Raw genomic sequence first — 113,923 nt, 5'->3', positions numbered from 1 at the left:
TGTGATGCAGCTGCTCCAGTTCGGCGCGCATGGAGACGCGCAGTTTGGCGTCGAGGTTCGACAGCGGCTCGTCCATGAGGTAGACGCGGGGACGGCGCGCGATCGCCCGTCCCATCGCGACCCGCTGGAGTTGCCCGCCGGACAGCGTGGCCGGACGCCGGCCGAGGAGTTCGCCAAGCCCGAGCAGGTCCGCGACCTCGTCCACCCGGGCGGCGATCTCCCGTTTGCCGGTGCCGCGCACCCGCAGCCCGTAGCCGAGGTTGGCGCGGACGGTCATGTGCGGATAGATCGCGTAGTTCTGGAACACCATGGCGACGTCGCGGAGCCTGGGCTCCAGCGCGGTGACGTCGTCGCCGCCCATCCGGACGGCTCCCGACGAGGGCCTCTCCAGCCCGGCGAGCAGGCGCAGCAGCGTGGACTTGCCGCAGCCGGACGGGCCGACCAGGACGAAGAACTCGCCCTCCTCGACCGTGAGCGAGACGTCGTCCACCGCCGCCCGCGTGCCGTCGTACCGCATGACCACATGGTCGAGTTCGATGGACGTCATCGCGCCCTCCTCCTTTCACCCGTGCAGGGTGCTGGTGAAGCCCTTCATGACCGACCGCTGGGCGAGTGCGAACAGCGCCACGACAGGGCCGGCGGCGATGAGCGCGGCGGCGAAGATCAGCGGCCAGTCGGCCGTGAAGCGGCCGACGAACGAGTAGACGGCGACGGGGAGCGTCACCTTGTCGGTGCCGTCGGTGAAGACCAGGGCGACGAAGAAGTCGTTCCACACGAAGAGCCCGGTCAGCGTGGCGACGACTCCGGTGGCCGGCCGCACCAGCGGGAACATGATCTGGGCGAAGACGCGCAGCGGCCGGGCGCCGTCCACCCGCGCGGCCTCCTCGTAGGCGGTCGGCATGCCCCGGAAGAAGCCGGTGTACAGGAAGACCGCGAGCGGCATCTGCAGACCCGTGTACACGAGGATCAGCCCGGCGCGGGTGCCGGTGAGCCCCGCCTCCGCCATGAAGGCGTACACGGGGATCATCCCGAGCTGGATCGGCATGATCAGCGCGAGGGTGAAGAGCCCGAACAGCAGGCCGGACAGCCGGGAGCCGCGCCGGGCCAGCGCGTACCCGGCCGGTGCCGCGATCGCGATGAGCAGGAGCACGACCGCGCAGGTCGTCAGCACGCTGTTGAACAGGGCCTGCGAGAACGACACCGTGTCGCCGCCCGCCTCGCTCCAGGCCCGCCGGACGTTGCCGAGGGTCGGTCCGGACGGCGGCGCCAGGGCCGACCCGGCGGGGTCGTCCGGACGGCGCAGGGTCGTCACGAGCACGAGGTACACGGGCGCGAGCATGGGGATCGCGCCGATCCAGAGCCCGGCCTCCCGGAAGGCGGTCCAGCGGCCGTATCCGTTCATGCGCTCCTCCCGCGCAGCCCCCGGACCTGGATGAGCGCCGCGACGCACACGCCGGCGACGAGCAGCAGCGCGACCGCCGCGCTGTAGCCGTACCGGCCGTTGACGAAGGCCTGCTTGTAGACGTAGGTGCCGAGCGTGTCGGTCCCCCCGGCGGGGCCGCCGCCGGTGAGGGCCATGACCTGGTCGAAGAGCATGAACGCCGAGATCGTGGACAGGGCGGTCCCGATGGCGAGCGCCGGCCGCAGAAGCGGCAGCGTGATGTCGCGGAACCGGCGCCAGGTACCGGCGCCGTCCACCTGGGCCGCCTCCAGCAGTTCGTCCTGGACGCTCTGCACCCCCGCGAGGTAGATGAGCATGTGGTAGCCGGAGAACTGCCAGATCATCACGATGACGACGGCCACGAGCGCGGTGTCGCGCTGCCCGAGCCACGGTTGCGCGATCGTGCCGAGCGCGGTCTTCTCCAGCACCTCGTTCAGGGGGCCGTCGACGTCCAGGATGAACTTCCAGATGTAGGCGACGACCAGCGGGCTCACCACGGCCGGGATCAGGAACAACGAACGCAGGACGTGGCGGGTGCGCAACGTCCGAGCCAGCCCCAGGGCGAGCCCCAGGCCGACGGCGTTGACGCCGACCACGTACAGCGCGGCCAGGATGAGCGTCTGGACGACGACGTTCGAGCCTTCACCGAAGAACTCTCCGAAGTTGGCGAGGCCCACCCAGGAGGGCTCGGTCAGCCCGTCCCAGTCGGTGAACGCGGAGAGCGCACCGAGCAGGGACGGCCCGAGGACGAGGAGCAGGGTCAGCAGGGCCGCGGGGACGACGAACGCCCACGGCACCGATCTCGGACTCTTCACCATGTGAACTCCTACGGCGCCTTGCTCGTCCAGGCCGCGTCCATGGACTTCAGGACGTCGGACGGCCCCGACCGGCCGTTGAGGATCTTGACGAGGCCGGCGTCGAACAGCGTGATCAGCTCGGGGTTGGGCCAGTGCTGGTCCATGACCGGGCTGGTCCTGCCGTCCCGCACGTACGGCCCCAGCGCCGATGCGTAGGCGGGCACGCGTCCGGCCCCGGCCGGGATGGCGGGCACGGCACCGTCGAGCGCGGCGTAACGGGCGCGGTGGGCCGCGTAGTGGGCGATGAAGCGCTTGGCGAGCACCGGGGCGGCCGCCTTGGCCGGGACGACGAGGCCGCTGCTCGGGCCGGCGGGGACGCGTACCCGTGCCGGGTCGTCGTCACCGGGGAACGGGAACATCGTGAACGTCGCCTGGGGGGCGGCGGCCTGCCAGAGCGGCAGCGTCGCCGACGGAGCGACGACCATCTCGGCCTTGCCCTCGCCGAGCCCCCGTGCCGCCGCCTCCCGGGTCGTCCCGGCGACGCCCTTGGCGAAGCAGCCGGCGTCCGTCATCTGGGTGAAACGCTCCATGGCCTTCACCCAGCCCGGCGTCCCGGCGAACGTGACCTGGTTCTTCAGCCGCTTCTCGCTCTGGGCGGGATCGTCGGCGTAGACCGTGGACGCGGCCAGCGCGAAACCCACGATGTGCGGCATCTTCGAGTCCTCGTGGCCGGCGATGGCGAACGCGACCTTCCCGTCCGCGGCGGCACTGCGGCACCGGGCGAGGACGTCGGAGAACGTCTTCGGCTCGGGTGTGCCCTTCTTGGCGAACACGCCGATCGCCATCAGGTCGATCGGGAAGGCGTACACCTTCGCGCCGTCTCCGACGACGCTCCGGTACTGCTTCGGGACCCGGCCCGCCCAGGACTCGGCGGTCAGATCGCCGAGCAGCCCCTTGTCCGCCAGGGCGCGGGAGGTCCCGGACTCGCCGTAGCCGAGGAGGGTCATCGCGACGTCGGGGGCGCGGCCGGTGCCGAGCTGCCGCCGGAGCGCCTGGAGGTGCTGGTCGAAGGGCGTCTTCTTCACCGTGACCTTGACGCCGGGGTTCGCCTTCTCGAAGTCCCGGGCCGCGACGTCGACGGCGCTCTGCGGGCGCCCGTCGTCCCATGCCGCGATGACGAGCTCGCCGTCGCCCCGCGCGTTGCCGCCGCATCCGGTCGCCAGCAGCGGCGCCGCCAGCGCGGCGCAGCCGAGGATCCTGACCCGTTCGTGCATGCGAAACCTTCCTTCCGGCCGATGGGCCTGGACTCAGTCGCGCGCCGCCGCCAGCCGGAGCCGGTGGGGTCCGCCTCCCACCTCGATGACGAGGTGCCCGCCGTTGCGCCTGATCCCCCGAACGCCTTCTGCGGGCAGGTCCCGCGCGGCGTGGTCGTCGCCGGAGCGCCAGAGGGTCCGGCCGTTCTTGGTGAGCTCTCCCGCGGCGGGAGCGGGAAGCCAGATCTCCGCCTCAGCGGTCGCGGGCACCTGCACGACGACGTGCAGTTCGTCGCCGGCCCGGTGCCAGTCGACGGAGGCGTCGCCGCGCGCGGTGCGCAGCCGGGCGCTCGCGTGCGCCAGCCGGTGGGTGAGCGCGGGCCGCACCCGGATGCGCCGCCAGCCCGGCGCCGCCGGCGCGAGCCCGGCCACGTCGTTGAAGAGGAACTTCTCGATCATGGCCATGAGCTTCATGTTCCGGCTGAAGGACAGGTCGCCGCCCCAGGTCTCCCAGACCGTCGTCGCGCCGCGCTCGACCTGGTGGCCCCAGCTCGGGTAGGTGGTCCGCGTCGCGATGTCGTACATGACGTCGGCGGCGCCGATCCCGGCCAGCACGTTCTGCAGGGCCGCCGTGCCCATCGTCCCGGTGCTCAGGTGACCGCCGTCCGCCTCGATCCGCTCGACGAGGACCTGCCCGGCGCGGTCGCGGTGCTCGTCGGGGACGAGCCCGAACCAGAGCGGCATGGCCTGCGCGGTCTGGGAGCCGGTGCCGTAGCGGGCGGTCGCGGTGTCGAGGAACCGGTCGTTGAAGGCGGCGCGGATCGCCTCGGCCAGGTCGCCGTAGCGGCGGGCGTCATCGTCCTCGCCGATGACGGCGGCGGCGCGGGCGACCATGGTGGTGACCGCATAGAACCACGCGGTCGAGGTCAGCTCGACGGGCGTCCGGTTCGGGCTGAGCGAAGACGTGCCGTCCGGCTGGGGCTCCATGTGGTCGCCGAGACCCTCGCTGAGGATGAGGTCCTTGGCGCGGCCCCGCAGGAAGTCGGCTCCGCGCCGCATCCCCGGGTAGTGCCGCAGCAGGATGGACCGGTCGCCGTAGAACCGGTAGAGGTTCCAGGCGATGCTCGGGTAGGACGTCATCGCGAAGTCGGGGAGCGTGGCGTATGGCCAGTAGATGACCGAGGACCAGTCGTCGGGCAGTTCGTCGCGCTCTTTCGACAGGTCACCGAACTCCCCGCTGTCGAGCGACTCCTGCATGTCGATCCGGCCGCGCCACTGGAGCGGGCAGATGGTCGGGAAGCGGCCGTCGGGAAGCTGGGTGTCGGCCAGGTCGTCCAGCCACTTGAGCCAGAACCCGCGCGCCTCGAAGCCGTAGAGGTAGTCCTCGACGGACCAGCCGGGGTCGCCGACCCAGCCGACCCGCTCGGCACGGTCGGCGGCGTCCTGCGGGAAGCCCTGGAAGCTCGCGCGGAACGTCCACAGCACATTGCGGTGGATGAGGTTCAGCAGCTCGTCCGAGCAGCTGAACTCGCCGGCCCGCTCCAGGTCGGAATGGACGACCCGGCCCCGGATCTCGTGGATCTCGACGTCCCCGCCCGACGGCGTCACCTCGACGTACCGGAAGCCGTGCAGGGTGAACCGGGGCTCCCATTCCTCCTCGCCGCCGCCGCGCAGCGTGTAGACGTCGGTCTGCCGGGCCGCGAGCCACGACTGCATGTTGGCGCTGTCGTCCAGGTTCCCGTCGGCGTCGATCTCGCCCGCGTGCCTCAGCCGGACCTGGGCTCCCGCGGGCCCGGACACGCGGATCGCCGTCCAGCCGGAGATGTGCTGGCCGAAGTCCACGATCCGCCGGCCGCCGCCGGCGGGGGAGTCGGCCACCGGACGGAGGGTCTCGATCACGCGGGCCGGTTCGACCAGCCCTGTCCGGACGCGTCCGGCGGGTGCCCGGACCGTGGTCACCGGCCGCCAGCCCTCCGCCGGGAACCCGGCGCGGTCCCAGCCGGGGACCTCCCGGCGCGCGTCGTACCGCTCGCCCTGCGCGTAGTCGTTGTAGACGACGGGGCCGGCCAGCGTCCGCCAGCCGTCGCCTCCGGCGACGGTGACCCGCCGGCCGTCCGTGGTGTCGATCTCGATGATCAGCAGTGCGGCCGGGCGGTCTCCCCATGGCGTGCGCGGGAACGGGCCCGGACCGAGGTCCGGCTCCCCGCTGTACCAGCCGTGGCCGAGGACGAGCCCGGCCGCGTTCTCGCCCGGGACCACCTGCCCGGTGATGTCGTATGTGGTCGACAGGACGCGCGGGTTCGGGATGCGCGCGGGCTCGCCCTCCCCGTCGCGGAGATCGGGATCGTGGTCATAGGTGGTGGTCGCGGGATCGAGCACCCGGTCGCCGACCCGCCGGCCGTTGAGCCGCAGCTCGTAGAAGCCGAGCGCGGAGACGTAGGCGCGTGCGCGCTCGACGGGGCCCGGAACGTGGAAACCGGTCCTCAGCAGGGGCGACGAGACCCCTTCGTCTCCGGCGATCCAGGTGGCGGGCCCCCAGCCGGACGCCTCCATCAGGCCCATCTCGAAGGTGGCGGGCGGTGCGAACGGCCCCGAACGGCCGTCGCGGCCCCACAGCCGGACCGTCCACCAGCAGGTCTCGCGGGAACGCAGCGGCCGGCCCGCGTAGGAGACGCCGTTCACCTCGTCGCTCTCGACCCGGCCGGAGTCCCACAGGTCGGCGATCCCGGGCACGAGTCCTTCCGGTGCGCTCGCGACGAGCACCTGGAAGGCGCGCTGCCGCTCCTCGCCCGGCCCGACGGGAATCCAGCCGAACACCGGCGCGGGCATGTCCAGCCCGATCGGGTCGGTCAGATGCTGGCAGCGCGGCCACGCGGCGCGCAGTTCACCTGCCTCGGTCATGTCTCTCTCCCAGATGCGGTCGGAATCGGACGGTTCCCTCGCTCAGCCCGAGCGCGACACGATCACCGCGCGTACTCCGGGTTGACGATCGAGGGGACGGGGCGCCGGTTCAGGAAGTCGACGACCTGCCGCGCCGTCGTCCGGCCCAGCTCGTCCATGGCCTGCGGCGAGAACCAGGCGGCGTGGGGGGTGAGGACGACGCCCGGCAGGTCGCGCAGCGGGCTGTCCGCGGGCAGCGGCTCGGTCTCGAACACGTCCAGCCCGGCGCCCGCGAGGTGGCCGTCCCGGATCGCGGCGGCGAGCGCGGCCTCGTCGATCAGGCCGCCGCGGCAGGTGTTGACCACCATCGCGCCGCGCGGGAGCCGGGCGAGCGCCCGGGCGTCCAGGAGGTGGCGGGTCGCGTCGGTCAGCGGGACGTGCAGGCTCAGGATGTCGGCGGCGGCCAGCGCCTCGTCCAGTCCGGCGGGCCGGTGCCCGGCGGCTCTGATCGCGCCGCCGGCCACGTGCGGGTCGTGCACCACGACGTCGAAGCCGAGCGCGGCGGCGTGCGCCGCGGTGCGCGAGCCGATCCGGCCGAAGCCGAGGACGCCCAGCGTCGTCCGGGACGGGCGGGCCGCGGCGGGCCCGTCCTCGCTCACCGCCCAGCGGTGCCGCCGCACCGCGAGGTCCAGCGGTAACAGCCGCCGCGCCGCCGCCATGACGAACGCGATCGTGTGGGCCGCGACCTCCTCGACGCAGTAGCCGGGGGTGTTGGCGACGGCGATGCCGCGTGCGGTCGCCGCCGCCACGTCGATCATGTCGTAGCCGATGCCGAGGCGCCCGATGAACCGGCACCGCTCCAGCCGGTCGAGGACCCGGGCGGTCACGGGCGCCCACTGCACCACCAGTGCGGTGGCGTCGGCGGCGGCCGCGATCACGTCGTCCTCGGTACGGCAGTCGGCGAGCCTCGCCCGGAGCCCGCCGGCGCGCAGGATGTCCAGGACGCGGTCGGTGCCGGGCAGGTCGGTGTCGGTGACGACGACGAGGTCATTCATCGGCCGCCTCCGGCAGGGCCGCGCGAATGCGTTCGGCGGCGAGCTCGATGTGCCGCGCCATCTCGGCCTGGGCGACCGCTGGGTCGGGGTCGAGGATCGCGTCGAGCAGCACGTCGTGCGTGGCGGCGTGGTACTCCAGCTCTCCCGGCTCCAGTGCGGCCGTGGCCGCGCGCAGGAAGGCGCCGATGCGGCTGCGCAGCTGGGTCACCAGTTCGCCCACCAGGCCGTGGTCGGCCAGTTCCCAGAGCCGCTCGTGAAAACGCTGGTCGATGTCGAACACCCGGCGGAAGTTGCCGGCGGCCGCCTCCCCGCGCATCTCCTCGACCATCGCGCGCAGCTCCCGCCGGGCCTCCGACGTCAGCCGTTCCTGGACGCGTCTGACGACGAACTGCTCCAGCACGACACGCAGCGAGCACAGTTCGTCCAGCTCCCGAGGCGTGAGCATGGCGACGCGTGAGCCGCGGCGGGGGGTGCGCTCTATCAGCCCCTCGTCGGCCAGCTTCGACAGCGCCTCGCGGATCGGAATGTGGCTGACGCCCAGTTCCGCGGCGAGGGTCCGCTCGACCAGGCGAGTGCCAGGTGCGTACCGGCCCTCGTGGATCGCGTCCCGGATGCTGTCGGCGACCTGGTCGGCGAGATTCCCGGCCGGGAGTGGGTTCAGGGTCATCGCTCCGCTTCCGTAGTCTCTCAAATAGGCGCTATAGCATCTAGCGTATAGCGAAACCGTAAACGATTGCTATAGCATCTAGCAAGACCTGCCGACGAAAGGGACAAGATGCGTATAGCGGAGCATCGGAAAGCTCTCATCACCGGCGGCGGCTCGGGGTTCGGACGGTTGATCGCCCACCGGCTGCACGCCGCCGGGGCGTCGGTGACGGTCGTGGACATCGACGCCGAAGGCGCCCGGAAGGTCGCCGCCGAACTCGGCGACCGGGCGCTCGCCGTCGGCGCCGACGTCCGGTCGCCCGACGACATGGCCCGCGCCGTCCACGAGACCGGAGAGGCGTTCGGCGGTCTCGACACCCTCGTCGTCTCGGCGGGCGTCTTCCACATCGGCTCCCTTGAGAGCACCGGCGAACTGGACTGGGACCGGACGCTGGACGTCAACCTCAAAGGCGCCTTCCTCGCCGTCCGGGCCGCGGCCGGGCCGCTGCGGTCCAGCGGGCGGGGACGGATCGTCACGATCGGATCGGACTGCGGGAGGCGCGGCTTCGCCCGGCAGGTCCCCTACACGGCCTCGAAGTTCGGGCTCATCGGCCTGACCGAGTCGGTGGCCGCCGAACTGGCGCCCGACGGGGTCACGGCCAACTGCGTCTGCCCGGTCGGCGTGCCCACGACGGGCATGGGGCAGGAGGTGCTGGACTGGAAGGTCCGCCGGGCGGGGGCGACGCCGGAGGAGGTCATGCGGGCGACCGCGGCCACCAACCCGCTCGGCCGCAACGCCTCCGAGGACGACGTCGCGGACGCGGTCCTGTTCCTGCTGTCCGAGCAGGCGGGATTCCTGACCGGTGTGACCCTGGACGTGGACGGCGGCGCAAGCCTCGGCGCGGTGCCGGGTGTGCGCTGATGGCCGGCATCCCGCTGGTGGACACGCACGTCCACTTCCACGACCTGAGCCACCCGCGGCTGCGCTACTCCTGGCTGGAGCCCGGCGCGCCGGTGGACGAGGTCACGGGTCCCGATGCGGCGATCCGCGCTCAGCGCTACTGGGCCGACGACTTCCTGGCCGAGACCCGCTTCCACAACGTCGCGAAGGTCGTGCACGTCCAGGCCGCGATCGGGAGCGAGGATCCCGTCGAGGAGACGCGGTGGCTCCAGTCCTTCGCCGACAGGGTCGGAGCGCCCCAAGGGATCGTGGCGTACGCCGACCTCGCCCGGCCCGACGCGGCCGATGTGCTCGCGCGGCATGCCGAGTTCGCCAACCTGCGCGGCATCCGTGACCTGCGCTATGACGGCTACCTGACCGATCCGGACTGGCAGCGTGGCTTCGCCGCCCTGGAGCGCTACGAACTCATCTGCTGCGACGACCCCGCGGTCGAGGAGATGGGCGATGCCCGGAAGCTGGCGGAGCGCCACCCCGGAGTGACCCTGTGCGTGGACCACGCCGGCTACCCGCGCCGCCGCGACCGCGCGTACTTCGAGCAGTGGCGCGCGGGCATGCGCACGCTGGCCAAGGCTCCGAACGCCGTGGTGAAGATCTCCGGCCTCGGGCAGGCCGACCACCGGTGGACGGTCTCCTCGCTGCGCCCCTGGGTCCTTGAGTGCATCGAGGCGTTCGGAACCGGCCGCGCCTTCTTCGGTTCGAACTGGCCCGTCGACCGCCTCTACAGCTCCTACGGCGACGTCGTGAACGCGTACGCCGAGATCATCGCGGACTTCGGCGAGGCCGACCGGCACGCGCTCTTCCACGGCAACGCCGAGCGGATCTTCAGGCTCGGGGAGGGCGCATGACCGGCGCGGCCGGGGGAGAGGCCCACCGCGCGGCCGCGCGCATCGCCGTGGTCGGCTGCGGCTGGTGGTCCACCTACGCGCACCTGCCCGCGCTCGCGGAGAACCCCGCTGCGCGGACCGTCGCGCTGGCCGACCCGGATCCGGAGCGGCTGGCGGCGGCGGCCAAGGCGTTCGACGTCCCCGCGACGTTCGCCGACACCGCCGACCTCCTCGACGCGGTGGACGTGGACGGCGTCGTGATCGCCGTCCCGCATGCCGCGCATCACCCGGTGGCGAGGCTCGCGCTCGAACGGGGGGTGCACGTGCTGCTGGAGAAGCCGATGACCGTCGAGCCCGCGCATGCCGGCGAACTGGCCGCCCTCGCCCGCGACCGCGGTGTCGAGCTCCTCATCGACTACCCGTGGCATTACAACCCGCACGTGCTGGCCCTGCGCGACACGATCGCCAAAGGGGTGATCGGGCCCGTCGAGCACGTGTCGGTGCTGTACGCCTCCACGGTCCGCGAGCTCTACCGCGGCGATCCCGAGCCGTACCGGAAGGTGTTCGGGTACACCGTCAACGCGCCGGACTCCCGCACCTACAGCGATCCGGCCCTGTCGGGCGGCGGCCAGGGCCAGACCCAGGTCACGCATGCGGCGGCCCTGCTGCTGTGGCTCACAGGGCTGCGGCCCCGCGGCGTCTCCGCGTTCCGCGCCGACTTCGAACTGGACGTGGACCTCGCCGACGTCATCGCGGTCCGGTTCGACGGCGGCGCGATCGGGACGATCAGCTCCACCGGAGCCGTGCTGCCCGTCCACGAGGAGATCGCGCGCTTCGAGATCTTCGGCCGGGACGGGCACGTCCTGCTGGACGTCAACCAGGGCACGGCCACCGTCCACCACACCGGCGGGGTCACCGAGCTCCCGCCGCTGCCGGCCGGGGCGCGCAACCCCGAGCACGCACCCGTGCACAACCTCGTGGATCTCGCGCTCGGCCGCGGCCGCAACGGCTCTCCCGCCGAGATCGGGCTCGGGGCGGTGCGGTTCGTCGCGGCCATGTACCGCTCGGCCAGGGAGAAGATGATCATCGATCCGGAACTGCTCTAGAAGGACCGCAATGCTCACAGGTTTCTCGCACGTGGGGTTCACGGTGACGGACGTCGAGGAGGCCGCCTCCTTCTACCGGAAGGTGTTCGGGGCCGAGCCGATCGTCCGGCGCGTGTACGACGCCCCCTACACCTCGGTCCAGGTGGGATACCCGGACGCGCGCCTGGACATCGCCATCTTCCGGATTCCCGGTTCGGACGGCCTGCTCGAACTGATCCAGTACCTCAACCCCGTGGGCGTCCCGGTGGACGTCGAGACCAAGAACCCCGGTACGGCCCACCTGTGCCTCAATACCGACGACCTGGACGCCGAGTACGCCAGGCTCACCGCGCTCGGGGCCACACCGCGCAGTGCGGCCCCGGTCGAGATCACGTCCGGTCCCAACGAGGGACGCCGGGTGGCGTACTTCCGCGACCCGCAGGGGCTGACGCTCGAGCTGATGGAGATCCGCTGATGCGCGTCGCGAACCTCGACGGGAGGCTGGTCCTGCTCACCGACTCCGGAGCCCTCGATGTGGAGCGGGCGTCCGGCGGCCGGTTCGGCTCGGACCCCCCAGGGCGTCTTCGACCGCTGGGCGGAGTTCGTCTCCTGGGCGGACACGGCCACCGGTGGCGCGCCTTATGACCCGGCTCGCCTCGGGCCACCGGTCCCGGCTCCGCGTCAGGTGTTCGCGATCGGGATGAACTACCGGGCGCACGCCGCCGAGGCGGGTTTCGAGACGCCCGACCGGCTCACCGTGTTCACCAAGTTCCCCAGCTGCGTGACCGGCCCCTACGGCACGATTCCGCTTCCGGCCAGGGGACACACGGACTGGGAGGTGGAGCTGGTCGTCGTCATCGGCGTCACGGCTCGCCGCGTGCGGGCCGAGGACGCATGGAAGCACGTCGCCGGGCTCACCGCCGGACAGGACCTCTCGGAACGCATCGGCCAGCTCGCGGGCCCCGCACCCCAGTTCAGCCTGGGCAAGTCGCACCCGGGCTTCGGCCCGATCGGCCCGTGCCTGGTGACGCCCGACTCGTTCGACGACCCCGACGACATCGAGCTCGCGTGCACGGTGAACGGTGAACGGGTCCAGCACGGCCGCACGAGCGACCTGGTGTTCCCGGTGCCGCGCCTGATCGCGGAACTGTCGGAGACGCTGCCGCTGCTGCCCGGCGATCTGATCTTCACCGGCACTCCCGCGGGCGTCGGCATGGGCCGCACCCCGCCGCGGTGGCTGGCTCCGGGCGACGAGCTCGTCACCCGCGTCACCGGCGTCGGCGAGATGCGGCACGTGCTGGGCTGAGCCGAGGTCAGGGCAACCAGACCGGTGAGCCGGCCGGCGCAGCGCGGGCGGTCCCCTGGGCCCGGGACTCCGCGTCCCGCTGGGTGCCCTGTCGGGTGCCCCGGTGGGAGACCGCGTCGGACCGGCACGTCTGGACCCTGGGAGTGACAATCAGTGATCTCCCTTTAAGGCATTTTGACGCCGTCGGCCGACAGCGCTGAGTAACCGGCCGGGCTCGCGGTAGGAACCCTGTCTCACCGTTCTTCTTTGACGGAGGCACATATGGACATCGGGATCGGTCTTCCCAACACCGTCCGTGGAACCGAAGGCGCGACCCTCATCGACTGGGCACGGCGGGCCGAGGACGCGGGGTTCAGCACCCTCGGCACGATCGGCAGGCTGGTGTACCCGACGTTCGACGAGCTGATCGCCCTCGCCGCCGCCGCGGCGGTCACCAGCCGGATCCGGCTGACCACCGGCGTGCTCCTCGCTCCGCTGCAGTGCAACACCGCGCTGCTGGCCAAGCAGGCCGCCTCGCTGGACCGGCTCTCCGGCGGGAGGCTGGTGCTCGGCCTCGGCCTCGGCGCCCGTGATGACGACTTCGCGGCCGCCGGGGTGCCCACCAAGGGCAAGGGCCGCCGCCTGGACGAGCAGCTGGCCGAGATGAAGGAGATCTGGTCCGGCAGGCCGTACGGGGACGGTGGCGGGATCGGGCCCGAGCCGGTCCGCGCCGGGGGACCCGAGCTCATCCTGGGCGGCTCGACCGAGGCGAGTTTCGACCGGGTGGCCCGGGTGGCCGACGGCTGGATCATGGGCGGCGGCACCCCGGAGATGTTCGCCCAGGCCGCGACGGCCGTGGACGCCGCCTGGCAGAAGGCCGGACGCGAAGGCAGGCCCCGCAAGCTCTCGCTGGCCTACTTCGCGCTCGGTCCCGACGCCCGCGCGCAGGCCGACGCCTACCTGCTGCACTACTACGGCTGGCTCGGCGACATGGCCCAGCAGATCGCCGCGAGCGCCGCGATCAACACCGAGATGGTCAAGGCCTACGCGGCGGCGTTCGAATCGAGCGGCTGTGATGAGCTCATCTTCGTCCCGACCGCGTCAGATCCCGAGCAGGTCGGGCTGCTCGCCGAGGCGATCGCGTAGAACAGCCCTGGGTGTCGGCCGGCTCGCCTATGGTGATCCGTCATGGATGATCAACCGCGGGCACGCGAGGACGCGCTGGTGCTCCCAGGGCGGCTGCTAGCGGCGCTGCACCCTCGCCGCGGGGGTCTGCCCGGCCTCCCCGTGGAGATCGATCACTCGGCGGTGGACGCCGCCCGCAGGTTCGCCGAACACGCACGGGACCGCATCCAGGAGGCGCTCGACGACCCGCGCTCCGACCCGGCCATGGCCGGGCGGGCGCGGCGCCACCTGGCCGATGAGCCCGACCCCATGGGCGCGGCGGTGGTCGCCGAGCTCGCATGCCGCGGCCGCGACGACTTCTGGGAACGGTCGAGATGCTTCGCCGAGTCCTGGCTCGCCGAGCATGGCCTGGCCTTCGCCGTCTGCGCGGTGACGGAGCAGAGCGAGGTCAGCACGTACGGAGGGCTCGGGTCCATGGTCGACAACGACCTCCTGGGCCCGTGGGGCAGCCCGCCGGAGCCGTCGTCGGCACGGCGTCTGCGGGGCCTGCTGGCCGCGGCCGGCGACCGGGAGTACGCGGAGGCCGTCGAGCGGCTGGACGCCTGCGTCAGGACCGCCACGCAGCGCCTGGTCGCTGGATACTTCGCACCGACCCAGGTGGACTGGGTAGACCAGAGCTGTGCCGCGTCTCCCAGTTCGACCCTGGGGTGGACGCTGCTGGCCTCGTTGAGCACGTCCCGCCAGCTGGACCTGCTCGGTGACCTGACCCGCCTGTACACCAAGGACTGTGACGAGGGGGTTCTCGTCACGCTCGCCGACGGGCTCGGCCCCGCCGCCGTACCGGTGCTGGCCGCCGCGTGGGACGGCACTCCCGGGTCCGTGGTCGTCACCGGGAACTGGCGGGCGATCGGGGTGCTCGGTCTGCTGCCGTGGGACGGGGCGTTCGCGGCCATGTGCGAGCGGATCGAGGACCGCTCCGTTCAGCTCCTGCTGCTGGAGACGATGGAGCGCTTCCCCGATCGTGCGGTGCGTGTCCTGTCTCCCGCGACGGCGGGGACGTCCAAGGCCGCCGCGCTCGCCACCGAGATGCTGAAGGCGCATCTGCGGAAACACCCGGAACTCTCCACCCGGGACGACGTGCCAGCCGAGGCCAGGGCCATCGCCGCGGCCGTCGCGCCCGTTCCGGACGCGCCCGAGGACGCGATCCCTCTCGCCCTGCGGGAGCCGCCGTGGCTCACCCGACCGAAGAAGACGTCCCGGAAGAAGCCCGCGCAGCAGGACGACGGCCTGCCGGTCGTCACCGGCCTGGAGCCGCCTGCCGGCACGACGCTCGCCTGGGCTCCCGACGAGCGCGAGAGATGGCGGCGCGCCGCCTCCACCTCCAGGCGCAGTTACGACGCCTGGAGCATCCAGGAGTGGAGGGAGGCCGCGGAGACGTTCCACTCCAGCCCGATGAGAACGGGCGACCAGATGGCATTCCTCGTGGAGGGGCCCGACGAGGTCGTCCTGCCGTTGCTCACCGACTGGCGGCCGGATCTCGGGTGGCTCAGTGACTACGACGTCGAGACGCTTGTCGCACGGCACGGTGAGCATGCGCTGGACATCGCATACAGCGCCGCGAAGCGGTTCCCCAAGGACAAGGGCGGGGTTCTGCTGCCCTACCTGCACGCCGACGCAGCGCGGCTGACGGCCGACTGGCTGGTGCGGCTGCGGTCCGCCGAGGAGCACGCCCGCGCCTGGCTCCGCAGACACGCGGTCACGGCCGTCCCGTACCTGGTCCCCGACGCCCTGGGCAGGCGCCGGGCGCCGCGGGCCGGGGCGCAGGCGGCGCTGCGGTTCCTCGCCGAGGCGCACGGCGCTCCCGAGATCGTCCAGGCGGCCCGCCCGTACGCTGATGCCGTGGCGGAAGCCGTGGAGGCGATCCTCGCGGGCGCGGCGCCGACTCCCGCTTCCCCGCCGTCCGCGCCCGCCAAGAAGCGCGCCAAACCGCGCAGCCTGCCCGACTGGGCGGACCCGGCCGCACTCCCGCAGGTAAGGCTGCGGGGCCGCGACCGGGCACTGCCCGCCGCCGCGACCCGGCATCTCCTGGAAATGCTCACCCTGGGCGCACCGGGCGAGCCCGATCCGGAGATGAGGGGAATCCGCCAGGCGTGCGATCCGGAATCCCTCGCCGAGTTCGCCTGGGCCCTGTTCACCCGCTGGCAGATGGTCGGGGAACCGGGCGAGCAGGCGTGGGTGCTGACCGCGCTCGGGCCGGTCGGCGACGACACGACGGTGCGGCGGCTCGCCCCCCGGATCCGGGCGTGGCCCGCCGAGCACGGGCACGCCAAGGCGGTCAAGGGACTCGACGTGCTGGCGGCGATCGGCACCGAGGTCGCCCTGACCCACCTGCATGCCATCTCCCAGCGGGTGCGGCATACCGGACTCCGGACACGGGCACGGGAGAAGATCGACGAGATCGCGGGCCGACTCGGCCTCTCGCCGGACGAACTGGGCGACCGGCTCGTCCCGGACCTGGGTCTGGACGCCGCCGGGACCCTGGTCCTCGACTACGGCCCGCGCCGGTTCACGGTCGGGTTCGACGAGCGGCTCACGCCCTTCGTCCGCGATGAGGACGGCACCGTACGCAAGGCGCTGCCCCGCCCGGGCGACGACGACGACCCCGAGCTGGCGCCGATCGCCTACAAGCGGTTCACCGATCTGAAGAAGGACGTCCGCACCGCCGCGTCCGCCCAGCTCGCGCGGCTGGAGGCGGCGATGGTCGCCCAGCGGCGGTGGACCTCGGCTCAGTTCCGGGAGCTCTTCCTCGGCCATCCGCTCGTGCGGCACACCGCCCGCCGGCTGGTCTGGCTGTGCCAGGACGACCGCGAGACGATCCCGTTCCGCGTCGCCGAGGACCTGACACTCACCGACGCCGCCGATGACCCGTTCGAGCTTCCGGACGCGGCGCGGGTCACGATCGCGCATCCGGCGCGCCTGGACCAGGCCGAGGTCACGGCGTGGTCGGAGTTGTTCGCCGACTACGAGATCGTCCAGCCCTTCCCTCAACTGGGCAGGCCCGTGCACACGCTCGACCAGGGGGAGCGGGCGACCGGCAGGCTGGAGCGATTCGAGGGCGTCAAGGTGCCGTCCGGCGCGGTCCTCGGCCTGGAGCGGCGCGGCTGGGTGCGAGGCCCGGCGGACGAGGACGACGTGCACGGCCGGATGCTCCGTTCCCTGCCAGGGCGCCGCCAGGTCGTGGTCGAGCTGGACCCGGGCCTGTACACCCGCGACGCCACCGCGGCCTCGGAGCAGCTCGTGACCCGTGTCGCGCTCGAAAGCGGCGCAGGCAGCGACGGCGACATCGACGCCGTCCAACTCTCAGAGACGCTCGCCGACCTGGACCGGCTCACCGCGGGGGCACCCCCTCGGTGAAGGCCGATCTGCCAATAGGGTCCCCAAACCCCGTTCATGGGGCCCTAGGGCCCAAGAGGAAATAGCCGCAGGCGTCCTCACCACGGCCCTCGCGGGCGGTCTGCTCGGAGTAACGGGAATGCCGGCGGCCTCCGCTGGTGCGGCGCCTGTCGGTGCCTTCTCCGGCAATACCCCGGCCGCGGCCTTGTCCGCGACGCCGGCGGCCGACGTCGGGCCCGCTGCCGATGTCATCCCGAGGGTCAGCCGGAAGCCGGGTCAGTTGAGCACAAGTGCTGCGCTCAAGTGCACGAAGGGCAGCGTCTGCACCTGGACCAAGTACAACTTCAAGGGCGACCCCGGCCGCAGTAAAGCCGAGCGCGGGGTCTGCTACCACGGCAGCGCGTTCAGATCGATGAAGAATCGCACCAGCAAACGGCTTCGCGTGTATTTCGACATGAACTGCGGTGGGAGTTATCAGGTCGTCCGGCCTGGCACTTCGGTCAAGAAGTTCCGCCGGGGCGGGAACAGGTGGAGCTACAAGCCTTATTCGGCCTTGTTCGGCGAAGAGCGCAGCTGAGCGGCGGTCTCGTGGGTGAAGGGCGGTGCCGTCTGTCCGCACCGCCCGCCACTCCATGATCGAGCACTGGTCGTGCGCAGGCGTTCGGCAGTACGCGCGCAGTCCGGTGTACTGCGTTCTCAGTAGTCGAGGTGTCGGCGGCTGCACGACGACGTGCGGGCTCCGTTTCGCGAGGCTGTGGCGGTATCCGAAGAACGAATGCGGAGGCCGCTGTGGCTGCTTTTCTCTACCGGTTGGGCCGTACGGCCTTCCGAGGACGCTGGGTGGTCGCCCTGTTGTGGGTGGCCGTGCTGGCCGCGATCGGTGTCGGCGCCGCGCACGCGTCGAAGGCACCGGACGACGGTTTCACCATGCCCGGGATCGAATCGCAGAAGGCGTTCGATCTGCTGGAACAGCGCTTTCCCGGCTCCGCGGCCGACGGGGCCGCCGCCCGGATCGTCTTCGTCGCCCCGCACGGCCAGAAGATCACCGCGTCCGGCGACCGGAGGGCGGTCGAAAGGGTCGTGGCGGAGGCGGCCCGCGGGCCCGAGGTGGCCGGCGCGGTCTCCCCGTTCCGGGCGCAGGCGGTGAGCGGGGACGAGTCGACCGCGTACGCGACCGTCAACTACAAGATCAAGGCCAAGGACCTGAGCGAGGCCGACAAGAAGCCCCTGAGGGACGCCGTCGAACGAGGGCGGGACGCGGGGCTGAGGATCGAGGTCGGCGGGGACGCGCTGGCGACGCAGCCGTCCGCCGGCGGGTCGGCGGAGGTGATCGGCATCCTCGTCGCCGCCGTCGTGCTGCTGCTCACCTTCGGCTCGCTGGCCGCGGCCGGGCTGCCGCTGCTGACCGCGATCCTCGGCGTCGGCGTCGGCATGGCCTCGATCATGGCATTGGGCGCCACCCTGGGACTGTCCGAGACGACGGGCACGCTGGCCACGATGCTCGGCCTGGCCGTCGGGATCGACTACGCCCTGTTCGTGGTCTCGCGCTACCGCGAGGAGCGCGCCAACGGACACCTGCCGCGGGAGGCGGCGGGGCTGGCGGCCGGGACCGCGGGGTCCGCGGTGGTCTTCGCCGGGCTGACGGTGGTCATCGCTCTGGCCGGCCTCTCGGTCGTCGGCATCCCGATGCTGACCAAGATGGGGCTGGCCGCGGCGGGGGCGGTCGCCGTCGCCGTCCTGATCGCGTTGACCCTGGTCCCGGCCCTGCTGGGATTCTGGCCGAACGCCGTGCTGTCGCGCGGCACGCGCAAGGGACGCGCCCGCGAGGCCGGGGCCGGTGGCGCCCGCTGGGCGCGGTTCGTGCTGCGCTTCCCGATCCCCGTGCTGCTGGCCGGGGTCGCGGGCCTGGGCGCGATCGCGGTGCCGGCGCTGCATCTGCAGTTGGGCATGCCCGGTGATGAGGCCAAACCCACGTCCACCACCGAGCGCCGCGCCTACGACGCGCTGGCCGATGCCTTCGGTCCCGGGTTCAACGGGCCGCTGACCGTCGTGGTGGACGCCAAGGGCGCTCCTGATCCGAAGGCCGCCGTGCGGACGGTGTCCCAGCGGATCGCGGCCACCGGGGGAGTCGTGTCGGTCTCACCGGCCCGGTTCAACCCCGTGGGCGACACCGCGGTGCTCTCCGCCGTCCCGTCCACCAGTCCGACCGATGCCAGGACCAGGGACCTCGTCGAGCGCATCCGCGCCGAACGTCCGCGGGTCGAGGCCGCGGCCGGGGTCGACTACGAGGTCACCGGCACCACCGCCGTGAACATCGACGTCGCGGGCAAGGTCCAGGACGCGCTGATCCCCTACCTGGCGATCGTGGTGGGTCTGGCGTTCCTGTTGCTGCTGGTGGTGTTCCGGTCGCTGCTCGTCCCGGTCAAGGCGGCCCTGGGCTTCCTGCTGTCGGTGCTGGCCGCGCTCGGCGCGGTGGTCGCGGTCTTCCAGCAGGGCCATGGCGCGGGCCTGCTCGGCGTGGAGCAGACCGGTCCGATCATGAGCCTGATGCCGATCTTCCTGGTGGGCATCGTGTTCGGCCTGGCCATGGACTACGAGGTGTTCCTCGTCGCCCGCATCCGGGAGGCGCATGTGCACGGGGAACCGCCCGGTGCGGCGGTCGCGGCCGGGTTCCGGCACAGTGCCCGCGTGGTGGTGGCCGCCGCGCTGATCATGATCGCGGTGTTCTCCGGGTTCGTCGGCGCCGGCGAGTCCATGATCAAGATGATCGGGTTCGGCCTGGCCGTCGCGGTGCTGTTCGACGCGTTCGTGGTCCGCATGGCGATCGTGCCGGCCGTCCTGGCCGTGCTCGGGAAGTACGCCTGGTGGATGCCGCGTTGGCTGGACCGGCTGCTGCCCCGCGTGGACATGGAGGGAGAGGCCCTCACCCGCCGCCTTTCAACGCCGGCATCGGAAGCCCTGCCCGGCGCCGCCTCCGAACCCGAACCCGTGCGCTAGCCCGCGCGGCTCGGCACTCCGGCGACCGACGGCGCGTTTGGCGATTCCCCTGACCGTCGTCCACCCTGGTCACAGCACCGATAGGAAGTTCCGCAATGATCAACCGCTGGCAGGAGCACCTGCGCGACCGCCTCCGTCCCCTCGACATGGTGGTGGCCCTGCTGCTGTTCGGTTGTTCCTTCCCGGGGAGCCTGGTCAGCCTCCCCGGGACCGAGCTCAGGGTCTCCTGGTGGCCCGGGGTGCTGCTGTCCGGCGTCTCCTGCATCGCCCTGCTGTGGCGACGCGACCACCCTCGCGTGATCGTCGCGGTGACCACCGCTTGCGCCGTCATGATGACGGTGCTGGGGTACCTGCCGACCGCCCTGCTGATGGCGCCGCTCATGGTCGCGCTGTACTCGCTGGCCGTCCACACCGACCGCTCCGCCACCCGAGTGCACGGCCTCACGGCCACCGCGCTGGTGGTGGGCGTCGACCTGCTCGTCGGCTTCGACGACCTGTCCCTGGACCTGCGGGGGCCCGACGGTGCCACCGACGGGCTCCTGCTCAAGGGGGCCGGTCCCGTCGCCTATCTGCTGCTGTCGATCGTGTTCGGCAGCGCGGTCCGGCTGCGCCGCGCCTACCTGCGGGAGGCCACGGCCCGCGCCGAGCACGCCGAACGTTCCCGCGAGGAGGAGGCGCGGCACCGGGTCGCCGCCGAACGCATGCGCATCGCACGCGAGCTGCATGACGTCGTCGCCCACCACCTCGTCCTGGCCAACATGCAGGCAGGCACCGCCGCGCATCTGATGCGCACCGACCCCGAGCAGGTGACCAAGATCCTCACCGACCTGTCCGGCACGACGTCGTCGGCGCTGCGCGAGCTCAAGGCCACCGTCGGCCTGCTGCGCCAGGCCGGAGACCCGGACGTCCCCACCGAACCGGCCCCCGGCCTGGCGCGGCTGCCGGACCTGACCGGCTCCTTCCAGGCCACCGGGCTCACCGTCACCGTCAGCACCGAGGGACGGCCGCGACCGCTGTCACCAGGTGTGGACCTCACCGCGTTCCGGATCGTCCAGGAGGCGCTCACCAATGTCACGAAACACGCCGCCACGGCGGCGGCGTGTGTGCGGCTGGTCTACGCGCACGACCGGCTGACCGTCACGATCGTCAACGATCACGGCGCCGGTGCGGACGGCCCGGCACCTGCCGCGCCGGAACGAGACGGAGGGTTCGGCCTGATCGGCATGCGCGAGCGCGCCCTGTCGGTCGGCGGCCGCCTGCAGGCGGGTCCCCGTCCCGGAGGCGGCTTCCAGGTCACCGCCGACCTGCCGTTGCAGCCCGCACCACCGCAGGAAGGCCGGACCCCGTGACCATCCGCGTGCTGCTCGCCGACGATCAGGCGCTGCTGCGTCAGACGTTCCGCATCCTGATCGACTCCAGCGGCGACATGGAGGTCGTCGGCGAGGCCGCCGACGGCCGGGAGGCGGTCGACCAGACCCGCGCCCACCATCCGGATGTCGTCGTCATGGACATCCGCATGCCGGGCACCGACGGCCTGACCGCCACCTCCGCCATCTGCGCCGACCAGGACCTGACCGGCACGCGGGTCCTCATCCTCACCACCTTCGAGATCGACGAGTACGTCGCGCGGGCGCTGCGCGCGGGCGCCAGCGGGTTCCTCGGCAAGGACGTCCCCGCCGAAGACCTGCTGACCGGCATCCGGACAGTGGCCTCCGGCGACGCGCTGCTCTCCCCCGCGGCCACGCGCGCACTCGTCAACCGGTTCCTGACGACCGCGGACCCCGACGCGCATCTGACGCCGCCCGAAAGCCTGTCCGCCCTCACCGACCGCGAGCGCGAAGTGATGGCGCTGGTCGCCCACGGCCTCTCCAACGAGGACATCGCCGAGAAACTGGTCGTCAGCCCGCTGACCGCCCGCACCCACGTGCACCGCGCCATGAACAAACTGCACGCCCGTGACCGCGCCCAGCTCGTCGTCATCGCCTACCAGTCCGGCCTCGTTCACCCTGCCGCCCCGTAACGCTTTGCTTACGCGGATTCGCGCATTGTGTGCAAGGGTGAGATACTTACCGAGCCGAACTCCTTAACGTCACGGGTGTTCGCAGACCGTCCAGGAAGGGGCTCGGTGGCGCGACGCACGGCGTTCCCGCGCGCCGCCCAAGTCTTGGCCTGCCTGCTGAGCATGGCCCTGTTGCTGTTCCTGAACGCCGGCCTCAGCGGCCGGGGCGCCGCTGAGCCGTCCTCGATCCCCGTACAGGTCTCCGCGGTCCAGACGCCGTGGGACTGCTGCGACGAGCAGCCTTCGACACCGGCGACCCTTCAGCACGTTCACCTGTGGATGCGCGGCGCGCCGGCCGAGGTCGACCAGGGCGGCTGCGGGTTCACCGGGGTCGTCCTCCCGTACTTGTGCACCATGCGCGCCGCCGCCGCCGACCCGCCGGACGGCTTCGGCCGGCACCCGCGCGGCCGGGACAGACGCACCACGGGGGAGATCTGCGCCTTCCTCCAGGTGTTCCGCTGCTGACGGCCCTCCGGGCAGGCCCACCGGAGATCAGCGCAGGCTGAAGACCGGCTCAGGGGCCGTCCTCTTCCCACGACCGTCATCACCGGCTCCATCGACGCGCCGCCGCTACGGCGCACCTTGGAGGAATTTGGCATGCACGCACTCATCGAGCACGCACGTTCGTTCCGTGACCGGGCCGCCGCCGACGGCGCGCCCTTGGCGCCGCTCGCCCAGGGACAGACGCCGCTGGCGCTGTTCATCACCTGCTCCGATTCGCGGGTCGTCCCGTCCCTGATCACCGGTGCCAAGCCGGGGGAGCTGTTCGAGCTGCGCACCGCGGGCGGCATCGTGCCCCGCTACAGCCTCGACCGGCCGTCCGCGGAGGCCGCGACCATCGAGTTCGCCGTGGAGGTCCTGCAGGTGGCCGATGTCGTGGTCTGCGGGCACTCCCACTGCGCCGCGGTCGCCGCGCTGGCGCGCGGCGACGACCTGACCACCGTGCCCGCGATGGCCGGATGGCTCAGCGCGGCCTCCGACCGGACGGACGACCTCGGCGCGGACGGCCTGGACCGTGCGGTCCAACGGCACGTGGTGGCGCAGATGGAGCGGCTGCGGGCGCACCCCGCCATCCGGCGGCGCCTGGACCAGGGGCGAATCGGCCTGCACGGCTGGTTCTACGAGGTCCACACCGGCACCGTGCTCACCCACCGGTCCGGCGCCGACGCCTTCCGCCCCCTCTGAACGGGGATCCGATGCCATCGAAGACTCTGTTCCCAGAGACCCTGCGGCGCGACGCCGCCGCTTCACTCGTCGTCTTCCTGGTCGCGCTGCCGCTGTGCGTGGGCGTCGCGGTCGCCTCCGGTGTGCCCGCCGAGCTCGGCCTGATCACCGGCATCGTCGGCGGGCTGGTCGCCGGGCTGCTGCCCGGCAGCAGCCTGCAGGTGTCCGGCCCCGCCGCGGGCTTGACCGTGCTCGTCTTCGAGGCCGTGCACAGGTACGGGCTGCCCGCCCTGGGCGCCCTGGTGCTGGCCGCCGGGCTGCTGCAGTTGCTGCTGGGCCTGCTGCGGATGGGCCGCTGGTTCCGCGCCATCTCGATCGCCGTCGTGGAGGGGATGCTCGCCGGAATCGGCCTGACCATCATCGCCGGGCAGCTGTACGCGATGGCCGATGCCAAGGCACCCGGATCAGGGCCGGCCAAGCTCGCCGGGCTGCCCGCCCTGCTGGCCGAAACCCTCACCTCGCCCGGTGCGCTCGCCGCCCTGGGCGTGGGCGCGGGCACGATCGCGGTACTGGCCGGCTGGCCGCGCCTGCCGGCGCCGATCCGGGCGGTCCCGGCGCCGCTCGCGGCCGTCGCCCTGGCCACCGGCGCGGTGGCGGCGTTCGGGCTGCCGGTCGCCCGGCTGGACGTTCGCGGCCTTGCGGGAGCGATCCGCCCGCCCGGCCTGGACGAGCTGGCCTCGCTCGCCGAGGTCGGCATGATCGGCACCGTCGTCGCGTTCGCACTGATCTCCTCCGCGGAGACACTGTTCAGCGCCGCCGCGGTCGACCGGATGCACGACGGCCCGCGCACCGACTACGACAAGGAACTCATCGCCCAAGGCGCCGGCAACGCCGTCTGCGGCGCGCTGGGCGCGCTCCCGATGACCGCCGTGATCGTGCGGAGCTCGGCCAACGTCCAGGCGGGCGCACGGACCAAGACCTCCCGGGTCCTGCACGGGGTGTGGCTGCTGCTGTTCGCCGCGCTGTTCCCCGCCGTGCTCGGGGTCATCCCGCTGGCGGCGCTGGCCGGAGTGCTGGTGCACGCCGGCTGGAAGCTGATGCCGATCGGGCAGCTGGTACCGCTGTGGCGGAGGCACCGCGGCGAGGCGGTGGTGCTTCTGTGCACCGCCATCGCGGTCGTCGCCCTCAACCTGTTCGAGGGTGTCCTGCTGGGGTTGCTGCTGGCGGTCATCAAGACCGCCTGGGAGACCTCACACGTCCACGTGGACGTCGTCTCCCAGGAGGAGGACGGCCTGCTCCAGGTCAGGCTGAGCGGCAACGCCACGTTCCTGCGGCTGCCGAAGATGCTCGACACCCTGGAGGCGCTGCCCCGCGACCGTCCCATCGAGCTGGACCTGTCGGAGGTGCGGCACCTTGACCACGCGTGCCGTACGGCGCTGACCGCCTGGGCGGACCGCCACAACCGGGCGGGCACCCCGGCGGTGTCGGTCCCAGCCAACCTCTGATCCCTGTGGACGCCCACCCCTGGCCGCTCTCGCAGCGGTCAGGGGCGCTGACGATGGAGAGCCCCGCACCCGGCCGCCCGAGGCGCTACGCCCCGGTGCTCGGGGTGAGGTGGATGATCGGTAGTTGCCGGTCGGTCTTGTCCTGGTAGCCGGCGAAACGCGGTGCGGCGGCGGTGATCTGCTTCCACGCCTGATCGCGTTCGGTGCCGCGCAACTGCCGGGCGGTGACGGGGATCTTCCGCCCGTCGACTTCGATCCGGATCCGGTCGGGGTGTGCGGCGATGTTGTGGTACCAGGCGGGGTTGGCGGCGGCGCCCGCGGCGGAGGCCACGATGAGCCAGGTGCCGTCGGGGCCGGGGAACCAGCCGACCGGGGTGGTGCGCTCGGCTCCGCTCTTGCGGCCGACGGTCGTCAGGACCAGGGCGTTGAAGCCCATGGTGGTGCCGGTCTTGCGGATCCGGCGGGCGACCAGCCGGTTCACCCAGCGCAGGATCGCTCCGGTCGGCTGGCGGGCGCCGCGGGTGCCGGTGGACGTGTCGAAGCTCATGAGACCTCCAGTGAACGGGGGACACACAGGTCAATGGGCAGACAGATGGACGGACGGGCGGCCGGGCGAGGGCGAGCGCATCCCGTCCCGTGGAGGATCGGCCGGGGTCAGTGGGCGGTGCGGCGGACCACGACCTGCCGGTCATGGGTGAACGGCCGGCCCTCCAGGTTGAAGCTCCACGACAGGGTCGGGGTGATCTTCATGTAGGGGGCCTCGCCGAACTGCCCCTGCCGCTCGACGAGTTGGGCCTCGCCGTAGATGCGCAGGTACCGCGGTGTCCACGGATCGGTGGAGACGAGATCGTCGATGACGATCGCGACCTTGGAGTTCCCGGCCTCCACATTGCGGAACTTGCGGGTCTTGGCCGGGTCCATCCCGCCCACGAACAGATACGTCCCGTCGAACTCGAACCCCACCGGAGACACGTCCGGCTGGCCGTCCGGCCCGACGGTGGCGATCCGCGCCAGCCGCTGCGAGCCCAAGTAGGCGACCTCTTCCTCGCTGAACGCTGACACCGCCGGCCTCCTTGACGCTGATTCCTCAGGGGCCGGACGGGAACGCTACGACCGGCCTGGTACGTGGAGCATACAGTACATGTCATTAACTATATCTGCCGTGTACCATAATGGCGTGGGCAAGAAGGGGCAAACGACCGAGGCGGCACCTGGCGTGATGATGGCCGCTCCCGCGGCGGAGATGGACGTGGCGACCGGGCTCGTACAGCTCACCGGCCTGGTCCAGGCCATCTACACGCGCGTCTCCGAACGCCACGACCTGACGCCCGTCCAGGCCAAACTGCTGTGCGTGCTGCTCGGCGGCCCCCGCGGGATGGCCGACCTCGCCCGCTGCTTCGGCGTCGAGAAAGCCGCCCTCACCGGCCTCATGGACCGTGCCGAACGCCGCGGCCTGGCCCAGCGCACCCCCGTCCCCGGTGACCGCCGCGCCCTGCAGGCCACCCTGACCGAGGAAGGCCGCGCCGCCGCGACCGCCTTCCACGCAGAGGTCAGCGCGGAACTCGCGCACCTCACCGCACCACTGGCCCCCGCCGACAGCGAACAGTTCCGCGCCACCATGGCCGGCATCATCCAGCGATGCCGAGCCGCCGCCGGCCCCGGACCCTGCTGAGCCGCAGCTACCGCCCCGGAACGACGGGGCGATGGACGGCGGGCCAAGGCAGGCGCCCGTCGCGCCCTACGCCGTGAAGAAATCGATGAGGGCGCGGGCGATCCGGCCAGGGGCGTTCTCCGTGGGGATGTGGTCCGCTTCTGGGATGCGTATGAGCGTGGTTCGCGGAATCTCCGAGGCGAACCTCTCGGCGTACTCCACTTTCTCGAAGCCGTCGTCCTCGCCCCAGATCAGCAGCTTGGGCGCCGTGGACCGCCGCAGCGCGGGAACGAGATCGAGGGTGTAACGGCTTTCGGCCGCGCCCGCCATGGCCAGCCAGGAGCGGCGGACCCGCGGATCGGTCCACGGATCCAGATAGTCGGCGATCAGCTGCTCGGTGGCGGCACCGGCCAGCGCCGCCGTCACGGCCTGCCGGCGGGCGGCGAGGAGTTCATCGCCGGTGACCGCCGCGGCGACGGCCGGGTCCCGGAACCGGCCCACATGAGGCGCCGGCCAGGAGTCGTAGGTGACCGAGTTGACCAGGGCCAGCCTGTCCACCTCCAGCCGGTCGTGAGCGAGGAGATGCTGAGCGACGGCGCCGCCGATGTCGTGACCTGCCACGGCGACGGGCCCGGAGATCTTCAGCGCGGACGCGAATCGCGCCACCCAGTCCGCGAGGGCCGGGACCGTGGCCGTTTGCAGGGTGAGTTCGCCTCCCGAGCGACCCAGTCCGGGGAGATCGACCGCGAGGGGACGGAGCCCCGCCTCGGCGAGGCGGCCCAGCACCGGAAGCCACACCCGGCTCCAGTACGTTCCGTGCAGCAGCAACACGGCCGGGCCGTCCTGCTCGGCGGTCAGGTAGCTGGCCGCTTCGCCGTCGACCTGGACTGCGGTCCTCAGCACGCTCGTTTCAGCGATGGCACTCATGAGATCACTGTGACCGGGGGCGACCCTCACGGCCGAGAGTCCAAAAAGACACCCATGGGTACATCCCTGCCATGAACCGCCATCGGGTCGTGGCCCTGCTCAACCCACCCCAGTCACCCTTCGAACTCGCCTGTGCCGCCGAGGTCTTCGGCACCGTCCCGCAGGACGTGCCGGCTCCCTACGACTTCCGGATCTGCGCCGAACGTCCCGGCCCTCTGCGAACCACCGTCGGCTATGCGATCGTCGTCGACGCGGGGCTGGCGGCCCTGCACGAGGCGGACACCGTGATCATCCCCGGCTGGCAGCCGGCCGGTTCACCGGTACCGCCGACCGTCATCGAGGCGCTGCTCGCCGCCCACCAGCGCGGGGCGAGGATGGTCGCCATCTGCACGGGGGCGTTCGTCCTCGCTCAGGCCGGACTGCTCGACGGCCGCCGTGCCACCACCCACTGGCGCCACGCCGCCCAGCTCGCCGCCGACTTCCCCGAGGTGCACATGGACCCGGACGTCCTCTACGTGGACCACGGCGACGTGGCGACCAGTGCCGGAACCGGTGCGGGCATCGACTTGTGCCTGCACCTCGTACGCTCCGACCACGGCGCGGCGTACGCCGCCCAGGTCGCCCGGAACATGGTGCTGCCGCCTCACCGGGAGGGCAGCCAGCTCCAATACGTCGCCAAGCCCACCCCGGCCAGGCCGGACGAGTCCCTGGCGCCGCTGCTGGAGTGGGCCACCTCCCAGCTCCACACCCGGCTGACCGTCGCCCGGCTCGCCGAACGCGCCGGGCTGTCGAGCCGGACTCTCGCCCGGCAGTTCACCGAGCAGCTCGGCACCAGCCCGGGGCAGTGGCTGCTCGGCCGGCGCCTCGACGCGGCACGTGTACTGCTGGAGCAGACCGACCTTCCGGTGGAGGCCATCGCCACCAGGGTCGGACTCGCCTCGGCGGTCAACCTGCGCCGCCGCTTCCGCGCGCACCTCGGCACCACACCCGGCACCTACCGACGAACATTCAGCGAAACCCGGTGGGCAGGAAGCGCCGGCACCTGACACGACCGCACGGGGCAGGCCGCCCTACGGGACCTCCACCGGGAGAGGGGAGCCCTTGGCCAGAGTCCAGCCCCGGGCGATCTGGAGGATCCTCGGCATCCGCGTCCCGGCGATGCCGATCACGTTCCCGTCGACGTCGACGGAGATGTGGGTGAGATCGCCGGCGGCCTCTCCGGTGACGGTCCGCACGCCAGAGCCGGAGTCTCCGGGGGTGGCGGCGCCGGCCCACGAGAAGCCGGCGCCGTTCGCGATGTCCCATCGGAGCGCGGCGCCGGCGCGCGGGGTGCCGCCGGTGCCGATGACGGCCCCGTGCCCGAAGTGTTCGAGCGGGAGCCCCACCTGGTGCCCCTTGTAGACACCGGCGGGGCCGCCCCACACGGGCATGGTCGGGTTCATCCAGGAGGAGAACGCCGGATTGATGTTGATCATGGCGAAGTCGTCGCCGATGCCGTGGTCGCGGGACAGGCCGATCTTGCCGATCACGTACAGGCCGGGCAGTTTGCCCGAGGCGAGCGGCGGTACGACGTAGGCGCTCACCGGCTGCCCGACCTTGCCGCAGTGTCCGGCGGTCCCGAGGCCCCAGGCGGACTTCTTCTTGAAGACGAAATTGGCGGTGCACCAGCCCAGAGCGTTGTCGCTGCCGTCACTGCCCAGCAGGGTGAGCAGCCATTGGCCGGGACGGATGCCGGGCTGGGCGAGTCCCGCGGCCTGCGGCGCGGTGACCCCGCCCGGCAGCGTGGCGCCGGCGGGGAGCCGCACGCCCTGGGTGCCCGAGGCCAGCAGCCGCCGCTGGAACTCGGGCGTGTACCAGGAGGGGCTCACGCCCGCGTTGATCCGCTTGTAGAGCGCGCCGGGTGCCGCGTTGGCCTCAGAGGCGCCGGCGGCGGTGGACGGGAGAAGGGGGATGTCAACGCCAGCAGTGCTGCCGCCGCGATGCGGAGGGCGTGCCGTGAGCCCATCGTGCCTCTCTCATGGGTTGCGTGGGAGCCGTAGGTGGCATGCGGACTCCGTCCGTTTTATCGGAGCTCGCCCGAATATCGCAGTCTGTAATTTCGGCGTTACTTCTGGTATCGCCGGAACGTCGGAGACACGGCTGCATGCCCTCACCGCACTTGCCACGATCGGATGCGGCGGCAGCTGCCCGTCGGGACCGCCTCTGCTCGTCCTCTCTCGCGTCTGGCGGCACAACGGGCATTCACCTGAACTCAGGGCCCTCTTGCGGACATCCGACTGAAGGAGACCCGGCTCCCAGAGGACGAAGAAATGCACTTTCACCCGGCCGGCCCCGCAGTGAAGTACACGACCATTCGCCTTTCGGTCGCCGGAGTGATCGTGCTCTACCTCATCATGGAGATCGGCATTGTCGCGGCCCTCGGAACGGTGTTCGTGTCCCACGACGGCCGGTACGTACCGGCCGTTTTCCTCGCCCTCGTCCTGATCACGATTTTGGATGACGGCGCTGCAACTGCCACGGTGGGTGGAGATCGGACCGGACGGCCTCGGGATCCGGTCGGTCTGGTGGCGGACCCGGCTCGCCTGGAACGACATCGCTTGGGCCGAGCCGCGTTCTCCGACCGCTGTGTGGCTCATCCTGCTCGGCGGCCGCGTGGTGAGCCTGCCCGTCCCGCTGAACCAGCGCGGCGACCGGCCCGGGATCGCGGAGACGGTGGCCGGCCTACCTGGCCGGCCACCGTCTCCCTGCTGAACAGCGCGCTGCTGAACTCGCGCCCGTGGCCAGACCGACCTTGGTGACGGCTGCCGGCCGAGGCGTCCGGCGGCGGGACAGCGGCTAACCACCGGATGTCTGTGGAGCCGGCCGAACGCGGGGGAGGGGGTGGTCGGTGAGGAACGCGGTGATGGACGTGCGGTAGAGGGACGGTTGCTCGGCCTCGATGACGTGCCCGGCATCAGGGATCTGCAAGAGCGTCGCGCCCGGGATGGTGTCGCGGTACTCGCGTGCGATCTCCGGGCGCTTGTAGTCGCACTCGCCGCGCAAGACCAGGGCGGGGACGCGGACGCCGCGCAGCGCGGGACGGGGGTCGGCGACGTCGAGCGCGTCATCGGAGGTGAGCTGGTTGGCGTAGAAGCCCGAGCGTGATGAGGCCTCGTGGAGAGTGCGGTCGGGATGGCACGTCGCGCCAGATCCGACCGTTGACAGCAGTTCGTCGAACAGCGGGTCGGTCTCCTTGTCCGGTACGAGGGCGTGGGCGGCCCGGGGGTCGATGTCCATGAGGACGGACCAGGCGATCAGCCGCGGGCTCGCTTCGAGCCGGTCCATGCGCGCTCGTTGCTGCGGTGTGAGTCTGTCCCAGATGTCGCCTTCTCCTGCTTTCTTCCATTCGGGGGCCCACAGCGCGCCGGGCGAGGTGAAGACGGCCTTGGCGACATGGCCGGGGTGCGCGGCCATGTAGGAGGCGGCGAGCGTCGCTCCCCAGGAGCTTCCGACCAGGATCAGTTTCGGCGCTCCCAGCCGCCTGCGGATGGCCTCCAGGTCGGCGACCTGCCGGGCGACGGTGTAGCCGGTGGGGTCGGCGAGCCGCTGGGAACGTCCGGCACCGAGCTGGTCGTAGGTGTAGACGTCGAAACCGTGTCCGGCCAGTTCGCGGTCCAGGTCATCGGGGCCGGCGCCGGGCGTGCCGGGCCCACCGTGCAGGCGCACCACCGGTGCGGCTTGGCGGTGGCCGCGCCCAGGCGTCCGGGTGTAGGCGATGCGTGACCCGGTCGGCAGCTGCCAGTAGCGGGTCGCCTGGGGAGGTAGAGGCGTGGGGCGGACGCCTAGCGGCCGGAAGATCGTCAGTGCGGAGGTGAGCGCGACAGCGCCGACGAGCAGGCCGGTGGTCAGCAGAGTCGCCAGACGCCGGCGCTGGATCGCCGTGGACGTGCTGGTCGCCTACGTGTCGGCGGTCATCCCCATCGGGCCGTCCGATGTCACCGCGTCCGTCTGGCATGGCCCGGCCGTCATGCGGGTCGCCGCGGTCGTCTGGTTCGCGGCGATCGCGGGACGCAGGCCGGCGCCGGCCGTCGCGCTGTTCGCCTCGGCGGGCGCCACGGTCGCCGTGGCCGCGGCGGGACAGCCGCTCACCAATCTGTCCGCGGCGTCCGCGCTGAGCCTGACGATGGTCGCTCAGACCCGTCCGCGCCCCCGGGCCCTGCTCGTCATGGCGATTCCGGTGGCCGTGGTCCTGCCGGCACTGGCGGCCGAGAGCGTCCAGGCGCTGGTGCTGGGCGCCGTCCTGCACGCCGTTGCCTGGCTTGCCGGCGACGCCGCGCGGTCGCGCTGGGAGGCGGCGCGTGCGCTGCGCCGGCACGAGGCCGAGCGGGCCCGGGCCGAAAGGCGGCACGCGCTGGAGGACGAGCGGGCCCGGCTGGCACGCGAACTGCACGACGCCGTCGGACACGCGGTCACCGTCATGGTCACCCATGCCGGCGCCGCCCGGCTCTCGCTCGGCGGCGAACGCGCGGAGATCCGCACCTCCCTCCAGCGGATCGAGGACGTGGGCCGTACCGCGATGGCCGACCTGGACCAGATCCTCGGGCTGCTGGAGGCCGATCCGCCCTCCCTCGATCTGGACGTCGTGGTGCGCCGCCTGGTCGCCACACTGCCGGGTCATCTGAGAACCGAGATCGCGATCGATGCCGGTCTGGGCGAGGTCAGTGATCCGGTCGCGCAAACGGTCCACCGGGTCATCCAGGAGGCGCTGACCAACATCGTCCGGCATGCTTCCGCGAGCACGGTGCGCGTGCGGCTGTTCCGAGACCGGGAGGACATCGTGATCGGAGTCTCCGACGACGGACGCGCCGCCGGACCGCACCGTCCCGGACGCGGCCTGAACGGGATGCGCGACCGGGTCCACCGGCTCGGCGGAACCTGCCAGGCGGGCCCGGGAACGCCCGGCGGCTGGCGGGTGGACGCCCGCATCCCCGCGGAGGCGTCATGATCAGCGTCCTGCTGGCCGACGACGAGGAGCTCATGCGCGGCGGCCTGCGCATGATGCTCGGCACCCAGCCCGACATGACCGTCGCCGGCGAGGCCTGGGACGGCGCCGAGGCCGCACGGCTGGCCCGGCACCTGCGGCCCGACATCGTCCTGATGGACGTCCGCATGCCGGTGAAGGACGGCGTCGCCGCGACCGCCGAGATCACCGCGCAGGACGGACCCGCCCGGGTGCTCGTCCTGACCACCTTCGAACTCGACGAGTACGTCTTCGCGGCAGTGCGCGCCGGGGCCAGCGGGTTCCTCCTCAAGCGCACACCGCCGAAGACGCTGATCGAGGGCATCCGAACGGTCACCGCGGGAGAGGGCCTGCTGGCCCCTTCGGTGACCCGGCGGCTGCTGACCGAGTTCGCCCGGGTTTCGCCCCCGCCACCCGGCCAGGACGTCCGGCGCAGCCTCGGCCGCCTGACCGACCGCGAGCACGAGGTGCTCCTTCACCTGGCCCGAGGACTGTCCAACGCCGAGATCGCCCGGCGGATCCACATCGCCGAAGCCACCGCCAAGACCCACGTCAAGCGGATCCTCGCCAAACTCGGCCTCCGCGACCGAATCCAGGCCGTCGTGTTCGCCTACGACCACGGCCTCGTTCACCCGACCCGCCGAGAGTAGACGGGCTCGATCTTCCGCAAGGTCGGTTGGGTCGCGGGGCGACCCAACCGACCTTCGTGGTCGGTGCGCCTGGGCGGCTTTTCGGCCGGTGCACCGGGAGGTCAGTCCTTGGGGGCGTCCGCGTTGGTGTAGACGAGGTGCACCACGCCGGTGGCCTCGAAGGTCGTCGAGGACGCCAGCTTCAAGGGCACGGTGCCGCCGTCGGCGAAGAGCTTGGCGCCATGCCCGACGACGATCGGGTGCAGGAGCAGGTGCAGCTCGTCGACCAGACCCTGTTCGAGCATCCAGCGCACCAGCGTGGCGCTGCCCGTCGTGCCGAGCCGGGTGCCGGCCTTCAGCCGGGTCAGCTCCGCCGCGACATCGCCGTTGATCAGCGAGGAGTTCTCCCATGCCGCCTCGGTCAGCGTGTTCGACACGACGTACTTGCGCGAGCTGTTCATGACCTTGGTCATCGGATCGGAGGGGTCGGCGTCCGGCCAGTAGGAGGCGAACCCTTCGTAGGTGTGGCGGCCGAGAAGGGTCGCCTCGGTCTCGTTCATCAACCCGCCGACGACGGCGCCCATCTGGTCGTCGAAGTAGGGGAAGTGCCAGGTCTCCGGCGATTCGATCACACCGTCGAGGGAGATGAAGAGGCTGGACTTGATGAATCCCATCGGGATGCTCCTTTGCTCGTGTGCGGGGCGGGTGGCCCTGGACGGGTCCCGTCAATCACAGGTCGAACGGTGTCCCGGTGGATCGACATGCCGTCGAAGATTTCTCCTGATTTCCGGCCGACTCGTCGGACGGACCTGCGTGGGCAAGCTAACCGATCATGGCCGCTCACACCCCCGCCCCAAGCCCGGTTGTCCGACACCGGCCTGGATCTGGCCCCCGATGAGGCTGCTACAACCGTCCGTGGGTTGGATGGAGCCGGGATGTGGGAGGGAACGTAGTGATCGAAGTCGACGTGGTGGACGGTGTCGGAGTCGTCCGGCTGGCCCATGGCAAGGTCAACGCCTTGGATCTGGAGGTGTGCCGGGCGATCGGGCAGACGATGCGTGATCTGGATGACCGGGAGGGGCCCGTCCGGGCCGTGGTGGTGACCGGCGCCGGACGAGCGTTCTCGGCAGGCGTCGACCTCAAGCGTGTGGCCGACGGCGGCGCGCCGTACGTGGCCGAGTTCCTGCCCGCGCTGAGCGAGGCGTTCCGCTCCGTTTTCGACCTGGGCAAGCCGGTGGTCGCGGCGGTCAACGGGCACGCGATCGCCGGTGGCTGCGTGCTCGCCGCGGCTTGTGACCGCCGGATCATGGCCGCCGGGAGCGGCACGATCGGGGTCCCGGAGCTGCGCGTGGGGGTGCCGTTCCCCGCCTCGGCGCTGGAGATCATGCGGTTCGCGCTGGGACCGGTCGCCGCCCGCAGCGTGATCTTCGACGGTGCCAACCACGGACCGGAGGCGGCCCTGGCGCTGGGGCTGGTCGACGAGCTGAGCGAACCGGACGCTCTGCTGGACCGCGCGCTCGCCGTCGCCGGCAGGATGGCCGCCGACATCCCGGCCGACACCTTCCGCCACACCAAGGCGCAGGTCCGGCAGGAGGCGAACGAACGGCTCGACCGTATCGCCGAGCCCGCCACGGTGGAACTGTGGACGACGGCGGCGACCGACGGCCGGATCCGGGCCTTCATGGAACGAACGATGGGTTCCGACAGGGAATGAGCCGGGCCAGGGTCCTGGGAAGTCTCAGGATTGCGATTCGGCGTGTTCTTGGAGTCGTGCGAAGGCGAGGGCGTGGGCTGCGCCGGCGGCGAGGGTGTACGTGACGATGGTGAGGCCGGGGTCGGCGGGGATCTCCCGGGCGTCGTAGTCCAGGTCGAGGTCGCACGCATCGGGTTGGTGGAAGCGCCGCCGTCCGCTGCGGTAGTACTCGACGTCGTGGGCGATCCGTCGCGGTGCCTGACGGGCGCCACCCTCTTCCGGTCAGCGGCTCAGCAGGGCTGTGGCGATGGCGACCTGGGCGGGTTCGAGTGCGGTCTTGCCGTCTTCGATGTCCCACAGGGCGTTCTGCAGCACGCGGCCTAGAGTCCAGCCGGTCGCTCGCTTGCGCTCCAGGCCGAGGGCTTCGGTCAGCAGGTCGAAGCGCCGGAGAACCGCGCGAGCCACATTACCGGTGGCCTCCACCTCGTCCCACCGATTGTCCAGTGCGGGCAGCAACTCGAATCCGGGGTCGCCGGCCAGCGGTTCCGGATCGATCGCCAGCCAGGGTTCCCGCTCTCCGGCGAGAACGTTGTCGTAGTGCAGGTCCCAGTGCAGCAGCCGGTCTCCGGGTTCGCCGATCAGTTCGGCCACGGCGGACGCGCAGGTTCGCACCAGCCGCCGTTCGGCAGGGTCGCGCAGTCCCAGCACCGCCTGCGGGACCTGGTCGAGCATGGCGGCGGCGATGTCGGACAGCCGCCGCAGATCCTTCGGGGCGGGCACCGAGGTCAGCCGCGCCATGAGCTCGGCCAGGACCTGCACTGCCGCGGTTTCGTCGGCGACCGAGGACAGGGGCCGGGCCGCGTCCAGCCGCTCAAGCAACTGCGTGGAGCTGTTCTCGTCATGGTCGAGCAGGCGGACGATACCGGCGCCCTTCCACGCCCGCAGGCCGGTGGCGGTTCCGGCGGTCTCCTCCCGCGGCTGCTGAAGCTTCAGGACGGCGGGGGTCCCGTCGCGCTGAAGCACGGGCAAGACCAGCGAGGCCATGCCGTAGGCGAGCGGACCGTCGGGCCGCAGCTCCCACCGGTCCAGGAACTCGCCGCCCAGCCGGGGCAGCCCGGCGATCCACGCGCGCGCCTCGGCCCCCTGCGCGCCGTAAGACGCGGCGAAACCGTCCGGGACGTCGATGTACACCGACTTGGTCATGGGAAATTCTACGCGGACATGATCATGACCGGCCAGGGACCGCCGTGGCCGTTCTGAGCCCACCGATCGGAGTCACAGCCGGATGATGACGAGGACGATGTCGTCACGGGTTCCGGTGGCGACGCCGAGCTGGGCCAGCAGTGCGTCGGCCATGCGTTCTGGGCTGAGGTTGCTGTAGTTCCCGAGGGTGTCGGTCAAGTGGCTCAGGCTTACGTCGATGTCTTCATCGCGGTGTTCGATGAGCCCGTCGGTGTAGAGCACCAGGGTGTCTCCTGGGTCGTATTCGAGGCCGGCCTGGGGACGGGGGACGTGCTCGGGTCGGGCGCCCAGAGGCGGGTCGAGGGCCTGGTCCAGCAGCTCGCAACTGCCGTCCGGGTGCACCAGCACCGGGGGCGGATGGCCCGCGTTGCTGTAGATGAGCAGGCGGCTGCGTGGGTCCACCATCACCTTGAAGGCGGTGGTGTTCAGGGCGCCTTCGACTGATCGGGCGTACAGCCCCAGTACCTCCAGGGCCTGGGCGGGGCGTTCCAGCGCGCGGATGGCGGCACTGAGGGCGCTGCGGAGCATGCCCATGACGGCGGCGGCCTGCAGGCCGTGGCCGACGACGTCGCCGACCGCAGCCGAGAAGCGGCCGCCGGTCAGGTCGACCACGTCGTACCAGTCGCCGCATACGTTGAGTGATCGGGTGGCGGGCAGGTAGCGCACCGCGATGTGGGGGTGCTGGTCCATGTCGGGTACCGAGAGCATGGCCTGTTGCAGGGCGACGGCGACTTCACGTTCGCGTGTGTGAGCCTGGCGTAAATCTTCGTTGAGCTCCTGCAACGCGCGCGCCTGCCCGAACAGTTCCGCTTCCATGACCTCGCGTTCGGTGAGCCGCCGGGAGCGCGGCCGGTCGCCGCTGGCGTGGGCCTGGACGTATTCGGTCACGTCCTCCACCCGGTGGATGATCCACATGACCTGTCCGGCCGGTCCCAGGACCGGGGTGTTGATCACCGACCACCACCGCTCCCCGAATGCCCCGGGCAGGTCCCCGAGGGGCAGGTCGTACTTCAGCACCGCCGTCGTCTCAGGTTGGCGCGAGGCCAGGACCCGGTGCAGCGAGGCGTTCAGAGTGGTACGCACCTGGCCGGACTCGGGGTCGGCGGGGTTGGCTGGCAGCGCGTCGAACAGGTGTTGCCCGATCAGGTCCTGCCTCGTCCGGACGGTGGCGTCCAGGTAGGCCTGGTTGGCCTCCACGATCACCAGGCCCGGGTCCAGCACCAGGCAGGGGCTGGGCATGGCGGCGAACAGCGCCGCGTAATCGATGTCCGATATCACGGTCTGCCTCCCCGCCAGTGCCGGATCCGCTCCCTTCCAGGCTATTCTCCCAGTTCAGGCACCCGCTACCGGCCGCTGCCGAGCCCGCGGAGAGCAGCTGTGTCAGGCCGTACTCGCCACCACTTGTTCGGACCTGAGCACATGGCCTTCGGCGTCCAGAGCGGCGGCTTCCACGGTCTCGGGCCGGGGCCGCTGCGGACGGTCGAAGATCTGCATGAAGTAGCCGTCCGCGCGTACGGGAACGAATTCCTGGGAACCGTCCTCGAACGTCACGCGGATGCGGGTCGCCGGAGGTGCGGCACGCCCCACCACCCCCATCCAGCCCTCGACCAGGGGCGCGTAGTCGATCCTGAGCGGCTCGTCGCGTGCGGGCAGCACTCCGGGAGGACCGCCGCACATGGTCGAGCCGTCGGAGGTGCCCCCGGCCGTCACGCTGCGCATGTAGGTGCAGCCGCCGCCCTTCGCACCCGGGGCGAACCACCATTGCGCCAGCGTGCCGCCCGGCCCGCGGGCCTCGATCACCATGCGCGCCTTCGAGGTGTCGAGCTTGCCCCAGGTGGTGTGGGACTCCTCGCCCCGCAACAGCCCCGCGACCACACCGGCGGGGGTGACGCCCGCGGCCCCGGCCGCCCCGGCCGCCGACAGCAGCGCCACGGCTCCGCCGGTCACCACGAGCCAGCGGCGGCGGCGCGGGTGCGGACGGCGGCGCCGGGGATCCGCGAGGATGCGGGCGAGCGTGCGGCGCCCCTCGGGGGCGTCGGCGGCCTCGGCGTACGCGCCGGGGTCCAGCGGGTCGGTGCCTTGGAGAAGCCGCCGGACGTGTGCCTGGTCCTGCGCCGTCATGACCGTGCCTCCTTCATCTCGATGCTCTGCCGTCCGCGTGCCCCCGCGCCGTGGTCGGCCAAGGCCTTCTCCAGCCGCCGCCGCGCGCGGTGAAGCCGCACGGCGAAGGTCTTGGGGGAGCAGCCGACGACCGCGGCGGCCGCGGCGATCTCCAGGCCCTCCCAGGCCACCAGCTGCAGGACCTCGCGGTCACGGGCGGACAGCCCGTCCAGCGCGGCCCGCACGTCCAGGGACGCCGCCACCTCGCCCGCAGGGTCGGCCTCGGACCTCCCTCGCCCGGCGGACCCGATCTGCGCGCCCAGGCGCAGCCGCCGCCGCTCACCGCGCCGCTGGTTCGCCAGGACGTTGCGGGCCACACCGTAGAGCCAGGGCAGACGCTCGCCCGGATCGCCGGGAACTTCGGTGAACCGCCGCCAGGCGATCAGGAACGTCTCGGCGGCCACGTCGCGCGCCTGGTCGGCATCGATCCTGCGGGCCGCGAACCGGATGACGTCCCGATAGTGGGCGGCGTAGAGATCGGAGAAACGATCTTGCTCATCTCCCACGCGTGTCTCCTTCGGTGCTCGCTCGTGATGCCCTTCTATGTCCGGCAGAGCCCACCGATTACACCGCGCGGTTCGGTCGATCGCGGCCGCCGGCGGCCTCGCCCGATCTCGGCATGGATGATGACGCCGTCCGCGGCGGCACGCCTCGAACGGGCGATCGTCAAGAGCGAGCACGCGCTCCGCCAAGGCGACGCGACCGGCCGCCTCATGGCCCTCCAGGACGTGCGTCTCGCCCTCTACGGGCTCCCGCTCGCCGACGTGAGCGCACCGGCCCGCACCGCCTCCGCTACGCCAACGGGATGGCGCGACCCAGACGCCTCCCGCTCAGCCAAGCCATTCCGCTGAACTTTGTGTTCGGCGCGAACGACAAAGGAAACGTCGACATCGACTCCATCACTCTCGATCCGGACCCGGCATTGGCTTCCGTCATCGCCTTCTCCGCCTCCGCGAGTTGGATAGGTTTGCCTTGGCCGTGGCGTGATCGTGTGTGTAGAGAAGGGTTTGCCCAGTGCAGGAGCAGTCGAGGCGTACGCAACTGCCCAGCAGAAGCGAGCCGCTCCGGCCTGGTGACCCGGAGGTGATCGGGGCGTACGAGCTGGTCGGCCGGCTGGGCGAGGGCGGCATGGGCGCCGTCTACCTGGGCCGGGACGACGGCGGGCAGTACGCCGCGATCAAGGTGATTCGCGAGGAGCTGGCCGCGGACGAGGGCTTCCGGGCCCGTTTCCGCGACGAGGTGCGCAACGCCCAGCGGGTGGCCTCGTTCTGCACGGCGAAGGTGCTGGACCACGGTGAGGAGGTCGGGCGGCCCTACCTGGTCACCGAGTACGTGGACGGCACCCCGCTGGACGACTACATCGAGACCGGAGGGGCGCTGCCGGACGGCACCCTGCACGGCGTCGCGGTGGGGGTGGCGGCGGCGCTGACCGCGATCCACGCCGCCGGGCTGATCCACCGGGACCTCAAGCCGCCCAACGTGATGCTGTCGGTGTCGGGTCCACGGGTGATCGACTTCGGTATCGCCCGGACCACCGACGCGGCTTCGGGGCACACCCAGGCCGGGTTCGTCGTCGGCACGCCGGGGTGGATGGCCCCCGAGCAGGTGCTGCTCGGCGAGGTGTCCACGGCGGCCGACGTCTTCGCGTGGGGCTGCCTGGTGGCCTTCGCCGGGACCGGACGCCACCCGCACGGCACGGGCACGGTCATGACGATGGTGGCCCGCGCCGAGAACGGGGACCATGACCTGACCGGCCTGGCCGAGCCGCTGCGAGCGCTGGTCGAGCGTGCCCTGAACCCCGACCCCGCGAGTCGTCCGGAAGCCCAGGAGCTGCTGCTGGCACTGGTCGGCGGCGCGGCGCCCGCGGCGGCGTCGCCCAGCGCGGCACAGGCCGTCGTCGACGCCGAGCTGACCCGCAACTGGCAGGCCGAGGCGCTGCCCCCGCCCTGGATCCCCCCGTCCCCGCCGCAGGGCGTGCGGACTCCGACCCGGGTCTACGAGCCGGCCCCGATGCCGCCGAGACCGATGCCGCCGCCCCATCCGGCACCGTGGACGCAGCCTCCGGCGACCCCCCAGGCGCCCCCGAGGCGGCGACGCGGCCGTGGCTGCATGGGCTGCCTGATCGCCTTCGCGGTGGTGGCCGGGCTGGCCGTCGTCGCGGGAGTAGCGGGCTATCGGTACTTCACGCCCAACGACGGACAGCTGAACCAGCCCGCCAGGGACGGCCAGTTCACCTTCGTGGCGTCGTCGGTCTCCTGCGGCGTCACCGTGCGCGGCCTCAGGCCCTACACCGGCAACAAGCTGTGCCGCGTCAAGATCACCGTGACCAACACCGGGACCAAGAACCGCACGCTCTCCGGGGACCAGCAGAAGCTGTTCGACGACGGCGAGACGTCGCACGAGGCTCGGGCGATGCTGAAGGGTGGCATCGCGGATGCGCGCAACACCTCGCAGGCCACGATGCTGACTCCCGGCGCCAGGTTCAGCGGCCAGTTGATCTTCGAGATCCCCGCCACGGCGCAACCGGTTTCCGTGGTCTTCCACGACGCTGCTCTGAGCAAGGGTGTCCGCATCCCCGCCAAGGCCAGCTGAGCGACTGCGGCGAAGGCCCGCACAGACGATGGCATCACGGCACGACGACGGCGCTGAGCCCGGACCGGAGCCGGAGGTCGCCTGCGTGACGTGTCGGTGCGGGTCTCAGCGGAACACCTTGCCCGCGAGGGCGTAAAGCTTGTCGATCGACGGCGGCGCGGAGCCGAGGTTGACCGACAGGTTCATCTGCCGTCCGTCGTCAGAGCGGAGCGCGTAGGTCGTGTAGCCGATGAGCTGACCGCTGTGCCCGACCATGTGCTTGCCGCAGGGCAGCAGGAACTCCTGGAGCCCGAGTCCGTACGCGAACCCGGCGTCGGTGGGCCGCGTGTCGCGCATCGCGGCGAGTGCCGCGGCGGACAGCAGCCGCCCGCCGAGCAGCCCGTCGAGGAACCGGCCGAGGTCCCGGGTGGTGGAGATCATCTCTCCCGCCGCCCAGTCGAGGGAGGGGTTCATGCGGGTGGCGTCCACGGTCCGCCCGTCCGGCAGCGGTGCGTAGCCGTGCGCGTGCGGGCGGGGGAGCCCGGGCCGGTTGCCCGGAACGATCGTCTGGGTCAGCCGGAGCGGCCGCAGGACCCGCCGTTGCACCTCCTTGCCGTACGGTCGCCCGGTCAGCCGTTCGATCAGCAGCCCCACGATCACGTAGTTGGTGTTGGAGTACTTCCAGGTGACGTCCGGGGGATTCTGGGCGGGGGTGCGGAACGCCTGCGCGAGGAGCTGATCGGGCTTGTAACCGCGGAACCGTTCCGCTCCGCGCCAGCGGTTGGTGGACCATCCCGGGTCGCTCATGTAGTCGCGAAGCAGGCTGGTGTGCTGGAGGACCTGCCGCACGGTGATGCGCTCGCCGTCCGGGACGACGCCCGGCAGGTGCTCGGCCACAGGGTCGTCCAGCCGCAGCCGTCCCTCGTCGACGAGTTGCAGGAGGACGGTCGCCGCGAACGTCTTGGTGACACTGCCGATCCGGAAGTACCCGGCCGCATCGGCGGGCCGTCCCGTGCGGACGTCGGACACGCCCGCCGCGCCGGACCACTCGCCGCCGCCCGCGGTTCGCACACGGAGCAGGACGGCCGTGGCCGCCTTGCTTTTCACCAGGTCATCCAGCGACTCCTGGAAGCCGTCCTGGGACGAACGGGTATGGCTCGACTGGGGCTGCGCCGTACGCGCGCCGGGAACGGCGAGGACGGCCGTGGACGCCGCAAGGGCCGCCGCCATCGGGCCGGACACCGCGAACGCCCTCCACCGCGAAAATTTGATCATGGGTGGACGTTACGGAGGCGGGCCCGTCTCGGCCCATGGTGACGGCCACCCGAACGTCCTGCGGAAAACCACACCCGCGGCATGTCACCGCTGGTCAGGCGGCGGCGTACTGCCAGAAGTCGCGCATCTGCCGGGGCTGGACGGGGCTGGTGGCGGCCAGTTGCGTGAGCATGATCGTGACGGTGCCGGTGGACGGGGTGAGATGGGCGGCCGTTCCGGTGCCGCCGACCCAGCCGTAGCGGCCCGGGACGTTCCACGGGTCGACGCGCTCGACGTCCACCGAGCCGCCGTAACCCCAGCCCTGGCCTTCGAGATACAGCGTGCCCGCGTGGCGCTGGGCCGGGGTCAGGTGATCGTTGGTCATCAGCCGTACCGACTCCGGTGACAGCAGCCCTCCGCCGCCGGCGAGGAGCATCCGGGCGAAAGCCAGCCAGTCGTCGGCGGTCGAGACCAGGCCACCGGCGCCGGACGGGAAGGCGGGCATGGTGCTCCACTGCCCGTCGGGGCCGTCGAGCAGTTCCAGCCCGCCGGGGCCGGAGCCGTAGTAGCCGGTGAAGCGGCCGAGGCCGGCGGCCGGGACGGCGAACCCGGTGTCCTCCATGGCGAGCGGCTCGAAGATCCGCTCGGCCGTGAAGTCGGGCAGCGTACGGCCCGTCACCCGGGCGATCAGCACGCCCTGCAGGTCCGAGCCGGTGTTGTAGAGGAAGGCCTCGCCCGGCTGGTAGAGCAGCGGGATCTCGGCGTAGGCGGCCATCCACTCGTCGGGCGGCGAGACGTACTGCGGGTCGCGGCCGTACTTCTGCTGCCCCTGCTCGGCCAGCATCGCGACCTGCGGCACCGTCATCAACTCGGGCGGCGGCCAGCCGTGGCCGGAGCGGGAGGTGAGCAGGTCCTCGACCGTGATCGGGCGGACGGCCGGGACCACGTCGTCGATCTGGCTCTGCGGCGTGCGGACGACCATCGGCGACGCCAGCTCGGGGAGCCACTTGCCCACCGGGTCGTCCAGCGCGATCCGGCCCTCGTCGACCAGCATCATGACCGCGGCGGCGACGATCGGCTTGGTGATCGAGGCGATCCGGAAGATCGAGTCCCGGGCCATCTCGGTGCCGCGTTCAAGGTCGGCCGACCCGGCGGCCTCCACTTCGACGTGGTCGCCGCGAGCCACCAGGCCCACCGCCCCGGCCAGCGTCCCGTCGTCCACGTACCCCTGCAGAACGTCGCGCAGCCCGGTCATTCGTCCCCCCTCTCCCATTTGCCGTCGATGAGGAGACTCAGAGCGCCTCGGAAAGTCATCGCACGGCGACCCGTACCCGCACGCTGTCCACGGTGCCCTACTGGGGAGGTCCTGTGTTGATCTTCAGGACGGTTCCTCGGCCATCTGTTCGAGGACCTCGATGAGAGCGGCGATGTCGCGTCGCTCGTAGCCGAGGGTGGCGGCGATACCGAGTACTTCGTCGGCGCGGTCGGCGGCGGGATGCGGGATCTGGAGCCTTCGTGCCATATCGAGCGCCAGTTCCAGGTCCTTGCGCAGCTGGCGCAGTTCGAACGACGCCTCTCCGGGCACGTCCGGCACGAGCCGGGCGCGCGCCTTCAGCAGAGGCGAGCCGATCACACTGTCGGCCATCAGCCGGGCGGCGAGCTTGCGGTCGACACCCGAATGCTCGGCGAGGACGAGGCCCTCTGCGAGAGCGACCATCTGGGCGGCGAGGCTGACGCTGATCGCGAGTTTCATGGCCAGCCCCTGCCCGTTCGAGCCCACGTGCGCGGGGGTGCCGAGGTCGCGCAGGATCGGTTCGACGCGTGCGTAGCCGTCGTGGCTTCCGCCCACCATGATCGTCAGGGTCCCGGTGTCCGCCTGCGGAGCGCTGCCCGACACCGGTGCGTCGAGCATGGTCGCACCGCGCGCCTCGGCCTCCGCGGCGATCCGGCGGCTGGTGCAGGGGCTGACGGTGCTCATGTCGGCCCAGACCGTGCCGGGGGTGAGCCCGGCCAGGATGCCGTCCGGCCCCGAAGCGATCGCCTTCAGAGCCTCGTCGTCGGGGACGGAGCTGAGAATGACATCGGCCGCCTCCGCGACCGCGCGCGGACTCTGGTGCCGGCACAGTCCTTGCGACTGAAGGGACGGCGCCCGCTGAGGCGTCCGGCTGGTTCCGTGCAGCGGGTGCCCGGCGGCCAGCAGGCGGGCGGCCATCGCGCCGCCCATGTGCCCCAGGCCCACCAGCCCGACGGTGGGGCGTCCGGTGATCTCCACACCGGTCTGGTCCAGCGGCTCCGGATCGAACTGCGTCATTCCCGTCTGCTCCCCTTTCGGCCGGTCCGTGTTCGGTCGTCCCCATCGACGCTCACCCAGCCTTGCCTGCGAGGCACGTGCCCGTCTTCACGGCCACCGGCCGTTCCCACCTACCTGCCAGCAGGAACCCGAACGTTGCGGTCTCCTGCAACCCGAACGTGTGTCACCTCGTCGGGTGCGGTGAAGGCGGCGGAGGTGTACTGCTGAGATCGGCATGGACAGAACGTTGCCCGACGCAGCACTAGCGGGAGATGACGCCGCCGTTCGTGGCGGTGAGCGGGAGGTCCGCGCGCAGAGTTGTGCCCGTTCCACGCGGGCTGTCGAGAAAGACTTCACCGCCGAGCGCCTCCACGCGGTCCTTGAGCCCGACCAGGCCGGTGCCGTGGGTGAAGTCCGCGCCACCGGCGCCGTCATCGCTGACCGCTATGTGGAGGACCGCGGTGTCGGCTTCGACAGTGACCGTGACGGTCGAGGCGTCCGCGTGCTTGGCCGCGTTGGTCAGTGCCTCGGCGACGACGTAGTACGCGCTGACCTCGACATGCTCGGGCAGCCGTTCCTGCACTGACAGGTCAAGGTCGACCGGGATCGGCGCGCGGCGGACCAGCGTGCGCAACGCCGGGCCGAGGCCCTTGGCCAGGACCGCCGGGTGGATACCGCGCCCGAGCTCGCGCAGCTCGTCCAGCGCGTCGGTCGCCTCGGCGACGGCGTGGCCGAGCTCCGCGCCGAGCTCGCCGAGCTCGGGCGGCACCACCGCCTGCGCCGCGCGCAACTGCAGCGCCAGTGAGACCAGCCGCTGCTGGGCGCCATCGTGCAGATCCCGCTCGAAACGCCGGCGCGTCTGGTCGGCGGTGGCGACGATCCGCGCACGCGACATGGTGAGCTCGGCCCGGCTCTCCGCATTGGCGATGGCGGTCGCGACGAGTTCCGTGAAGTCGGCCAGCCGCTGCTCCGTGTCCTTGGGCAGCCGTTCGTGCCGTGACCCGACGCCCATGACGCCCCAGACCCGACCCTCGACCACGATCGGGCTGGCGACCGCGGAGCGGACTCCCTCGGAGAGGGGCTCGGTCGGACTCGCCGACGCCGGCTCGTCCACGTCGCGGCGAGCTGCGCGACCCGTGGCCTGGACGGACGCCATGGCCGAGTGGGCGTCGAGCTTGCCGCGCGAACCCGGCGGGGAGTGAATGAGTCCGGAGCCGCCCATCAGCGTCGCCTCCCTGTCCGGCTCGAACCTCATGATCGCCGTGCCGTCGGCGCCGAAGAGCGTGCCGGCCTCCCGGGCCACCACGGTGAACACGAGATCCGGCGCTGCCCCGCGGGCGACCAGCGTCGCCACCCGCCGCAAGGCGGTCTGCTCGTCGGCGATCCGGCGGAACCCGGCGTACAGCTGGGCGTTGTCGAGGGAGACGGCGAGCTGGCCGACGATGAGCTTGACACCGTCGAGCCGTTCGGTGGAGAACGCGCTGCGGATGAGGCGATTCTCCAGCACCAGCAGCGCTTGCAGCCTGCCCCGGTTGAGGATGGGAAGGGCTAGCAGTGAGCAGCAGGTGATGCCGGTGAAGTAGGGATCGCGGTTGAAACGGTCGTCTCGGATGACGTCGCTCACGACCAGCGGCTCGCGCATCCGCTGGGCGTACCGCAGCACCGACATCGGGACCGCGCGTCCGTGACCAGGGCCGTCGGCGGGTACCGTGCCGTCGCTGCCGGGGGTCGGCAGCAGCCAGACCCGCCGGTCGGGTCTCCACAGCAGCAGATGGACGTCGGTGGCGCCGGTCATCGCGCGCAGCACCTGGGCCACGCGCGAATGCAGCCCCTCGACACTGGTCTCCGAGCTCAGCGCCTGCGATACCGACAGAATGCCGAGCAGGTCGATCGTTCCGGTCGTGACGATGGAGCGGTGATGGGAAAGATCATCGGACCGCTCGACGCGGGGCCCGCTGGTCGCGTCGGCTGGTGGCCGCAGCGTCGGGTAGGCCCAGTCCAGTTGGGCGGCCTTCGCGGTCGCCCCCCACGCGAGGTAGTCCCCGCGGGCCTGGGCTAGAAGATCGTAGCCGGTGTGTTCGGCGCCGTGCGCGAGGTAGAAGCGGGCCGCGCGTTCGGCGATCAAGGCCCGGTGCCATGGGCGTTGCCGCTCGGCGACCTCGCGCCGCGCGGCGTCGAAGGCGAGGACGGCGGCTCGGAAGTCGCCGACCGCCCATGCCCGCTCCGCATCGACCAATCGCAGCAGGTGGAGGAAGTTCGCCGGCGCGTCCGCGGCGCGTGCGGCGAGCCACCGCGTCACATCGTCCAGTTCGGACAGCAGACCGCCGCACTCGTCGCCGTGCGCGGTGCGCGCCTGCTCGGCGAGGGCCAGCCCGCGCAGCAGGTATGCCGCGGCGGTCGGGTAGTAGCAGTAGCCCAGGTCAGTCGGCAGCAGCGGCATGATCGCCGCGGTGTGCTGCGTCAGGCTGACCGGGTCGCCGAAGATCGCGGCGACGGCCGCATGGTTGATGTGCGCGAAGAGAAGGGCCAGCGGGTTGTCGGCGTACCTGTCGATGGGGACCGCCTCGCCCGCCGCGGCTGCGTTCTCGCCACGCAGCACACCAGCCAGCCACCGGTACGTGTCGAGCCACTGGCCGGTCTGCTCGCCGCCGATACGCCGCACGAAGGCCAGCCCCGCCTCCACCTCGGCGACGTAGACGTCCAGTGATGGCGCGCAGTCCAGCAGGCCTGCCACGGTCGGGTAGGTATAGCCGGCGTTCGCCAGGTCGCCCCCCGCGGTCAACCCTTCGCGGGCCCGCTGAGCTGCTTGGACAGCGTTTTCGATCGGTTCGGACCAGCCGGCCAGGAGAGCGAACAGCAAGCGCGCCTGCGAGGTGTCGGGCTCGTGGCCGCGGGCCTCGCCCAGCGCCAGGACCCGCCGTATTGCCCGATACCCGGCGGCGTAGTCCTCGCGCAGCGCCACAGCGGCGAAGGCGATGTGGCTCGCCGGGCCGAGCAGGGTGCGGCACGTGCCGTGCTCAAGCCAGATCCGCAGCGCTTCCAGGCTCAGCCAGCCGAGTGTGGCGTGGTCGGCGACGAAGTAGACCGCCGGCAGGATCGCGTTGATCAGACGGGTCGCGGCGAGCAGCCCGGGCTCGGTGATGTCCGGCCGAGCCAGATCGTCGGCGCCGTCGGTGTGGTCCAACCAGCGGTACAGATACTCGAACCGGTGGTCGAGCTCGGCGGGGAGCCGGTCCGCTGCGGGTACGGCGATGCCCAGCTCACGCAGCGACTGCACGCCTAGACCGATCGCCTCCGTAAGACGGCCCCGGTGGGTCAGGCTGCGCACCTGCACGACCGTCGCGTCGGCACGCTCCAAGGTGCTGGTGCACAGCCCCTCGATCGTCCGGTACTCCTGGTCCGCCTCGTCCAGGCGTCCCAGGTTGAACAAGGCGGCGTGGCGGCCGGTGTGCAGCTCGACCAGCGTGGTGACCTCTCCCGGGTCGGCGAGTCGCAGCGCAGCGGCCAACAGCGCGTTCACCAGCGCGTTGTCTCCGATCAAAGCCGCCTGGTCGGCGGCACGCCGCAGTAGCCCCACCACCACCCGTTGCTCCGCGGCGTCGTCCACCGCGCTGGCCACCGGCAGGTACTGCTCCGCCGCGACCGCGTACAACTCGGGCATCTCGGCCAGCCGACGCGCCATGGCCAGTTGCAGGGTGCGTCGCCGCCGCGCGTCCAACCCGCCCAGGATCGCTTCGCGGATCCGGTCGTGGCGAAACGACACCCCTTCGCGCGGGCCGGGCTCCATGACCAGCAGACCCGCGTCGAGGACGGGCGCCAGGCGTTGATCCACTTCGGCTGCCGGATCGCCGGTGGCGGCCTGCAACAGGCTCAGGTCGGCTCGCCCGCCCAGGCACGCCATCGCCTCCACCATCGCCCGGGACGGCGCCGGCATGGCCTCAACCTGCGCCATCAGCAGCCCGGTCACCTCTGACTCGCCCAGGTGAGCACGCGCGGCCGCCTCGTCCCACCGCCACCCGGCGGCCGTCCCCGCCAGCACGCCGTCGCGGCGCAGCGCGTTGAGCAGTTCCACGGTCTCGTACGGATTGCCCGACGTGTGCGGGGCGATCACCTCGGCCAACCCCGCCGCCGCCGCCCGGCCCATGTGGAGCATCTCGGCGACCATGGTGACGAGACTCGGCAGGGGCAGGCTGGCCAGTCGCAGGTGCCGCACTCCAGCCTGTCCTCGCCACCGGGACAGCAGCGCCGCCAGCGGATGCGCAGCGTCCACGTCGTCTTCACGGTACGCGGCCACCAGCAACAGGCCGTCGACCGGCTCCTCGCTCAGCACCAGATCAACGAAGCCGACCGGGGTGCGCCCCGCCCACTGCAGGTCATCGACGAACAACACCACCGGCCGCTTCCGCGAGGCGACCGCCCTCAACACCTGTACGCCCGCTCGCTGTGCCCGCACCTGGGCGGTCAGCGGATCCCCGGGATCCGGCGGCACCGCTAGCAGCGCCGCGAACTCCGGCACCACCGCGGTCAGCAGACCCGCGTTCGCCCCGACCGCCTCCAAGATCCGTTCGCGGACGCCGGCCAGTTCGTCCTCCGGCTCGGCCAGCAACAGCCGGCCCAACGCCCGAAACGCCTGATTGATCGCGTCGAACTCCAGATCCCGCCGGTACGGGTCGAACTTGCCCGTCACGAACCAGCCGTCATGGTCCGTCACCATCATCGGCAGCTCATCGACCAGCGACGTCTTACCCACCCCTGGCGCGCCACTGATCAGCATTCCACGACAGCGGCCCAGCATCGCGTCCTCGAACGCCGTCTCCAGCGCCGCCACCTCGTCATCGCGTCCCACCAGCCGCGATGGCGGCAGCAGCCGCAGCGGGAAATCGCGCTCGCCGACCCGCAGCGCAGTCGCCGCCGGGCGTGCATGGGGGTCCCGCAACCGCTCCAGGTCGTAGACCACGCCTTCCGCGGTCCGGTAGCGGTTGTCCGGCTCCTTTTCCAGCAGATGCATGATGATCGCCGACAGCGGCCCCGGCAGGACCCGGTTCACCTCGGCCGGCGGCACCGGCACCCGAGCCAAGTGATCATGGGTGAGGCGCAGTGGGTCTCCGGAACCGAACGGCGGTTCCCCCGTCGCAAGCTCGTACAACGTCGCGCCCAACGCGTACAGGTCGGCACGCTGATCCACCGATCGGCCGGTGCGCCCGGTCTGCTCCGGCGCCAGATACGCCAACGTCCCGACGATCTCAGTGTGGTGGGTGAACTCGGGACGAATCCCGGCGAAGGAGGTCGCCAAGGCGAAGTCCACCAAGTACGGGGCGCCGTCGCGAGAGATCACGATGTTCGCGGGAGTGATGTCCCGGTGCATCACCCCCCGGCTGTGCATCCCCGCCACCGCCCGGGCCAGCTCCACCGCGAGCCCGATCAGGTTATCGACGGCCAGCGGCTTCGCCAGTCCGGCCAGACTGGTGCCACCAACGTCCTCCACCACGATCGACCCCGGGTACTGCGGCGCCTTCACCGGCTGCGCGATCCCACCGACATCGCGCAGCCGGTCCAGCATCGCCAGCTCACGCTGCAGGCGTCGCTGCGCGTCCGGTCCAAGCGGCTCCTTGCGGATGACCGTGCGTCCAGGCAAGAAGAGCCGAGTCACGCGCGTACGTTCACTCTCGTGCACTGTTTCGGCCCGAGCGGGCGGATTTCGACCCTGCAGCCCCCCGCCTGTCCTCATCGGCACCTCCACACCGGTCCGGCCCGACCTCATAGCCTGGTTACACCTATGTGAAAGCAAATGAAAACTATGTCTGAGTACAGGAACTGCAAATCATTCGCCTAGGCCACAAATTCGGTGGCGGCGGTTGTGCCCTCGAATTGCCGGCTCTCACCCTGGCAACTGCCGCGTGATGCTCGAAACAAGTAACCTTACTCTCAGGTAGCGAGGGGGTGAAGGAAGTTTCAATGCGCATAGCGTTGGCAGACGACGACGTCCTGCTACGCGCAGGTCTCGCCAGCCTGCTCGAACGATCAGGCTTCGAGATCGTCGGGCAGGCGGGCGACGCGGCAGAGCTGCTCGGCCTCGTCCGCGAACAGCGGCCCGACCTCGCCATCGTCGACATCCGCATGCCCCCGGGCTATTCGACGGAAGGGCTCGATGCGGCCCGCGTCATCCGCAAGGAGCATCCGGGGATCGGGATCCTTCTCCTGTCGGCGCACACCGAGGTGGAGGAGGCGATGGAGCTTCTCGCCGCCGGACAGCGTGTGGGTTACCTGCTCAAGAGCCGGATAACCGATGTCGCCGACTTCGTCGAGACGGTCGAGCGGATCGCGCAGGGGGCCTCGGTCGTCGACCCGGGTCTGGTGCAGGAGCTGATCACCGCCCATCACCGGGACGATCTGCTGGAGTCGGTCACCCGGCGGGAACGCGAAGTGCTGGCCCTCATGGCGGAGGGCCGGTCGAACGCCGGGATCGCACACCGGCTGTGGATCACCGAGGGTACGGTCGAGAAGCACGTTCGCAGCATCCTCACCAGGATGCAGCTGCCCGAAACCGAAGATGACCATCGCCGGGTGCTCGCGGTCCTCAAATTCCTTGAAACCCGGTAAAACGGTTCCCCGGGTGCTCTCAGCCGCCTTGTGCCGGGCGATCACCCGCGGCTCCGAGGACCTGTTCGATGGCCGTGCCCGACAGCTCGAGCTTCGTGACGAATCCGGCGGCCGGGGAGGAAGCGATCACGTCGGCGAAGTCGCACTCGGTGTACGAGGAGATCAGGATCGTGCTCGGCCGCCGCGACGGTGGCAGTTCGGCGAGCCGCTCCACCAGATCGAACCCGCTCTCACCGCCGAGATCGACGTCGATGAGGGCCACGTCAGGACATAGCCTCGCCGTCTGCGCGAGAGCGTCCGCGATGGTGGACGCGACGCCGGAGACGACGATGCCTTCTCGCTCCAGCGCCGCGCGGGCGACTCCGAGAAAGCGATCGTTGTCGTCGACGAGGAGACAACTAATGGCCACCTCTTCAGCGTGCTGCCCGGACGCAGGGTCCGCATTGCAGCTAGCCGGAATATCCGGAGACCGCCAGCAGGTGGTCGAGTTTGGCGGTTGCCTGCGAAGACACGCGTCCACGGATGGCGAAGGCTGAGGACATCGGCATCCAAGCAATGGAGTGAACACCGTGTGCCAGCACGAGCCACAATGCCCGGCCGCCAGCGCGTACGACCACGCGGCTGCCCGTGTGGTATCCGCACACCCCGAACAGGGCTGGAGCCTCCTCTGCAACGGTGTCGTCGTCTTCGACGACACCGGTGAGCTGCTCCCCGACGGTCACGCCGTCCCACCGCACCGTGAGGAAGTACTGGTCGCCGCCTGAGGAGCCGGCGCCGTTGCGAGTACGCGTTTTGAGTAGCCGGGATTGTCGGCAGGCGTACGACGACGGGTGGCACCCGATTTGACCAGCATGGACGGGAGATCCGAGAGCGAACATGGGGGTTTCCTGCCGTGGCTTCCTTGCTGTATCGACTGGGCCGCTGGGCCTTTCGGCGGCGGCGTTACGTCGCCTTGTGGTGGGTGGCCGTGCTGGTCGCTGTCGGGTGGGCGTTCCTTAAGGCCCCGGATGCCCCCGACGAGGAGTTCTCGATGCCGGGGATCGAGTCGCAGCAGGCGTTCGATCTGATCGGGCAGCGGTTCCCGGGGGCCACGGCCGACGGCGCCACCGCCCGGGTGGTCTTCGTCGCGCCGGACGGGCAGAAGGTCACCGCGTCGGCCAACAAGACGGCCATCGAGAAGGCCGTGGACGAGCTGGCCGGCGGGTCGCAGGTCGCCAACACTGCGGACCCGTTCGAATCGGACGCGATCAGCAAGGACGGCTCGACGGCGTACGTGACCGTCACCTACAAGGTGCCGTCCAGCGATGTCACCGACGCCAGCCGCGAGTCGGTGGCGAAGGCCACCGATCAGGCCCGGGACGCCGGGCTGACCGTGGAGGCCGGCGGCGACGCGCTGGACGACACGGGACTCGGCGGGGCGGCGGAGATCATCGGCATCTCGGTGGCCGCCGTGGTGCTGCTGCTGACCTTCGGGTCACTTGCCGGGGCCGGGCTGCCGCTGCTGACCGCGATCCTGGGCGTGGGGATCAGCTTCGGTTCGATCATGGCGCTGGCCGACGCGCTCGGCCTGTCCACCAATACCGGCACGCTGGCCATGATGCTGGGCCTGGCGGTCGGGATCGACTACGCCCTGTTCGTCGTGTCCCGCTACCGGGAGGAACGCGCCCGGGGGCGCGAGCCGCAGGAGGCGGCCGGGCTGGCCGTCGGCACCGCCGGGTCGGCCGTCGTCTTCGCCGGGCTGACGGTGGTCATAGCGCTGGCCGGGTTGTCGGTGGCCGGCATCCCGGTGCTGGCCAAGATGGGCCTGGCGGCCGCCGCCGCGATCATCGTCGCCGTGCTCATCGCGCTGACCATGGTCCCGGCCCTGCTGGGCTTCTGGCCCGACGCCGTGCTGTCCAGGGCCGTTCGGAAGGGCCAGGGTGCTGGGGCCGGCAAGCACGACCAGGACGGCCGGGGCGAGCGTTGGGCCCGGTTCGTACTGCGCCGTCCAGTCTCCGTACTGTTCTTGAGTGTGGTGGCTCTGGGTGCCCTGGCGATCCCGGCGACGGGCCTGCGGTTGGGCATGCCCGGGGATGAGGCCAAGCCGCCCTCCAGTACCGAGCGCCGGGCCTACGACGATCTCGCCAAGGCGTTCGGTCCCGGGTTCAACGGGCCGCTGACCATCGTGGTGGACGCTCAGGGTGCCGCGGATCCGAAGGCCGCGGTCAAGACCATCACCGCGAAGATCGGCGCCACCGCCGGGGTCGCCGGGGTGTCGCAGGCTCAGTTCAACGACGCCGGGGACACCGCGGTGTTCTCCGCCACCCCGTCCACCAGCCCCACCGACGCCAAGACCAAGGACCTGGTCAAGACCATCCGCGGCGAACGCGCGGCACTCGAATCCCAGAGCGAGGCGACCTTCGAGGTCACCGGCCTGACCGCGGTGAACATCGACATGGCCGCCAAGGTCCAGGCCGCGCTCATCCCGTATCTCGCGGTGATCGTCGGCCTGGCGGTCCTGCTCCTGCTGGTGGTCTTCCGGTCCCTGCTCGTCCCGCTCAAGGCCGCGTTGGGCTTCCTGCTGTCGGTGCTGGCCGCCCTGGGCGCGGTCGTCACCGTGTTCCAGCACGGTCATGGCGCCGGGCTGCTGGGGGTGGAACAGACCGGGCCGATCATGAGCCTGATGCCGATCTTCCTCGTCGGGATCGTGTTCGGGCTCGCCATGGACTACGAGGTCTTCCTCGTCACCCGGATGCGCGAGGCCCACGTCCACGGGGCGACACCCGCCGAAGCGATCGTCACCGGGTTCCGGCACAGCTCCCGCGTCGTGACCGCCGCCGCGCTCATCATGATCGCCGTCTTCGGCGGCTTCATCGGCGAACACGACTCCATGATCAAGATGATCGGGTTCGGGCTGGCCGCCGCCGTGCTCTTCGACGCCTTCGTCGTCCGCATGGCCATCGTCCCGGCGGTCCTGGCCCTGCTCGGCCGGCGCGCCTGGTGGCTGCCCCGCCGGCTGGACCGGATACTTCCACGCGTCGACGTGGAAGGCGAGGCCCTCAGCCGCCGTCCGGCCGCAGTCCCGGCCGACCCGGCCGAGGCCCGCGTCTGATGGACCTAGTGCACTGACCGGAGAGTCCGATGACCACCAGCCTGGAGCGTTACACCGACCGCCACCCCCACGCCGTCGACGTGATCGTGATGCTGGCGCTGATGGGTTGTGCGGCCCTGGGCGTCTCGCTCATCACACCCGGTATCGACCGGCCGGACAACACATTGCCCGGTGAACTTCCCGCCGGCATCTCCTGCATCGCGCTGCTGGCGGCGCGGAGCCACCCGCGCACCGCCGTCGTGGTGACCACGGCCGGCGCCGCGAGCCTGAGCATTCTGGGCTACCTGCTCACGCCTCTGCTTCTGGCACCCACCATGGGGGCGCTGTACTGGCTGGCCGCTCTCACCGACTCGAAGACCACGCGCGTCTACGGCGTCACCACCATCGTGGCGCTGGTGGGCCTGGCAGTGATCTACGACCCCTCGGGGGACGTGGTCCTGCTCAAGACGGTCGGCCCCTTCTGCTGGCTGCTGCTGCCGCTGGTCGGCGGCAGCCAGGCCAGGTTCCGCCGCGCCTATCTGGCGTCGGTGCAGGCCCGCGCCGAGCACGCCGAGCAGACCCGCGAGGAGGAGGCGCGCCTGCGCGTCGCCGAGGAACGCATCCGCATCGCCCGCGAGCTGCACGATGTCGTCGCGCACCACCTGGCCCTGGCCAACGCCCAGGCCGCCACTGCCTCCTACATGGCGCGTACCGGGCCCGAGCAGATGCAGAAGATCCTCACGGACCTCAACGGCACCACAGCCTCAGCACTACGCGAGCTCAAGACGACCGTGGGTCTGCTACGGCAGGCCGACGACCCAGAACAGCAGTCCCTGGACCCGGCCCCCGGTCTCGCACGCCTCCCCGAGCTGGTATCGGCCTGCCAAGCCGCTGGGCGCGATGTCACCGTCACCACCCACGGCAAGCCGCAGCCGCTCTCACCCGTGGTCGACCTGACCGCGTACAGGATCCTCCAAGAGGCTCTCACCAACGTCACCAAGCACGCCGCCGTCCAAGCGGCGGACGTGCGGCTCGACTACTCCGGCACCCGGCTGGCCATCACCGTCACCAACAACGGCCCAGTCCCCGCCGACCCCGACCCCGACCCCGGCCGCGGCTTCGGACTCATAGGCATGCGCGAACGCGCCCATTCCGTCGGCGGAGACCTTCGCGTAGGGCCCCGCCGCGAAGGCGGTTTCGAGGTCGCCGCCGCACTTCCGCTCCAACCTCGCGCACTCCAGGAGGGGGACCAGTGAGCATCCGCGTACTGCTCGCCGACGACCAGACCCTGTTGCGGACCACCTTCCGGACCCTGATCGACTCACGCGACGACATGGAGGTCGTCGCCGAAGCCACCAACGGCGAGGAGGCGGTGGAGCTCACCCGCGCCCACCATCCGGACATCGTCCTGATGGACATCCGCATGCCCGGCATGGACGGCCTGACCGCGACCGCGGCCATCTGCGGCGATCCGGACCTGTCGGCCACCCGCGTGCTCATCCTGACCACCTTCGAGACCGACGAGCACGTCGCCCGCGCGCTGCGCGCCGGCGCCAGCGGCTTCCTCGGCAAGGACATCACCGCCGACGACATCTTCGGCGCCATCCACACCGTCGCCTCCGGCGAAGCCCTGCTGTCCCCGACGGCCACCCGTTCACTCATCGCCCGCTTCCTCGCCACCCCCGAACCCGAGACCCGGCTGGCCCCGCCGGAACGCCTGGCCGACCTGACCGCACGCGAGCGGGAGGTCATGACCCTCGTCGCCGAGGGCCGCCCCAACACCGAGATCGCCGACCGGCTCGTCGTCAGCCCGCTGACCCGTGCGCACCCACATCTACCGCGCCATGACCAAACTCGGCGCCCGCGACCGCGCCCAACTCGTCGTCATCGCCTACCAGACCGGCCTCGTCCAACCCGCTCCGACCCGAGAAGCGCGACCGTGACCGAGCAGCCCACCCGCGCCCACGCACCATCGCCGGTGCCGTGTCGTTCATCGGCACCCGCGTGTCACTTTCGGATGCCGACCGCAACGAAATCGTGCTCTCGCGCGACGGCCGACATGCTCACCTCGCCAACTCCGCCGTAATGGCCCAGGTCGCCCACGTGTTCGTCGCCGGTGGCGAGATCACCGGCGTGCTCGACTGGACCGAGGCGGCCCAAGGCGACGCCCTGTTCGGCGGCGCCGTCCGGCCCGGCGATGAAACCGTCGAGGGTGGTGGCGATGCGGGGCAGGGGCTCAGGCGGTGGACGGGGCCCATTCAACGAACTGGACGATCACGCCGTTGGGGTCGGTGACCTGGAACAGGCGTTCGCCCCATGGCTCCTCGCGCAGCGGCATGGTGATCTCGATTCCGGCGTCGCGCAGGCGCTTCTCCTGCCCGGCCAGGTCGTCGGCGAGGGTGTACGCCAGGATCAGGCCGCCGGCGCGCTGGTCGCGCTGCTCGGGCGGCAGCACCTGGATGCCGCGGGCGAGCAGGACGATGTCGAACGCGTCGGACCGCGTCAGGGACGCGAAGCCGTCGGCGGCCTGCTGGACGGTGTAGCCCAGGTGAATGGTGAAGAACTCCTGCGAGGCGGCGACGTCGTCGACGGTCAGCGAGACGGTGGAGGCGGTGAACTGCACGGGTCTCCTTCAGGTGCGGTGGCGGTTCGCGTGGTGGCGGGTCAGTAGCCGCGGCGGCGGGGGACGATGCGGGCTCCCCGGGCCTGCTGCCGCGCACGGACGCGATGGTCGGACGGCGGGCGGCGCAGTTCGGCGCCGCGCAGCGGGGGCCGCTCGGGCTGCTGCGGCTGGGACACGGCGGCGGAGTCGTGGGTGTGCTTGCGCATGGGCGCCCCCTTCGGATTCAGCGTTCCATCGTCGCAAACTTGCGACGGACATAAATTTAGCCCAGAGTCCCAAGAGTGTCAACATAAAGATGCTACGAGGGTAAGATTGCGCCATGGCTACCCAGACCTCCGTCCCTGCCGCCGGGCTGCGCGAGACCAAGAAGCAAGAGACCCGGCAGCTCATCTCCGACCACGCGACCCGGCTGTTCATCGCCCAGGGCTTCGAGCAGACGACCATCGCCGAGATCGCCGCCGTCGCCCGCGTCGCCAAGAAGACGGTCACCAACTACTTCCCCCGCAAGGAAGACCTCGCGCTGGACCACCAAGAGGAGTTCGCCGCCTCCCTGGCCCAGACCGTCACCACGCGACGTCCGGGGGAGTCGGCGCTCGCCGCGCTGCGCCGCGCCTTCACCGGCGCCGTCGCCGCCCAGGACCCGGTCGCCGGGTTCTCCGGTCCGGAATTCGCCGGCATGATCGCCGACAGCCCCACGCTGACCGTCTGCCTGCGCGGCCTGCACGACCAGCGCGAACACCGCCTCGCCCGGGCTCTCGCCGAGGCCACCGGCGCCCAGGTGGACGACATCACCGTCCAGACCGCCGCCGGGCTGCTGGGCACCGTCCACCGCGTCCTGTTCCAGCGCATCCAGACCCTCACGCTCGCCGGACACTCCAACGACGAGATCGCCCGCACCATCGGTGCCGAAGCCACCCGAGCCTTCGACCTGCTGGAACCTGCCCTGTCCGACTACGCCACCGCTTGATCGAACCCGGCCTGGCCTGAAAATCCATCGGCGCCTTCACCGATCTCGACACGTTTCAAGGGGTCTTGGGGCGCGTCCAGGTCTCGTGGAGGCCGCGCCAGAGCAGGCCGTTGCGGGCTTCCGGAGCGGGTACGAATATCGCCACGGCTCGGCGGGCGCTGTCGGGATGATGTTCCTCGTAGGTGACGACGACCAGGCCGTCGCGGTCCAGGAGAACGTGCGGTTCGCGAATCCGGATGCGCAGTCCGGGTACGGTGCCGTGGGCCCTTTCCATGGCGGTGCGCAGCTCCGGGAGCGAGAGCATGGCGCCGTCAGGGTCGTACCAGGTGAAGTCCGGCGTGTGCATGTCGAAGAAGCCGCCCAGGTCGGCCGCCGTTCCGCTCAGCCAGGACTCGATGAAGCGGTGGTGATCGAGGACCTCCTCGATGGCGTTCATCGGGCGGCCCAGGTGCGGAGCGGAGTGAGTTCGACGTCGAAGAGGGCCTCCACTTTGTCCGGGGCGCCGTCGTAGAAGCGCGCGTTCTCGGGGGCGGACAGCCAGCGGTACGTGTCCGCGACTCCCGCAGCGGCGGCCTCGCCGATCACCGGTGCCATGAACGCCTGGAACGTGCCGGGCTCCACGGAGACATATTCCACGCCGAAGACGGACGCGAGTTCTGGGCCGGTGACGACGTCCTTGCCGCCGATGTCGATCGAGGTCCCGACCAGATCGTCGCGGCCGAGAGCGGCGGCGGTGAGGGCGCCGAGGTCGTCGTGGGCGAGCCAGGCCACCCGGTGGCCGGGCGGGATCGGGTAGGACAGAACGCCCCCGGCCGGGTGGAGGTTCTCCAGGTAGACGGGTGGTCGCAGCACGACGGCGGGGATGCCCGAGGCGAGCAGGGCGTCGGCCGCGTCGCGCCTGGTCTCGAAGGCGGCGACGGACGTTCGGGTGGCCGGCAGGCGGTTGCCTGTGTTGAGGACGATCCGTTCGCACCGGCGGGCCGCGGTGATGATGTTGTCCACGTATCGCGCCACGCGGTCCCGGTCGAACACCATCGGCAGCGTCACCGATGCGCGGGACACGCCCTCGAAGGCGGCCCGGACCGCCGCCGGGTCGGCGAGGTCGCCGTGCCTGCGGCTGAAGCCCCGGACGCGGTGCCCGTCCCGTTCGAGGTGCTTCGCGACGGCCCCGCCCTGCGCGCCGGTGGCGCCGATCACCAGGTATGTCTCGGTCATGGCGCCCAGCGTGCCGGAGGTGTCGAGTACCTTCCATAAGCATGCGCCCGGGTCTGATTAACGATCGTCCAGCAGATCTCCTTGATGAGCTGCTGGCTCCGCTGCGGCTGGAGGGCGTGTTCGTCAGCCACTGGGAGGCCCGGGCGCCCTGGGGGCTCCGGGGCGACCGGGAGCGCAACGCGATCCTGCACTACGTGCGGTCCGGCGAGTGCGCGATCACGATGCCCGGGACGTCCGAACCGGTCATGCTGGGCGCGGGGGAACTGGCGGTCTTCCCGCACGGGACGGCGCACGAACTGGCGGACCGGCCGGGGCGCGCCACTACTCCGCTGGACCTGATGCTTCCCGGGCGCCCGGCGGGCGGCACCACCGAGGTGCGGGTGGACGGCCCCGGCCGCATGACCGATTTGCTCTGCGGCGGCCTCCACTACGACGCCGCCGCGATGTCGCCGCTGTACCGGTCGCTGCCGGAGATCATCGTGCTCGACCGTACGGTGCTGGCCGCCGAGCCACTGCTGTCCGGGACGCTGGAGGGATTGACTCCGCGGTGCGGGGGGCTGGCCGCGCTGCGCGCGTTCGAACTGGTCTTCGTGCTGGCGCTGCGAGCGGCACTGGACCGCCTCGGCGGGATGCCGCCGGCGCTGCGCGATCCGGCGATCGGGCGGGCGCTGCTGGTGATCCAGACTCGGTACGCCGAGCCGTGGACGCTGGAGTCGCTGGCCCGGGAGGCGCGGATGTCGAGGTCGGCGTTCGCGGCGACGTTCACCCGGCTGGTCGGCGAGGCGCCCGCCCGCCACCTGGCCGGGCGGCGGATGCGGGAGGCGGCCCGGCTGCTCGGCGAGACCGCGACACCGCTGGCGGCCATCCCCGAACGGATCGGGTACCGCTCGTCCGTGGGCCTCCACCTGGCGTTCCGCCGCCATTACGGAGTCCCGCCCGGCGAATACCGCCGAGCGCGACACCAGGCCGCGTCCCGTGGATCACGTGGTGGGATCGCGGAGCCGGTTACGGATTGACGCGACGTCAATGGTGCCCTGGTAGACGCGTTCAAGGGACGGCGTGCAGGCGTGCATCGTGCATGGTCGCGGGCCGGTGCCCGGGGGACAGGCAGGGCCTTTGGCCTTCGGCCAGTTCGGCGAGCCGGTGGAGGACGATGCCTTCGCGTAGTGCCCATGGACAGATGGTGAGCCGGTCGAGCCCGAGCACGTCCATGATGCCCTCGGCCACGATGGCGCCGGCGAGTATCTGGTGGGCGCGGGTCGCCTTCACTCCGCGCAGCCGGGCTCGCTCCTTGTCCCGCAGTTTCGCCAGCTTCGGGATCCACGGGTGCAGCTCGTCGCGGTGGAGATGTCGTTGGCGGTAAGGGCCGGCCTTCGCCTTGGGAGCCCCGCAGAGTCGTGCGAGCTGGGTGAAGGTCTTGGACGTCGCCACGGCCAGGACCGGTGCGGGCCGTTCGGCGATCTCGGCGGTCGCCTCGGCGAGCACGGACCTGACGTGCGCGCGGAGCGCCTTGCGCGTGCGCTTGCGCACGGGCGGCGACGGCGGCAGGTGGTGCCTTGTGAGGCGGCCGGCGCCGAGCGGCAGCGACAGCGCGATCTCCGGCTCGCGTCCCGCGCCGTAGGCCAGCTCCATGGAGCCGCCGCCGATGTCGGCGAGCAGCATCGGCCCTGCCGACCACCCGTACCAGCCGCGGGCGGCGAGGAAGGTCAGGCGCGCCTCCTGCTCGCCGGTGATGAAGCCGAGGGTGACATCCGTCGCGGCGCGGACCTCGGCGGCCACGTCCTCGCGGTTGGCGGCGTCGCGCAGCGCCGACGTCGCGAACGGGACCAGCTCGCCGACGTCGAGCGCGGCGGCAGCGGCCGTCGCCTCCCGCACCGCGGCGATCAGCCGGCCGACGGCGGGACGGCCGATGACGCCGCGCCGGTCGGTGGCCTCGGCCAGCCGCACGGCGCTCTTCACCGACCGGACCGGCCGTGGCGCGTGGCCGACGGCGAGGTCGGCCACGTGCAGATGGGAGGAGTTGGAACCGATGTCGAGTACGCCGAGGCGCAGGGGGGACTCGTCCATGCAGCGCCTTTACCCCGCCTCCCCGCGACCAGTCCCCGACGCCACGCCACAGCGTTGGCCCGGTGACGTCCGAACCTCGGAACCTGCGTGCGCACGAGTCGGGCGACTGACCCGAGCAGCGTGACATACCGGCGAGCAAATGCGCTGTGTGAGATACCGGCGGCGAACACCCCCTCCGTCCGCCGCCGAAGGGTCACCCGCGTCTTGGGAGCGATGCTGGTGGCCGGCCCCGCCCCCCACCTCCTCCGTTCGAATGTGAGGGGCGGGGCCTCAACTCCGGCCGCACGGGACGGATGCGCGGAATCCCAGCCCTTCGCCCTCGATCACCAGTGGGCCGGCGCCCTCATACGGCACGAACAGGGCCTCGCCCGGGCTGAGGAGTTCGGTGGCGTCACCTCGTGTCACGTGCAGGAAGCCCTCAAGGCAGAGGATCGCGCTGGGACCGGGGGCCGGAATGCCGATGTGCGGGCGTGGGCGCAGCCTGGTCAGCTGGAACTGCGGGGCGGGGGTGGCGTACAGTTCCTCGCCCGTCGCCAGGGGGCGCGGCTCCAGCACTTCAGGCCGCGCCGGGGTGAAGTCGGTGACGGCTTTGAGCTCGGACTGGTCGATGTGCTTGCCGGTCAGGCCTCCGCGGAGCACGTTGTCGGAGGAGGCCATGATCTCGATGGCGGTCCCGCGCAGGTACGCGTGGATGGTGCGCGGCGCCGTGTAGAGGGCCTCGCCGGGTTGGAGCGTGATCAGGTTGAAGAGCAGGGACGCGACGACCCCCGGGTCTTGCGGGTGGTGGGTCGCGATCATCGCCGCCGCGCGGTGTGCGGGGTCGGGGCCGCCGCCCGTTACCGCGGCTTCGCCGATCTCGGCGACCAGGGCGGGACGGTCGGCGACCGGCCATTCGTTCAGTGAGCCCAGCGCCGATTCGGGGCCGCCCTGTTCCAGGATGTCCGCGACGCGTCGCAGCCGGGGACCGTCCAGGCGGCGCAGCAGGCGCGCGGCCGCCTCGGGCGCGCGGAAACCGCACAGCGCGTCGAATGTGGTGACGGCGTAGACCAGTTCCGGTTTCGGCCAGTCGTCGCGGTAGTTGCGCGTCGGGGCGTCGAGCGGGATTCCGAGCGCCTCTTCCCGTGCGAATCCGCGGTGGGCCTGGCCGGCATCGGGGTGCACCTGGATCGACAGCGGCTCGGCGACGGCGAGGATCTTGAGCAGGAAGGGGAGGCGGTCGTGTGCGGGGCCCAGCAGGCCGGCCCGGTCCGCCTCGATCTCCTTCAGGAGGTCGGTTCCGCCGGCGATCCTGGACGGCGCCGACGGATGCGTCCCGATCCAGACCTCTGCCTCGGGGGTGGCGGTGGGTGACGGCCTGCCCTGCAGGTCCGCGATGGTCGTCCGTGAACCCCACGCATAGTCGCGTACGGGGTTGTCCAGCCGGTAGAGCTGCGTGCCAGTGTGCATTTCGTCAGGGTCTGCAGGTCGATGGAGAAACGGTCCGGCGGGACCGACGCCCCGCCGGACCGTTCAGGCGCTTACTTGGTGAGCTGGGAGAGCTTGGGGTCGGTGGCGTACGCCTGGGCGGCGTTCTCCTTGGTCACGATGACCGGCGGGAGCAGATACGCCGGGACGACCTTGGCGCCGTTGTTGTAGGACTTGGTGTCGTTGATCTGGGGCTTGCCGCCGCCCTGGAGGGTCTTGACCATGTTCACGGTCTCCCCGACGAGCTTGCGGGTGTCCTTGTTGATGGTGGAGTACTGCTCGCCGGCCATGATCGACTTGACGGACTCGACCTCGGAGTCCTGGCCGGTGACGACGGGGAGCGGCTTGCCGGCGCCCTTGACAGAGGTGAGGATCGCGCGGGCCAGGGTGTCGTTCGGCGACAGCACGCCGTCGACGTTCTTCTTGCTGTAGGTGGAGGTCAGCAGCGAGTCCATGCGCTGCTGCGCGCCCTCGGCCTTCCAGCCCTGGATGGCGGTCTGCTTGATGTTCGTCTGGCCGGAGCCGACCTTGACCTCGCCCTTGTCGATGAGCGGCTTGAGGACGCTCATCGCGCCGTTGAAGAAGACCGCGGAGTTGTTGTCGTCCGGCGAGCCGGAGAACAGCTCGATGGTCCACGGGCCCTTCGGCTTCTTGGCCTTCATGCCGTCCAGCAGGGCCTGCCCCTGCAGCTGGCCGACCTTGAAGTTGTCGAACGCGATGTAGTAGTCGACGTCCTTGGTGTTGGTGATGAGCCGGTCGTAGGCGATCACGATCGCGCCGGACTGCTTGGCCTGCGCCACCTGGGTGGACAGCTGTGCGGCGTCGGTCGCGCCGATGACGATGACCTTCGCGCCCTTGGTGACCATCGAGGAGATCTGGGCCTGCTGGTCGGCCACCGTGGTCGAGGCGCCCGCGTACTGCACGTCGGCCTTGAACCCGGCCTGCTTGAGGCCGTTGGTGAACAGGTCGCCGGCCAGGACCCAGTTCTCGGACGTCTTGGCGGGCAGCGCGACACCGATGAGGGAGTCCTTGGCGAAGCCCTTGCCCCCATCGCCGCTGTCCGACCCCTCTCGGTCGTTGGAGCAGGACGCGGCGGTGAGCGCGAGCATGGCTGCCGCGCCGACCGCGAGGGTCTTGGTGAAGAGTGAGCGCATTGTGGGGTGGCCTTTCTCGGTGTCTTACGAGGGGTGGTGGGTGCCGCGCCAGCGGCGGTGGTGGAACCTGGCGGTCGGCTGGAACGGTCAGCCGGTGGCCGTGGCCTTGTCCGCCTTATCGGCCGTATCGGCCTCGCCAGACGGCGGTGACGTCGTGTCCGGCGGCGACGACCCGTCGTCGCGTTTGAACGGACGCATGATCGATCCGAAGACCGAGAAGCGGCCCTGCTTGTTGTTGTAGACGTCCAGCGCGGCGGCGAGCAGGAGCACCAGGCCCTTGATGATCTGCACCCGGTCCGAGCCGACGCCCTCGAGCTGCAGGCCGTTGTTGAGCAGCGCCATGACCAGACCGCCGATGATCGAACCGCTGATGGTGCCGAGACCACCGGAGACGGCGGCGCCGCCGATGAACACCGCCGCGATCGCGTCGAGCTCCCAGTTCAGGCCGTCCTGTGGGCCGGAGGCGGCCGACCGCGCCACGAAGATCATGCCGGCCAGCGCGGCGAGGATCCCCATGTTCGTCATGACGAGGAAGTTGACCCGGCGGAGCTTCACGCCCGACAGTTCGGCGGCGCGGGCGTTGCCGCCGACCGCGTAGATGTGCCGGCCGCCGGCGGCGTTGCGGGTGTAGAACGAGTAGGCGATCACCAGGGCCGCCAGGATGATGCCGGAGATCGGCAGGCTGGTGCCGACCCGGCCGCCGGCGAAGCGCAGCGTGGCGAAGATGATGACGCCGAGCATCACGGCGAGCCGGATCCCCGAGACCCACAGCGGGGTGAGATCCGCGCCCATCTGCTGACGTACCTGCCGGGCGCGCCATTCCCGCCACACGACCGCGACGCAGGCGGCCAGGCCCAGCAGCAGGGTGGGGTTGTTGTAGCCGGTGTCGGGCCCGACCTCGGGCAGGAAGCCGGCCCCGATCTTGCGGAAGCCCTCCGGCACCGGCACCGTGTCGGCGTTGCCGACGTACTGGTTCGCGCCGCGGAACAGCAGCATCCCGGCCAGCGTCACGATGAACGCCGGCACCCCCGCATAGGCGACCCAGAAGCCCTGCCAGGCGCCGATGGCGGCGCCGACGAGCAGGCCGAACGCGATCGCGGCGGGCCACGGCAGATTGTGCTCGTCCATCGCCTTGGCGACCATGATGCCGGTGAACGCGGCGACCGAGCCGACCGACAGGTCGATGTGGCCGGCGACGATCACCATCAGCATGCCGACGGCGAGGATCAGGATGTAGGAGTACTGGCTGACGACCGCGATGAGGTTGCCCGACGTCAGGGTGAGGCCGTCGGTGAGGACCTGGAACAGCAGCACGATCGCCACCAGCGTGAAGATCATGCCGAACTGCCGGGCGTTGGACGTGGTGCCCCCGAAGAGGTTCTTCTTCAGCTCTTGGTATCGGCTCATTGCGTCGCCGTCTTCTTGGTAGAGGTCATCTGCTTCATGAGGACTTCGGGGTCGGCCTCGCCGCGCGGCACCTCGCCGGTGATGGTCCCCTCGAACACCGTGTAGATCCGGTCGCACAGGCCGATCAGCTCGGGAAGCTCGGAGGAGATGACGATGACCCCCTTGCCCTGGCCGGCGAGCCGCTGGATGATCCCGTAGATCTCGTACTTGGCGCCGACGTCGATGCCGCGCGTCGGCTCGTCGAGGATCAGCAGGTCCGGATCGGTGAACATCCACTTCGCCAGGACGACCTTCTGCTGGTTGCCGCCGGAGAGCTTGGTGACGCCCTCGTCGACCGTCGGCGTCTTGATCCGCAGGCTCTGGCGGTACTCGTCGGCGACCTTGTGCTCCCGGACCTTGTCGATCACGCCGCGCCGGACGATCTTCGACAGCTTGGCGGCGACGACCGAGGTCTTGATGTCGTCGAGGAGGTTGAGCCCGATCGCCTTGCGGTCCTCGCTGACGTAGGCCAGACCGTTCTTGATGGCGTCGGCGACCGTCTTGAGCTGGACCTCCTTGCCGTCCTTGTAGACGTGCCCGCCCTCCCAGGCCCCGTAGGACCGGCCGAACAGGCTCATCGCCAGTTCGGTGCGCCCGGCGCCCATGAGGCCTGCGAAGCCGACGATCTCGCCGCGGCGGACGGTGAAGCCGGAGTTCCTGCAGACCAGCCGCTCGGCGGAGACGGGGTGGCGCACGGTCCAGTCGCGGACCTCGAAGAACACCTCGCCGATGTCGGGGGTGCGGTCGGGGAACCGGCCGCTCAGCTCCCGGCCCACCATGCCGCGCACGATGCGGTCCTCGTCGACCCCGTCGGCCTGGACGTCGAGCGTCTCGATGGTCCGCCCGTCGCGCAGGATCGTGATCGAGTCGGCGACGGCCGCGATCTCGTTGAGCTTGTGCGAGATCATGATCGAGGTGATGCCCTGCCGCTTGAACTCGCGCAGCAGGTCGAGCAGGTGCCGCGAGTCGGTCTCGTTCAGGGCCGCGGTCGGCTCGTCCAGGATCAGCAGCTTCACGTCCTTGGCGAACGCCTTGGCGATCTCGACCAGCTGCTGCTTGCCGACGCCGATGTCGCTGACGAACGCGTCAGGGTCCTCCTTGAGGCCCACCTGCTCCATCAGCTCCAGGACGCGGTGGCGTGCGCCCCTCCAGTCGATCGCGCCGCCCCGCCGCGGCTCGTTGCCCAGGAAGACGTTCTCGGTGATCGACATCCCCGGCACCAGCGCGAGCTCCTGATGGATGATCACGATGCCGGCGTTCTCGCTCGCGCGGATGTCGCCGAACCTGACCTCCTCGCCGCGGTAGACGATCTCTCCGCTGTAGGTGCCGTGCGGGTGAACGCCGCTCAGCACCTTCACGAGGGTCGACTTCCCGGCGCCGTTCTCGCCGCAGATGGCGTGGATCTCGCCGGTGCGGACCGCCAGGTTGACGTCCGCCAAGGCGGTCACGCCGGGGAACGTCTTGGTGATCGACCGCATGTCGAGCAGAACCGGAGCGGGGCCCGCGTCCGTGACGCGATCGCCGTCCATGGCGGGGCCGGCGTCCTCGCCGGGGCCCGTGTCCTCAGCGGGATTCATGCCCGATGCCCCCTGCTCCGCAGCCCGCCACGGCTGCGCGTGTCCGGTCCCGGGGGACGCGGCGTGCCTCTGACATCAACTTCTCCGATGATCTTGCGTTTGCCGTTGGCCGTGGTCATGAGGGTTCGGCGTGACCCGGCCCGGGCGCACGCGTGTGACGCGCGTTACGTCGAGCACCTTAAATCCAATTGTTTTACAAAGTCAAAGGCAAGCGCAAGAATAGAGTCGGCGCCGGTCAGGGGACCGGGCGGAAAGGACCTTCGTTGCGGCGAGCAGGCACGAATCTTCCCAAGGTGGGGCGCTACAACCGGGCGGTGGTGCTGGATCAGATCCAGCTCGCCGACGGCATCAGCCGGGCCGAGATCGCCGAGCGCACGGGGCTGACGCCGCAGACCGTCTCCGGGATCACGCGGAAGCTGCTCGACGAGGGCATCGTGCGCGAGGACGGATCCAGCCGCGTCGCGGGGCTCGGGAAGCCCCGGACGAGGCTGCGGATCAACAGCGACGCCGGCAGCGCGGTGGGGCTCCACTTCGATCCGGTGGAGCTCGCCTGCGTGGTCGTCGACCTGGTCGGGCACCCCCTGGTGCTGAAGCGCCGCCCGACGCCGCCCGGCGCCCGGCCGGCCGAGGTCGTCGCGGCCATGGCGGACCTGGTCGGCGCCGTCCTCTCCGAAGCCGAAGTGCCCCGCGAGCGCGTGCTCGGCCTCGGCCTGGCCAGCCCCGGCCCGATCGACCAGGACCACGGCATGGTCGTCGCCCCGCCCAAGCTCGCCCACTGGACGCGAGTGCCGATGAAGCAGTTGCTGGGCGAAGCCACCGGCCTGCCGGTCACGCTGGACAACGACGCCACCGCCGCCGCGATAGGCGAACGCTGGTCAGGCGCCGGCCGGGGGGTCGCCAACTTCGCCTACTTCTTCTTCGGCACCGGCACCGGCGGCGGGCTGATCCTGGGCCACCAGGTCCACCGGGGCGGCTCGCTCAACGCCGGGGAGTTCGGGCACACCTCCGTGCAACCGGACGGTCCGCGCTGCTACTGCGGAAACCGGGGCTGCCTGGAAAGCCTGGTCAGCCCCGCCGCCATCACCGCCGAGACGCACCGCAGGCTCGCCGAGGAGCCGACCGGCAGCACGCTCGCGGTGCCGTTCCAGCGCGCCCCGGCCAGCGTTGACCACGACGCGGTTCTCAACGCCGCCGCTCAGGGCGACCCGCTCGCGACCGCGGTCATCGGTGACGCCGCCGAACTCGTCGCCTCCGTCGCCGTCAACGTCGTCAACATCGTCGACGTGGACCTGATCGTGCTGGGCGGTCGCGGCATCAGGCGCGTCGAGACGATCTTTCTCGACGCCGTCACCAAGGCTCTCGCTACCAGACCGCTCTCGCGCCCCGTCCGGGTCGCCGATGTCGCGGTGTCACCCCTCGGTCCCGACGCGGCCGTCGTCGGCGCCGCGTCGCTCGTGCTGCACGCCACCTACTCGCCACAGCTCTCGGCGCTCCTTGAGGACTGACCAGGGCGATCCCGTTGCTCCCACCAAGGAAATGCTCATGGACCATGACGTCGTGCTCGCGGTGGACATCGGCGGCACCAAGATCAGCGCCGGCCTGGTCGGCGCGGACGGACAGGTGCACCGGCAGGCCGAAGTCGCCACCCCCGCCACCGAAGCCCTCCTTGAGGAGGCGATGCGCGGGCTGCTCACCTCGGTGTCCGAGGGCGCGGCTCCGCGCGCGGTCGGGCTCGCTTCCGCAGGCCCGGTCGACCCGCGGAGCGGCCGCGTGAGTCCGGTGAACATCCCGGCGTGGCGAAACTTCCAGCTGCTCGGCCTGGTCGGCGCCATCATGCCCGGTGTGCCCTCCGTCCTGGTCGGGGACGGTATAGCGGCGGCGCTGGGCGAGCACTGGCTCGGCGCGGGCCGCGGCGTGGAGTCGATGCTCGGGATCGTTGTCTCAACGGGCGTCGGCGGCGGTCTCGTTCTCAACGGTGCGGCCTACCCCGGCCCCAGTGGCAACGCCGGCCACATCGGCCATGTCGTCGCCGATCCCGCGGGCCCGCCCTGCTCCTGCGGTGCGACCGGATGTGTCGAGGCCTATGCGAGCGGCCCGTCCATGGTCCGATGGGCCCGCGACCGGGGCTGGACGGGCGCCGACGCCCGCGCCCTCTCCGCCGATGCCGCCCAGGGTGACGCCGTCGCCCTCGCCGCGTTCGACCGGGGGACCCAGGCGCTGGCCCGCGGCATCGCCGCCACGACCGCACTGTGCGACCTGGACCGCATCGTGATCGGGGGCGGCGTCGCGGCGGCCGGCGAGCTGCTGTTCGCGCCACTGCGCGCGCACCTGGCCGGTTTCCTCACGCTGGACTACGTCCAGCGGCTGACCGTGGTGCCGTCCGAGCTCGGCCGTTCCGCCGGCCTGCTCGGCGCCGCCCGAAGTGCGCTCCCGGCCCCCCACCCAGCACCTGCCTGGTCGGCGCCGTAGGTCGACCAACGTGCCTGGGCAGTAGACCGCTGAACTCGGTATCGCATTCCTGATCTAGTGGATCAGCCTCTGTACCGCCTGCAGTCGCTCTTCGGCCCGGATGGCGTCCTGCTCACTCCGAGAGCCCATTTCCACGATCGCCCAATAGGCATCGACCGCCTCCCGAGCCAGGATTTGCGCTTCACTCACGGCATCCGGGGCGATATGGGAGGCGCCATGGAAACGGTAGAGAAGAAGGCCGGCGATCTCACCGAAGGCCGCGCAGAAACCCAGGTCAAGCGGATCGGTACAGATCAGCCTGAGAGGGCGGTCTAAGCAGGGCCGGCAGCGGCCGCCAAATGAGCAAACCGTTGAGCCTAGGGCTTTAGGACAGCGCATGATCTCTCGTTTGGAGAGGCCTTCGGCGGTGCGGGGGCGGGGTTGCCTGTTCAGGTTGCCCCGACGGCGTTGGCTACGGCGCGGAAGGCGACCGACAGTTCGGCGTAGTTGGACGAGTAGCCGATGTCCTGCGAGGTCTTGACGATCACTACGCCGTTGCGCGGGCTGACGTAGACGTATTGTCCGAACACGCCGTTCGCCGAGTAGTCGCCCGGGGTGGGGGCGGTCCACCATTGGTTGCCGTAGCCCCAGCCGAGTTGGCCGATCTTCTCCGGCCGGGAATAGGGGGCGGTGACGCGCGCATCGCGCACCCACCCGGCAGGCACGACCTGCCGTCCGTTCGCCTTGCCTCTGTTGAGATAGAGCAGCCCGAAGCGCGCCAGATCGCGGCTCGTCGCGTGATAGCAGCAGTAGCCCAGGCCGTTGCCCGCCCAGTCCTTGCCGAGGTACAGGGGGGACTGCATGCCCGCGGGCTTCCAGATCTTCTCCTGGACATAGGACGCCAGCGATCGTCCGGTCGCCTTGGTGAGGACCCAGGCGAGTACGAAGGAGTCCAGGCTGTTGTAGTTCCATTTGGTGCCGGAGGGCCTCTCGCGGACCGCCTCCTCGGCGACCTTCGTCATCGGGGTGCCGAAGACCAGGCGCAACTGCGCTGCCGTAGCGCCAGTGGTGAAGTTGAAATAGTTTGACTCGTCCCACTTCACGCCAGACGCCATGTGCAGCAGATCGCGCAGCGGAACGCCGTCGTACCCGGTGCCCTTCAACTCGGGCACGTAGCGGGTGACCGGATCTCCGAGCGCGTGGATCTTGCCCTCGCGGAGCGCCACGCCGAGCGCGGTGGCCGTGATCGACTTACCGATCGACCAGGTGTTGAACCGGCTGGTGGGGCCCTGCCCCTCGAAGTACCGCTCGTCGACGACCTTGTTGCCGCGCAGGACCACGAAGCTGAGCGTCGAGCTGCGGCGCAGGAAGTCCGACAGCGTCCGGCGCGTGCCGTTGTAGGTGTAGCCCACCTTCAGGGGCTTGCCCTTGCCTGTCAGCTGCACCGGTTTGGGGGATGGCTGCACGGGGGTGAGCGGGTAGTGGGGGAGGTGGATCAGCGCGGGGAAGGGGATCTGCTCCTGCTGCGCGGCGGCGGCTTTTGCATTGGCGGTCTTCGCGTGGCCGGCCGTCATACCTGTGACGGCCACCACGCCGGCGGTGGCCACCACTGGCACCAGGAGAGCGGCGATCGTGACCTTGGTGGGGATGGGCATGGTGATCAGCCTCGGATGGTCGCTACCGTCAGTGGGCGCGACTCTAACAGACAAAGATGTCTGTATGGCACGGATGTGCACCGCTCGGAACTCGGATTCGCGCTATGAGCTGGGATTTTGCTGCTGATCACGGCAATGGCTGCGCGTGCTGAAGCAGGTCCACCGGAGCCCACCGCGCCGACGGCGCTCGGTCTGCCACCGAGTCGGGCGAGCACCTGGCAGCGCGGGCCGCGCCGCGCGCCGCTGCCGCGCACGGTGACCAGTGACGTTCGGACTGAGCCCGATAAGGCGGCGTGCCGGGCTGTGTAGCCGCTGCTGCGGACTTGCAATCCGCGAACCAACAAACAGCCCGCGGGTAAGGGTCGTCACGTCGTCGCCCTGGGCTCCAGTTCCGCCGAGTACAGCCGTCGCAGGCCGGTCAGGTCGACCTCCCGGTAACAGTAGGTGCGCCCGCGGTCGTCTCTGCCCCCGTAGGCCGGGCTTGGAGAGACGCGAACTGGTACACGACTTTGCGTCGAGCCGGGTGAGGCACGCCAGGGCGGAATTCCGGACGTAGGGACTGTCATCGTGCGCGGCAGCGTCGGCGAGTGCCTTTGTAGCGCTGGGGTCGCCAGTCCGTGCGAGATTACCGGCCGCGTACTGCCTGGTGGCGGCATCTCGGTGACGGCGGAGGGTGCGGATCAAGCGACGAGTCTTCCGGCGTTGGCGGAATGGGAGCTTTGCTGGCTCGATGACCACGCTCACGACGATATTGACCGGGGGCACCACATGGGCTAATCCGGTCGCGTGCTGAACTGTCGATGCGCCAATCCGGGGTAGTGTCGCGCTGCCCCACCGTTTGCCGACTGGGACGCTGCCCGTTCCAAATCGAGCCCATGGCGCCGCGGAGTCCGGCGCGGGGAATCCAATAGCCCACCTCCACCGCACCGGGGCAGACCACGTTTCCCAGGCTGCATGTTGTGGCCCGATCGTCGTTGCGGAGGGCCTGGGCTGGGGGTGACAATCCTGGATGTACCGGCTGGTCATTTCGGCGAAGTGTTGGGGGCGTTGCTTGTGAACGCCGCATGTCTGCGGTGCGCCTTGGTGTGCGCGCCAGACGTCGACCACTTCGCTTCGCCCACCGGCTGACGTGCTTCGCTCAAGGTGGGCGCTTCCCCTCATGGGAGGCCGCCGTAGTGTCCGAAGACTTCTTGCCCGATGATCGCCGTCCGCTGGCAACGGTTCTTGCCGCCAACGTCGTTTCGATCACCGGGAATTGCCTTACGAGTATGGGCGTGCCGTGGTTCGTGCTGCAGAGCACGGGCAGTGCCGCTAAGGCCGGGATCGTCGCGTTCTGCGCGATGCTGCCCGTGGTGGTGGCTGCGCTTGTCGGTGGTCCGGTCATCGACCGGATCGGGCGGCGGCGGGTGGCCGTGATTTCGGACCTCGCCTGCGGGGTGGCCGTTGCGGCGATCCCGCTGCTGCAGTTCACCGACGTCCTGAATTTCTGGATGCTGTGCGTGCTGATGGCAGTCACGGGGCTGTTCCGTGCGCCGGGTGAAACTGCCCGCGGTGTGCTGTTGCCCGCGCTCGCCGAACGCGGGGGAATGCCGCTGACCAGGGCTGCCGGGTTGTACGACGGTGCGTCGCGCTGTGCGGCGCTGACCGGATCGGCGCTCGGGGGTGTGCTGATCGCCGTTATCGGCGCCGAGTACGTCCTGTTGGTGGATGCCGTGACCTTCGCCGTGTCCGCTCCGCTGTTCGCATTCGGGGTGCGCGACCTGTCTGAGGCGCGGGCCCACCCGCAGGCCGAGCCGGCGTCGCTGCGTGTCTACCGTCGTGAGCTGGGGGAGGGATATCGCTTCGTGGCGGCCACGCCGTTGCTCCTGGGCGTGTGCCTCATGACGCTGGTGACCAGGGGCCTCGACCAGGGTTGGAGTGCCGTGCTCCTTCCTGTGCATGTCCGTGAGGAGCTGGGGTCTTCCGTCGAACTCGGTCTGCTGGAGGCTGCGTTCGGGGTCTGCGCACTTACGGGGGCGCTGGTCTATGGGGTGGTGGGCAGCCGCTTTCGGCGGTGGCCGGTGTTCACGGTCGCGCTTCTGATCGTGGGTCTGCCGCGGTTCGTGGTGGCCGCCTTCACCGACACTTTCGCGCCACTGGCGTTGATGATGGCGGTCGAGGGTCTCGCCTGCGGTGTGCTCAACCCCATCATGGCCACAGTGACGTATGAGACGGTGCCGGAGGAGCTTCGCAGCCGCGTGCTCAGCGCGACGACGGCCTCGTTCCAGCTGGTCACCCCGCTGGGCGCGCTGACTGCGGGCTTCCTTGTGAATTCGGTCGGCCTGTCCTTCGCGCTGCCGGCGGTCGGCGGCGTGTATCTGCTCGCGACGCTGTGCCCGGTGATCTTCCCTGCCTGGAGGCAGATGGACCGTGCCGGGTCTACTCACGACAGGAGGTGGGCTCGCCGCCCCACGGTCCCGGGTTGACCGGACGCGCACCCCTGAACCAGGGCCGCGCTCACGGTGGCCGATCTTCTGACAGACCGTGGCCGCCGGTGGGTAGTCACAATGAGTGCGCCCCGCTCGACCACAGGAGTGCTTCTTGCCCGCCGTGCCAGTCCCCCCGCCCGCTCCCGAAGACGCGTCCACCTGGACCGAGTTCACCGCCAAGCTCCGTGCCCTGCATGAATGGTGCGGGAGTCCCAAGTACCGCGCCCTCTGCGGGCGCTGCCCCGGCTTGTCTCCGGCCGCGGTCTCCAACCTCATCGGCAAGAATCCGCTGTCCATGCCGCCGGAGACGGCCACGGCCCGGTTCGTCGAGGCGTGCCTGCGGTTCGGGGGGTGGCCGTCGCCTGAGAGCGAGGTGGCGAAGTGGGTCGCTCATCGGCGGCTTCTCGCCGATCCGGGTTCGGCCGGGGAGGCCGCGTCGCCGAGGCGCTTAGCGTGGCGTGGTCTCTGGTTCGCGGTCGCCGGGCTCGTGGTGCTGGTCGTGGCCGGGACGGTCTGGGCCGTCGCCCGGAGTGCGGACGCCGGGTGCCAGCAGGTGAGCGGCTCGATCGAGGACTCGCGGACGCAGCGGACCTGGGACCGCCTCTTCCAATGCCCGAACCGGCCGCGCGTCGCCGTCTACGAGAAGGCGGGGTTCGGCACCGAGGTCGCCGTGCTGGAGACCGACCCGAGCTGGTTCATCTGCTGGACGCGCGGTCAGCGGCACTCCGGCGGCAACGACGTCTGGTACTACACGCAGGGCGACCGGTCGACCGGGATGCCCGAGCTGGACGGTTGGGGGTATGTTCCCGCGTCCGATCTGCGGGTCGGGGCCGCGCCCGATCCGGGGATTACTCGGCGCTGCTGACCTGCGCGTTCGCTGTTCTGAACGTTCTGAACGGCGCCGGGCCGAACCGGCGGGGCCATCCGCTGTCTAAGGTGCTGGGGACCCCGCACGCTCCACCCCGCAACGAAGCTCAGGGAAAGGGTGACGCGACGGGTGACGGACCGTGTGAATTTTCGGATCTTGGGGCCGCTGCGCGCCGGTGTGCGCGGCGAGCCTGCCGACCTCGGCGGGCGCAGGGCGCGGCTGGTGCTCGCGGCGCTGCTGCTGGAGCCGGACCGGCCGGTCCCGGTGCACAGGCTGGTGGACGTGGTCTGGCCGGAGCGCCCGCCGGCGTCCGCGCGGACCCAGGTCGCCATCGCGGTGTCCGGGCTGCGGCGGGCGTTCCGCGAGGCGGGCTGCGACCGGCATGTGATCGAGACCGTCCGGCCCGGGTACCGGATCCCCGCGCAGGCGGGGTCGATCGACGCCCTCGACGCGGAGGAGCGGATCTCGGGGGCGCGCAGGCTGGCCCTGGAGGGACGGCTCGACGAGTCCGCCGAGCTGTACCGCTGTGCGCTGGCGCTGTGGGACGGGCCGGTGCTCGCCGGGCTCCGCCGCGGGCCGATCGAGACGGGTGCGCTCCGGTGGGAGGAGCTGCGGCTGACCGCGGTCGAGGAGGCGGCGCAGGCGGAACTCGCGCTGGGACGCCACCATCGGCTGGTCGGCGACCTCATGGGGCCGGTGGGGGAGCACCCGTACCGGGAGCGGCTGCGGGCCCTGCTGATGCTGGCGCTCGCGAGAGCGGGACGGCAGAGCGAGGCCCTTGACGTCTACAGCGAGGGACGTCGCCGGCTGGACGAGGAACTGGGTCTGGAGCCGGGGCCCGAGCTGCGCGACCTCCAGACGGCCATCCTGCGGGACGATCCGTACACGCATCCGCGTGGCGTCTCGTACTGTGCCGGGTCGTGCGGCCGGGCGCTTCGCTGGCGGCGGACGGCGGGTCCGGTGCGCGGCGTCCGGTCCTGCTGACGGCGAAGAGGCCGCCGGGCACGTGAGCGCTCGGCGGCCTCTTCGTGGAGGGTCAGTTCACCCATCGGTGGGAGCGCCATGGCTGGCCCTCCCAGAAGCTGTCCCGCTCACCGGCGGGGATGGTGCCCCAGTAGCCCTTGTAGTCGGCGAGCCGGTAGACCCTCACCTTGCTGTACGAGCCGGTGTAGCCGTTGTTCCAGTAGGAGCCGACGAAGAACTTCGGGTTGCATCGGACGTCGCCGCCGTACCAGTCGGGGTCGTCGCCGTCCCACGCGCACTTGATGCCCGTGCCGTTCTTCCCGTTCCAGACGCAGAAGTCGCCCTTCGCACAGGAGCCCTGCCAGGCGGCCGCGCCGGTGCCGGCCTGGGCCGCGGCGGGCGCCAGGACGGTGGCGAGCCCCGCGACGGCCATGCCGGCGACGGTGATCCGGACCTTGTTCACGCCGCCCCCTACTTGGACCACTTGTGCGAGCGGATGGGGATGCCCGCGGCGTTGACCGGCTGCGAGGTGACCGGCATCGGGTCGTAGAGCTCGGTCCCGTAGTTGGCGTACTTGTAGAACCGGACCTTGTTGTACGGGTCGCTCGTGTACCCGTTGTTCCAGATGCTGTAGACCTTGAAGCCGTGCGGCTTGCACTGGACGGCCCCGCCCTGCCAGTCGGGGTCGTTGCCGGTCCAGTTGCAGCGGACGCCGGTGGCGTTCTTGCCGCTCCACACGCACACGTCGCCCTTCGGGCAGACTCCGTCGGTGCTCCTGGTGGTCGCGGCCATCGCCGCCGAGGGCGCCACGGCGGTGATGGCCCCCGCCACCACCGCACCGGCCAGCAGGCCGGTCCGGATCCTGTTCATCTCTCTCCCCGTCGTTCGCTCAGTAGACCTTGGAGCAGGTCTTGATGGTCTTGCCGTTGACGTCCACGGCCTTGTCGTCGCTGTTGCCGGGCCCGGTCAGGAAGTAGGCCGACACCCAGCCGCGCTTGGCGCCCTGGTCCAGGTCGGTGTAGAGCCACCAGTGGTTGGTGCCGTGCTCGCCGGAGTGCTCCTGGCCCCACTTCTTGCAGAAGACGTAGTTCGACCCCTGGTAGAGGTAGCCGACGTGGGACCCGCACTTTAGGTAGTTGGGGTTGGCGAACGCCTTGTCGAACGTCCGCACCCACTGCTTGCCGTCGATCTTCGCGTCCGTCCAGCAGGCGGCCTTGGGGCTCGCGCCGGACCCGCCGTCCGCCCACGCCGCCGCCCCCGCCGGGAGCGCTCCCAGCGCGGCCCCCGCCGCGAGGACACCCACCATGATCCGTGCCTTGTACATCCCTTTCTCCCCGCTCGTGTGCATCAACGCCGATCACGTTAGAGAAGCGCGTTATCGAACCCTTATCGCCTTCATCGGGCCGACGCGACAGTAGAACGTGTTCTACTGGTTCTGGAATAATGACTGGACAGGTGTCCGGCGCCGGAGGGCCGGCTCGTCCCACCGCCCATCGAGGAGAACCATGGCCATCCGCGTTCTTCACGTGGCGACCGGCAACGTCGGCCGCATCGCGCTGTCACAGCTGATCGAGGACCCTCGCTTCGTCCTGGACGGGCTGGTCGTGTCGAGCCCCGAGAAGGTCGGGCGGGACGCCGGCGAGCTCGCCGGCCTCGACACGGTCACGGGTGTGGTGGCCACCGACGACCTGGACGCGGCACTGGCCGCGCGGCCGGAGTGCACCGTCTATTGCGCGCTCGGGGAGACCCGGCTGTTCGAGGCGCTCGGTGACATCCAGAAGATCCTCGCCGCCGGCAGCAACGTCGTGGCCTCTTCACCGGTGCCGCTGATCCACCCCTGGGGCGTGCTGCCGGAGCGCATGATCGACCCCGTGGAGGACGCCTGCCGGACGGGCGGGGCGAGCGTCTTCGTCACCGGAGTGGACCCCGGGTGGGTCAACGACCTGCTGCCCTTCGCGATCGCCGGCACCTGCCAGCGGGTGGAGCAGGTGCGCTGCTCGGAGATCGCCGACTACGCGACCTATGACGGCGGACCGGTCATGTTCGACTTCATGGGCTTCGGCCGGCCGGTCGGGGACCTGCCGAAGATGTTCAAGCCCGGAATGCTGGCGGCATCCTGGGGGGTCAGCCTCCGGATGCTGGCCCGGGGTTTCGGTTTCGACCTCGACGAGATCACGGAGTGGTTCGAACAGGAGCCGGCGCCGGAGGCGTTCGACGTGGCCGCCGGCCACATCCCCGCGGGCGGAGTGGCGGCGATGCGGTTCCAGATCCGTGGCCTCGCCGGCGGCAGGGAGGTACTCGTCATCGACCACACGACCAGGCTTCGCGGCGACCTGCGTCCCGACTGGCCACAGCCGGCACAGGACGGGGGCTCCTACCGGGTCGAGATCGTCGGCGAACCGTCCTACCGCGTCGACGTCTGCCCGACCAGCGCCAAGGGAGACCACAACTACGCCGCGATCGCCGCGGGCGCCGGGCGCATCGTCAACTCGATCCCCGACGTCGTCGCGGCGCCGCCGGGGCTTCGGACACCGCTCGACCTGCCCTTCAACACCGCCCGGGGCGTCTTCGCGACGACACTGGCCGGCTGAGACCCAGGAGAGATGAGGACACAGACGATGGGACGCGTGGACGGGAAGGTCGCCCTGATCAGCGGAGGTGCGCGCGGCATCGGAGCGGCCGCCGCCCGGGCGCTGGCCGCCGAGGGCGCCAAGGTCGTGATCGGCGACATCCTGGACGAGGACGGCAAGGCCGTCGCAGACCGGCTGGGTGAAGCGGGCCGCTATGTGCACCTCGACGTGACGAGCGCCGAGGATTGGGCGGCCGCCGTCGAGACCACCGTCAGCGAGTTCGGCACCCTCAACGTGCTGTTCAACAACGCGGGGATCGCCAACGGCGCGGCCATCAACCGCTTCAAGCTGGAGAAGTGGCAGCAGATCATCGATGTCAACCTCACCGGCCCGTTCCTGGGCATCCGCGCGGCCGCCGACGCGCTGATCGCGGCCGGCGGCGGCTCGATCATCAACAACTCCTCCATCGAGGGCCTCCGCGGCACGTCGTGGGCACACGGCTACGTGGCGTCCAAGTGGGGTCTGCGCGGCCTGACCAAGTCGGTCGCCACGGAGCTCGCCCCGCACGGCATCCGGGTCAACTCGCTGCACCCCGGCCTGATCCGGACCCCGATCACCGAAGGCATCCCCGACGACATGATCCCGATCCCGCTCGGACGCCCCGGCCGGCCTGAGGAGGTCGCCTCCTTCGTGGTCTTCCTAGCCAGCGACGAGTCCTCCTACGCCACCGGATCCGAGTTCGTCATGGACGGCGGCACCGTCAACCAGATCCCGCACAAGGACTGAGCGGAGGAGAGCGTCGCCTACCGGCCTTGCTCTGTCCGTTCATGCCGGTGCTCACCGGAACGGCCTGCTCGCTTTGCGATGGCGACCCCGGCTCCGATCGCCGCGGCCACCGGCCACTCGATGACACCGAACACCGCCAAGGCGCCGAGCCCGGTGTAGTAGGCCAGCCGGTCCGGCGGTGGGAGGAACGAGGTCACGGCCTTACCGGCCGCCACCATTTCGTCGCCGCTCACCGGAAGGTTCGGCGTCGGCACCTGAACCTTGTGGACGGTGAGGTGCGGGGTAACGACCGGAACGGTGGCCGTCCGATGTGCCGTTTCAGCACTCTCCTTCGGCGCGCGGCGTTTGGCGGTGGCAGCCCGGCCCTTGGTCTGGGGCTTCTCTTTCTGCGTGGCACGGCCACGAGTGGTTGCGGTCCTGGTCCGTTGGGTCGCTGCCATATCTCTCCCTCTGGAGAGGTTCTCGGCCTCTCATTATCGTTCGGAGACGGGTCTGCATGCTCTCCACGCGCCCGTCGCCCCCAGGTACCCGCAACACCAGTGCCGCAATCAGTGCGTTACGGTCTGTTTGCGCCGGTTTATTGATTTTTCATATCGGGCTTCTGATTCCTTCGGTGGTTCCGCGGTGGAAGGCAGCAGCCTCGGGGCGACGGCGGCCCCCAGCGTCGCCGCCGCGGCCGCCATCGTGGTGATCGTCCAGGCTCCGGGGCCGACCGGGACGCAGCCGAAGAACTGGCTGACGCCTGGTGTCTCGACCACGGCGAACAGGGCCGCGGCCGAGGCCGCGCAGGTGGCCAGGACGAGGGGGCTGTGCCAGCGTGAGATGAGCGTTTGGCCGAGCTGGGCGAACACCAGGGCGGCCAGGCCCATGGTGGACGCGCGGCGGCGTCCTCCGGGGACGAGGCCGGTGAGACGGCCCGCCTGCCAGGAGGCCAGGGCCGCCGCCGCGGTCGCGGTGCCGCGCACCGCCAGCACCTGTCGCATGTCCTGGCCGGTGAACCCGCGTACCGGCGCTCCGCCGAGCGGCGTCGCGGGGTCGGGTCCGGGGTCGGCGGGGGTGATGGCGACGGCGAGCGACGGCAGCATGTCGGTGAACATGTTCACAAGGAGCAGTTGCCGGGTGCTCAGCGGGGCGTTCCCGTCCAGAGCCGTCCCCAGGATGGTGAAGGCCACCTCCCCCGCGTTGCCGCCCACCAGGATCGCGGCGGCGTCCCGGACGCTGTGCCACAGGGCACGGCCCTCGCGCAGCGCGTCGAGGATGAGCGCGGTGTCGGGCGCCGTCAGGACGAGGTCCGCGGCGCTGCGGGCCGCGCCGGAGCCGCGCCCGGCGACCGCGATGCCGACGTCGGCGCGGCGGATGGCCGCGGCGTCGTTCGTCCCGTCGCCGGTCATCGCGACCACCCGTCCGGCCCGGCGCAGGTCCTTGATGATGCGGACCTTCTGGGCCGGGGTGACACGGGCGAAGACCGTCGCGCGCTGGACGGCCTCGACACGCTCGGCGGCGGACAGAACGTCGAGTCCGGCACCGGTGACGACCTTGTGCGCGTCGGGGATGCCGAGTTCGGCGGCCACGGCGACGGCGGTGTCCGGATGGTCACCGGTGATCATGGTGACCTGTATGCCCGCCTCGCGAAGCTGCCGTACCGCCTCCTCGGCGGTGGGACGCGGAGTGTCGGCGATGCCGATGAAACCGAGCAGGACGAGGTCGTCGACGCGCTCGGCGATCTCACCGCGCGCGCCGGCGGCGTCGGGGACGTCCCGTTCGGCGATCGCGAGCACGCGCAGGCCCTGTCCCGCCAGCCGGCGGACGGTCGCGGCGGCGGCGCGGCGCCGGGCGGCGGTGAGCGGCTTGTCCCGTCCACCCTTGCGTCCGTCGTCTCCGCGTTCGGAGGGCTCCCGGCCGCCGCGGACCCGGCTGCATCTGGCCAGGAGCACTTCGGGAGCGCCTTTGACGGCGATGACCGCTCGGTCGCCGTCATACCCGAGCGAGGCGGAGAACCCCCGCGTGGTCTCGAAGGGCAGTTCCTCTTCCAGACGCCACCGGGTGTCGGGCGGCAGGTTCTCCATGCGCTCCAGGACGGCCCGGTCGGTGGCGTGGGGGGCCTGCCGGCCGCCCGGCGGCGGGCAGGCCCGCGCGGCGACCCGCAGGATGCTCCGGCCGCCCTCCCCGGTCAGGGGCAGCGGACGGGCGGGACCGGACGCGCGGACCACACGGAGCCGGCCCTCGGTGAGGGTGCCGGTCTTGTCGAAGCACAGGGTGTCCACCCGGCCGAGTGCCTCCAGCGCCCGTGTGGAGCGGACCAGCACGCCCAGGCGCGACAGCCGCCGCGCCGCCGCCAGCTGGGAGATGGTGGCGACCAGGGGCAGCCCCTCGGGGACGGCCGCCACCGCGACCGCGACACCGGATCCGAGGGCGCGGCGCAGGGGCAGCCCGCGCAGCATCCCGAGCAGGGTGACCGCCGCGCCGCCCAGAGCCGTGGCGGGCAGGGCCCGGTGAGTGAGCTCGGCCAGGTGGGCCTGCATGCTGGAGGAGATGTCAGCGGCACCGGCGAGGGCGGCGGCCCGTCCTGCCTCGGTGGCCTCGGCAGTGGCGACGACGACGGCGACCGCGTCTCCTGCCACGACCGTGGTGCCCTCGTAGACCATGCAGTGGCGGTCGGCAGGGTCGGCGCCCGGTGACGGCTCGATGCTCTTGTCGACGGGAACCGACTCACCGGTGAGTGCGGCCTCGTCCACCTCCAGGGATTCGGCCCACAGCAGCCGGGCGTCCGCGGGCACGACGTCCTCCGAGCGCAGCAGGATCACGTCTCCGGCATGCAGGCGGTCGGCCGTGATCCGGTCGCTCTCCGCGGTCCGCAGCCGCGCGAATTCCTCCTCACCCGCCGTGCCCCGTCCTGCTCGGCTCCCCATGACCGTCTGCGCGTCGACCCGCAGACGGCGGGCGTGGATCCGCTGCGTCAACAGCAGTTCGCCCAGAGCCTTCTCCGCCCGCATGCGCTGGGCGCCGCCGACGAGGGCGTTGCCCGCCACGACTCCGGCGACGAGCAGCGCGTCCACGCTTGAGCCGACCACCGCCGAAGCCGCCGCCCCGAGTGCGAGGACGGGAGTCAGCGGGTCGGCGAGTTCCTGCCGCACGGCCGCGGCGATCCGCACCCCCGTTCCGGCGGGTCTCGCCACGGTCCGGCGCAGCAGCGGCACCTTCGCGAGCTCTGCGGCCCGCGTGTCCGCGCCGTTGCCGGTCGCGCGCCCGGCGGCGATGCGCGACAACCGCCGCCACGCTTCCCCGGCGGTGAGGGCGTGCCAGTCGTCCCGGACGACGGGCACCGGAAGCGGGCGGTGGTTCAGCCACCGGGCGCTCACCGCGTTGGCCGCCATCGCCGACAACGACGCCGCGTACACCGGAGGAAGGTCGTGCCAGGACCCGACCACGCGGCGCAGCCGCACGCGACCGGGGCGGCGCCGGCGCGGCCTGCCCGCGATCAGCAGCGCACCCAGCGCGGACGCGCTCAGCGACAACTGTGCGGCACGCTCGCTGGCACGCCGGGCCGGCCGGACCGCCACCAGCAGCCGCCACGCCTCCGCCAGGCCCGGACCGCACAGCAGGTCGGCGCGCCAGTCGGCCGGACGGTCATCGCGCAGTACGCCGATCCCCACGTCAGCCGCATCGAGCGCCTGATCCTGCCCGCATGCGACGGCCAGAACCCCATGCCCGTCGCGCTGCAGGTCACTCACGCATCGCGCCAGCCGGTCCGCGGCCACCGCGGAGTCGTCGCCCCAGGCCAGCAGCTCCCGGGTGCTGGCGTGCTCGGTCAGGACCACCACGCCGGCCGCCTCGTGCGCCGCCGACAGCAGAGCCTCCGCCAGGGGGTCGAGCGAGGATCCGACCCGCACCCGGCCGCACCGTCTTCGCCGCTCGTCGAGCAGGTCCAGCGTGACGCCGGACGGGTCGGCGGGGCCGCCGGACGGTGCGTCGGCCGCCCGCTCCAGCCGGTACCCCGCCCCCTCCCGACGGCTCTCGGGCCTCCCCGGCCATGGGCCGGGCCCTTCCAGGTCATCGCGGTCGTACCCGGCCAGCAGCGCGCCGGCGGCACGCCACACGCCCGCGTCGTCCAGCACATCACCGGTGGAGACCGCCGACAGCAGCCGCAGCTCCCCATCGCACAGCACGGCGGAATCGATCACCACCGCGCTGACCCGGTCCAGCCGCCGCAGTGCCCCCGGATCCAGTTGCACCACGCCACGCCGCGCGAGGTCATGGGCCAGCACCGCCGCGAACGCCTCCCGCCCGTGCCGCGCCGCCTTCGGCACGGTCGCCAACAGCAGGTCGGCGACGGCGGACACATCGCGCGTGCTCACCAGGACCCCGACGGATCCGATGAGGTGACCCAGCGACGTGCGGTCCGCGGCCTTCTCCACCGGCCCGTCCGGAAGCGGGCACGGACGCTGGGCACGGCCACCCCAGTCCTGCGGCTGGCGGCCGCCCGCCAGCCGGGGCTCGCGGGCCTCCCACACCTGGCGTCGCGCCTGGATCTCGTAGAGCTGAAAGACCCGGTGGGCGGCGTCGACGATCACCGGGACGAGCCCGTGCCCGACCCCGTGCACGACGGCACTGGCCACACCGAGCAGAGCGTCGGCGCGCGGCACGCCCAGTTGCCGCTCCAGGCCCTCCCGCACCCTGGGCATGGTGTCCGCGACCGACACCGCCGCCACCACCGGCCTCGGCACCGGCGGAAGGAGCAGCAACCGCCCGGCCAGCGCTCCAGCGGCGCCCGCGCAGTCGGCCACCAGAGCGGACATCGTCGCCGTCCACGCCATCTCGTCGTCCGGTCGCTGCGCGTGCGCGGCCTCGTCGAAACGGGCGGCCCCGTGGGCCTCCTCCACGTCCTCGACCGTCGACACCAAGGTGTCGAGGTCCACGGCGCCTTCCGCGTACGCCACCAGGACGTGCCCGGTGACGGCGTTGACCTCCGCCAGGTTCACGCCTTCCAGATCCAGAAGCGCCTCTCTCAGCGCATTGGTGTAGCGCCGGTGCCGCGGTCCGCTGCTCGATAGACCGTTCACTCGGATGTGCGCCCGTCCGCTCCGCGCCCACACCCTCCGCCTGGGGCCTCCTGCAGCCAACGCGACCACCGCCCCGGCCGCACCGGTCGCACGGCCGAGCTTCGCCTCCGCCGCTGTTCGGACCGCGGACCCCACGCCCGACCCGCGATCCTTCTGATCGGGCGATTCGTCGTTTTCTTGGCGCCCTTGCGCGGCTTCCACGCCCTCAATGCCCGCACGCAGGGCACTCGCGCCGACCTGCTGGGCGGTCCCCGCGGCGACCTGGGCGGTGGCCCCAGCCCCGGCCGCGGTCGCCCGCACCCCCGCCACCGCACCCCTGGCGGCCAGCGCCGAAGCGGAGGCCGCCGCCGCGAACGGCGCGGCGAGCACCGCCTTGGCAACCGAATTCCCCGCGATTCCCATCGCCGGCTCCCCCCGCCCGCGCAAAACCGACACCGACCACTGGATCCGCCACCGGCCGCCGAGTACCCGCGACAGGAGCCCACAAACAGCCAAGCCACCTGCTCAGCCCGCTTCGGAGCGGCACCGGGCAGCCGGCCGGCCATCCGGATCCCCGGCCACCGGTCAGCAGGAGCACGACCGGGACGGGCCGCGAGGTCATCCGCTCCTCGGTCTTCTCACGGCCACCGGCCCGGTCGTGGCCGCAGCGCACAAGCAGATCGTGGTGAACGACCAGAGGCCGGCACCGGCTGCGCCGATGATCGCACCGGTGACCACCGTGGTGGGCACCCCGTTGATGCCAAGCCGCATACCGTGCACGCTCTGGATGCCCATCGCGGCCGCCGCCAACCCCACACGTGCCTGATTCGGGCCGGGCACGGCCGCCGCCTGAGCCGTCCCGGGATGCCCGTCCATCGGCGGTCAGGGCTTGGGCAGCCAGGAGACCTTTCCGGCCAGGGCCACCGAACCGACGAACGCCACGATGTCGATCAGCGCGTGCGCGACCAGGAGCGGCATGACGCGGCCCCACCGGCGGTACAGCCGGGCGAAGATCAGGCCCATCACCATGTTGCCCGCCAGCCCGCCCAGGCCCTGGTAGAGGTGATAGCTGCCGCGCACCGCCGCGCTCGTCACGTCTGCCTTCCAGTCCGGCCAGCCGAGCTGGCCGAGCCGATGCAGCAGATACCCCAGCACGATGACCTCTTCGAGCACCGCGTTCTGGACCGCCGACAGCACCAGAACCGGGATCCGCCACCACACGTCCCCCAGCGTCGAGGGGACGACGGTCAGGTTCGCACCCAGGCCGCGCGCGGCCAGATACAGGCCGAGCCCGGAACCGCCGATGACCGCCGCCACCGTGGCTCCGCGCACCAGATCCATGCCGCGCGGGGCCCAGCCGACTCCCAGCGTTCGTCGCAGCGGTTCACCGCCGCGGTTCATCAGATGGGCCACCAGGGCGACCGGCACCAGGGCGGTGGCGAGGAAGAACAGCTGCCAGGCCAGACCCAGCCACGGGCGCCCCGGGGCGGCGTCGGTGACCAGCGACGCCGCCTGCCGGTTCAGCGCCTTGCCCGCGGTCACCGAGCCCAGGAAGGAAATGAGCGCCGAAACCGCCGAGGCGCCCAGGGACACAGCGAACACCAGCCATACCTCGCCGACGAGCACGCGGCGTCCGGGAAGCGGTGCGGTCTCCTCAGCGGTCACGGCGACGATCGTCGCACGAGCCGGCCGCCTCCGGCCGACCTGTCGTTTCCGGGACGCGTCGCGGAAACGGTCCGGCGGTGTTCGGCTGGGAGCACGGGCGAATCACGGCAATAGCGGCAAACCTGCCGGGGTCTTGGGCAGTCTTACAGGGCAACGCCCCTCGGACGATAAGGACACCCGAATGGACCGTCGTCAGGTGCTCACCATGCTCGCCGCCGCCGCGGCGGGAGTCGCGGCCGGGGTGACCCCCGAACTGTGGCGCCATGAAGGGCATCGGCCGGCGCATGCGGCGGAGGTCCGGCGGACGCCGGCCCCACCGCCCGATCCGGGGTTCGCGCCCGCCGGGAACCTCAGAGCCGTCACCAACCCGATCCGCTCCCTGCACGACCTGACTCCGGCCGCGCCGCCGAGCGCGGTGGCGCTGACCATCGACGACGGGCCGCACCCGTACTGGACGCCCAAGGTCCTGGACGTGCTCGCCGAGTTCGAGGTGCCCGCGACCTTCAACATGATCGGGAGACAGGTGCCGGGGAACGCCCGGGTCGTCCAGCGGATCGTCGCGGCGGGCCACCAGATCGCCGATCACACGCTCAACCACCCGATCAACCTCCCCGCGCTGCCAGAAGCGCGCATCCGCCAGGAGATCGCCGAGGCGCACGACCGTATCGCCCAGGCCGCCTCGGCGGCCCCGCGGTTCTTCCGCTCCCCGGGCGGCGCCTGGTCGCAGCAGGTCGTGGACATCGCGACCTCGCTGGAGATGATCTGTGTCGGCTGGGGAGTCGACCCGCGCGACTGGGCCCGTCCCGGAGTCCCGCACATCACTAGCGACCTCGAAACGGCCAAGCCGGGCGACATCCTGCTGTGCCATGACGGCGGCGGTGACCGCTCCCAGACCGTCACGGCACTGCGCACCGTCCTGCCCGCCCTCAAGAAGCGCGGCCTGACCTTCGTCGCCCTCTGAGACACCCGGGGCTGACGGGGTCCCTCGCCTTAGCACGCCGGTGACCGCATTTGTCGGTGGACAGGTGAACATGGGCCTGGCGCTGGCGCCGCGCAACTGGCCGCAGAACGCCGTCCGCTCCTCAAGCAGGCACGTCAGTCGATGTCGATGATGGGCGGCGGGTAGGCCGATGCTCGTCGGCCGGACGCCGGAAGTGTCCAGGGGCGATGGACGCGCGAGCCTTCGATATCGGCGAGTTCGGCCACGTATCGGCGGACGTAGTCGCCGTGGGGGTCGAAGCGGGACGCCTGCCGGAGTGGGCTCATGACCTGGCCGGGCCGGGTGTTGTTGCCGGTGCCGGCCACCCACTGCCAGTTGCCCGCGTTGTCGGCGATGTCGCCGTCGGTGAGCCGGTCGTTGAAGTGGCGCAGGCCGTGCCGCCAGTCGATGCCGAGGTCGCGGGTCAGGAACGACGCGGTGATCAGGCGTGCACGGTTGTGCATGAAGCCCTCGCTGCGCAGTTGCCGCATGCCCGCGTCGACGATCGGGACGCCCGTCATGCCGTCCCGCCAGGCGGCGAGGGCGTCCTCGTCGCTGTTCCACCGATGTCCGCGTGGCCGGTAGTCGTCCCTGGCGAGCGCGGGGAAGGCGGCGGCGACCTGATGGTGGAAGTCCCGCCAGGCGAGCTGGCGCCGGAAGGCGCTCGGGCCTGCGTTCGCCAGTTCCAGCGGGGAGATGCAGCCGAACTTCAAGTACGGGCTCAGCCGGGAGGTTCGGTCGGCGGCGAGGTCGTCATGAGCCCGGTCGTAGTCCGCGGCGGCTTCGCGCAGCCATCGCGTCATGCGCCGCCGTCCCGCCCGCTCACCGCCGGGCGTCGGCTCAGGCGACGGCGAGCCGGAGATCAGGTCGGCGAGCCGCGGCAGCGGACCGGCTCTCACACCGGATGGCAGACGGATCGCCTTGGGCTCGTCCGCGATCGGACGCCGTCGGGCCGCGTCCCAGGCCCGCCAGTACGGCGTGAACACCCGGTAGTGATCGCCTCCCGCCGGGGTGAGCTCTCCAGGCGGGACGACCGTGATGCCCGGATGCGCCGACACCTCCATGCCGAGCTCGCGGAGTCCGCCGAGTCGTCGCGTGCCGTAAGCCGATCGCTCGTCGGCGACGGCCAGCGAACTCGCGCCGGTCCGGCCCGCCAGCCGGGCGGCCTCCGTGACCGGATCACCGCGGCGCACCACCAGATCCCCGCCCAGATCGCGGAGGGACGCACGAAGATCGGCAAGGCTTTCCAGGAGGAACCGGACGCGGTCGGGTGCAGCGAACGGCCCGTTCAGGATCGCGTCATCGAAGACGAAGACCGGCACGACATGCTCGGCCCGGCACGCCGCCGTCAGCGCGGGGTTGTCGCGGACACGCAGGTCGCGGGTGAACAGCATGATCGAGGTGCTCATCGCTCAGGTCCTTGCGGTGGTACCCGCACCCGGTTGCACCAGGCCACGCGGGGTTCGGCTCGTCCACCTGGACGAGCCGAAGCCGCGGCTCGCCCCAGTCGGCCTGGGTGATCGTGACCGGGCGTCAGGTGGCTGAAGGGGGGAGTGCCCTGAAGGAACACGAACTGTTATCGACGGTCCGTGAGACCGGCCGCATCGACACGGCTGCGCGGTCGGTTGTGGTGAGCGAATGTCGGTGTTCAACGCGGTGGTGAATCCGCACCGCGCCGCGCACGGGATCAGCGAGGGCCGCAGTGGTGTCGATGCGGGCCGTGCGACCGATCAGCTCGGCGTTGCTCACATCCAGCAGAGTCCCCATTACCCCGGCCTTCAGGCCGCGCCGGCCGAAGACCATCTGAGGCCATGCGATGTTCAACGCCATGTTGACTCCGAGGCTGGCGGGCAGCGCCCGGCGTCCGCGGCCACTGTGGACGCGTACGTGGGGATGCGGACCCGGGACTGGTCAGCGTTGAGGCGCCACCACGCGCAGTGCCTCCAGCGCTCCGGACAGGGAGGTCGCGAAGGACACTTCACGCGGGAGCCGGTCGCGGTCCCAGCCGGGCCCGCCGACAACCATGCGCGGAGGGGAACGCCTGGCGGGCAGGCTGGTGAGCCAGGACGGGTCACCGGTCTCGGCGGTCTGCGACCACACGAAGACCGTGTGAGCCCCGGCCCGGTCGATCGCGGCGGCCAGCGCGGGCACCGGCACCCGCGCCCCCAGCATGAGCCTCGTGGCGCCGGCCTCCGTCAGTGCGGCGGCCAGCGCTAGGACCGGCAGGCAGTGCTGCTCCTCCGGGGCGCACGCCAGCAGGACGGGGCCGCGGCCCCGCCGGTCCGGATAGGCCGCCTCTGACGGCGCCGCCGTGACCAGGCAGCGCGACAGCACCGCCGACAGCAGATGCTCCACCTCCACATACCTGCCGCTGGTCGCGTGCTTGCGTCCGATCCAGGTGAGCACCGGCGCCATGACCTGGTCCCACGCCGCTGTGACGCCCTCCTGCCGCAACGCCGCTTGCACGATGCCGGTCATCGTGAACTCGTCCAGTGCCATCGCCGCGCGCTCCAGGTCCCTGGCCTGTGCGGCTTGCGGGGCCTCGCGCCCGGCGGCCGACGCGTCCACGGCGATGCGGTCGGCACCGGCATCGTGGCCGCTCGGCACCGGGAGCCGGCCGGACGGGGCGTCCAGAGCGGCCTCCGCGGCCTCGGCCGGTGGCGCTCCGGCGGAGACCAGTTGCCGCATGGCCTCGAGCCGGGCGAGGTCGTCCGGGGTGTAGTGGCGTCGCCCGCCGGGACCGCGGCCCGTCGGGCCGATCCCGTACCGGCGGTCCCAGGCGCGCACGGTGGAAGCCGCCAAACCCAGCCGGCGCGCCACCGCGTCCAGATCGAGCCCGGCCCCTCCGCCTGCCGCGTCCTCCATGCCCACCCCATACCCAGCCCGGCGGCCTTCTCTCCGGCAGGCCGCCGACCAGCGTGATATCTCACACGCGGCGGAATTGCCTACGTTCACATGGCAGATGCCCCATGGATCGGGCTACAGCTATGGATTCTGCGAGAGTAGATTGATGTCCATGGCGGAGTACCGGATCAACGAGGTGGCCGCGGTGCTGGGGGTCAGCCCTGACACCGTGCGCCGCTGGGTCGATGCCGAGCGCCTCCCGGCGCGGCGCGACCAGACCGGACGGCGCCTGGTCGAGGGCGCGGACCTGGCCGCGTTCGCCCGCGACCGGCTAGGGAACGGACAGGGGCAAAGCTCCACATCCTCGGCCCGCAACCGGCTGCGCGGGATCGTGACCGACGTCGTCCGGGACGGGGTGATGGCCCAGGTGGAGATCACCACCGGCCCCTACCGGGTCGTGTCGCTGATGAGCCGGGAGGCCGCCGACCAGCTCGATCTGCGGGTCGGCGTGCTCGCCGAAGCAGTGATCAAGTCCACCAACGTCGTCGTCGAACGTCCCGCCTCCGGCTGACCGCCGCCGGTTCACCCCCACTTGGAGTTGCTGTGCTGCTCAAGCGTCTGACCACCGGCATCGTCGGCGTCACCCTGCTCGCGGCGGCCGCCGCCGGCTGCGGCGACACCGACGACAAGTCCAGCGGCTCCGGCGGGGGCGGCAAGACGGTGACGGTGTTCGCCGCCGCATCCCTGACCGGAACGTTCACCACGCTCGGCAAGACCTTCGAGAGCTCCCACCCGGGGGTCAAGGTCCGCTTCAGCTTCGGCGGCAGTTCCACCCTGGCCCAGCAGATCACCCAGGGCGCCCCGGCCGACGTGTTCGCCGCCGCCAGCCCCGCCACCATGAAGACGGTCACCGACGCGCACCTGGCCGGCGGACAGCCGCAGACCTTCGTCCGCAACCGCCTCCAGATCGCCACGCCCGCCGACAACCCCGGCAAGGTCACCGGCCTGAAAGACCTGGCCGACCCCAAGCTCAAAGTGGTGCTGTGCGCCGAGCCGGTCCCGTGCGGCGCAGCCGCCAAGAAGGCCCTGGCCGCCGCCGGCGTGACCGTCAAGCCCGTGTCCCTGGAACAGGACGTCAAGGGCGCCCTCAACAAGGTCACCCTCGGCGAGGCCGACGCCGCACTGGTCTACCGCACCGACGTCAAGGCCGCCGGTACCAAGGTCCACGGCATCGACTTCCCCGAGTCCGCCAAGGCCATCAACGACTACCTCATCGCCACCCTGAGCAAGGCGCCCCAATCCGGCCTGGCCAAGGAGTTCGTCCAGCTCGTTCTGTCACCGCAGGGCAAGCAAGTCCTGTCCGCAGCCGGCTTCGAAGCCCCCTGATCCCACCCCGCGTGGCTTGCGCCCGACCTCAATTCCCTTCTCTCTCGGATCGCTTGATACTGCGGTGGCGGGTGACCCATGGCACGATCACGGCGGCTGCCGAGGCCGTGAACAGCATGACCTTTTCACCCGTGGTGACGCCTCCCATCGCGGAGACCGCCAAGGCCACCGCCGCGCCGACGGTGACGCCGAGAGCAGGCCACCACGAGCCATTGAACATCACTCGGAAGCCCAGTGCGCACACTGCAAGTCCCCACAACCAGACTCCGATCATTACTGCGACAAAACTATCCATTCCCTCGTCCGGCACTCCGCAGGAGCGCTGGCCGCGGCTGTTGTAGTGGTAATCGCACCCGGCGTCGATGCTCCCTGCGATCCCCCAGATCAACAGGAAGGTGGTGCCGGTCAAGGTGACCACGATGAACCACCCGGCGGCGACGGATGGAAGCCATTTTTCTCCGGGCAAGAGCTTCCGGGGTGGCAGACGGCCGTTCTGGCCGGCAAGCGGCATTGAGGCTCCTCGTTCTCAATGGTGCATATCTCGCAGCACCCAGTTCTCCCCTCTCGGACGTGCCGCCCTTCCTGATCGTTCCCTTCTTAAGATCGCCGGACTTGAATACAGAAAGTCAGGTGACGACCGCACTACTCTAAGTTCGAAAATGCGTGGACCGCCGTGCACGTCCGTGGCCGGGCGCGCGCGCCAGGCGTCCGTCCAGAGTCCCCACCCACGCAGGCCGCCCTGAACGCCGCAAGGCGGCGGACGGCCCCTTCGGCCTGCTCGCCGGATTCGTCGGCTCCAGGACCCTCGGCATCATGGCCGGTTCGTGAAAGCAGCCACGCCACGCTCGGACGGTTTTGCGATAATTCTTGTAGGAAATAACGGCTATCCTTGGACGTATGCCTGACCGTGTCGCTCGCAGCGGAAGCACACCCCTGGTCGCCGTGGTGGGCGGTGGTGCGAGCGCGACGCTGGTCGCGACGCACCTCTTGCGGCGCACCGGTTCGGTGCCGCGGCTGCTCCTCATCGACAGGGGTGGCCTGCACGGCCGAGGCCAGGCGTACTCCACCGAGGACCCGAACCATCTCCTGAACGCCCGTGCGATGAACATGAGCGGCGTCCAGGACGATCCCGGCCATCTGGTGGACTGGGCACGATCGCAGGGGTTCGAAGTCTCCGGAGAAGACTTCCTGCCGCGCTCGCTGTACGGCCGCTACCTGCGGGACCTGCTCGACACCTCGGTTGGGACGCGGCCCGGGCACGTGACCGAGCTGACCGGCACCGTGCTGTCGCTCGCGGCGGAGCCCTCCGCCACGGACTGGCGGCTCCGCCTGGCCGATGGCACCTCATACCGTGCCGATGCGGTCGTGCTGGCCGTCGGCAATCAAGCACCAGGCCGCCTGCCGTGGGAGCCGCCACGGCCCCGGTACATCGCTGATCCTTGGCGGCGTGGAGCGTTGGACGTCATCGATGACGACGAGCCCGTCCTCATCGTCGGCACCGGACTGACCATGGTCGACCTGGCCATCAGCCTGACCGGACGCCATCCGGACCGCGTCGTCTACGCCCTCTCCCGCCACGGGCTGCTGCCCCGGCCCCACCATCCGCCGCCACGCCCGCCCGAGGCCCAGATCGTCCTTCCCCCCGATCCGCTGACCCTGCGTGAGCTGCTGCGCTGGGCAAGGCTCACCGTGGATGGCAATGGCGGGGAGTGGCACGGCTTCGTCGACGCCGTCCGTCCGCACGTCCCGGCCCTGTGGGGGAGTCTGTCCGAGGCCGACCGGCGGCGCTTTCTGAATCTGGTCGCCCGGCACTGGGAGGTGCATCGCCACCGGATTCCGCCCGCCTCCGCCGCCCGGATCGACGCCCTGCGCGCCGATGGACGCCTGCGCATTCTCCACGCCAGCATCGACGACGTCCGCGCCGTTGCGCAACGCCGACTCTCCGTGCGAGTCAGGAACGGCGGAAAGACCTCGGAACTGCAGATCGGCTGGCTGATCAACGGCACCGGACCCGCCGCCACGCCCGGAACCGATGCGCTCCTGTCCGGCCTCGTCACCGCGGGAATCGCCCGTCCCGGACCCCTCGGCCTCGGCTTGGACGCCGACCCCGACGGCGCCGTGCGCGACGCTGCGGGCCGTTTCCACGAGAACCTGTTCACCCTCGGACCGCCCCTGCGCGGAGTCCGCTACGAGACCACCGCCATCCCCGAGATCCGCGCCCAGGCCGCCGCCCTCGCCGACCGCCTCACCCTCCTCAGCCGCTCCGGCCACCGAGAGCCCAACAGCGAGAGCCGACCCATCCCGTCCTGATGAACTGCTCGACCACAGCTCGATCTCGACTCGCTCGACGCCCTGTGAGCACGAGGCCCCAGCCCGGAACCCGAGCTCCAAATGTGATGGGCTGCGGACTCGATCCTGCGAGCGACTTCGACCGGATCCTCGCCAACCCGGCCCTCCTCTTGGTGGGGTGGGCGGTGCCGCTGCTCGGAATCACACTGCTCGCCTTTGTGGTGATCGACGCCGCCCTGGGTGTGCTGCGCCGCCGTCGGGCGGTTGTGAACCGCACGGCGTGAGGCCGTGGCGCCCGGCGGGACTACCCGGCCGGGTTACGCCCGAACGCGCGGAGCAGGGCCGCGATCTGCTCCGCGCGGGCGCGCCGGACGAGCCCGGTGCCCGGGAGCGGTGCGTCGTCGAAACCGTGGAAGGCGCCGGGCCACAGATGGAACTCGACGGAGACGCCGGAGCGCACCAACCGCAGGGCGTAGTCGGCGCACTCGTCGCGGAAGACCTCCAGCTCGCCGACGTCCAGGTAGGCCGGGGGAAGCCCGGACAGATCGGCGGCGCGAGCGGGGGCCGCGTAGATGGGGACGTCGGGCCCGCCCGCGTCCGCACCGAGCAGCGCCGACCAGCCGAAGACGTTGAAGGCGCGCGGCCAGGTGATCGCCTCGGCGAAGGCCGCGCTGGACGGGGTGGCGTCCCGATCGTCGAGCATGGGGCAGAGCAGTAGCTGGAAGACCAGGGGAGGCCCGTCCCGGTCGCGGGCGAGCAGGGCGGTGCCCGCCGCCAGACCGCCGCCCGCGCTGATGCCGCCGACGGCCAGGCGTGACGCGTCGATGCCGAGCGAGGCGGCGTTCTCACAGGTCCAGACGAGCCCGGCGTAGCAGTCCTCCACAGGGATCGGGTGGGGATGCTCGGGGGCCAGCCGGTAGTCGACCGAGACGGCCACCGCGCCGGTCTCGGCGACATACCGTGACACCCGGGCGTCGTCCGCCTCGGGGGAGCCGAGGATCATCCCGCCGCCGTGGATCCAGTAGAGGCAGGGGGCCTCCGGAGCGGCGGCCGGCGGGCGATAGATCCGCACCCGGATCCCCGAACCGGGGAGGACCCTGTCCTGGACCCGCACGTCCGGCAGCGGTGGCGCACTGGCCTTCTTCCGCAGCTCCCGCAGGTCGCGCAGCTCGTCCGGGGACAGACGGGTGTAGTCGACCCGGGTCAGGGGCGACCGGGTCAAGGCTTCGCGCAGTTCGGGGTCCAGGTTCGGATGCATGGTCAGTATGCGAGCGCGATCGACAGGTCGAGGTTCCCGTCGTGCTGGACGAGCAGGATGTGAGTACGCCGGGCACCGTCCAGCAGGTGGACCGACGACGCCCTGAAGCTCACCGTCCGCGGTCCGCCCCACCGGAAACGGACGACGCCCCCACGCCGGTGCAGGTCCAGGCCATCGGCGGTGGTCGTGACCGAGCCGCCGTGGGGAGCCCTCGTCCCGTTGGTGAAGACGACGGTGTCGGAGGCGCGCAGCACGAGCGGGATCTGCTCACCGGCCGCCGAGGTCGCGCGGACCGACCTGGTCAGCCGCCCGTTGGCGGCCGTCACCGTGGTGACCACCGAGGAAGTGGGGGTGCGGAAGCGGAAGGCGTAGGGGGAACCGCCGAGGAACTCGACGGGCTGCGGGCCGTCGGCGTCCGCGACCTGGCCGGGGAAGACCGTCGCCCAGCAGCCGTGGTCGTTGTTGTTCAGCGACTGGATCACGGTTCCTGCGACCGGGTGCCACAGAAAGGTCAGTCCGGTGCGGGAAAGGGGGGTGGCCCGGCGCGTCCCGAAGTAGCCGCCCAGATAGAGGTCGCGTCGGCGGAGGAAGAGGAACTCCTGACCGAGGTCGGCGCGGCGCTCGGTGAAGTTCTTCGACTTCAGGTACGGCAGTCGCGCGATCGCGTGGTCCTTGTCCTTCCGGGGCGCGAAGCGCTCGCCGTAGAACCCGTGGGCGATGATGCGCGGCGAGGTGTCGGGTTTGACGAGGGCCGGGATGGGCGCGGGGTCGGTGGCCCAGGCCGACCGGGCGGCGGCGAGGTCCTCGCGGGCCGACAGGAACGCCCCGAGTGCGGGCACGTCCGGGACGAACTGCCCGTTGAGGGCGGTCCGCTCCGGATCGGGCCTCGTGTCGTTGTAGAAGAGGGAACTGGTGCGGGACGAGGGCCCGATGTTGGTGATCCAGCCGGACCCGTCGGGCTCGCGCAGCATGTTGTAGCCGAGCCAGCCCGTGTAGGCGGATGCCATCGTCACGAGCCGGGAGTCGCCGCTCTGCCGCCAGCAGTCGGCCAGCTCAGGCAGCATCACCTCGAAGTTGTAGTTCATGTCGGCCCCCGACTTCTCGTAGAAGAAGCCCGCGGGGCTCTGCCCGTGGGCGGCCAGCCGGCCGATCGCGGCGGTGAGCTGCGAGCGCAGGGCCGCGTCCGGGTCCTGTCTGAGGGCGAGGGCCGACCCGGCGAGCCCGGCGGTGACCTGGTTGGCGAAGGTCAGGTCGCTCTGCCAGACGCTCTCGTTGGACGGATCGAGGAGCCAGGCCATGGCCGTCCGCAGCGCCGCGGTGATCCGGGTACGGCGGGCGGGCAGCGCGTTCGCCGACCGCAGCAGCGACTGGACCTTGCTGAGGTAGCCGAGCGCGAAACCCGTCGCCGCGAGGGAGTGCTCGCCGCCGGAGTACTCGGGCCAGCTGCCGTCGGGGTGTTGCAGCCCCAGGTAGTGGCCGAGGGCCGCGTCGAGCCCCGCCAGCAGCGCGGGATCGCCGGCGTAGGGGTTCCAGGAGCGGGCCTTGGCGTAGAACCAGGCCAGGGTCAGGACGTGCTCCTGCACTCGGGCGTTGGTGGCGTTGGCGGGCGTGCGCCACCAGCCACCGGTGAAGAAGCCGTAGTCGGCGTCGGCGTCGGAGATCTCGTTGGCCATCGGGGCGAGCGACACCAGGTAGGACGCGACACGCTGTTCCGCCGGCGCGAAGGCGGTCCGCGTGATCCGGCCGAGCCCGGCCAGGTCGGGCAGGGTGCCCGCGGCGGATGCGCGGCCCGCGGGCAGGGCGGTGAGCAGCGCGGCCGCTCCGGCTCCGGTCAGCAGACCGCGACGGCTGATGTCTCTGGGCTTGAACACCGTGCCAGCTCCTCGGGGGTGGTGCGGCGACCCTCGCCCTGGGTGACGACGAAGGGTCCGGCTGGCCGCCGAGTCTCACCCCGCCAAGATCCGTCGTCAAGGTGATAATGCGAATTACTACAGGGAAAATCAGCTCTTGACAGCTGCGGGGACGTCGTCTCAGAATGAGGCCCGCCGAAATGCCAATGCGCATTATCACCAGATTGGGCTGCTACCTACCGTGACCCCTCCCAGGCGCCTGACGCAGCAGGACATCGCCCGGATGGCCGGCGTGAGCCAGACGACGGTGTCGATGGTCCTGAACAACCGCACCGACACCGAGGTGCGCATCTCCCCGGAGACCCGCGACCGGGTCCTGCGCGTGATCCGCGAGACCGGCTACATCGCCGATCCCGCCGCGCGCAGGCTCGCGGAGCGGCGCAACCGGATCATCGGCGTCTTCACCTACGAGGCGGTGTTCCCCTCGGCGAGCGCCGACTTCTACCATCCGTTCCTGCTCGGGATCGAGGAACGGGCCGAGGACGCGGGGTGCGACCTGCTGCTGTTCACCAGTGCCAAGGCGGCCTCGGGGGAGCGGCGGCGGATCTTCAACGCCGACAGCCGGGTCCGGCTGGCCGACGGCTGCGTCCTGCTCGGCCGCACCGTCGACCGCGACGACCTCGCCCGGCTGCTGGCCGAGGGCTTCCCCTTCATCTCGATCGGCCGGCGCGACGACGCGGGCGGGCCCGTCCCGTATGTCGGGGTGGACTATCCGCCCGCGGTCCGCGCCCTGGTCGAGCGGGTCAAGGTGCTCGGCCACACCCGGCTGGCCTATGTCGGGGCGGGGGAGGGCGGCGAGTCGCGGACCGACCGGATGCGCGGCTTCCGCGACGCCGCCGGTCCCGGGGCCCTCCATCTGCCCGTCGAAGCGGGCGGCCACGCCCGGATCCTGGACGAGCTGAGCGCGGCAGGCGTGACCGCCGTGTTCGTCGAGGAACCGGCCGACGGCACCGCCCTGGCCGAGGCCGCCGAGGCCCGCGGCCTTTCGGTCCCCGGCGACCTGTCGGTCCTGGTGCTCGGCACCCCCGACCGGCGGCCCGGCTTCACCGGCTTCCGCATCCCGCGGCGCGAGATCGGCTGGCGCGCCGTCGAGCTGCTGACGGACGTCCTCGAACGAGGCGGAACGCCACAGGAACTGCTGCCATGCGAGCCCGTCGAGGGCACCACGCTCGCCGCCCCCCGCAACCGGAAGGCATGACGTGCACGAGATCCATGCGGACGCGGTCGTCGTCGGCGGCGGGCTGGGCGGTGTGGCGGCCGCGCTGGCTCTGCTGCGGGCCGGACGCACCGTGGTCCTGTCCGAGGAGTTCGACTGGCTCGGCGGCCAGCTCACCAGCCAGGCCGTGCCGCCGGACGAGCCGTCGTGGGTGGAGAACTTCGGCGTCACGGCCTCCTACCGGGCCCTGCGCGACGGCATCCGCCGCTACTACCGCGAGCACTACCCGCTCACCGAGGCGGCGCGGGCGGCCCGCGAGTTCAATCCGGGTGGCGGCAACGTGAGCAGGCTGTGCCATGAGCCGCGCGTCGCGGTGGCGGTGATCGAGGCGATGCTCGCCCGCTACCGGGGATCGGGCATGCTGCGGGTGCTTCAGCCATACCGGCCGGTCGCCGCCACCGTGGACGGCGACCGGGTCACCTCCGTGACGCTCCGGGGCGACGCCGGCGAGGTGGTCGTCACCGGCGCCTACATCCTGGACGCCACCGAGACCGGCGAGCTCCTCCCGCTGACCGGCACCGAGTACGTCACCGGCTTCGAGGCGCAGGCCGAGACCGGTGAGCCGAGCGCCCCCGCCGAGGCCCAGCCGCTGAACATGCAGGCCGTCTCGGTGTGCTTCGCGATGGACCACGTCGATGGCGACCACACGATCGACCGCCCCGCCTCCTACGGTTTCTGGCGCGACTACCAGCCGTCCTTCTGGGGCGACAAGCTCCTGTCCTGGCGCTGCCCGAACCCGCGCACGCTCGAGGTCATGGAGCGTTCCTTCACGCCCAACCCGGACGACGACCCGCTCGCCGTCCTGGCCGACCAGCGGATCAGCCCCGGCGACGGCAACCTGTGGACCTTCCGCCGGATCGCCGCCCGCCGGAACTTCCTGCCCGGCGCCTACGCCAGCGACATCACGCTGGTGAACTGGCCGATGATCGACTACCTGGAGGGGCCGGCCTTCGGCGTCCCCGACGCGGCCGGGCACCTGGCCGCGGCCCGCGAACTGTCGAAGTCGGTCCTGTACTGGATGCAGACCGAGGCGCCCCGCCACGACGGCGGCACCGGCTACCCGGGGTTGCGGCCGCGCGGCGACGTCACCGGCTCCGCCGACGGCCTCGCCCAGGCCCCCTACATCAGGGAGTCGCGCCGGATCAGGGCGCTGTACACCGTCACCGAACAGGACCTGTCGCTGGCGGTGCGCGGCGACAAGGGCGCGGTCTCCTACCCCGACTCCGTCGGCATCGGGATGTACCGGATCGACCTGCACCCCTCGACCGGTGGCGACAACTACCTCGACGTCGCCTGCTCGCCGTTCGAGATCCCGCTCGGCGCGCTGATCCCCCAGCGCGTCGCCAACCTGCTCCCCGCGAGCAAGAACATCGGCACCACCCACATCACCAACGGCGCCTACCGCCTGCATCCGGTCGAGTGGAACGCGGGAGAGGCCGCGGGCGCGCTCGCCGCGTTCTGCCTGGACCGTGCCGCCACGCCCCACGCCGTCCGGGAGGACGAGACCCTCCTGGCCGACTTCCAGCACCGCCTCACCCGGGACGGCGTCAGCCTGCGCTGGCCCGAGATCGTCGGATACTGAGGAGACCCCCACCCCATGAAACTCCGCGCCCTCGCCGCCGTCGCGGCGCTGCTCGCCACCACCGCCGCATGCGGCGGCTCCTCGGACGGCAAGGACTCGCATGCGCTGCGCATGACGATCTGGACCTCCAACGAGGCACACCTGAAGCTCTTCAACGACATCGCCGCCGAATACAAGAAGACCCACCCGGACATCACCGAGATCAAGTTCGATCCGATCCCGGTCGAGTCCTACACCACCACCCTGACCACTCAGCTGGCCGGGGGGAACGCCCCCGACCTGGCCTGGATCCTGGAGAGCTCGGCACCCGACTTCGTGGCGTCCGGCGCGCTCGCCCCGCTCAACTCGAAGGTCGAGAACGGCGCGGAGCTGGTGCCGTCCACGACGAAACTTTGGAAGAAGGACGGCGAACTGTACGCCTACCCGTTCTCCACCTCGCCGTTCGGCGTGTTCGTCAACACCGACGCGCTCAAGAAGGCCGGGCAGAAGTCCCCGCAGGAACTGATCAAGTCGGGCGAGTGGACCTGGGACAAGGTCGAGGCCGTCAACGCCGCCGTCGCCGCGAAGGGGGGCAACGGGCTCGTCATCCGCGACTTCGACTACAAGAACTGGGACAACCTCGCCTCGGTCTGGACGGGCTGGGGCGCCCGCGCCTGGAGCGAGGACGGGAAGACCTGCGGATTCAACAGCCCGGAGATGACCGGGGCGATGACCTTCCTCCACAAGGCGATCTTCACCGACAAGGCGGTGCCGGGCCCCGGCACCACGGTCGACTTCTTCACCGGCGACGCCGCCATGACGATCACCCAGATCTCCCGCGCGTCGCTGCTGAAGGACGCGAAGTTCGGCTGGGATCTGGTCCCGCTCCCGTCCGGGCCGAAGGGAGACTACTTCGTGATCGGCCAGGGCGGGCTCGGCGTGCTGAAGAAGTCCAGGAACGCCGCCGCGGCCGCCGACTTCCTCGCCTTCTTCACCAACCAGGCCAACTCGGCCAAGCTCGCGGCCTACTTCCCGCCGCCGCGCTCCTCGCAGCTCAACACCGAGACCCTGGCCAAGAGCAACCCGCTTCTCAAGCCCGGCCAGCTCGACAAGGTCGTCGTGGCGGGGATCGGCAAGGGCGTCGTCAAGCCGAGCCACACCGGGCAGGCGGAGCTGGCGCAGACCGTCCGGGCGGCGCTCGACCCGCTGTGGACGCCCGGCGCGAACGTGAAGTCGGTGCTCGACGGGGTCTGCACGAAGATCCAGCCACTGCTGGGATCGTGATGGCCGCGACCGAGCTGCGGACCCGGGCGGCGGCGGCCGAGGCCGCCCCCCGGGGCTCCTACTGGACGATCCGGCGCCGCGACAACCTCGTCGGCTACCTGATGGCCGCGCCCCAGCTCATCGGCACGGTGCTGTTCGTGCTCGTGCCGCTCGGGCTGGTGTTCTGGTACAGCCTCCACGAGTGGAACGTGCTGGCCGGGACGTTCGAGTTCACCGGCGGCGAGAACTACAGCAGGCTCGTGGACGACCCGAAGCTGCGGTCGGTGCTCGGCGCGACCGTGCTGTTCTCGATCGGGATCGTCGTGCTCAACCTGACCCTCGCGCTGGCGCTGGCCGTGCTGCTCAACCAGCGGCTGCGCGGGACGGTCCTCTTCCGGACCCTGTTCTTCTCGCCGGTCGTGGTCTCGCTGGTCGCCTGGACGATCGTCTGGCAGTTCCTGCTCCAGTCCAACGGCGGGGTCAACGGGCTGCTCGACGCGGTCGGGGTGACCGGGCCGAACTGGCTGCGCGGGGAGTCGACCGCGATGGCGTCGGTCGTGGTCGTCCAGGTGCTCAAGAACGTGGGGCTCAACATGGTGCTGTTCCTCTCGGCGCTCCAGGGCGTCCCGCGGCAGCTGTACGAGGCCGCCGAGCTGGACGGGGCCGGGGCGTGGACCAGGTTCCGGCGGATCACTCTGCCGCTGATCAGCCCGACCGTACTGCTGACCTCGATCATCACCGTCGTGGGGTCGCTGCAGGTGTTCGCGCAGATCGCGGTGCTCACCCAGGGCGGGCCGGGGACGTCGACGACCGTGCTCGTCTACTACCTGTATCAGCAGGCATTCCAGTTCCACCACTTCGGGTACGGGGCCACCCTGTCGGTCCTGCTGTTCGCGATCGTCGCCGCGCTTACCCTCCTGCAGTGGCGGATGCGGCGGAGGTGGGTCTTCCATGAGTCGTAGAACGAGACTGTCCCTGTACGGGCTGATGTGCCTGCTGTGCGTGCCGTTCGTCTTCCCGACCTGGTGGATGGTCACCGCCTCGTTCCAGCCGGCCGCGGACGTGTTCGCGTTCCCCTCGTCGCTGCTGCCCGGCCGGTTCGATCTCACGGCGTACCGGCAGGCGTCCGAGCTCCAGCCGTTCGCTCGGCAGTACTTCAACAGCCTGTACATCGCGCTGATCGTCACAACGGGGACCATGGTCGTGTCGGCGATGGCCGGATACGCCTTCGCGCGGATCCGGTTCCCCGGGCAGAACGTCCTGTTCGTGGTGGTCCTGACAGGGCTGCTGATCCCGAGCGAGGTGACGATCGTCCCGCTGTTCCAGATGTTCCAGAAGGCGGGGATGGTCGACACCCACTGGCCGCTGATCCTCGTGCCGGTGCTGGGAGCCCCGAGCGTGCTGGCGACCTTCATCATGCGGCAGTTCTTCATCGGCCTGCCCGACGAACTGGAGGACGCCGCCCGGGTGGACGGCCTCGGCCGCTTCGGGACCTTCTACCGGGTCGCGCTGCCCCTGGCCAGACCCGCCCTCGGCGCTGTGGCGATCTTCACCTTCCTGCACTCCTGGAACCTCTACCTGGAGCCTGTGGTGTTCCTGTCCTCGAAGGACATGTTCACCCTGCCGCAGGCGCTCACCCAGTTCGTGGACGCCTACGGCGGGCCGATGTGGAACGTCCAACTGGCTGCGGCGACGATGTCGACCCTGCCGATCCTGGTGGTGTTCGTCCTGGCTCAGCGCCAGTTCATCGAGGGCTTGGCCCATTCGGGCCTGAAGGGCTGAGCGCGACGTGCATTGATCTCTACGCGGATGTTCCGATCTTCAGACGCGGATGAAGTCATAGGTGAGCGTGTTGACCTTGGCGTCGTGGCCTATCGCGACCCAGTCGTTCCCGAGCCCTTCCAGCCATCCTGGGAAGCGGCCGAGGCGACGGCCTGTGGCGGCGTCGTAGACGAGGACGAACGGATGGTCGTCCTCGGCTCCGCTGACGGCGATGCGTCGCTGCGTGACGGCGGTCTGCCAACTGGCGGATTCTCCCGATAGACCGGGATCGGGTGCCTTCCACAGGACGCGGCCGGTGGCGAAGTCCATCGAGGTAAGGGCGCCAGTGTCGGCGAGCTCGCGGACCAGGAGCGTGTGCCCGTCACCGTCGATCGGGATGCCCGGAGCGTCGCCGCGCCAGATCGTCCGTCCCGAGGCCAGATCGAAGACCTGCGGCCTGCCGGTGTCGGTGGACGCCGCGATCCGGTGGCCGTCGCCGATCAGGTCGAGGCCGGTGCTGGACGGCGCGAGCCGCCTCTCGCATTCACCGTCGGCTTTCTGGCCTGAATAGACCTTCCGGGTCCACATGTGGTGGGCGGTCCCCGCCTGCCGTGCGGAGATGGTGACCGTGCAGTTCTCATCGCCGGACTCAGGATCGTGGTCGGTGGTGATCAGCGTCCGCCCGACCACCACCGTGTACCAGCCGGCCGTGTCGGATCTCTCGATTCCGGCCGGTGGCAGGGGCCGGCCGTCGCCGCGCCGGGAGGCGAAGAGCCGGCCGGTGTCCGGGACGAGCGGCCGGCGCACCCCGATCCACGCGTTCGCCAACCACACGTCGTCGCCCTGAAGCCTCCATTGGACCTTCCCGGTGCGCAGATCCCTTCGGGTGATCTTGCAGCTGTCCCCTTCGCCGCAGACGGTGGTGAGGACGGAGTCCTGCGTGGCCTGTACCTTCCCGACCGGGCCGTCCTGCCAGAGCGTCCTGCCGTTCGCCGGGTCGATGACGGTGAACCGGACCGTGTCGGCCGTGGAGGTCTTCTGCCGGTGGACGATCAGGGCGCCCGCCACGTCGACCTCGTCGTCCTCACCGGAGGGCACCCGCCACAACTCTCGGCCCGACCCGGGGTCGACGCCAAGGACGGCCCGGTCGTTGGCGATCACCGCGACACGCCCGACGATCGCCGTGGTGCTCTCGCCGGTCGGCACGGACAGGGACCAGGCCGCGGGCGGGCCCTCACGGGACGGCAGCCGCGGCGAGACACCAGAGCAGGAGACCCCTGCGGTGGACATCGGGAGGACGACGGCGGCGATCCATATACCAAGCCGGGAGCGGATCATCCCGACATTGTCCAGGCCTGGGCCCGTGACCGCCATCAGGCCCCCAGGGCGGAACAGACGCCGCGATCGCCTGCCCTGACTTTCAGCGGGGAGTCGGTCACCCGCGGCCGTCCCATCTCACGGCTGATCAGTTGCATTCGCCCAACGTTCGGCTGCGCGATCTCTCAAGGTCAACCGCGATCTCTAGCTTCCTCTTGCCGGAGAGCGAGCCAGGGAGGCCGACATGCAGAGGAGCCCGGCGGTCCGGGGTCGCGGGATCAGCAAATCCTTCGGCGATGTGGTCGCGCTCGACCACGTCGACATCGATGTGGGCCGTGGGCAGGTCCACGGTCTGGTCGGCCCGAACGGCGCGGGCAAGACGACGCTCCTCGGTCTGCTGCTTGGCCTGGCGGTCGCGGACGGCGGCCGGCTTGAGATCCTGGGTACGCCGGTCGGGCGGACGCTCGCCGTCCCCGGCGGTGTCGCGGGCTTCGTGGACGGCCCCGGGCTCTATCCGTCGCTCACCGCGCGGCAGAACCTCATGGCCCTGGCCGCGCTGCGCGGGCACGACGCCGGCCGTGCCGCCACCGTCGGTGACGCACTGGAGCAGGTCGGGCTCACCGACGTCGCCGACGACCGCATCCGGGGTTTCTCACTGGGCATGCGCCAGCGGCTCGGGCTGGCCGCCGCGCTGCTCACCGCACCCCGGCTCCTCGTGCTCGACGAGCCGGCCAACGGGCTGGACCCCGCAGGCAAGCGCCACGTGCACCGCGTCATCACCCGGCTCGCCGCGGACGGGACCGCGGTGGTCCTGTCCAGCCACCGCATGGACGACCTGGCCGCGCTGTGCTCCGAGGTCACCGTCCTCGCCACCGGGCGGGTCGTCTTCTCGGGGGCGGTGAGCAAGCTCGCCGCCGAGAGCGGCGAGCTCGACTACCGGTTGCTGGTCTCCGATCCGGCGGCCGCCCGCCGGGTGGCGCTGGACATGCCGGGGCTCCGCGTCCTGCCCCGTCGCGACGGCGTCGAGCCGGAAGACACGGTCGGACTCGTGGTCCGCGGACCTGTGCCGGTCATCGAGGACCTGGTGGCGCGGCTGGTGCAGGCCGGCGTGGCGGTGCGGGAGCTGGCGCCCGTGGTGGCGCCGCTCGAAGCCGCGTTCCTGGCCCTGACCGGGACCGGGCGTACCGACGAGGAGGACGTGGCATGACGCTCGCACCACCCCAGATGGAGGCCCGGCCGGCACCGGTGCCGCGCGTCTACAGGTTCGAGCTGGTCAAGCTGCTCTCGCAGTGGCCGATACGGTTGCTCCTGCTCGCCTGCTGGATCGGTCCAGCAGGCTACGTGGCGGTGGTGAGCCTGCAGAGCATGCTGCCCACCGACACGGTCTTCGGCCGCTGGATGCACGCGACGGGCTGGGCGGGGTCGCTGGTCGTGCTGGACTTCTCGTGCACCTGGGCGCTCCCGCTGCTGACGGCGCTGGTCGCCGGCGACGTCTTCGCGGCCGAGGACAGGCTGGGCACCTGGCGCCACCTCCTCATGGCGGTCCGCTCGCCGAAGCGGATCTTCGTGGCGAAGGGCGTCGCCGGCCTCAGCGTGCTCGTCCTGCTGGTGGCCGGGCTGGCCGGATCGAGCATCGCCGGCGGCCTGGCCGCGGTCGGCGACCGGCCGCTCACCGGCCTGGACGGCCATCTCCTCGCCCCGGCCGACGCGGCCGGCACGGTCCTCCTGGCGTGGGCCTGCGTGCTGGCACCGACACTGGCGTTCGCCGCGGTCGGCCTTCTCGGATCGGTGGCCCTCGGCCGTTCCCCGATGGGGCTGCTGATGCCGGCGCTCCTCGCCTTCGCGCTGCAGCTCGCACAACTGCTTCCGCTGCCGGCGGCGGTGCGGCTGGCGCTACCGAGCCACGCCTTCCTCGCCTGGCGCGGGCTCTTCACCAGCCCCGCGCAGACGGGTCCTCTTCTCATCGGCCTTGGGGTGAGCCTGGCGTGGACGGTCGTCGCCACCGCGCTGGCCTACCGCCTGTTCCTGCGCCGCGACTTCACCGACCTGGCCTACGACGGGTCGGGCCGGCGTGTCCTCACCGCGGGGGTGCTGCCGCTGGCCGGCCTGGTCGCCCTCACCTTCGCGGTGGTCACCGGCGCGACGCCGGCCGACGGCTCCGGGGTCGAGCGGACCAAGCTGGAGCACTCGCTCGCGACGGTGTACGGCCACCTCTACCGGCTTCAGGCGCGGGAGCTCCATCGGCCCGACGTCACCGAGGTCCGGTTGCAGGCCAGGGCGTCCTGCGACAAGGGAGGCTCGCGGGTCGCCGATCAGGGACCGGGCAACGACTGGCGGTGCGTCGTGTCCTGGCACATGCCCGGCGCGACCGCCGTGGGCACCGCCGTCTACCAGCTCGACGTCACCGCGAACGGGCGGTACGTCGCCGACGGTGACGGGCCGAAGGAGGTCAACGGCTACTTCCAGATCCGCACCCCGACCGGGGACGCACCCAACCCCCTGTGGCAGTTCGACGGGCACGTCGACCTGCTCGCAAGTGCTCCGGAGGAGTAAGGAATGCATGTCACTCGCCAGCGCGTCGCGAAGGCCCGTACCGGGCTCTTCGGTCTGCGCACCGGCCGCCGGGTCCGCCTGGTGGCGGCCGGCACCGCGGCCGTCGCCATCACCAGCGGAGGCGTCGCCTACGCCTCCACCGACGTGTTCGGCCGCAACCGCGTCGGCTCCACCACCAAGGACGGCCTGCAACTCGCCGGCGACCAGATCATCAAGCCGATCGGTGACCGCCTTCTCGTCGACAACGGCAAGCTGCTCGCCTCGACGGTCAGCCCGGACGGCCGCTACCTCGCGGGGCTCACCAACGACCGGTCGATCGCCCTGACCATCGTCGACCTGAAGACCTACAAGGTGCTGCAGCAGGCCGGGACCGACAAGTCCGCCGGTGTGCGCATCGCCAGCGACAACGTCGGGCAGGAAGGGCCGGCCTACTCGCCGGACGGCAAGACCCTGTGGCTGCCGCAGATCGACGGCTTCAACCGCTTCCCCGTGAACGCCGACGGCACCCTCGGCACCCCGGCGTTCGTCAAGATCGCCGCGCAGGGCGCGCAGAAGGCGCTGCCGGCGCAGGCGGTCTTCTCCGCGGACGGCAAGACCCTCTTCGCCGCCGTCAACGGCCAGAACCGCGTCGTGGCCATGGACGCCGCGACCGGTGCGGTCCAGCGAAGCTGGACCGTGGGCACCGCCCCGCGCGGACTGGCGCTGGTCGGCGGCAAGCTCTACGTCAGCAACGAGGGCGGCCGCCCGGCCAAGTCCGGCGAGCCGACGATGAACTCCTACGGCACCCAGGTCCCGGCCGACCCGGTCACGGGCGCGACGACCACCGGGACCGTCAGCGTGATCAACGTCGCCGACCCGGACGCTTCGGTCACCTCCATCAAGGTCGGCCTGCACCCGACCGCGATGCATGCCGCCCGCGGCGCGCTCTTCGTCACCGACACGTTCGACGACCAGGTCTCGGTCATCGACACGTCCAAGGACAAGGTCGTCCAGACGATCGCCACCCGGCCCTGGCCGCAGTCCGACGTCGGCTACGCCCCGAACGGTGTGACCCTGACCAAGGACGGCCACCTGCTGGTCACCCTCGGCCGGGCGAACGCGGTCGCCGTCTACCGCTACACCGGACCGCAGGCGCCGGTCGGCTACGTCGGCCTGCTCCCGACGGACTACTACCCGGAGGAGGTCACGACCGTCGGCGACGAGGTGGTCGTCACCAACACCCGCGGCATCGGCGAGCGCGGCCCGACACGCACGATCGACAAGGGGACCGGCACCACACCGGCCACCGGCCACAACACCCACGACTCGACAGGCACGCTGCTCCGGTTCAAGCTGCCGGACGACTCGGTGATCGCCAAGTCCACGGCCACGGTCTTCGCGCAGAACGGCTGGGGCAAGAACGACGTCAAGCGAGCCGAGGGCAAGTCCCCGCACGCCGTGCCGATCCCGAAGCGCCTGGGTGACCCGTCCACCATCAAGCACGTCTTCCTGGTGGTCAAGGAGAACCGCACCTACGACCAGCTCTTCGGCGACGACCCGCGCGGCAACGGCGACCCGGCACTGGCGCAGTTCGGCAAGAAGGTCACCCCGAACCAGCACGCTCTCGTTCGCCAGTTCGGCCTTTACGACAACACCTACGCCATCGGCACCAACTCCGCCGAGGGGCACAACTGGCTGATGCAGGCCGACAACCCGGAGTACACCGAGTCCGGCGCCGGCCTGTACCAGCGCAGCTATGACACCGAGGACGACGCACTGGGGCACCAGCGCTCCGGTTTCCTGTGGACCGGTGCCCGGGCCGCCGGCAGGTCGGCCCTCAACTTCGGGGAGTTCACCCAGTTCCTGACCAAACCCGCCGGCGCGACCTGGCAGAGTTTCTACTGCGACGCGCGGAACATGGCCGTGACCGGCCAGAACACCACCCTGAAGACCGACACCCAGTCGCCGATCCCGTCGCTCAACGACATCACGGTGCACGACTACCCGAAGTACGACACCAACATCCCCGACATCTACCGGTACGAGATCTGGAAGCGTCACTTCCAGGCCAACGGCCCGGCCGACCTCAACATGTTCTGGCTCTCCAGCGACCACACCGGCGGGGCGCCGAACTCGGTCGCCCAGGTCGCCGACAACGACCTGGCCGTCGGCAGGATCGTCGAGACCATCTCGCACAGCAAGTGGTGGAAGGACTCCGCCATCTTCGTGATCCAGGACGACACCCAGAACGGCGTCGACCACGTCGACGGCGCACGCGGTCCGGTGCAGATCATCAGCCCGTGGGCCGGGCACGGCACCGTGGACAGCCACTACTACACGCAGATCACCATGATCCGCACCATCGAGCAGATCCTCGGGATCCGGCCGATGAACCAGAAGGACAGCGCCGCCACCCCCATGAGCCGGGCCTTCACCACCAAGCCCGACTTCAGGCCGTTCAAGGCGCTGCCCAACCAGGTCCCGCTCACCGACGGCCTGGCCACCCCGCCGGCCTGCGGCAACGACACCCCGGCGGGAGCCACGCGGACCGCGGCGTCGACCGTGCCCGCCGGCAGACAGCAGATCGCCGATGCCTGGACCGCCTGGCTGAAGAAGCAGAACCAGAACGGGTCGACCACGGTTCCGGACCGCGCCAACCCCGCGCTCATGGACCACTTCACCTGGTACCAGTCGCACAACTGGTCCACGCCCTACCCGGGTGAGCAGAAGATCCTCACCCCGGACGAGGTGCCCGGCCGCTACCTGCCGTCGCCGGAGACCGACGGCTGACCGACCCAGTGCATGGCCCGCCGGGACCCCGGCGGGCCATGTACTGCGAGGTGGCGACGTGGACGCCGCCGACGCACCGTCCGCCGGACACGGCGACCGCACATGCCCACCCCATCGAGGGTGGCCAACGTGGTCGCACCACGAACGGTGTCGAGGACTCCGTCGGGGTCAGGGGCCGGCCTCCATCTGGTCGGCTATGCAGGCCAGGTAGAGGGCCAGTTCGGCCCGGCGGTCGCGGGGGGAGTGGCCGGACAGCTCGGCTATTTTGTGCAACCGGTAGATCAGGGTGTTGCGGTGGATGTTGAGCGTGTCCGCTGTGCGCACCAGGCTGAACCCGCTCTCGCACCAGGCCGTGATCGTGCGGCGGAGCACCGGCCAGTCCGGACGGGAGCGCAGGTCCGGGAGCAGGGACTCGGTGAACCGTGCCCTGGCGCGCGGGGCGACCGCGGCGATCAGCCGGTGGATCCGCAGATCCTCGATCAGATGGACGTCGGTCCCCGGCTGCGCGAGCGGACCGAAGCGGAGCGCGGCCGTGGCGTCGTCGTAGGAGTCGCGCAGCTCGGCGACCGAGGACGCGGCCGTGCCGACCCCGATCCGCACGGGGGCCGACAGTCTGCGGGACAGTTCGTCCGCGATCGTCCGGCAGGCGGGGAGCAGGCCGCGGACCGGCCGGTCCCGGGTCTGGTGGAACACGGCCAGGCGGCCCGGCGCCACCGCCGCGACCAGATCCCGCGAGTCGGTGAACGTCTCGCGGATCACGCGCAGCGGCACCGCGCGCAGCATGTCGTCGACCCGGTGCCCGGAGCCGATGTCGGCGAGGACCGCGACGCGCGCCGAGCACAGGTCGTAGCCGAGCTCGGCGGCACGGGCGACGAGGTCCGCGGCGGCCACGACGTCCGGGTCGAAGTGCGCGATCTCGCGGAGCAGGTCCTCGACCGCGCGCTCCCGCAGCAGGCGGAACCGCAGGAGCAGCGACTCCTGGAGGAGGATCTCGGTCTGCCGCTTGACGACCTGGCCGAACCGCTTGACCTGGGCCGGTGACCCGGTGATGCCGACGGTCCCGACGGCGTCGCCGTCGATGACGATCGGGAGGGTGACGCCGGGCCGCACCCCGCGGAGCAGGCGGGCCTGCCCCGCCGAATGCGCGGCCGCCTGCTGTGTACGCATGACCTGCACCGACGCCTCGTGGAACGAGCCGATCCGGCTGGTGTCCCCGCTGCCGATGACCATGCCGTCCCGGTCGGTGATCAGGACGTTGTAGCCGATGATCGTGCTGGTGTCGCCCGCGATGCCCTGAGCCAGCGCCGAGGTGAGGACGGCGGGCCCTGGAGCGCCGTCTTCGTCGGCCATGGCGCCTCCCGTGCGTCGCGGCGATCGTGCGGGCTGTACGGATCGTACGGCGAAACCGCAGGAAGAATCAGCTAAGTTCGGGCGATTCGTCCAATGACTCGGTGCCGCACCGCTCCTTACCGTGAACGGCAATCGACGAGGCGGGTTCGGGGCGCGAGCAGGAGAAGAGGCCGAGATCCGATGGTGTGGAGAAATCGCCGGACGGCGGCGGCGGGCGCGGCACTGGCCGTGCTGGCGTCCGCCGCGTGCGGAGCAGGAGACGACGGAGCATCGGCGGACGCCGCCAATGCCTACAACACCCTCAAGCCCGGTGAGTTGACGGTGGCGGTCCAGCCCTACATGCCGTACACGGCCACCAGGGGCGACAAGCTCGTCGGGATAGACAGCGAGATCCTCCAGCACGTGGCGGCCAAGCTGAAGCTGAAGTTGAAGCCGCGGGTCACCGACTTCACCGGGATGCTCGGCAGCGTCCAGTCGCGACGCGCCGACATCACCATCGGCGGCATCGCGTGGACCAAGGAACGGCAGGCCCAGGGGCTGTTCACCGATCCGCCGTACTATTCACCCCCCGCGATGGCGGTGCGGGGGAACGCGCAGTACCCGACGGTCGAGAATCTCAAGGGGCTGTCGATGGGCACGGTCACCGGGTACGTGTGGGTCAAGTCGATCCAGGCCGTCCCCGGGGCCAAGCTCCACACGTACCCGAACGCCAACGGCGTCTTCAACGACCTGGGCGCGGGCCGCATCTCCGTCGGCTTCCTCGATCCGCTGCTGATCATCTACACGCAGCAGAAGCGGCCGGACCTGAAGTTCACCACGCGGTACCTGACGCCGCCGACGGACGCGCAGGTCAAGCAGAACGCCGCCTTGGAGTACCTGCGCCCGTACATGACGAGCTTCTACATCCCCAAGCAGGAACCGAAGCTCGAACAGGCCGTCTCCGCGGGCATCCGGGAGATGTACGCCGACGGGTCGATGGCCGCGCTGGTCAAGAAGTACGGCGGCGATCCGGAGCAGTTCCTCAAGGCGTCGCCGTGGATGGCGGCCGAGCGTCAGGGCGTCGACCGGCCCGCCGGCTGGCGTCCGCCCTCGCTGTGATCTGGACACCACACCGACGAAACGGAAGTCCGACATGTTCCAGGTCCCATGGTCCGACTACTCCGACCCCCTCTGGCAAGGGCTGCTCCGCACGCTGGAGTACACCGTGCTCGGATTCGCGGGGGCGGCCGCGCTCGGGCTGGTACTGGCCCTGATGCGGCTGAACCGCCTGCGGATCGTCCGCCTCCTTTCCGCCCTCTACACCGAGATCTTCAAGAACGTCCCACTGCTGGCGATCATCTTCATCACCTACTTCGGGCTCACCTCGGTCGGGCTGAAGCTGAGCACGCTGCAGGCGGGCGCGCTGAGCCTGGTGGTCTTCTATGCCGCCTACCTCTCGGAGATCTTCCGGGCCGCCCTGGCCGGGGTGCACGACGGGCAGCGGGAGAGCGCCCACGCCCTCGGCATGAACGGCCTCGGCACGCTCGTCCACGTGGTGTTCCCGCAGGCCCTGCGGCTGGCGCTGCCGGGCACGAACACCTTCCTGGTCGACCTGCTCAAGTCGACCTCACTGCTGGTGACGATCTCGGCGGCGGAGCTGATGACACAGGCTCAGCTGATCACCTCTGACACGTTCCGTGCACTCGAGGTGTACATGGTGATCGCCGCCGTCTACTTCGCGCTGTGCTATCCGCTGTCCCAGGCGCTGCTGTGGCTGGAACGCCGGGTGCGCGCCGGCGCCCCCATGACCCTTGGCCGGCGGCGCCGGCTGCGCAAGGCCCGCGCCCTGCTCGCATCGGAGAACTCATGACGAAGCTGGAGAAGTCGCGGGAGGCGGCGGTGCCGGACACGGGCCGGGCGGTGGTGCACGTCGCCGGGCTGTCCAAGTCGTTCGACGGGCGGCTGGTGCTGGACGGGGTGGACCTGGAGGTCCTGCCCGGCGACATCGTCAGCGTCCTGGGCAGCAGCGGGGGCGGCAAGAGCACGCTGCTGCGCTGCATCAACCTGCTCGAACGACCCGACCAGGGGACGATCGAGGTCGCCGGACAGCCCGTCTTCGCCCGCGGCAGGGGCGTCTACGCGGATCTCGCGCAGCTGCGCCGCCGTGTCGGGATGGTCTTCCAGCGCTTCCACCTGTTCCCCCATCTGACCGCGATCGAGAACGTCGTGCTCGCGCAGATGAAGTCGGCCGGCGTCGGCGAGGATGAGGCCCTGGAGACAGCCGTGCGGCTGTTGCGCCGCGTCGGGGTCGGGCATCGGGCGCTGGCCTTCCCCGAACAGATGTCGGGCGGTGAACAGCAGCGGGTGGCGATCGCCCGCGCGCTCGCGCTGCGGCCGTCGGTGCTGCTGTTCGACGAGCCCACCTCGGCGCTGGACCCCGAGTCGACGCGGGAGGTGCTGAAGGTGATCCGTGGCCTGGCCGAGGAGGGGATGACGATGGTGATCGTCACGCACGAGGTCCCGTTCGCCCGGGACGTCTCCGACCGTGTCACCTTCATCGACGGCGGGCGGGTCATCGAGGAGGGCCCTCCCGAACAGGTCCTGGACGAGCCGCAGCAGGCGCGGACCCGGGCGTTCCTCTCCGCGAGCGGAACGGGGCGGTGACGGGGTTGTCGACGGGCGGCGGGGGCCACGGGGCCGGTACGGCCCCGGTAGTGGTCATCGGCGGGGGTGCGATCGGCCTGTGCGTCGCGTTCCACCTGCGTCGCAGGGGCGTACAGGTGCACGTCGTCGAACGCGGACCCGTCGGCGGGGGATCCTCGCGGGGCAACGCCGGCTGGGTGTGCCTGAGCCACTCGGCCCCGGTGCCCGCGCCGGGGGTGACGTGGTACGCGGCTCGCTCCATCGGCCGCCCCGACTCGCCGCTGTACCTGCGGCCGCAGCCGACCCCGTCGTTCCTGCGCTGGCTGGTGCTGTTCCAGCGCGCCTGCGCCCGTTCCACCTTCGACCGCGGGTACGAGGCGGTCGCCCGATTCGCGCAGGCGACGTTCGACCGGTTCGCGGAGCTCGCCGACGCCGAGGTCGTCACCACACTGACGCGTCCGGGTCTGCTCCATGCCTTCCTCTCGGCCGACGAGGCCCGCAAGGTGCTCGCCACGCAGCGCGCCATGGCCTGGACGGGGTACGAGATTCCGGGCGGGCTGTTGACCGGCGCGGAGCTGGCCGAACTCGATCCGGCGGTGGGCGGCACGGTCAGCGCGGGCTATCTCGTGGAGGGCGAAGGCGTCGTCGACCCGGCCGCGTTCGTCGACTCGCTGGCGCTGCGGCTCCGCAAGGAGGGCGTCGCGATCTCCGAGCACGCCACCGTGCACGGGTTCCTGCGCCGCAACGGACGTGTCGAGGCGGTCCGCACGGCCGAGGGTGACATCGAGTGCTCCTCGGTGGTGGTCGCCGCCGGGATGTGGTCCGCCGAGCTGCTGAGCGCGCTCGATCCCCGCCTGCGGCTGCCGCTGCAGGCGGGGAAGGGCTACAGCTTCTCCGTCGAACTGGACCCTGCCCCCGCGCACCCGATGTACCTCGGCGACAAGCACGTCGCGGTGTCTCCCATCGGCGGCAGGACCCGGATCGCCGGAACCATGGAGCTGAGCGGCAACAACCGGCGGCTCGACTGGCGCCGCGTCGTGGCGATCGCGCGCGCCAGCCGCGACTACCTCGGGCCCTGGTACGACTCGTCCGACGAACTGATGGGGCTCATCCACGATCCCTGGGTCGGCGGGCGTCCCATGCTGCCCGACGGCCTGCCCGTGCTCGACCGCGTCCCCGGCATGGCCAACGCCTATGTCGCCACCGGGCACGGGATGCTCGGGATCACGCTCGCGCCGGTGACGGGCAGCGCCATGGCGGAGTACGTCACCGAAGGCCGCCGCCCGGCCAGGCTCGCCCCCTTCCGCGCCGACCGGTTCGGCCTGTAGAACCCGAAAACCCGGGTTGGGGCACATCCCGCCCCGTCTCACGTCACGACGCCACGCTCTTCACCTGCGGAAACTCGTAAACCACCCCCCGTAGACGCCGCCCTCTGAGACGGCGGCAGACCGGTCTTGTGCGGGTGCTCGGAACCCGGCGGACCCATCCCGGTGACCACGAGTCGGAGGTGAAAGTTCACCGAACGCAACAATTGTTAATGCGGAACCCCTTCCGGAAGCGGTTCGGACCCCGCAGTATGTCCAAGATCGACTACTGGTGGGGCCGCGAGCCCGGCGCAGGAGGGGATGGCGGATGAACGAGCAGGACGGTCGCGCACGGCTGGAGGGCGTTCTCGCCGCAAACCGGGAGCGGGGCCGGCCGGCGCTGATCGGCTATCTGCCGATCGGCTATCCCAGCGTGCCGGCCTCGATCGAGGCCATGCTCACCATGGTCGGGGCCGGTGTGGACATCGTCGAGATCGGCCTCCCCCACCATGATCCGATCATGGACGGCCCTGTGATCAGGCAGGCCACCGAGAGCGCGCTGCGGGGCGGGACCCGGATCGCCGACCTGTTCACCGCCGTGAAGGCCCTCGCCTCGGCGGAAGTCCCCGTGGTCTGCATGACGTACTGGAACCCCGTGGAGCGGTATGGGGCCGAGCGGTTCGCGCGCGATCTCGCCGTCGCGGGAGGCTGCGGGGTGATCGTCCCGGATCTGCCAAGCGGCAAGGCGGCGGAATGGACGGCGAGCACCGACGCGCACGGGCTCGCCCGGATCCTCGTCGTCCCCCCGGACGCTTCCGACGAGCGGATCTCCCGTATCGCCTCGGCCTGCACCGGCTTCGTCTACGCGGCGGGCCGTCTCGGTCTCACCGGCTCCGGCGAGGTGGACATCGCCCAGGCGAAGAACCTCGTCAACCGGGTGCGCCGGGTCACGACCACCTCCGTCTGCGTGGGCTTCGGCATCTCCACCCCCGCCCACGCCGCCGGAGTCGC

Annotated in this window: 103 protein-coding genes and 1 pseudogene (2 of these 104 only partly in view); 56 read left to right on the top strand and 48 right to left on the bottom strand. The window is 71.0% G+C overall.

The annotated features are described in order from the left end of the window. The 7 genes from ACQPZP_RS26690 to ACQPZP_RS26660 all read right to left on the bottom strand — a co-directional run. A protein-coding gene (locus ACQPZP_RS26690; protein WP_433472464.1) for an ABC transporter ATP-binding protein crosses the window boundary here: on the bottom strand, positions 1-547 show its 5' portion. It extends 614 nt beyond the left edge of the window; only the first 547 of its 1,161 coding nucleotides appear in the window; it begins with the start codon at positions 545-547; the stop codon falls past the left edge of the window. A gap of 15 nt (positions 548-562) precedes the next feature. Continuing rightward, complete coding sequence (locus ACQPZP_RS26685) at positions 563-1,402, bottom strand: carbohydrate ABC transporter permease (RefSeq protein WP_433472463.1); 840 nt, start codon at positions 1,400-1,402, stop codon at positions 563-565. Next, complete coding sequence (locus ACQPZP_RS26680) at positions 1,399-2,259, bottom strand: carbohydrate ABC transporter permease (protein WP_433472462.1); 861 nt, start codon at positions 2,257-2,259, stop codon at positions 1,399-1,401. Before ACQPZP_RS26680 ends, ACQPZP_RS26685 begins: the two co-directional genes overlap by 4 nt. Before the next feature lie 8 nt (positions 2,260-2,267). After that, the gene (locus ACQPZP_RS26675) at positions 2,268-3,512 is read right to left on the bottom strand and encodes an ABC transporter substrate-binding protein (RefSeq protein WP_433472461.1); all 1,245 of its coding nucleotides are present in this window, start codon (positions 3,510-3,512) and stop codon (positions 2,268-2,270) included. 33 nt (positions 3,513-3,545) lie between these two features. Next, complete coding sequence (locus tag ACQPZP_RS26670; protein ID WP_433472460.1) at positions 3,546-6,392, bottom strand: family 78 glycoside hydrolase catalytic domain; 2,847 nt, start codon at positions 6,390-6,392, stop codon at positions 3,546-3,548. Positions 6,393-6,454: 62 nt separating this feature from the next. Further along, a complete protein-coding gene (locus tag ACQPZP_RS26665) occupies positions 6,455-7,426 on the bottom strand; it encodes a C-terminal binding protein (protein ID WP_433472459.1) in 972 nt (323 codons plus the stop codon). Beyond that, on the bottom strand, positions 7,419-8,093 hold the full coding sequence (locus tag ACQPZP_RS26660; RefSeq protein WP_433472458.1) for a GntR family transcriptional regulator: 675 nt from the start codon (positions 8,091-8,093) through the stop codon (positions 7,419-7,421). Before ACQPZP_RS26660 ends, ACQPZP_RS26665 begins: the two co-directional genes overlap by 8 nt. A 108-nt stretch (positions 8,094-8,201) precedes the next feature. Here ACQPZP_RS26660 and ACQPZP_RS26655 point away from each other — a divergent pair, with 108 nt between their 5' ends. From ACQPZP_RS26655 to ACQPZP_RS26590, 14 genes are all read left to right on the top strand, one after another. Continuing rightward, positions 8,202-8,993, top strand: a complete 792-nt coding sequence (locus ACQPZP_RS26655) for an SDR family NAD(P)-dependent oxidoreductase (protein ID WP_433472457.1) — start codon at positions 8,202-8,204, stop codon at positions 8,991-8,993. Then, positions 8,993-9,877 (top strand): amidohydrolase family protein, encoded by an 885-nt coding sequence (locus ACQPZP_RS26650; protein ID WP_433472456.1) that lies wholly within the window; start codon positions 8,993-8,995, stop codon positions 9,875-9,877. Before ACQPZP_RS26655 ends, ACQPZP_RS26650 begins: the two co-directional genes overlap by 1 nt. Further along, positions 9,874-10,962: a Gfo/Idh/MocA family protein gene (locus tag ACQPZP_RS26645; protein ID WP_433472455.1), complete on the top strand. Its 1,089-nt coding sequence runs from the start codon at positions 9,874-9,876 to the stop codon at positions 10,960-10,962. Before ACQPZP_RS26650 ends, ACQPZP_RS26645 begins: the two co-directional genes overlap by 4 nt. A 10-nt stretch (positions 10,963-10,972) precedes the next feature. Next, positions 10,973-11,416 carry a VOC family protein gene (locus ACQPZP_RS26640; protein ID WP_433472454.1) on the top strand — a complete coding sequence of 148 codons (444 nt, stop codon included), beginning with the start codon at positions 10,973-10,975 and terminating at the stop codon, positions 11,414-11,416. 57 nt (positions 11,417-11,473) lie between these two features. Further along, the gene (locus ACQPZP_RS26635; RefSeq protein ID WP_433472453.1) at positions 11,474-12,247 is read left to right on the top strand and encodes a fumarylacetoacetate hydrolase family protein; all 774 of its coding nucleotides are present in this window, start codon (positions 11,474-11,476) and stop codon (positions 12,245-12,247) included. Between the two features lie 261 nt (positions 12,248-12,508). Continuing rightward, positions 12,509-13,372, top strand: a complete 864-nt coding sequence (locus ACQPZP_RS26630; protein ID WP_433472452.1) for an LLM class flavin-dependent oxidoreductase — start codon at positions 12,509-12,511, stop codon at positions 13,370-13,372. A gap of 42 nt (positions 13,373-13,414) precedes the next feature. Continuing rightward, on the top strand, positions 13,415-16,765 hold the full coding sequence (locus ACQPZP_RS26625) for a DUF4132 domain-containing protein (RefSeq protein ID WP_433472451.1): 3,351 nt from the start codon (positions 13,415-13,417) through the stop codon (positions 16,763-16,765). A gap of 118 nt (positions 16,766-16,883) precedes the next feature. Next, positions 16,884-17,321 (top strand): peptidase inhibitor family I36 protein, encoded by a 438-nt coding sequence (locus ACQPZP_RS26620; protein WP_433472450.1) that lies wholly within the window; start codon positions 16,884-16,886, stop codon positions 17,319-17,321. A gap of 263 nt (positions 17,322-17,584) precedes the next feature. Further along, positions 17,585-19,741 carry an MMPL family transporter gene (locus ACQPZP_RS26615; RefSeq protein WP_433472449.1) on the top strand — a complete coding sequence of 719 codons (2,157 nt, stop codon included), beginning with the start codon at positions 17,585-17,587 and terminating at the stop codon, positions 19,739-19,741. Positions 19,742-19,836: 95 nt separating this feature from the next. Next, positions 19,837-21,090, top strand: coding sequence for a sensor histidine kinase (locus tag ACQPZP_RS26610; protein WP_433472448.1), 1,254 nt, complete (start codon positions 19,837-19,839; stop codon positions 21,088-21,090). After that, on the top strand, positions 21,087-21,761 hold the full coding sequence (locus ACQPZP_RS26605; RefSeq protein WP_433472447.1) for a response regulator transcription factor: 675 nt from the start codon (positions 21,087-21,089) through the stop codon (positions 21,759-21,761). The genes ACQPZP_RS26610 and ACQPZP_RS26605 overlap by 4 nt, the downstream gene beginning before the upstream one ends. Positions 21,762-21,866: 105 nt before the next feature. Continuing rightward, complete coding sequence (locus tag ACQPZP_RS26600; RefSeq protein WP_433472446.1) at positions 21,867-22,265, top strand: hypothetical protein; 399 nt, start codon at positions 21,867-21,869, stop codon at positions 22,263-22,265. Positions 22,266-22,397: 132 nt separating this feature from the next. After that, complete coding sequence (locus ACQPZP_RS26595; protein ID WP_433472445.1) at positions 22,398-22,985, top strand: carbonic anhydrase; 588 nt, start codon at positions 22,398-22,400, stop codon at positions 22,983-22,985. 11 nt (positions 22,986-22,996) lie between these two features. After that, positions 22,997-24,469 carry a SulP family inorganic anion transporter gene (locus ACQPZP_RS26590; protein WP_433472444.1) on the top strand — a complete coding sequence of 491 codons (1,473 nt, stop codon included), beginning with the start codon at positions 22,997-22,999 and terminating at the stop codon, positions 24,467-24,469. An 85-nt stretch (positions 24,470-24,554) separates the two neighbouring features. Here ACQPZP_RS26590 and ACQPZP_RS26585 read toward each other — a convergent pair whose 3' ends face one another. Together ACQPZP_RS26585 and ACQPZP_RS26580 are read right to left on the bottom strand one after the other, a co-directional pair. Further along, a complete protein-coding gene (locus tag ACQPZP_RS26585; protein WP_433472443.1) occupies positions 24,555-25,016 on the bottom strand; it encodes a nitroreductase/quinone reductase family protein in 462 nt (153 codons plus the stop codon). A gap of 107 nt (positions 25,017-25,123) precedes the next feature. Beyond that, entirely contained in the window at positions 25,124-25,531 is a 408-nt protein-coding gene (locus ACQPZP_RS26580; RefSeq protein ID WP_433472442.1) for a PPOX class F420-dependent oxidoreductase, read from the bottom strand. Between the two features lie 115 nt (positions 25,532-25,646). Between ACQPZP_RS26580 and ACQPZP_RS26575 the strand changes: the two genes are divergently transcribed. Next, complete coding sequence (locus ACQPZP_RS26575) at positions 25,647-26,141, top strand: MarR family winged helix-turn-helix transcriptional regulator (protein ID WP_433472441.1); 495 nt, start codon at positions 25,647-25,649, stop codon at positions 26,139-26,141. Positions 26,142-26,207: 66 nt separating this feature from the next. On the opposite strand, the gene ACQPZP_RS26570 is transcribed toward ACQPZP_RS26575, so the two are convergent. Then, the gene (locus ACQPZP_RS26570) at positions 26,208-27,047 is read right to left on the bottom strand and encodes an alpha/beta fold hydrolase (protein ID WP_433472440.1); all 840 of its coding nucleotides are present in this window, start codon (positions 27,045-27,047) and stop codon (positions 26,208-26,210) included. A gap of 71 nt (positions 27,048-27,118) precedes the next feature. Between ACQPZP_RS26570 and ACQPZP_RS26565 the strand changes: the two genes are divergently transcribed. Beyond that, positions 27,119-28,093 carry a helix-turn-helix domain-containing protein gene (locus ACQPZP_RS26565; protein WP_433472439.1) on the top strand — a complete coding sequence of 325 codons (975 nt, stop codon included), beginning with the start codon at positions 27,119-27,121 and terminating at the stop codon, positions 28,091-28,093. A 24-nt stretch (positions 28,094-28,117) separates the two neighbouring features. Here the strand turns inward: ACQPZP_RS26565 and ACQPZP_RS26560 are convergent, their stop codons facing one another. Continuing rightward, positions 28,118-28,915 carry a hypothetical protein gene (locus ACQPZP_RS26560; protein ID WP_433472438.1) on the bottom strand — a complete coding sequence of 266 codons (798 nt, stop codon included), beginning with the start codon at positions 28,913-28,915 and terminating at the stop codon, positions 28,118-28,120. A gap of 628 nt (positions 28,916-29,543) precedes the next feature. On the opposite strand from ACQPZP_RS26560, the gene ACQPZP_RS26555 reads away from it, so the two are divergent. Further along, on the top strand, positions 29,544-29,798 hold the full coding sequence (locus ACQPZP_RS26555; protein ID WP_433472437.1) for a hypothetical protein: 255 nt from the start codon (positions 29,544-29,546) through the stop codon (positions 29,796-29,798). An 84-nt stretch (positions 29,799-29,882) separates the two neighbouring features. Here ACQPZP_RS26555 and ACQPZP_RS26550 read toward each other — a convergent pair whose 3' ends face one another. Next, the gene (locus ACQPZP_RS26550; RefSeq protein ID WP_433472436.1) at positions 29,883-30,755 is read right to left on the bottom strand and encodes an alpha/beta fold hydrolase; all 873 of its coding nucleotides are present in this window, start codon (positions 30,753-30,755) and stop codon (positions 29,883-29,885) included. 142 nt (positions 30,756-30,897) lie between these two features. Here ACQPZP_RS26550 and ACQPZP_RS26545 point away from each other — a divergent pair, with 142 nt between their 5' ends. Next, positions 30,898-32,031: a sensor histidine kinase gene (locus tag ACQPZP_RS26545; RefSeq protein ID WP_433472435.1), complete on the top strand. Its 1,134-nt coding sequence runs from the start codon at positions 30,898-30,900 to the stop codon at positions 32,029-32,031. Beyond that, positions 32,028-32,696, top strand: a complete 669-nt coding sequence (locus ACQPZP_RS26540) for a response regulator (protein WP_433472434.1) — start codon at positions 32,028-32,030, stop codon at positions 32,694-32,696. The genes ACQPZP_RS26545 and ACQPZP_RS26540 overlap by 4 nt, the downstream gene beginning before the upstream one ends. 101 nt (positions 32,697-32,797) lie before the next feature. Here ACQPZP_RS26540 and ACQPZP_RS26535 read toward each other — a convergent pair whose 3' ends face one another. Further along, the gene (locus ACQPZP_RS26535) at positions 32,798-33,349 is read right to left on the bottom strand and encodes a dihydrofolate reductase family protein (protein ID WP_433472433.1); all 552 of its coding nucleotides are present in this window, start codon (positions 33,347-33,349) and stop codon (positions 32,798-32,800) included. A gap of 278 nt (positions 33,350-33,627) precedes the next feature. Between ACQPZP_RS26535 and ACQPZP_RS26530 the strand changes: the two genes are divergently transcribed. Next, entirely contained in the window at positions 33,628-34,389 is a 762-nt protein-coding gene (locus ACQPZP_RS26530) for an enoyl-CoA hydratase/isomerase family protein (RefSeq protein ID WP_433472432.1), read from the top strand. Positions 34,390-34,413: 24 nt separating this feature from the next. Here ACQPZP_RS26530 and ACQPZP_RS26525 read toward each other — a convergent pair whose 3' ends face one another. The 5 genes from ACQPZP_RS26525 to ACQPZP_RS26505 all read right to left on the bottom strand — a co-directional run bounded on the left by ACQPZP_RS26525 (position 34,414) and on the right by ACQPZP_RS26505 (position 38,276). Beyond that, positions 34,414-34,614: a hypothetical protein gene (locus ACQPZP_RS26525; RefSeq protein WP_433479680.1), complete on the bottom strand. Its 201-nt coding sequence runs from the start codon at positions 34,612-34,614 to the stop codon at positions 34,414-34,416. A gap of 36 nt (positions 34,615-34,650) precedes the next feature. Beyond that, positions 34,651-35,571 carry an aminoglycoside phosphotransferase family protein gene (locus tag ACQPZP_RS26520; RefSeq protein ID WP_433472431.1) on the bottom strand — a complete coding sequence of 307 codons (921 nt, stop codon included), beginning with the start codon at positions 35,569-35,571 and terminating at the stop codon, positions 34,651-34,653. 72 nt (positions 35,572-35,643) lie between these two features. Beyond that, the gene (locus tag ACQPZP_RS26515) at positions 35,644-36,888 is read right to left on the bottom strand and encodes a PP2C family protein-serine/threonine phosphatase (protein WP_433472430.1); all 1,245 of its coding nucleotides are present in this window, start codon (positions 36,886-36,888) and stop codon (positions 35,644-35,646) included. Between the two features lie 102 nt (positions 36,889-36,990). Beyond that, positions 36,991-37,731: a hypothetical protein gene (locus ACQPZP_RS26510; protein ID WP_433472429.1), complete on the bottom strand. Its 741-nt coding sequence runs from the start codon at positions 37,729-37,731 to the stop codon at positions 36,991-36,993. Continuing rightward, a complete protein-coding gene (locus ACQPZP_RS26505; RefSeq protein ID WP_433472428.1) occupies positions 37,728-38,276 on the bottom strand; it encodes an RNA polymerase sigma factor in 549 nt (182 codons plus the stop codon). Before ACQPZP_RS26505 ends, ACQPZP_RS26510 begins: the two co-directional genes overlap by 4 nt. Positions 38,277-38,393: 117 nt before the next feature. Between ACQPZP_RS26505 and ACQPZP_RS26500 the strand changes: the two genes are divergently transcribed. Beyond that, positions 38,394-38,621, top strand: coding sequence for a hypothetical protein (locus tag ACQPZP_RS26500; RefSeq protein WP_433472427.1), 228 nt, complete (start codon positions 38,394-38,396; stop codon positions 38,619-38,621). 163 nt (positions 38,622-38,784) lie between these two features. Further along, entirely contained in the window at positions 38,785-40,362 is a 1,578-nt protein-coding gene (locus tag ACQPZP_RS26495) for a serine/threonine-protein kinase (RefSeq protein WP_433472426.1), read from the top strand. 105 nt (positions 40,363-40,467) lie between these two features. Here the strand turns inward: ACQPZP_RS26495 and ACQPZP_RS26490 are convergent, their stop codons facing one another. The 4 genes from ACQPZP_RS26490 to ACQPZP_RS26475 form a co-directional block, all read right to left on the bottom strand. Beyond that, positions 40,468-41,616, bottom strand: coding sequence for a serine hydrolase domain-containing protein (locus tag ACQPZP_RS26490; protein ID WP_433472425.1), 1,149 nt, complete (start codon positions 41,614-41,616; stop codon positions 40,468-40,470). A gap of 94 nt (positions 41,617-41,710) precedes the next feature. Continuing rightward, complete coding sequence (locus ACQPZP_RS26485) at positions 41,711-42,850, bottom strand: serine hydrolase domain-containing protein (protein ID WP_433472424.1); 1,140 nt, start codon at positions 42,848-42,850, stop codon at positions 41,711-41,713. Positions 42,851-42,973: 123 nt separating this feature from the next. Next, positions 42,974-43,906, bottom strand: coding sequence for an NAD(P)-dependent oxidoreductase (locus tag ACQPZP_RS26480; RefSeq protein WP_433472423.1), 933 nt, complete (start codon positions 43,904-43,906; stop codon positions 42,974-42,976). Positions 43,907-44,147: 241 nt separating this feature from the next. Then, positions 44,148-49,535: an AAA family ATPase gene (locus ACQPZP_RS26475; RefSeq protein ID WP_433472422.1), complete on the bottom strand. Its 5,388-nt coding sequence runs from the start codon at positions 49,533-49,535 to the stop codon at positions 44,148-44,150. 305 nt (positions 49,536-49,840) lie between these two features. On the opposite strand from ACQPZP_RS26475, the gene ACQPZP_RS26470 reads away from it, so the two are divergent. Beyond that, on the top strand, positions 49,841-50,485 hold the full coding sequence (locus ACQPZP_RS26470; RefSeq protein WP_433472421.1) for a response regulator transcription factor: 645 nt from the start codon (positions 49,841-49,843) through the stop codon (positions 50,483-50,485). 19 nt (positions 50,486-50,504) lie between these two features. Here ACQPZP_RS26470 and ACQPZP_RS26465 read toward each other — a convergent pair whose 3' ends face one another. Continuing rightward, complete coding sequence (locus ACQPZP_RS26465) at positions 50,505-50,894, bottom strand: response regulator (protein WP_433472420.1); 390 nt, start codon at positions 50,892-50,894, stop codon at positions 50,505-50,507. 160 nt (positions 50,895-51,054) lie between these two features. Here ACQPZP_RS26465 and ACQPZP_RS26460 point away from each other — a divergent pair, with 160 nt between their 5' ends. The 5 genes and pseudogenes from ACQPZP_RS26460 to ACQPZP_RS26440 all read left to right on the top strand — a co-directional run bounded on the left by ACQPZP_RS26460 (position 51,055) and on the right by ACQPZP_RS26440 (position 55,850). Further along, positions 51,055-51,249 carry a DUF5999 family protein gene (locus tag ACQPZP_RS26460; protein ID WP_433472419.1) on the top strand — a complete coding sequence of 65 codons (195 nt, stop codon included), beginning with the start codon at positions 51,055-51,057 and terminating at the stop codon, positions 51,247-51,249. 203 nt (positions 51,250-51,452) lie between these two features. Further along, the gene (locus ACQPZP_RS26455) at positions 51,453-53,576 is read left to right on the top strand and encodes an MMPL family transporter (RefSeq protein WP_433472418.1); all 2,124 of its coding nucleotides are present in this window, start codon (positions 51,453-51,455) and stop codon (positions 53,574-53,576) included. Positions 53,577-53,605: 29 nt separating this feature from the next. Next, the gene (locus ACQPZP_RS26450; RefSeq protein ID WP_433472417.1) at positions 53,606-54,811 is read left to right on the top strand and encodes a sensor histidine kinase; all 1,206 of its coding nucleotides are present in this window, start codon (positions 53,606-53,608) and stop codon (positions 54,809-54,811) included. Then, positions 54,808-55,498, top strand: a pseudogene (locus ACQPZP_RS26445) (response regulator). Before ACQPZP_RS26450 ends, ACQPZP_RS26445 begins: the two are co-directional and overlap by 4 nt. Before the next feature lie 40 nt (positions 55,499-55,538). Beyond that, positions 55,539-55,850 (top strand): hypothetical protein, encoded by a 312-nt coding sequence (locus tag ACQPZP_RS26440; protein WP_433472416.1) that lies wholly within the window; start codon positions 55,539-55,541, stop codon positions 55,848-55,850. Here ACQPZP_RS26440 and ACQPZP_RS26435 read toward each other — a convergent pair. Beyond that, positions 55,792-56,178 (bottom strand): VOC family protein, encoded by a 387-nt coding sequence (locus ACQPZP_RS26435; protein ID WP_433472415.1) that lies wholly within the window; start codon positions 56,176-56,178, stop codon positions 55,792-55,794. The genes ACQPZP_RS26440 and ACQPZP_RS26435 overlap by 59 nt on opposite strands. A 41-nt stretch (positions 56,179-56,219) precedes the next feature. Next, positions 56,220-56,384: a hypothetical protein gene (locus tag ACQPZP_RS26430; RefSeq protein ID WP_433472414.1), complete on the bottom strand. Its 165-nt coding sequence runs from the start codon at positions 56,382-56,384 to the stop codon at positions 56,220-56,222. Positions 56,385-56,497: 113 nt separating this feature from the next. On the opposite strand from ACQPZP_RS26430, the gene ACQPZP_RS26425 reads away from it, so the two are divergent. Beyond that, positions 56,498-57,145 (top strand): TetR/AcrR family transcriptional regulator, encoded by a 648-nt coding sequence (locus tag ACQPZP_RS26425; RefSeq protein WP_433472413.1) that lies wholly within the window; start codon positions 56,498-56,500, stop codon positions 57,143-57,145. 55 nt (positions 57,146-57,200) lie between these two features. On the opposite strand, the gene ACQPZP_RS26420 is transcribed toward ACQPZP_RS26425, so the two are convergent. After that, positions 57,201-57,581 carry a DUF4440 domain-containing protein gene (locus tag ACQPZP_RS26420; RefSeq protein WP_433472412.1) on the bottom strand — a complete coding sequence of 127 codons (381 nt, stop codon included), beginning with the start codon at positions 57,579-57,581 and terminating at the stop codon, positions 57,201-57,203. Then, a complete protein-coding gene (locus ACQPZP_RS26415) occupies positions 57,578-58,360 on the bottom strand; it encodes an SDR family oxidoreductase (RefSeq protein WP_433472411.1) in 783 nt (260 codons plus the stop codon). The genes ACQPZP_RS26420 and ACQPZP_RS26415 overlap by 4 nt, the downstream gene beginning before the upstream one ends. Before the next feature lie 41 nt (positions 58,361-58,401). Between ACQPZP_RS26415 and ACQPZP_RS26410 the strand changes: the two genes are divergently transcribed. Next, positions 58,402-59,376 (top strand): cupin domain-containing protein, encoded by a 975-nt coding sequence (locus ACQPZP_RS26410; protein ID WP_433472410.1) that lies wholly within the window; start codon positions 58,402-58,404, stop codon positions 59,374-59,376. A 31-nt stretch (positions 59,377-59,407) separates the two neighbouring features. Here ACQPZP_RS26410 and ACQPZP_RS26405 read toward each other — a convergent pair whose 3' ends face one another. From ACQPZP_RS26405 to mmsA, 5 genes are all read right to left on the bottom strand, one after another. Then, complete coding sequence (locus tag ACQPZP_RS26405) at positions 59,408-60,427, bottom strand: hypothetical protein (RefSeq protein ID WP_433472409.1); 1,020 nt, start codon at positions 60,425-60,427, stop codon at positions 59,408-59,410. 270 nt (positions 60,428-60,697) lie between these two features. Further along, positions 60,698-61,873, bottom strand: coding sequence for a mannose-6-phosphate isomerase, class I (gene manA / locus ACQPZP_RS26400; RefSeq protein ID WP_433472408.1), 1,176 nt, complete (start codon positions 61,871-61,873; stop codon positions 60,698-60,700). A gap of 71 nt (positions 61,874-61,944) precedes the next feature. Beyond that, positions 61,945-63,045: a substrate-binding domain-containing protein gene (locus ACQPZP_RS26395; protein ID WP_433472407.1), complete on the bottom strand. Its 1,101-nt coding sequence runs from the start codon at positions 63,043-63,045 to the stop codon at positions 61,945-61,947. Between the two features lie 87 nt (positions 63,046-63,132). Beyond that, positions 63,133-64,452, bottom strand: coding sequence for a multiple monosaccharide ABC transporter permease (gene mmsB, locus ACQPZP_RS26390; RefSeq protein WP_433472406.1), 1,320 nt, complete (start codon positions 64,450-64,452; stop codon positions 63,133-63,135). After that, positions 64,449-66,020 carry a multiple monosaccharide ABC transporter ATP-binding protein gene (mmsA, locus tag ACQPZP_RS26385; protein WP_433479679.1) on the bottom strand — a complete coding sequence of 524 codons (1,572 nt, stop codon included), beginning with the start codon at positions 66,018-66,020 and terminating at the stop codon, positions 64,449-64,451. Before mmsA ends, mmsB begins: the two co-directional genes overlap by 4 nt. A gap of 341 nt (positions 66,021-66,361) precedes the next feature. Here mmsA and ACQPZP_RS26380 point away from each other — a divergent pair, with 341 nt between their 5' ends. Both ACQPZP_RS26380 and ACQPZP_RS26375 read left to right on the top strand, forming a co-directional pair. Next, a complete protein-coding gene (locus ACQPZP_RS26380) occupies positions 66,362-67,573 on the top strand; it encodes an ROK family transcriptional regulator (RefSeq protein WP_433472405.1) in 1,212 nt (403 codons plus the stop codon). A 37-nt stretch (positions 67,574-67,610) separates the two neighbouring features. Continuing rightward, positions 67,611-68,537 carry an ROK family protein gene (locus ACQPZP_RS26375; protein ID WP_433472404.1) on the top strand — a complete coding sequence of 309 codons (927 nt, stop codon included), beginning with the start codon at positions 67,611-67,613 and terminating at the stop codon, positions 68,535-68,537. Positions 68,538-68,965: 428 nt separating this feature from the next. On the opposite strand, the gene ACQPZP_RS26370 is transcribed toward ACQPZP_RS26375, so the two are convergent. Together ACQPZP_RS26370 and ACQPZP_RS26365 are read right to left on the bottom strand one after the other, a co-directional pair. Further along, positions 68,966-70,171, bottom strand: coding sequence for a serine hydrolase domain-containing protein (locus ACQPZP_RS26370; protein WP_433472403.1), 1,206 nt, complete (start codon positions 70,169-70,171; stop codon positions 68,966-68,968). 102 nt (positions 70,172-70,273) lie between these two features. Then, positions 70,274-71,197: a HEAT repeat domain-containing protein gene (locus ACQPZP_RS26365; RefSeq protein ID WP_433472402.1), complete on the bottom strand. Its 924-nt coding sequence runs from the start codon at positions 71,195-71,197 to the stop codon at positions 70,274-70,276. 149 nt (positions 71,198-71,346) lie between these two features. Here ACQPZP_RS26365 and ACQPZP_RS26360 point away from each other — a divergent pair, with 149 nt between their 5' ends. From ACQPZP_RS26360 to ACQPZP_RS26350, 3 genes are all read left to right on the top strand, one after another. Beyond that, positions 71,347-72,636 carry an MFS transporter gene (locus tag ACQPZP_RS26360; RefSeq protein ID WP_433472401.1) on the top strand — a complete coding sequence of 430 codons (1,290 nt, stop codon included), beginning with the start codon at positions 71,347-71,349 and terminating at the stop codon, positions 72,634-72,636. A 115-nt stretch (positions 72,637-72,751) separates the two neighbouring features. After that, entirely contained in the window at positions 72,752-73,504 is a 753-nt protein-coding gene (locus ACQPZP_RS26355; protein WP_433472400.1) for a hypothetical protein, read from the top strand. Between the two features lie 159 nt (positions 73,505-73,663). Further along, the gene (locus tag ACQPZP_RS26350) at positions 73,664-74,491 is read left to right on the top strand and encodes an AfsR/SARP family transcriptional regulator (protein WP_433472399.1); all 828 of its coding nucleotides are present in this window, start codon (positions 73,664-73,666) and stop codon (positions 74,489-74,491) included. Positions 74,492-74,543: 52 nt separating this feature from the next. Here ACQPZP_RS26350 and ACQPZP_RS26345 read toward each other — a convergent pair whose 3' ends face one another. Genes ACQPZP_RS26345 through ACQPZP_RS26335 form a run of 3 tightly spaced genes read right to left on the bottom strand, consistent with a single transcriptional unit; the run spans position 74,544 to position 75,794 of the window. After that, positions 74,544-74,933, bottom strand: a complete 390-nt coding sequence (locus ACQPZP_RS26345; protein ID WP_433472398.1) for a peptidase inhibitor family I36 protein — start codon at positions 74,931-74,933, stop codon at positions 74,544-74,546. A gap of 8 nt (positions 74,934-74,941) precedes the next feature. Then, entirely contained in the window at positions 74,942-75,340 is a 399-nt protein-coding gene (locus ACQPZP_RS26340; RefSeq protein WP_433472397.1) for a peptidase inhibitor family I36 protein, read from the bottom strand. Positions 75,341-75,359: 19 nt separating this feature from the next. Continuing rightward, positions 75,360-75,794 carry a hypothetical protein gene (locus ACQPZP_RS26335; protein ID WP_433472396.1) on the bottom strand — a complete coding sequence of 145 codons (435 nt, stop codon included), beginning with the start codon at positions 75,792-75,794 and terminating at the stop codon, positions 75,360-75,362. Between the two features lie 181 nt (positions 75,795-75,975). On the opposite strand from ACQPZP_RS26335, the gene ACQPZP_RS26330 reads away from it, so the two are divergent. Further along, positions 75,976-77,061: an NAD(P)H-dependent amine dehydrogenase family protein gene (locus ACQPZP_RS26330; RefSeq protein WP_433472395.1), complete on the top strand. Its 1,086-nt coding sequence runs from the start codon at positions 75,976-75,978 to the stop codon at positions 77,059-77,061. Between the two features lie 12 nt (positions 77,062-77,073). Then, positions 77,074-77,826 (top strand): glucose 1-dehydrogenase, encoded by a 753-nt coding sequence (locus ACQPZP_RS26325; RefSeq protein ID WP_433472394.1) that lies wholly within the window; start codon positions 77,074-77,076, stop codon positions 77,824-77,826. 17 nt (positions 77,827-77,843) lie between these two features. Here ACQPZP_RS26325 and ACQPZP_RS26320 read toward each other — a convergent pair whose 3' ends face one another. The 3 genes from ACQPZP_RS26320 to ACQPZP_RS26310 form a co-directional block, all read right to left on the bottom strand. Then, positions 77,844-78,266 carry a hypothetical protein gene (locus tag ACQPZP_RS26320; RefSeq protein WP_433472393.1) on the bottom strand — a complete coding sequence of 141 codons (423 nt, stop codon included), beginning with the start codon at positions 78,264-78,266 and terminating at the stop codon, positions 77,844-77,846. A 108-nt stretch (positions 78,267-78,374) separates the two neighbouring features. After that, positions 78,375-83,288, bottom strand: a complete 4,914-nt coding sequence (locus ACQPZP_RS26315; protein ID WP_433472392.1) for an HAD-IC family P-type ATPase — start codon at positions 83,286-83,288, stop codon at positions 78,375-78,377. A 459-nt stretch (positions 83,289-83,747) separates the two neighbouring features. Further along, positions 83,748-84,530, bottom strand: a complete 783-nt coding sequence (locus ACQPZP_RS26310) for a CPBP family intramembrane glutamic endopeptidase (RefSeq protein WP_433472391.1) — start codon at positions 84,528-84,530, stop codon at positions 83,748-83,750. A gap of 181 nt (positions 84,531-84,711) precedes the next feature. Here ACQPZP_RS26310 and ACQPZP_RS26305 point away from each other — a divergent pair, with 181 nt between their 5' ends. Continuing rightward, positions 84,712-85,491 carry a polysaccharide deacetylase family protein gene (locus tag ACQPZP_RS26305; protein ID WP_433472390.1) on the top strand — a complete coding sequence of 260 codons (780 nt, stop codon included), beginning with the start codon at positions 84,712-84,714 and terminating at the stop codon, positions 85,489-85,491. Positions 85,492-85,625: 134 nt separating this feature from the next. Here ACQPZP_RS26305 and ACQPZP_RS26300 read toward each other — a convergent pair whose 3' ends face one another. The 3 genes from ACQPZP_RS26300 to ACQPZP_RS26290 form a co-directional block, all read right to left on the bottom strand. Next, positions 85,626-86,918 (bottom strand): cryptochrome/photolyase family protein, encoded by a 1,293-nt coding sequence (locus tag ACQPZP_RS26300; protein WP_433472389.1) that lies wholly within the window; start codon positions 86,916-86,918, stop codon positions 85,626-85,628. A 124-nt stretch (positions 86,919-87,042) separates the two neighbouring features. Beyond that, the gene (locus tag ACQPZP_RS26295; protein WP_433472388.1) at positions 87,043-87,339 is read right to left on the bottom strand and encodes a hypothetical protein; all 297 of its coding nucleotides are present in this window, start codon (positions 87,337-87,339) and stop codon (positions 87,043-87,045) included. 81 nt (positions 87,340-87,420) lie between these two features. Further along, positions 87,421-88,374 (bottom strand): MerR family transcriptional regulator, encoded by a 954-nt coding sequence (locus ACQPZP_RS26290; RefSeq protein WP_433472387.1) that lies wholly within the window; start codon positions 88,372-88,374, stop codon positions 87,421-87,423. Between the two features lie 151 nt (positions 88,375-88,525). Here ACQPZP_RS26290 and ACQPZP_RS26285 point away from each other — a divergent pair, with 151 nt between their 5' ends. Both ACQPZP_RS26285 and modA read left to right on the top strand, forming a co-directional pair. Beyond that, positions 88,526-88,924, top strand: coding sequence for a TOBE domain-containing protein (locus ACQPZP_RS26285; RefSeq protein WP_433472386.1), 399 nt, complete (start codon positions 88,526-88,528; stop codon positions 88,922-88,924). Positions 88,925-88,956: 32 nt separating this feature from the next. Continuing rightward, positions 88,957-89,739: a molybdate ABC transporter substrate-binding protein gene (gene modA, locus ACQPZP_RS26280; RefSeq protein WP_433472385.1), complete on the top strand. Its 783-nt coding sequence runs from the start codon at positions 88,957-88,959 to the stop codon at positions 89,737-89,739. Positions 89,740-89,767: 28 nt separating this feature from the next. Here the strand turns inward: modA and ACQPZP_RS26275 are convergent, their stop codons facing one another. Next, entirely contained in the window at positions 89,768-90,250 is a 483-nt protein-coding gene (locus ACQPZP_RS26275; RefSeq protein WP_433472384.1) for a hypothetical protein, read from the bottom strand. A gap of 152 nt (positions 90,251-90,402) precedes the next feature. Here ACQPZP_RS26275 and ACQPZP_RS26270 point away from each other — a divergent pair, with 152 nt between their 5' ends. The 3 genes from ACQPZP_RS26270 to ACQPZP_RS26260 all read left to right on the top strand — a co-directional run bounded on the left by ACQPZP_RS26270 (position 90,403) and on the right by ACQPZP_RS26260 (position 92,312). Next, the gene (locus tag ACQPZP_RS26270) at positions 90,403-90,567 is read left to right on the top strand and encodes a hypothetical protein (RefSeq protein ID WP_433472383.1); all 165 of its coding nucleotides are present in this window, start codon (positions 90,403-90,405) and stop codon (positions 90,565-90,567) included. Between the two features lie 69 nt (positions 90,568-90,636). Then, positions 90,637-92,049 carry an FAD/NAD(P)-binding protein gene (locus ACQPZP_RS26265; protein WP_433472382.1) on the top strand — a complete coding sequence of 471 codons (1,413 nt, stop codon included), beginning with the start codon at positions 90,637-90,639 and terminating at the stop codon, positions 92,047-92,049. Between the two features lie 86 nt (positions 92,050-92,135). Next, on the top strand, positions 92,136-92,312 hold the full coding sequence (locus tag ACQPZP_RS26260; protein ID WP_433472381.1) for a hypothetical protein: 177 nt from the start codon (positions 92,136-92,138) through the stop codon (positions 92,310-92,312). A 20-nt stretch (positions 92,313-92,332) separates the two neighbouring features. On the opposite strand, the gene ACQPZP_RS26255 is transcribed toward ACQPZP_RS26260, so the two are convergent. Then, the gene (locus ACQPZP_RS26255; protein ID WP_433472380.1) at positions 92,333-93,286 is read right to left on the bottom strand and encodes an alpha/beta hydrolase; all 954 of its coding nucleotides are present in this window, start codon (positions 93,284-93,286) and stop codon (positions 92,333-92,335) included. 2 nt (positions 93,287-93,288) lie between these two features. Next, positions 93,289-95,157 (bottom strand): hypothetical protein, encoded by a 1,869-nt coding sequence (locus ACQPZP_RS26250; protein ID WP_433472379.1) that lies wholly within the window; start codon positions 95,155-95,157, stop codon positions 93,289-93,291. A 220-nt stretch (positions 95,158-95,377) separates the two neighbouring features. Here ACQPZP_RS26250 and ACQPZP_RS26245 point away from each other — a divergent pair, with 220 nt between their 5' ends. From ACQPZP_RS26245 to ACQPZP_RS26225, 5 genes are read left to right on the top strand one after another with little or no spacing between them, the layout of a single operon-like run. Further along, a complete protein-coding gene (locus ACQPZP_RS26245; RefSeq protein ID WP_433472378.1) occupies positions 95,378-96,394 on the top strand; it encodes a LacI family DNA-binding transcriptional regulator in 1,017 nt (338 codons plus the stop codon). A 1-nt stretch (position 96,395) separates the two neighbouring features. Then, positions 96,396-97,994 carry an FAD-dependent oxidoreductase gene (locus ACQPZP_RS26240; RefSeq protein WP_433472377.1) on the top strand — a complete coding sequence of 533 codons (1,599 nt, stop codon included), beginning with the start codon at positions 96,396-96,398 and terminating at the stop codon, positions 97,992-97,994. 15 nt (positions 97,995-98,009) lie between these two features. Continuing rightward, entirely contained in the window at positions 98,010-99,257 is a 1,248-nt protein-coding gene (locus ACQPZP_RS26235) for an extracellular solute-binding protein (protein ID WP_433472376.1), read from the top strand. Then, positions 99,257-100,198, top strand: coding sequence for a carbohydrate ABC transporter permease (locus ACQPZP_RS26230; RefSeq protein ID WP_433472375.1), 942 nt, complete (start codon positions 99,257-99,259; stop codon positions 100,196-100,198). Before ACQPZP_RS26235 ends, ACQPZP_RS26230 begins: the two co-directional genes overlap by 1 nt. Next, the gene (locus ACQPZP_RS26225) at positions 100,188-101,018 is read left to right on the top strand and encodes a carbohydrate ABC transporter permease (protein WP_433472374.1); all 831 of its coding nucleotides are present in this window, start codon (positions 100,188-100,190) and stop codon (positions 101,016-101,018) included. The genes ACQPZP_RS26230 and ACQPZP_RS26225 overlap by 11 nt, the downstream gene beginning before the upstream one ends. A 39-nt stretch (positions 101,019-101,057) precedes the next feature. On the opposite strand, the gene ACQPZP_RS26220 is transcribed toward ACQPZP_RS26225, so the two are convergent. After that, positions 101,058-102,335 carry a PQQ-binding-like beta-propeller repeat protein gene (locus ACQPZP_RS26220; protein WP_433472373.1) on the bottom strand — a complete coding sequence of 426 codons (1,278 nt, stop codon included), beginning with the start codon at positions 102,333-102,335 and terminating at the stop codon, positions 101,058-101,060. Between the two features lie 223 nt (positions 102,336-102,558). Here ACQPZP_RS26220 and ACQPZP_RS26215 point away from each other — a divergent pair, with 223 nt between their 5' ends. The 3 genes from ACQPZP_RS26215 to ACQPZP_RS26205 are packed head-to-tail and all read left to right on the top strand — an operon-like array spanning position 102,559 to position 107,636. Beyond that, entirely contained in the window at positions 102,559-103,521 is a 963-nt protein-coding gene (locus ACQPZP_RS26215; RefSeq protein ID WP_433472372.1) for an ABC transporter ATP-binding protein, read from the top strand. Then, positions 103,518-104,867: an ABC transporter permease gene (locus ACQPZP_RS26210; protein WP_433472371.1), complete on the top strand. Its 1,350-nt coding sequence runs from the start codon at positions 103,518-103,520 to the stop codon at positions 104,865-104,867. The genes ACQPZP_RS26215 and ACQPZP_RS26210 overlap by 4 nt, the downstream gene beginning before the upstream one ends. Before the next feature lie 3 nt (positions 104,868-104,870). Next, entirely contained in the window at positions 104,871-107,636 is a 2,766-nt protein-coding gene (locus tag ACQPZP_RS26205; protein ID WP_433472370.1) for a hypothetical protein, read from the top strand. Between the two features lie 168 nt (positions 107,637-107,804). Here the strand turns inward: ACQPZP_RS26205 and ACQPZP_RS26200 are convergent, their stop codons facing one another. Further along, positions 107,805-108,986 carry a CdaR family transcriptional regulator gene (locus ACQPZP_RS26200; RefSeq protein WP_433472369.1) on the bottom strand — a complete coding sequence of 394 codons (1,182 nt, stop codon included), beginning with the start codon at positions 108,984-108,986 and terminating at the stop codon, positions 107,805-107,807. 180 nt (positions 108,987-109,166) lie between these two features. Between ACQPZP_RS26200 and ACQPZP_RS26195 the strand changes: the two genes are divergently transcribed. The 5 genes from ACQPZP_RS26195 to trpA form a co-directional block, all read left to right on the top strand. Next, on the top strand, positions 109,167-110,084 hold the full coding sequence (locus ACQPZP_RS26195; protein WP_433472368.1) for a substrate-binding periplasmic protein: 918 nt from the start codon (positions 109,167-109,169) through the stop codon (positions 110,082-110,084). 34 nt (positions 110,085-110,118) lie between these two features. Beyond that, positions 110,119-110,835, top strand: coding sequence for an amino acid ABC transporter permease (locus ACQPZP_RS26190; protein WP_433472367.1), 717 nt, complete (start codon positions 110,119-110,121; stop codon positions 110,833-110,835). Then, positions 110,832-111,629, top strand: a complete 798-nt coding sequence (locus ACQPZP_RS26185) for an amino acid ABC transporter ATP-binding protein (RefSeq protein ID WP_433472366.1) — start codon at positions 110,832-110,834, stop codon at positions 111,627-111,629. Before ACQPZP_RS26190 ends, ACQPZP_RS26185 begins: the two co-directional genes overlap by 4 nt. 50 nt (positions 111,630-111,679) lie before the next feature. Next, positions 111,680-112,936: an NAD(P)/FAD-dependent oxidoreductase gene (locus ACQPZP_RS26180; protein ID WP_433472365.1), complete on the top strand. Its 1,257-nt coding sequence runs from the start codon at positions 111,680-111,682 to the stop codon at positions 112,934-112,936. Positions 112,937-113,240: 304 nt separating this feature from the next. Then, positions 113,241-113,923, top strand: partial view of a tryptophan synthase subunit alpha gene (gene trpA, locus ACQPZP_RS26175; protein ID WP_433472364.1) — the 5' portion only. Its footprint extends 157 nt past the window's final position; the window shows 683 of its 840 coding nt (coding positions 1-683); it begins with the start codon at positions 113,241-113,243; its stop codon lies beyond the right edge, outside the window.

Origin of the sequence: Spirillospora sp. CA-142024 (assembly GCF_050942325.1) — a bacterium.
Lineage (GTDB): Bacteria > Actinomycetota > Actinomycetes > Streptosporangiales > Streptosporangiaceae > Spirillospora.
The sequence above is the reverse complement of the archived record's forward strand: the minus strand, read 5'-3'. Positions and strand labels throughout refer to the sequence as shown.

Bases quoted from the DNA above. Each gene is read 5' to 3' on its own strand.
- ACQPZP_RS26685 (WP_433472463.1), bottom strand. From the start codon at position 1,402: ATGAACGGATACGGCCGCTGGACCGCCTTCCGGGAGGCCGGGCTCTGG.
- ACQPZP_RS26680 (WP_433472462.1), bottom strand. From the start codon at position 2,259: ATGGTGAAGAGTCCGAGATCGGTGCCGTGGGCGTTCGTCGTCCCCGCG.
- ACQPZP_RS26675 (WP_433472461.1), bottom strand. From the start codon at position 3,512: ATGCACGAACGGGTCAGGATCCTCGGCTGCGCCGCGCTGGCGGCGCCG.
- ACQPZP_RS26670 (WP_433472460.1), bottom strand. From the start codon at position 6,392: ATGACCGAGGCAGGTGAACTGCGCGCCGCGTGGCCGCGCTGCCAGCAT.
- ACQPZP_RS26665 (WP_433472459.1), bottom strand. From the start codon at position 7,426: ATGAATGACCTCGTCGTCGTCACCGACACCGACCTGCCCGGCACCGAC.
- ACQPZP_RS26660 (WP_433472458.1), bottom strand. From the start codon at position 8,093: ATGACCCTGAACCCACTCCCGGCCGGGAATCTCGCCGACCAGGTCGCC.
- ACQPZP_RS26655 (WP_433472457.1), top strand. From the start codon at position 8,202: ATGCGTATAGCGGAGCATCGGAAAGCTCTCATCACCGGCGGCGGCTCG.
- ACQPZP_RS26650 (WP_433472456.1), top strand. From the start codon at position 8,993: ATGGCCGGCATCCCGCTGGTGGACACGCACGTCCACTTCCACGACCTG.
- ACQPZP_RS26645 (WP_433472455.1), top strand. From the start codon at position 9,874: ATGACCGGCGCGGCCGGGGGAGAGGCCCACCGCGCGGCCGCGCGCATC.
- ACQPZP_RS26640 (WP_433472454.1), top strand. From the start codon at position 10,973: ATGCTCACAGGTTTCTCGCACGTGGGGTTCACGGTGACGGACGTCGAG.
- ACQPZP_RS26635 (WP_433472453.1), top strand. From the start codon at position 11,474: ATGTGGAGCGGGCGTCCGGCGGCCGGTTCGGCTCGGACCCCCCAGGGC.
- ACQPZP_RS26630 (WP_433472452.1), top strand. From the start codon at position 12,509: ATGGACATCGGGATCGGTCTTCCCAACACCGTCCGTGGAACCGAAGGC.
- ACQPZP_RS26625 (WP_433472451.1), top strand. From the start codon at position 13,415: ATGGATGATCAACCGCGGGCACGCGAGGACGCGCTGGTGCTCCCAGGG.
- ACQPZP_RS26620 (WP_433472450.1), top strand. From the start codon at position 16,884: ATGCCGGCGGCCTCCGCTGGTGCGGCGCCTGTCGGTGCCTTCTCCGGC.
- ACQPZP_RS26610 (WP_433472448.1), top strand. From the start codon at position 19,837: ATGATCAACCGCTGGCAGGAGCACCTGCGCGACCGCCTCCGTCCCCTC.
- ACQPZP_RS26595 (WP_433472445.1), top strand. From the start codon at position 22,398: ATGCACGCACTCATCGAGCACGCACGTTCGTTCCGTGACCGGGCCGCC.
- ACQPZP_RS26590 (WP_433472444.1), top strand. From the start codon at position 22,997: ATGCCATCGAAGACTCTGTTCCCAGAGACCCTGCGGCGCGACGCCGCC.
- ACQPZP_RS26585 (WP_433472443.1), bottom strand. From the start codon at position 25,016: ATGAGCTTCGACACGTCCACCGGCACCCGCGGCGCCCGCCAGCCGACC.
- ACQPZP_RS26570 (WP_433472440.1), bottom strand. From the start codon at position 27,047: ATGAGTGCCATCGCTGAAACGAGCGTGCTGAGGACCGCAGTCCAGGTC.
- ACQPZP_RS26565 (WP_433472439.1), top strand. From the start codon at position 27,119: ATGAACCGCCATCGGGTCGTGGCCCTGCTCAACCCACCCCAGTCACCC.
- ACQPZP_RS26555 (WP_433472437.1), top strand. From the start codon at position 29,544: ATGACGGCGCTGCAACTGCCACGGTGGGTGGAGATCGGACCGGACGGC.
- ACQPZP_RS26540 (WP_433472434.1), top strand. From the start codon at position 32,028: ATGATCAGCGTCCTGCTGGCCGACGACGAGGAGCTCATGCGCGGCGGC.
- ACQPZP_RS26535 (WP_433472433.1), bottom strand. From the start codon at position 33,349: ATGGGATTCATCAAGTCCAGCCTCTTCATCTCCCTCGACGGTGTGATC.
- ACQPZP_RS26520 (WP_433472431.1), bottom strand. From the start codon at position 35,571: ATGACCAAGTCGGTGTACATCGACGTCCCGGACGGTTTCGCCGCGTCT.
- ACQPZP_RS26510 (WP_433472429.1), bottom strand. From the start codon at position 37,731: ATGACGGCGCAGGACCAGGCACACGTCCGGCGGCTTCTCCAAGGCACC.
- ACQPZP_RS26500 (WP_433472427.1), top strand. From the start codon at position 38,394: ATGATGACGCCGTCCGCGGCGGCACGCCTCGAACGGGCGATCGTCAAG.
- ACQPZP_RS26490 (WP_433472425.1), bottom strand. From the start codon at position 41,616: ATGATCAAATTTTCGCGGTGGAGGGCGTTCGCGGTGTCCGGCCCGATG.
- ACQPZP_RS26485 (WP_433472424.1), bottom strand. From the start codon at position 42,850: ATGACCGGGCTGCGCGACGTTCTGCAGGGGTACGTGGACGACGGGACG.
- ACQPZP_RS26480 (WP_433472423.1), bottom strand. From the start codon at position 43,906: ATGACGCAGTTCGATCCGGAGCCGCTGGACCAGACCGGTGTGGAGATC.
- ACQPZP_RS26470 (WP_433472421.1), top strand. From the start codon at position 49,841: ATGCGCATAGCGTTGGCAGACGACGACGTCCTGCTACGCGCAGGTCTC.
- ACQPZP_RS26450 (WP_433472417.1), top strand. From the start codon at position 53,606: ATGACCACCAGCCTGGAGCGTTACACCGACCGCCACCCCCACGCCGTC.
- ACQPZP_RS26430 (WP_433472414.1), bottom strand. From the start codon at position 56,384: ATGCGCAAGCACACCCACGACTCCGCCGCCGTGTCCCAGCCGCAGCAG.
- ACQPZP_RS26425 (WP_433472413.1), top strand. From the start codon at position 56,498: ATGGCTACCCAGACCTCCGTCCCTGCCGCCGGGCTGCGCGAGACCAAG.
- ACQPZP_RS26420 (WP_433472412.1), bottom strand. From the start codon at position 57,581: ATGAACGCCATCGAGGAGGTCCTCGATCACCACCGCTTCATCGAGTCC.
- ACQPZP_RS26415 (WP_433472411.1), bottom strand. From the start codon at position 58,360: ATGACCGAGACATACCTGGTGATCGGCGCCACCGGCGCGCAGGGCGGG.
- ACQPZP_RS26410 (WP_433472410.1), top strand. From the start codon at position 58,402: ATGCGCCCGGGTCTGATTAACGATCGTCCAGCAGATCTCCTTGATGAG.
- ACQPZP_RS26405 (WP_433472409.1), bottom strand. From the start codon at position 60,427: ATGGACGAGTCCCCCCTGCGCCTCGGCGTACTCGACATCGGTTCCAAC.
- manA (WP_433472408.1), bottom strand. From the start codon at position 61,873: ATGCACACTGGCACGCAGCTCTACCGGCTGGACAACCCCGTACGCGAC.
- ACQPZP_RS26395 (WP_433472407.1), bottom strand. From the start codon at position 63,045: ATGCGCTCACTCTTCACCAAGACCCTCGCGGTCGGCGCGGCAGCCATG.
- mmsB (WP_433472406.1), bottom strand. From the start codon at position 64,452: ATGAGCCGATACCAAGAGCTGAAGAAGAACCTCTTCGGGGGCACCACG.
- mmsA (WP_433479679.1), bottom strand. From the start codon at position 66,020: ATGGACGGCGATCGCGTCACGGACGCGGGCCCCGCTCCGGTTCTGCTC.
- ACQPZP_RS26375 (WP_433472404.1), top strand. From the start codon at position 67,611: ATGGACCATGACGTCGTGCTCGCGGTGGACATCGGCGGCACCAAGATC.
- ACQPZP_RS26370 (WP_433472403.1), bottom strand. From the start codon at position 70,171: ATGCCCATCCCCACCAAGGTCACGATCGCCGCTCTCCTGGTGCCAGTG.
- ACQPZP_RS26365 (WP_433472402.1), bottom strand. From the start codon at position 71,197: ATGACCAGCCGGTACATCCAGGATTGTCACCCCCAGCCCAGGCCCTCC.
- ACQPZP_RS26340 (WP_433472397.1), bottom strand. From the start codon at position 75,340: ATGAACAGGATCCGGACCGGCCTGCTGGCCGGTGCGGTGGTGGCGGGG.
- ACQPZP_RS26335 (WP_433472396.1), bottom strand. From the start codon at position 75,794: ATGTACAAGGCACGGATCATGGTGGGTGTCCTCGCGGCGGGGGCCGCG.
- ACQPZP_RS26330 (WP_433472395.1), top strand. From the start codon at position 75,976: ATGGCCATCCGCGTTCTTCACGTGGCGACCGGCAACGTCGGCCGCATC.
- ACQPZP_RS26325 (WP_433472394.1), top strand. From the start codon at position 77,074: ATGAGGACACAGACGATGGGACGCGTGGACGGGAAGGTCGCCCTGATC.
- ACQPZP_RS26320 (WP_433472393.1), bottom strand. From the start codon at position 78,266: ATGGCAGCGACCCAACGGACCAGGACCGCAACCACTCGTGGCCGTGCC.
- ACQPZP_RS26315 (WP_433472392.1), bottom strand. From the start codon at position 83,288: ATGGGAATCGCGGGGAATTCGGTTGCCAAGGCGGTGCTCGCCGCGCCG.
- ACQPZP_RS26305 (WP_433472390.1), top strand. From the start codon at position 84,712: ATGGACCGTCGTCAGGTGCTCACCATGCTCGCCGCCGCCGCGGCGGGA.
- ACQPZP_RS26300 (WP_433472389.1), bottom strand. From the start codon at position 86,918: ATGAGCACCTCGATCATGCTGTTCACCCGCGACCTGCGTGTCCGCGAC.
- ACQPZP_RS26295 (WP_433472388.1), bottom strand. From the start codon at position 87,339: ATGGCGTTGAACATCGCATGGCCTCAGATGGTCTTCGGCCGGCGCGGC.
- ACQPZP_RS26290 (WP_433472387.1), bottom strand. From the start codon at position 88,374: ATGGAGGACGCGGCAGGCGGAGGGGCCGGGCTCGATCTGGACGCGGTG.
- ACQPZP_RS26285 (WP_433472386.1), top strand. From the start codon at position 88,526: ATGGCGGAGTACCGGATCAACGAGGTGGCCGCGGTGCTGGGGGTCAGC.
- ACQPZP_RS26275 (WP_433472384.1), bottom strand. From the start codon at position 90,250: ATGCCGCTTGCCGGCCAGAACGGCCGTCTGCCACCCCGGAAGCTCTTG.
- ACQPZP_RS26265 (WP_433472382.1), top strand. From the start codon at position 90,637: ATGCCTGACCGTGTCGCTCGCAGCGGAAGCACACCCCTGGTCGCCGTG.
- ACQPZP_RS26260 (WP_433472381.1), top strand. From the start codon at position 92,136: ATGGGCTGCGGACTCGATCCTGCGAGCGACTTCGACCGGATCCTCGCC.
- ACQPZP_RS26255 (WP_433472380.1), bottom strand. From the start codon at position 93,286: ATGCATCCGAACCTGGACCCCGAACTGCGCGAAGCCTTGACCCGGTCG.
- ACQPZP_RS26235 (WP_433472376.1), top strand. From the start codon at position 98,010: ATGAAACTCCGCGCCCTCGCCGCCGTCGCGGCGCTGCTCGCCACCACC.
- ACQPZP_RS26230 (WP_433472375.1), top strand. From the start codon at position 99,257: ATGGCCGCGACCGAGCTGCGGACCCGGGCGGCGGCGGCCGAGGCCGCC.
- ACQPZP_RS26225 (WP_433472374.1), top strand. From the start codon at position 100,188: ATGAGTCGTAGAACGAGACTGTCCCTGTACGGGCTGATGTGCCTGCTG.
- ACQPZP_RS26220 (WP_433472373.1), bottom strand. From the start codon at position 102,335: ATGATCCGCTCCCGGCTTGGTATATGGATCGCCGCCGTCGTCCTCCCG.
- ACQPZP_RS26215 (WP_433472372.1), top strand. From the start codon at position 102,559: ATGCAGAGGAGCCCGGCGGTCCGGGGTCGCGGGATCAGCAAATCCTTC.
- ACQPZP_RS26210 (WP_433472371.1), top strand. From the start codon at position 103,518: ATGACGCTCGCACCACCCCAGATGGAGGCCCGGCCGGCACCGGTGCCG.
- ACQPZP_RS26205 (WP_433472370.1), top strand. From the start codon at position 104,871: ATGCATGTCACTCGCCAGCGCGTCGCGAAGGCCCGTACCGGGCTCTTC.
- ACQPZP_RS26200 (WP_433472369.1), bottom strand. From the start codon at position 108,986: ATGGCCGACGAAGACGGCGCTCCAGGGCCCGCCGTCCTCACCTCGGCG.
- ACQPZP_RS26195 (WP_433472368.1), top strand. From the start codon at position 109,167: ATGGTGTGGAGAAATCGCCGGACGGCGGCGGCGGGCGCGGCACTGGCC.
- ACQPZP_RS26190 (WP_433472367.1), top strand. From the start codon at position 110,119: ATGTTCCAGGTCCCATGGTCCGACTACTCCGACCCCCTCTGGCAAGGG.
- ACQPZP_RS26185 (WP_433472366.1), top strand. From the start codon at position 110,832: ATGACGAAGCTGGAGAAGTCGCGGGAGGCGGCGGTGCCGGACACGGGC.